An 88,177-nucleotide genomic window follows, 5' to 3' on the forward strand; every position below is an offset into this window, starting at 1 on the left:
GACTGGATGGGTGGTGGCTACGCCTACAAGGGCCTGAAGGTCGCGATAAATGACCAGGGACTCAAAGGAGAAGGTGCTGAGCCAAACCTCCTCGATAACTTTCCAGGCTTGTTCCCGAACAGTACGACGGATACGCTGAAGAAGTTTCACCAGAGACTGATGGTCCGGTTCATCAGGCAGTTCAGGTAGTTCAATTTTATGTCGTTCCCGGAGATAGTACTCAAGCGCGGGATTCATTTGGGCATCTTCATCTGCTAAGCAGAGACGGAGGGGCGCGTCCGGTCCCTTACTTTCGAATTCGCAAGGCACCATCCAGAGAGGGCTCACCGATTCGCCCAAAAGATCGTCCTTCCACTGGAGTGCGCCAAACGTCAGGTACAGAGTCGTAACGCCACGTTCCTCTAATGTGGTGCGCGCATTGTTGTGGATGCGACGGAGTCTGCGCATGAGGTCGATTGGTTTCGCGTCGAGGGTAATATCTCCGGACTCGATGATAAGCTCAGTCTCTTCATCAGGTGGGATGAGTAATGGCTGTTCAGGATGGTTCTTATGCTTACGGACGAGAGGCATCCGTAGCTGCTTTCCTTCAATCACGAACGTTGAGAAAATTGCATTAGCGTCAGGTTCGATCACCGAAAATTTTGCAACGCGAGATCGGTTGAGACCGATTAGGGGATTGGATTTGGTGAGATCAAGCACCCGATCTTGCCAGCGGCGCATCTGAGCCTTTACGCGTGTAGCATCAATGCGACCGGGCGTTACGCCGGTCGATTGGCTTGTCTTCTCGGTATCGGAGCTCGTGTCAGGTACGTGTGTCATTTTATCACGTCTTTGCATTCACAATTTTCTGTTTTCCCGACAATAATCAAGATTACCTACATCACAGCTGTTACGAAAAAAAGAAACCCCGTTCTCTATTGGTTGAGACACGGGGTCTTTGTGAAATCCTTTTCATGGCTTCCTTTCTCGACGACGTTAAAAAAGCCTCCTGCTGGATCATATAAAGTTATAAGGATCGTATATTTATACAATTAAGAATAATCAAATAAATCCTCTTTCGTCAAGGGTTATTTGGGGAATGGCCAATCAGTCACACTTCCATTCCGTATTCAATGATCCGGCCTGATAAGCCAAACTGAACAGTAGTATTTGAACCTTAGATTATCAACCTCCGCTAGAGATTCTTATCCGCTCCAACGTCCTGAAGGCCAGTTGAGTATCGTCGGAAGGCAGGCCGGCGGACATGTTGCCGGCATGGCGATTTGGAGGATAATCGCGGATCCCGCCGAAACGCTGCCGGCGCTGGCCCGGCTGTTATTTACGGGTTCAGGAAGAGCTTGTGTTTCGCACCCGCTTCCACTTGCGGCCTGCTCCAGAGCATTGGGAGATACTGAACCCTTGCCCAGGAAAGGATCTGGTTGTCATAGCCAGGGCTGCCCGGATGGCCGCTGTTGCCCGTGGAATTGACGGCTACACTCTTATTGAAATCGCCTAGGTCAACGATCATACGCATGGAAGGGATCAGGCGCGCGCTGAAGTTAGCGTTACTGGCGTACCACATGTTGTTGTTAACGCACTCGGTGCTGCCGCCGGTGGGTACCGGACCCCGGTTGACCAGAGACTCGATCGGTCCGATACCACTTGCACCGAGCGGATTGCTTACGAAGGTTGCCTTGTGCAGCGCCCCCCACTTCCACTGGCTGCGATCCTTGCCTAGTGAGTCTACTGTTGCGGCGTAACCCTCCTGGAAAGAGCGGACCAGAACCTCGTCACGGGTCTCCCTCTTGTCTTTGGTGGTTGGGTCATCCCACCAGGGGTCATGCGGTTTCTGCATCAGCAGGGTGACTGCCCACAGTTCCTTGTCCACGCCGTCGGATTTGGTGATGCCCTCCAGTTTGGGCTGGAAGGTGTTTTTCATTAGACGCATGATAAACCCGTTGAAGAGCGCCGCATGGGGGCTATCTTCACCACTGAAGCGGTCCCACTTAAGCAACCAGTCGCGCGCATCCGACAGAGCAGGGTCGCCGAACTTGAGATTGGCGAGAGCCGGCAGTATCTCATCGGCCGGGATGCTCTTGCTATCTCCCTGAATGGTTTGGTAAGTGGCTACCGTATGCGGCGCGAACTGCTTCACCAACTCATCAATCCGCTGGCTGCGATAACCATAGACCCATTTGTTGAACTTGCTGCCGAAGTGGGCATTGACGTTCGGCCCGAGCTTCTTGTCCAGTTTAGCGAAATAATCCGGCGGGGCAACCTCCTGGTTGGCGGCCACGATGTAATTACGTGCCGGGTTGTAGAGACGCGGCATCAGATCGTAGGGTATGTAGCCCTTCCACTCGTATGCGTCGGTCCAGCCCGGTGTAGGCAGTTGGCCGGTATGGTTTTTGACGCGGACGGGTATTCTGCCCGGCATCTGGTAGCCGATGTTGCCCTGTCGATCGGCATAGATCACACTCTGCGAGGGGGTATCCCAGTATTGGAGCGCAGCGCGGAAATCGTTCCAGTTCTTTGCCTTGTTCAGGCCGATGACGGCCAAGGCGATAGTCCCCGGCTCCAGCGCCGTCCAGCGCAGGGCCAACGGGTCTTTGTTGTTGTAGCCCGACACCTCGCCACTTTTTGGATCGTAGGGATGGTCGTTGATGATGGGTCCCAGGTGAGTCTGTCTGATCTTGAGGGCGATAGATGGTTTGCCGTTGCCGAAGGAGATGGTTTCATCGCGGACGGCCATATCGCGCCACTGGCCGTTCCACTCGTATTGGAGCGGATTGGCCGGGTTAACCTTGATCTGGTACTGATCATTCACATCGGGATAGACGTTTGTGGTTCCCCATGCGATATCATTGTTGTGCCCGACCACCACGCCGGGGCTGGAGGCAAAGGAGAAGCCAGTGACGTCAAAGGGCCGGCCCGAGCCGTCGTCCGGACAATGCAGCGCAATCTGATACCAGATGGAGGGCTGCTGGATGCCCAGATGGGGATCATTGGCCAACAGCGGCTTGCCACCCTGCGTCAAGCCGCCGGTGGTCACCCAACTGTTGCTGCCGGTTCCCTCCGTCTGTCCCCTGATCAGCGAAAGGTCGGCTGCCGGTTCGACCATATTTGATGTTACAGAGAGGGGGGCGTGACGAACCAATCTCCGATCGGTTGAAGAGTCGTCTTTGCTCTGGTTGCCTGCGTATACCACATGGTTTGCGCCATGTTTGTCTGTATTCAAACTGGTTGTGAAAGTTTTTTTGATGTCTTCGTCCGACAAAATGGTGGATTTCCTGCCGAGCGGCCAAGCCGGAACTAGCCACTGCTCCGACATTTCCGCGCCGAGCCGATCGTAGAGTTTGCTGCGGACGAGTTCCAGGTCGCGGGAGAGGCCGAGATCCCAGGCCATAAGCTTGGAGAAGACCAGCGAATCAAGGGGCGTCCAAGGCTCCACCTTGAACGTAACGCCGGTCAGCCCGAGTATGGAGTAGTTAACCGAAAGCTGCCGGGGCCTGCGGTCGGAAATATAGGCATTGACCCCTTTGGCGAAGGCTTCCAGTATGGCGCGCTGGTCGGGCGCGTAGCTGCTGTACTCTTGTTCGGCTACCCTGTAAAGGCCCAGTGAGCGCAGGTAGATATCCGATTTGACTAGGGCGGCCTTCTTGCCGGTCAGTTCTTCGATGCGGCCGCCGCAGGTCTTTCGGAAGAACTCCATCTGCCACCAGCGGTCCTGGGCCTGAATGTAACCTTGCGCGAAGAACAGATCGATTATGTTCTTGGCGTAGATGTGCGGTATCCCGTAAGAATCGCGGATCACTTCCACGCGCTCCTTCAGCCCCTGCGCTTTCAATTCGCTGTCCACTTGCGGCAGAGGACTTCTGGTGATTGAGAAATAGTATGCATAGCCGCCGCCACAGATAAGGACGATCAGCACAAACAGAACGATCAGTATGATTTTAAAAGCTTTACCGGATTTTCCCCTTGCCATCATTTCTCCTCCTTAAAACGAACCGGATGATCGAATGGATACCATGCAACTTCGTTAATTCAAACGATTTAACGACTTCAATCACAAACCCACAACCTGGTGTAAAAGAAAAGCAATAAAATACCCCATTCTCTCTGGAGACACGGGGCCTATGATCAATGCCACCATATGCAACCTCATAGGGTAAATGGTACTGACGGTAAAGGTTATCTGGAATTTAGATATCAATCTCACATATTTTCCGGATTTGTCAAGATTTTCCGGGAAACAGCATCTGCATCTTTCGAATAAGCGTCATTCTGCAACTCCGCTGCAGAATGACGCTTATTCGAAGTCTTGCAGTTCAGTTTAATCAAGCCCGTCAACACTTTCAGGAAGCTGTTCGCAAATCACCGCACTCACCTTTTGGAAAGAACAGTAGGCTCTATTTCTGGTCGAAATCAAGCATTTTTTCAAGAACGACGTTTTGTTACGTATAGCAGGAAGTATGCAATAACCGGATGAACCGAAAAAATTACCCTCCATCGTTTCAAACCCTCTAAACTCCCTGGCACTGAAGGGCCGTTCTACGCGATAATTATATGGGTATCACGTGAGATTGACGTTAACAATGCTCCGTGTGTAAAATTTCATTTGATTCTTCACAAAGTTAGCCGGAAATAATTCCAAAAGCGGTAAAACAGCGGTAAAAATTAATGTCAAAGAAAAAGGGGCTGCGAAAAAACTTCGCAACCCCTTGATTCTTATGGTGGGCCAGGACAGAATTGAACTGTCGACACACGGATTTTCAGTCCGTTGCTCTACCGACTGAGCTACCGGCCCTCTTGATAAGCGCTTCTCTATATTGCGGCAGTCCTCTATAAAATCTGGACTTGTTTGTCAAGCCGTTTTTCGCGGCGCTTCGATGATTTTAAAATTAGCAAGCGGTGTATGTTTCATTTTAGTTGTCTTCATTGGTTGAAGAAGGTTCGGAAAGCGGGGGTTCCGAAAGGGAGGGGAGGGAAGGGGATGGCGTTGCTGTGGCTTTATCGACACAAACTACGATAGTCATGGCTATCTTATCATGCCAGCCCTGTTTCTTGCGGTCAAAGGCGATCCATAAAAAGCCAATCGAGAAAAACAGTCCCGAAATCAGATAGCCTGCCCAGCGCAGAAATGCTGTCCCGGTGGTTACTGGTTCGCCCGATGCGGCAATGACGCGGAGGCGAAAAAGCATTTTCCCCGGAGTTTGTCCGCTGATTCCGTGAAACCAGGTGAAGTAGGTCATGTCAATGAGGAGTGAAAGAAAAACACACAGAAACGAAAGTGCGCCTGCCCCGCGTGCTAACTCTTCAGGGGGAGACTGGAGGAGTTTCATGATGTCGCTTCCCAGGCCGACGGCAAAAAGGGCGATAAGTGAAACATTTAGCGAGATCGCATATACAATGGCCTTGTCGATCATAAATGCCAGAAGTCGTCTCCAGAAACCTGCGTAGTGGATATTTGTCATAATTAACCTCAAATGTATTTAAGCTCATACTGGATAACGGCAAGGGCGGCAAGCGAAGCCGTCTCGACCCGAAGCACCCGTTTTCCCAAACTTACGGAGATAAAGCCGGCGCGCCGCGCCAAGTCGATTTCCTCTACGCTGAATCCCCCTTCCGGGCCGATTGCAAGCATAATCTTCTTTATGGGGATGCTGTAGTCATTACTGGAGATTAATCGTTGTTTTGTAAAAACATCGCGGAGAGAAACCTCTGTCTCCTCTTCCCAAGGGATCAATCTCAATCCGTCCGGCGAAAGAGTCGAAAGCATGTTGTTAAACGTCATAATATCAGTTACTTCAGGAATATCGGCCCGACCCGATTGGCGACAGGCCTCGACGGCTATCTTTCGCCACCGCTCCAGCTTATGAACACTAATCTTCTCTTTATGGTCATTAATTTTTGCGCGTCGTGAAGATTTAGACGAATCAAGGCGCGGTATGGAGCGGGCGGATAGAAAAGGGATAATCCGATTTGCCCCCAATTCCGTTGCATGGCGGATTATTCCCTCCATTTTCTCGGCTTTTGGGATCGCCTGACACAGGGTTACCGCAATATCAGAAACGGGAAGCTCCCGTTTTTCCAGTATCTCCAGTTCAACGCCGTCTTCTGTGTAACTTTTGATGACGGTTTCGTACTCGGCGCCAGCTCCATTGAAAACAGTCAAACGACTGCCTTCCTTCATTCTCAAGACAGAGCCGAGGTAGTGCGCTTGATCGGAGGTAGTCCGGCAAACGTCTCCCCGCTGGAGAAAGATGGGAAGATAGAGGCGGGTGGCGGTCATGCGTGAGGATTTCCTTTCCTCAGCGTAAAACACAGCCATTCCTTCTCCGTGAGGAGTTGGTGAACGGGGAAGGCGGCAGCGGGGAAATGCTCCTCTATATCCTTTTTGTCCTGCTCGATAATTCCCGAAATAACCAGATATCCATTCTGATTAAGCAGGCGCTGCAGGTGCGGGCGGAGCTTGATCAGCGTCTTTGCCGTTATGTTGGCGACGATCAGTTCAAATGTTTCCTCAAGGGCAGCGATCTCGCAGTGCCGTACCTCGACATGCTTTTCCACATTATTGATCATTACGTTTTCGATGGCGATTTCTACGGCCTTTTTGTCGGTGTCCACGCACAGCACATTCGCTTCATTAAGTTTTGCGGCGGCGATGCCGAGGATGCCCGTTCCCGTTCCGACGTCGAGAACCCGCCATTTATCGATCGACCTTTCGTGCAGCAGGATATTTTCGAGCGCCTCGAGACACATCCGTGTGGAGGGATGCTGCCCGGTTCCGAAGGCCATTCCCGGGTCTATATCGATGACAACATCCCCGCCCGCCGGCGAATATCTCTCCCATGTCGGCTTGATGACGATATTCTTGGTTACTCTAAGCGGTTTGAAGTATTTTTTCCATGCTTCGCCCCAGTCCGGATCATGGATGGTTTCTGTTTTCATTGTCGGTTTTTCCAGCTCCGGGAAGATCTCGGCCAGACTGTCCATGTAAGTCTGTAAAGACGCAACACGTTGCTGGAGACGAATATCGCAGGGTAAAAACACCTTTAAAATCTCGGGAGAAGCTGATTCAGGCAAGCCGTTTTGTGGTTGTGCCTCGTATTCCTGAAATGCCCCTTCAGCGCCAATTTCCGCAACAAAGTTGTTCAGGGCATCGATCATTTCCAGCGGCGAGTAAATCTCTATTTTCAGCCAGTCCGCCTTGTTGGCCGCCGAGTTTTCATGTTTTTTAGGCATGACGCTTGTACCCCTTTCGTATAAATAAGTTAAAATTAAATCAGCGGCTGTTGACGGTTTTGTAAAATGTTGCCAACGCCTAACGCGGATGCATCTATAACTTTTTGATAAATATATTTCAAGTTTATTGAATTTTGACAATATTTGTGATAGTCCCGCTGCGTACTTGGAGTTAGCTGAAAAAAAGTTTCTTGCCGCAGGATATGATTCAGAACGTTGCTCGCGAGCTATTTGAATCGGTTTTTATATTTAGAAACTCTTGATTAATATCCGTGCCGGACGCGGGAAGGGAAAGGTGAACTCAAACGCAGACTGAGCGGAGTAGAGATGGAGGTAAGAGATAGATGACGGAAACAGTGCTTTTCAAGGCGGCTCTGGCCGCATATCTGGCCTCTGCCTTCGTTTATGGGGGGTCTCTTCTGAAAAGAAGGGTTCTGACCGCGCGTTTCGGCGCGGGCCTGATGCTTGTCGCCTTGGGCATCCATACCTTTTATTATCTTTTTCGCTGGATTGGGGAGGCGGACATTCCCTCGGTTGATGTTTACGATACCCTCTCCTTCTTTGCCTGGGCAATGGCTGCTTCTTATCTTGCAATGCAGTTGAGAACCAAAACCCGCGTGCTGGGGGCATTCGTCGCGCCGGTCATCTCGGTCCTCATGATTGTTGCTTCCATCGATCTGGGGGGAAGCGTCGTCGGTTCGTCAGCCCTGAAAGGAACCCTGGTGATCATCCACGTGATGCTCTCTGTTGCCGGCGAAGCCCTGTTCGCAGTTGCGTCGCTCGCAGGCATTATGTATCTGATCCAGGATCGCCTCCTCAGAAAGAAACGGGACAGAAGCCTGATTCATCTTTTTCCATCACTCCACGATCTCGACCGGATCAATTATATTTGCCTCTTCTGGGGTTTTTCGCTGCTGACTCTGGGAATTCTGGCAGGTTCCTTCTGGGCGCGCATTGCCTGGGGAAGTCACTGGCAGTGGGACCCCAAACAGGTGTGGACGCTTCTTGCCTGGGGCTTTTACGCCTTTTTGCTTCATCAGAGGCTGGCCATTGGCTGGCAGGGACGCAAGGCTGCCCGCTGGTCGCTTGTGGTGTTTTTCGCTTTGTTATTGATGTTCGTTCTGGAAAGTTTTCTTTTCCGTTCGGCGCATACCTTTATGTGAACCTATGAAACTTATCCTTGTCGGCATGAATTATAAAACAGCGCCCGTCGAGCTCCGCGAACGACTCCAGAACTACTGCTCGGATCAGGACGTCGCCCTTCCAGATTTAATGATGAACCCCGAGATAAAAGAGGCGATCTGCCTTGCAACCTGCAACCGGATTGAGGTGATCGCCCGTCTCGGCGATACGGCGCGGGGCGAGGATTTTCTGAAGAATTTCATGTGCAGACAGGGAAATTTTGATATCAAGGAAACGGAAAAATATCTTTACATTTACAGGGATATCGATGCAGTGCTGCACCTCTTTCGGGTTGCATCCAGCCTTGATTCAATGGTTATGGGGGAGCCGCAGATACTTGGGCAGATAAAGGATGCCTATCGGATGGCCGTTGATCGCCATGCCACCGGCGTTCTGCTCAACCGCCTTACCCACCATGCCTTTCAGGTGGCAAAGAGGGTAAGAAGCGAGACGGAAATTGCCGGCAATGCCGTCTCGGTAAGTTATGCCGCCGTGGAACTGGCGAAAAAGATATTTGGCAGCCTCAAGGGAAAGTCGGCGCTGCTGATAGGCGCAGGCGAGATGTCGGAACTTGCCGCCCGCCACCTCATTCGTCAAGGCGTCGGCAACATCTTCATCGCTAACAGAACTATCGCGAGGGCGCAGCAAATGGCGGAGGAATTTCATGGCGTCGCCGTTTCTTTTGATGAATTCCCCTCGTTTCTGCCGGAGGTGGATATCGTTATCGCTTCAACCGGCGCCCCGGGCTATATCCTCACCGCCCCGATGGTTGCCGCTGCATTAAAGAAGCATAAACATAAGCAGCATATGCTGTTTTTGATAGATATCGCCGTTCCGAGGGACATAGAGCCCGAAGTAGGAGAACTTGATAACGTTTATTTGTACAATATAGACCATCTTCAGGATGTCGTTGATGCGAACAGGGCAATGCGCAGGGGAGAAGCCCTGCGGGCGGAGGAACTCATTGCCGAAGAGGTGGCGGGATTTGAAAAATGGTTTAATTCGCTGGCCGCCGTGCCGGCGATCGTGAGACTGCGTGAAAAGACGGACAGTATCGTGCAGGGAGAGCTGGACAGATTTTCTGCGTGGCTTGGAGGACTTAAGGAAGAGGACCGCGCCCATGTCGAATGGCTGGTATCCTCGGTTGTTAATAAGATACTCCACGACCCTATAACCGTCTTGAAGGAGGAAAGCAGTGAAGGGGAAGAGCTGCCCGATATGGCGGCTATTCGCCGACTTTTCAAGCTTTGACGCTTGTTTAAATTTATCTAACTTTGCAGTTAAAGGTTCAGGAGGCCGTTATTTTAAACAAATTCATCATTGGAACGAGAGGCAGCGCCCTGGCGCTTACCCAGTCAGGAATGATCGCCGATCTCATCCGGGGGAGGCATCCTGGCCTTGAGGTCGAGCTTCAGATAATTCGGACCAAGGGGGACATCATGCAGAACGTTGCCCTGTCCGTGATTGGCGGCAAAGGGGTCTTTATCAAGGAGATCGAAGAGGCTCTGCTCAGGAACGATGTCGATCTGGCCGTCCACAGCATGAAGGACGTCCCGGCAGAACTCCCGGACAAACTGGAAATTGCCGTAACGCCTCTGAGGGAGGATCCCCGCGACGTTCTGATCTCGAAAGGAGGCCGTAAGCTTGAAGAAATGCCTCCGGGTGCGAAAATAGGGACCGGTTCGCTTAGGCGCGAGCTGCAATTGAAAAACCGTTTCCCCGGTTTTGAGATTGTGCCGATGCGGGGCAACCTCGATACGAGAATAAGGAAGCTGGACACGGAAAATTTGAGCGGCGTTATCCTTGCCGCGGCGGGGATCGCGAGGATGGGATGGAGTTCCCGCGTTTCTCAATTTATTCCGGTGGATATGTTGCTGCCTGCCGTAGGGCAGGGGGTGCTGGGGTTGGAAACGAGACGGGGTGATGACCGCAGCCTGAGTGTTATTGAATTTTTGAATGATCCCGTCACTTTTGTAGAAGTAGGAGCGGAACGGGCATTTCTGGAGCGACTCGGCGGCGGTTGCCAGCTTCCTATTGCCGGGTTCGCGAAAAAAACCGGTGAAAAGATCGTCATTGAGGGCATGGTGGGGAGTCTCGACGGGAAGGTCGTGATCCGCGAGCGCGCCGAGGGGGAAGCCGGCGATTACCGAGAGCTCGGCAGTGGGTTAGCGGAAACCATCCTGCTGCGGGGAGGGGACGTGCTGCTTGCTGAAATTAATCAGGAAAACTTATCTTAAACTGATGCCCGGCTCATTTATCTGGGCAAACAGCGGGGAATCCGATGAACGGGATTGAGACAAAACCTCTGTCTGGCAGAGGAGTCGTTATCACCAGGCCGGAGAAGCAGTCGGGAGAGCTGACGAGATTGCTTTCAACCCAGGGGGCGAGGGTGATAAATTTTCCGGTCATCCAAATAGCGCCGCCCGCAGACTGGTCTATGCTGGATAGGGCGATTGAGAAGCTGGAATCTTATCGCTGGATTATTTTTACCAGCGCCAACGGGGTGGTTTTTTTCTTTGGGCGTCTGAGAGAGCAGGGGAAAGACATCCGGGAGCTCAAGGGCGTAAAGATCGCCGCTATCGGCCCGGCGACGGCAGCGGCAATCGAGGCTTTGGGAATAAAAGTCGATCTGATGCCGGATGAATTCGTTTCGGAGGGGGTGGTTAAAGCCTTTGCCGGGCGTGATTTGCAGGGATGCAGTGTTCTGCTGCCCCGCGCTCAGGAGGCGCGCGATGTTATCCCCGCAGGACTTGCCAAGCTGGGCGCAACCGTCGAGGTGGCAACTGTGTATCGAACGATTAGCACGGACAGGGATCCATCTGAACTGATTCGCCTTTTTGAGGATGGTGAAATTTCCGCCCTTATCTTTACAAGCGGTTCTACCGTTGTCAATTTTATGAAGATCATGGGAGTGGATTTTCATCTTCCGTCCCAGGTTAAGGTGGCGACTATCGGCCCGGTAACGGAGGCGGCGGCGGAAAAGGCTGGTTTACCCGTCCATATCCGTCAAAAGCGCGCCACTGTCCCGGAACTGGTTGACGCACTTACAGCCGCCTTTGCAGGCTGAGAGACAAAATTATTTTTTCCAACGAGCATAGTCATTTATTTTAATAGGGGAATATGAATGAAAGAAGCCTTGCCTCAGATAATTTTTATCGCGGCGCTTGTGTTTAATTTCATTACTTCGCTGATTGACAGCAACCGTAATTCCCGGGCAAGTTTCATTGCTACGGTTATTTTGCTGGCTCTAACTTATTGGGGAGGATTTTATGCGCCTCTCATTGATTTGCTGACTGCCCATCCTTAGTGCCTGTCCACAAATAACCTGAACATCTTGCATCTCATCTTTGGGCTATCTTTGGCTGTGGCTCAATCACAAAATCCTCAACGTAGCGCTGCTACGTCTGCGGTTTTGTTCAATCGCCGCAACCAAATCCAACCCAAATCTGAGCGCAATCTTGCCCAGGTTATTTGTTGACAGGCCCTTAGTTGCCAAAAAACACGCAGATAAATAATTCTTGACAAAAGAAACAGACTGTTGCTATAGGCATGGCAACATTACAGGGAGAGTATGATGTTAAACATAACGGCAGCAACCATTATTATCAGCATAATTATTATCGGGGAGGTCCCGGCTGGATAGTGGTTTGTTGTTTTGCATTTAAACCGTTGCCAGCCGAAAAGGTTGGCAACGGTTTTTTTTTGTGCGCTGGGCAGGGCGCGTCAAATCGGGAAAATCCTCAAAAAACCCCATGCCCGAAGCGGGCACAACGAATGATGAAAATCCCCCCTTGCCCCCCTTTGGCAAAGGGGGGATGGGGGGATTTTCATACAAACAGGAGGTCGAAAGTGAAGGTATCAGGAGCGCAAATTCTGTTCAAGGCATTAGAAATGGAGAAGGTTGAAGTAATCTTTGGCTATCCGGGGGGAGCGGTTATCGGCATCTATGACGAATTGTTCCGCCAAAAGGTACGGCACATCCTGGTACGGCACGAACAAGGCGCTATTCACGCCGCCGACGGTTACGCGCGGGCTTCAGGAAAGGTCGGCGTCTGTCTGGTGACTTCCGGTCCCGGCGCTACCAATACGGTTACCGGAATCGCCAACGCGCATAGCGATTCCATCCCTGTTGTTATCTTGACGGGGCAGGTGCCAACCGCCCTGATCGGCAGCGACGCTTTTCAAGAGGTTGATATAATGGGGATTACTCGCCCCTGCACCAAGCATAACTTTCTTGTGCGCGATGTCGCCGAACTGGGAAAGGTGGTGCGGGAGGCGTTTCATATTGCCCGTTCGGGCAGACCTGGCCCCGTGCTGGTTGATCTTCCCAAGGATGTCATGCAGGCGGAGATGGAAGAAGAGGATGTCTGTTTTCAGAGCGGCTACCTGTATGCCGAAGAGACGCTCGATGCCTCTGCAATAGACAAGGCCGCGGCAATGATCGCCGCCGCTCAGAATCCCCTTGTCTTTGCCGGGGGCGGGGTTTCAATGGGCAAGGCGTCCGGCGAGTTGCGGGAATTGGCAAGAATGATTGGCGCTCCGGTTGCTTCAACACTGATGGGGTTGGGCGCGTTTCCCGCATCAGATCCGCTTTGGCTGGGAATGGCGGGGATGCACGGGACCTATGCCGCAAATATGGCTTTTACCAATTGCGATCTTGTTATCGGAGTTGGCGTGCGTTTTGATGACCGGGTAACTTCCAATGTTGAAGCCTTTGCGCCCCGTGCCCAGATCATTCACATTGATATTGATCCCGTTTCCATTGATAAAATTGTCAGGACGAATCTCGCTATCGTTGCCGACGCAAAACAGGCGCTTTCTGCCCTTGTTGCCAGACTGAAAGAAAGAAATTATGTCCAGCCCGGCGCCATTAAGGATTGGCAGGAACAGGCTATGACCTGGAAAAGAGAACGCCCGCTGGGTTACAAGAACAATGGCGATGTCATCAAACCGCAGTTTGTTGTGGAAAAACTCTATGAGTTATCCCAAGGCAAAGCCGTCATCGCCACGGAAGTGGGGCAGAATCAGATGTGGGCGGCGCAGTTTTTTCAGTACAACGACCCGAACTGCTTCCTTACCTCGGGAGGATTGGGAACGATGGGCTTCGGCCTCCCTGCCGCCATCGGCGCGCAGGTGGCATGCCCGGACAGCCTGGTGATTGATGTCGCCGGCGATGGCAGCATCCAGATGAATATCCAGGAGCTGGGCACGGCGGTGCAGAATAAACTGCCGGTTAAGATAGCGATTCTTAACAATAGTTTCCTGGGGATGGTCCGCCAGTGGCAGGAGAAGTTCTATCAGAAACGCTATTCCCAGACTGTCCTCGATAACAATCCCGATTTTTTGAAAATTGCCGAGGCCTATGGCGCCAAGGGGCTGCGGGCGCGAACAGTGGCAGAGGTTGAAGATGTGATCAAAGAGGCCTTTGCCACGGAAGGGGTAGTAGTAATGGATTTTATCGTTGACAGGGAAGAGGGCGTTTATCCGTTGGTAAAGCCGGGGGCGCCGCTTACCGAAATGGATTTTGGCCCGATGGAGATAAAAGGAGCGGCAGTTGCCGAAAATGGGGATGACCCGTTTGCGCGTTCATTTAATTAAAGAAAGGATGTTAAAGCCATGGAAGTGCGAGAAAACGTAATATCTATTCTGGTCAACAACAAACCCGATGTCCTCGCAAGGATCTCGGGAACGCTCAGCGGCAGAGGGTTCAACATTGAAAGCATCTCCGCCAATGTTACGATGGACCCTGCGAGGACAAGAATCATCATCACCACAATCGGGGACAACGCGACGCTCACAAGGATACTCAAACAGATTGCCCGGCTGGTTGACATCATTGATGTAGCCGATTTGACGGGACGCAAAGCCGTCCGGCGCGAGCTGTTTCTGGTCAGGCTAAACTGGTCAAAGGAGGGAGAGAGAAAAAAGATTGAGGCGCTCGCGAAGGAAAAAAACTGGAAAATTCTCAGCGCTGACGAGCACAGATGCGTACTTGAAATTACCGGGGAAAACGGGGTTCTGCTGAAAGAGATAATGGCGCTCAAACAATTCGGGATGGAAGACTTTACCCGGACAGGCGTGGTGGCGATTGAATATGGTTTGTAGTGGAAAATGAATAGGCATGTCGATGGCGTTTGCGTTTGGCGCCGGGGGTATTACGGGTTTACGGGTGTGCGACAAATTTATGGGTAGAGCGGTTTTTCACCCCTCTTTAGCAAAGAGGGGTTGGGGGATATTTGCTGGAGAATAAATATCCCCTTGCTTTTATTATGAATCCCCCCTGCCCCCCTTTTCCAAAGGGGGGATAAGTTTCTGCAAGCATATGATACCCACATTTTTGTCGCAGACCCCGGGTTTACATTGGGATTGCAATCCGTCCCGATAGCTGATAAGTTCGGCCCGGTTTTAGGGATACGATACGGCTTGCTTTCTCACCGATGAAAAGATAACGAAGCAGAACGGGCGATACAGTTCTTTAATGAAGGGAGAATTACGATGCAATTTCCAGAATACCGACCGCGACGGCTTAGAAAAAACGACACTCTCCGACGGATGGTGCGGGAGACGCGCCTGTCGGTGGATAATCTCATCTACCCGCTTTTTGTTGTTCCCGGGAAAAAGGTGAAAAAACCGATCCCGTCGATGCCGGGGAATTTCCAGATGTCGGTGGACAACATCGTCAAGGAGGCGACAAGGCTGAAAGAGCTGGGGATTCCCGCGGTGATACTATTTGGGATACCTGATAAAAAGGACGACATTGCCTCACAGGCGCTGATCGACGGCGGGGTGGTCCAGATGGCGAGCCAGGAAATCAAGGCAAAGGTGCCAGATATCATTGTTATAACAGACGTCTGCGTTTGCGAATACACGAGCCACGGCCATTGCGGCATCATCGAAAAAGGGGAAGTGCACAACGACATGACGCTGGAGGTGCTCTCCGAAATGGCCGTTTCCCATGCAAAAGCCGGGGCCGACATGGTTGCCCCGTCGGCGATGATGGACGGGCAGGTGGGCGCGATCCGGGAGGGTCTTGATGAAGCAGGTTTTGAGTCCATCCCGATTATGGGTTATTCGGCCAAATTCGCCTCCTGTTTTTACGGTCCGTTCCGGGAGGCGGCCGAAAGTGCCCCCGCCTTCGGGGATCGCCGGGGCTACCAGATGGACCCGGCAAACGGGGACGAGGCGATTCGCGAAATCACCCTTGATGTAGAGGAAGGCGCTGACATAATTATGGTTAAGCCGGCTCTGCCCTATCTCGATCTGATCCGCCGGGCGAAAGAGGAATTCGATCTTCCCCTTGCCGCCTATAACGTAAGCGGCGAGTTTGCGATGATCAAGGCCGCGGCCAGTATGGGGTGGCTCGATGGCGAGCGGGCGATGATGGAATCCCTGACAGCAATCAAACGGGCCGGGGCTGATATGATAATCACCTATTTTGCCCCCGAAGCGGCGGTGATTTTAGGAAAATAAGAAGGAAGGTTTAGAAATTGGATTCACTTCATCACACTACGGAAAAAGATTCCTCGCTGATTCTGCCCAATACCTTGAGAATGGTTGCTTGGGAGATCACCCGCAGTTGCAACCTTTCCTGCAAACACTGCCGCGCTTCGGCAATGCAGGGTCCTTACCCCGGAGAACTAAGCACCGAAAAAGCGATGCAGGTGCTTGACGAGATTGCCGCCGTCGGCAAGCCGGTCATTATCCTTACTGGCGGAGAGCCGCTTTTGCGCAAAGATGTGTATGAACTTGCCGCTTACGGCGATTCCCAAGGGCTGCGGATGGTGCTTGCGACCAACGGCACGCTGATGAGCGATGAAATTGTTCATAAATTGATCGATTCCGGGATAAAACGGGTAAGCGTCAGCATCGATGGCCCCGATCCTGAAAGTCACGATCAATTCCGGGGTGTTCCGGGGGCGTTTGCCGGGACGATGCAGGGCATTGCGGCGATGAAGCGGGCCGGACTGGAGTTCCAGATCAATACGACGATCACAAAGGGCAACCTCTCCCAGATTCAAAGCCTGCATGATCTTGCCCATAGCGTCGGCGCAGTGGCCCACCACATCTTTCTGCTTGTGCCGACGGGACGGGGCAAGGAGATGGCCGATCAGGAGATCAAGCCCTTGCAATATGAAGAGACGCTGGACTGGTTTTTCGATACGGGCCTGACCTGCAGCATGCAATTGAAGGCTACCTGCGCCCCCCATTACTATCGGATCTTCCACCAGAGGCAAAAGGAGCTCAAAAACGCAACAGGGGAAATGGCCACGCAGCGCACTAAAGACGTCCGGACGCTGCACTCGATGACCCGCGGCTGCATGGGGGGAAGTTCCTTCTGTTTTATTTCCCATACCGGTCAGGTTCAGCCGTGCGGATACCTCGAGCTTGACTGCGGTCAGTTAAAGGAGAACAGCTTTGTCGATATCTGGGGGAAATCACCAATTTTCAATGATTTGAGGGATTTAGGCCGCTACAAAGGCAAATGCGGCCGCTGTGAATTTTTGAAGGTATGCGGCGGGTGCCGGGCGCGCGCCTACGAGGAGACCGGCGATTATCTCGCCGCCGAGCCTTATTGCATCTACGAGCCAAAGCGGGGTTGAACGCCGCTGAGTTTTCCGAAGCTTACAGTTTAAAACATTTAATTCTGCTATCAACGAAACTATCCGCAACCACGCGGTTTCCGGGGGGGCTTGCTGTTCATAAAATGGTGGAAATAGAAAAACAAAAAACCCGTCCCCGCTTTGTCATCGTGGACGGCAGCAATTACCTTTTTCGCGCCTTCTACGCAATCCGTGAACTCTCCAACTCCAAGGGTTTTCCGACCAACGCAATTTACGGCTTTACCAATATGCTGATGAAGCTGCTCCGGGAGCTTGATCCTGACTACATCGCGATCGCCTTCGACGTAAAGGGGCCGACTTTTCGCCATGAAGCCTATGAAGGGTATAAGGCAACGCGGCGGGCTACTCCGGACGCCCTGATCCCGCAGATTCCCGTTGTCAAGGATGTCATTCGCTCTTTTTCCATCCCGATCATCGAAAAGCAGGGACTGGAGGCCGATGACATAATCGGCACCGTTGCCGTGCTTGCGGCAGGGCAGGGGATGGAGGTGATTATCGCCTCCGGCGACAAGGATATGATGCAGCTTGTTTCACCAGACATTGTCATGTTTGATGCGATGAAGGATAAAACCTACGACATTGCGGCGGTAAAGGAGCGCTTCGGCGTTGAGCCTGCGCAGGTTGCAGATGTTCTGGGGGTGATGGGAGATACCTCCGACAACATCCCCGGGGTTCCAGGCATCGGGCCGAAGGGAGCAGCGCGGCTGATCGAACAGTTTGGCAGTGTTGCGGAGATCATTGCTGCCCCGGAACGCATTCATAATGAAAAAACGCGAAAGGCGATGCTGCAATACGCAGCTCAGGCGACTATGAGTCGCGATCTTGCGCTGATCAGGACCGACGCAAAATTCGACTTCGATATCGCTCAGTGCCGCCGCAATGAGCCTGATCGCGACCGGCTGAGGGATTACTTTCGGGAGTTCGAGTTCTCATCACTTTTGAATGAACTTAAACTTCACGAGGGGAAAAAGGCTGTAAAATACAGAGTTTGCGATAGTCGCGAGGATATCTCCGCTCTTACAGAGATGCTTAGTGAGGTTAAAGAATTTTCCTTTGAGCTTTTGCTTTCTTCAGTGGAGGCGATGAGGGCCTCTGTGATGGGAATGGCCGTTTCTTCCAGCAGGGGGGAAGGGTTCTACATTCCCCTAGCCAGCGATGATGGAGCTCCTTTGCTTTTTGCTGAGGATGTTTTTTCCGGACTGGCCCCTTTTCTTGCTAATCCTTCTCTACTCAAGCATGGCCACGACCTGAAAACGGCGCTTATTGTGCTGGCCCGCTCCGGCGTTTTTATGAAAGGTCTCGGCTGTGACACGATGGTTGCCTCTTATCTGGTGAATCAGGCGCGACACGGATTCGAACTTGCCGACGTAGTTTTTGAAAATCTTGGCAGTCAGGTTCCCTCGCAAAAAGATCTTTTGGGGAGCGGCGCGAAGGCTGCTTCGTTTTCCTCCGTTCCGGTGGAAAAGGCGGCGGCCTATGCGGTAGAACGCGCGGATGTTTTATTGCCGCTTGTTGAAGACTTGTATGCAAAGCTTGACTACATGGGGATGAAGGGGCTCCTGGAGGACGTGGAGATGCCGCTTGTCCGTGTTCTTTCAGCAATGGAGAGCCGCGGGGTTCTTCTTGACGCCAGCCTTTTGCGAGAGATGTCTGGCGAAATAGCGCAACTGCTCCAGCTTTCGGAGGAGAAAATCCATATCCTGGCCGGGGAAGCTTTCAACATCAACTCCCCTAAGCAGTTGCAGCATATCCTTTTCGACAAACTGGGGCTTCCCCACGGACGCAAGACCAAGGAGGGGTACTCCACCGATGTCGATGTGCTGAGCTATCTGGCCCTCAGTCACGAGCTGCCCGCGGAGATAATCTCCTACCGCGGGATGATGAAGCTCAAATCAACCTATATCGATGCGCTGCCCGCGCTTGTGAATCCCCGAACGGGGAGGGTGCATACGACCTACAACCAGACGGCGACGGCGACAGGAAGGCTCTCCAGCAGCAACCCCAATCTGCAGAACATTCCAATCCGAACCACGGAAGGGAAAAGAATCCGGCAGGCCTTCATTGCCCCGCTCGGATGGGAGATCGTTTCGGCTGACTACTCGCAGATCGAGTTGCGGGTACTTGCCCATCTCTCCGGCGATGCGGCGCTGCGGGACGCCTTTGCCTCCGGCGAGGACATTCACAGCCGTACCGCGGCCGACATTTTCGGGGTCTTTCCGGAAATGGTCAGCCCCGACATGCGCCGGCAGGCGAAGGTGATCAACTTCGGGGTGCTCTACGGGATGAGCGCCTTTGGGCTTGCCAAGGAACTGGGCGTGTCTCAGAAACTGGCCCAGGCTTACATAGACAGCTATTTTCAGAGATACAGCGGGGTTCGCTCGTATCTTGACGGCATCCTGGACGGGGCGATGCGCGACGGCTATGTGACGACGCTTCTTCAGAGAAGGCGCTATCTGCCGGAGATTGCCAGCCCCCATGCCCAGATTCGTCAGTTTGCCGAGCGGACGGCAATCAACGCGCCGATTCAGGGAACCGCGGCGGATCTGATCAAGATTGCGATGGTGAAAATCCACCAACGCCTTCAGGAAGAAAAATTCTCTGCGGTGATGATCATGCAGGTGCACGACGAGCTGGTCTTCGAGGCGCCTGTTGCCGAACGCGAAGCGCTGGCGGAGCTGGTGCGCAAGGAGATGGAAGGCGCGATGGAACTATCCGTGCCCTTGAAGGTGGAGATCGCCGCCGGGAAAAACTGGGACGAGGCGCATACATAATTATTTCAATATAGTTTAATATATTGTCATAACTTCGTTTTTAACGATAAGTCGAAAATTTATGTTAGCCCGAAAATGACCGGCTGTCGGTGTTTCAGACTATCCCTTATAATCACCTGGTTTGATGTTATCTCCATATTTCGCCTGTGCAGCCGCGATCTTCTTTTTTGCCTCCTCCCAGTAGGTGAAAATATCTCCAGGCGTGCCGGGGTCGATTTTTTTGAAGAAAGCCGCGGTGCGATTCAGTTTTTCGATCCAGTTGGCGCAGCGGAAGGTGAAAAGATAGATGTAATCATTTTCCGAGAAATCCTCATTCAGGAGTTCCCGGAATAGCTTCTGCAGATCCTTGTAAAGCGGAATTTTTCCGGTCGGGGTATCCCAGGCCTCGTATTCTCCGTGGATTCGCCCCTCGGCCCAGTGGAGCCAAACCTTTTTGGCAAGTTTACTGGTTACGAATTTTCCGTTCGGGTCTCTCATGAAATAGTTGGTGCTGAAAATTCGCGGTTGCTGTTTGATGCCTTTGATAAAATTGATGTTATTGGTTGTGTATTCGCCGACCGGGTAGGAGACAAAATCCAGATTAGCCATCGGCGATGGGGAACGGACGCCTTCCTTGCCGAGCGTGGCGCTGGTCGTTTCCGACTCCAGTGTGCAGGCCTTCAACAGGATCCCGTCTTTCCAGGACGGCGATTCTTCAACCGGCACGGTTGTGTCGCTGTCGCGTCCGCCGTAGAGAATGCCCTGAACCTTTACCCCTTCCTTGTTTTCGAACCCCTCTTTATCGAAATTTTGCAGATAGTCGAGGCGGATCGTGTAGCGGCCGTTGGAATGGGCCAGCGGAATCTCGTTGCCCTTGGCATCCTTGTTCCCCTTCTTCCAAAAACCGCTGTGATTGCTGCCGCTGTCCGGAGTTTCCATCCCGCAGCCCAGCCAGTAGGGTTTATTGTCGGGGCCGATCAGAATATTGGAGAAGATTGTTTCCTGGTCTTTCATCAGGTTGGCGAAGATGACCGGGTCGTCGCTGGTGTTTACATCCTGGATTATGCCGAATATCCCCTGTTCCATGTTGACGCCGCGGAATTCGCCATTGATATTGCGAAAATAGGCAATGTCGTCGCCGACGATCTTTTCGCCGGGGATCATCGCGGTCGAGGTCTTGCCGCACGCGGAGGGGTAAGCGCCGGCAAAATAGGTTTTACGGTCTTTATCGCCGTTGAGGATCGACATCAGAAACATGTGTTCGCAGAGCCAGCCTTCTTTCCCGGATTTGTTTATCGCCAGCCTCATCGAATGCTTTTTCAGACCGATTGAATTCCCGGCGTACTGATTGTTCATCGAATAGACGATATTGTTCTGGGTATCCATGTAGATACGTCTTTTATCGACATTTACCGTGCAGCCCCTCTCGTCGAGCTGCCCCGCGGAGTGGACAAAACCGAAGAAATCGTTCTTATCCGCTTCTTTCATATGGGAAAAATGGTTGTAACCGGGGCGGTAGAGGATGGTTTCGGAATGGGCTACGTAAAAAGAATCGGTTATCTGGATGCAGGGGACGCTGAAGACGCTCTCCGCCGGGCCCTCGCAGAAGAACTGAACAAGCGCGTCCTTGCCTGCCATGATGTTTTTTGAGATTTCCATGATCTCTTTGTGGCCTTCGTCGAAGGAGAGCGAGTTTAGAGCCTTCATCCGCTCCATGTTTTCGGGGCGCACCAGGTAGCGGGTGTTTACCTTGTCGCGGCCCTGATCGTTATAGCCATCCCAGTGAATTGTCTGGTTTTTCAGGTAGATGTTTTTTTCTTCGCCCTTCTTTATCGAAGTTTCGCGGATAAAAATCCGGTCTGCCTCGCCGTCGTCGCAGACGTAAAGGGACTTCGGATTGCAGTGTTCAGCGAATTCTCCTATGAAAGCCATTACCTTCTCATTGTTTAGGGCTTTTAGCTTTCCGAAGCTTTTTTCGCTCATAATATTTTTCAACAAATCTTCATACTTTGGCATGTCCGCTCCTTTTTGTTTAATTTTTAACCGCTTCCGCTGATCCAAAAGAGCAAAAACGGGACTGCCTGTTTGCCGACGACAAACAGTCTGTTTCGTTATTTAGGATGGATAACTTGCAGCACTCTAATATTTTTTGGCAATCTGTCAAGTTTTTTCAGTGCTGTCGTAATTTAATTAAACATAACGAGGCGGTACAAGGCCTTCACCCGTCAGGATGCTGTTTTGGCAGCTTTTTCTCTTTTGTCATCAGATAGATCAGTCCCGCCAATAACTGACAGAAGAAACAAAAATAGAGGGAAACGCTAAAAGCCGCCTGGCTGAAAGAGGCGGTTGGGTAGATTATTTGCATAATGAATCCGATCATCTGGAGGAAAAAGGCTGGCCCGGTCATCGTGAAAAAATTTATGCCGGTCAGGGCGGCGCCCGTCATCGTGGCGGGAAAAAGCTCCTTAATCTGGGTGTACATCAGTTGCCCGCTGGCGGTGAAGAAGCCGAAGAAGAAGAAAATAAGTCCGGTCGCAGCCGCAGGGGCGCCAGTGCGCACCTGGCTGAGCAGCAGGGTTGTGGCCGCCAGCAGGAAAAGCCCTGAAACAACGAGCCATTTGCGGGTGTGCAACAAGCGGTCGGAAATGATTCCCCAAAAAGGGAGCCCAGCCAGGGTGCCGATGTTCATAGCGAGGATGATGTTTCCTGACTGGAAGGTGCTGTATTTCAAAACTACAAGCAGAAGGGGTCCTGCCCAAAGGGCTTGAAGCGCGGCAAAGGTTCCGTAGCGGATAAAGGAGCCGATCGAGATAAACCAGTAGTCTTTGGAGCGTAGAAGATGTAAGACGCTGGAAAAGGGAGAGGGAGCATCCGGTGAGGAGTTAGCCCCGTGGACATTGCTGCCGGCAGGCGGCTTATCCTGAAGAATCACATATAGGGCGATTGTCAAAAGGGCGTTGAAAGCGGCGATTGCCATAAAGCTTTGTCTCCACCCATAGCTTTCCGCCATCATGGCCAGCGGGGTTGCGGACATCATGTTGCCGAGCGTTCCTGTGGCGGTCAGTATCCCCGCAAGCGAGGCAAAAATCAGCGGCGGGAACCAGTCAGAAAGCAGTTTCAGGCTCCCCATAAAGGCGCAGGACATGCCGATGCCGAGCAGAATACGCCCCGCAAGGGCGGACATAAGACCCTGCGATAAGGAAAAGACAATTGCGCCGATGACGCCGATGACGGAAAAAAACGTCATGAGTTTTCGTGGTCCTGTCTTGTCGATAAGCAGCATGATCGGTATCTGCGTCAGGGCAAAGGCATAGAAAAAAGCCGCCGAGATCAGGCCTATCTCGTTGCTGTCCAGCGATAAATCAGCGATAAGCGAGGGGGCGAGAACGGCGTTGGATGTCCGGTAAAGTTGTGAAAGGAAAAAGTTCAGCGCTCCGACGGCAAAAATAAACCAGCGGCGGAGTTGTAGAGGCTCACTAAACGAGAGGGATGAATCATTCATGGCGGCGCGCCGTCAAAAGAGGCAAAATTAAATATTCCATCATAGCGAAGTTCCGATAAGGTAAAGAAGACTGGAAGTCAAGAAAATATAATGATTATGACTAAAAAAGAAGGTAATTTAAAGGCGATTCTGCTGGTTTATCCGCCGCTGGCGAAGGCGTCCGAACCTCCGGGCGGACCGGCGCGCCTTGTCGGGGCGCTGGGCCGCAGCGGCATATCCTGTCGGGTATGGGATGCAAACATCGAGGGGCAGACAGCCCTGCTGAAGGCGACAGCCAGCGAAGAAAGCAGCTCCAATAAGTCATGGATATTGAAGGGGCTGGCTGGTAAGGATGAAAATATCGGTGCAGTCAATTTTTTGCCAGGCGACGCCAAAAAAGGAGATAACAATAAGGTCTGGCTAAGACGGGCGGCTCGCCATGTAAAGGAAAATATCGAATTTCTGCGGTCAGCAGGGGGCTATCTTAATAGTGATCGTTACCGTAGGGCTGTTCTGGATCTCAATTGCCTGCTTGCCGCCGCAGGCAGGCCGTTCGGTGTGCGGATGACTCTTGCCGATTACCAGGACGAGCGGCTTTCGCCAGTCAGGAGCGCCGATCTTCTCCAAGCGGCGAAAGAACCGCAGCGAAACCCCTTTTATGAGTGGTTCAGTAACCGACTGCCGCTAATACTTATGGAAAGGGATTTTGCTTATGCGGGTTTTTCACTTAATTATCTCAGTCAGGCGCTGACAACCTTCTCAATGATCGGGTTTTTGCGTCGGAAATATCCGCAGATTCGGATAGTTGTCGGCGGCGGATTGATAACCTCCTGGATGCGGCGCCCCAACTGGATCAACCCTTTTGCCGGAGTGATTGACGATTTGGTTGCCGGACCCGGGGAGGTTCCGCTGCTGTCCATGCTCGGTGGCGCAACTACCGGCAATTTCTCACTGCCCGATTTCGACGATTTTCCCCTGGCCGATTATTTCGCGCCCGGTTTTGTCCTTCCCTACAGCGCCTCCGGCGGCTGCTGGTGGCGGCGCTGTACGTTTTGTCCCGAGGTTGCCGAGGGCAATCCCTATCTGCCGATTTCTCCACCGCGGGTAATCGCAGATCTTGCCGCCCTTGTTGAAAAGACGAAGCCGCGGCTGATCCATATGCTCGATAACGCGCTTGGCCCCACTCTGCTCGACGCATTCATTGCTAAAGCGCCCGGAGCTCCGTGGTACGGGTTCGCCAGGGTTGACGCCCGCCTCGCTGATGTCGATTTTTGCCGGAGCTTGCGCAATTCCGGGTGCGTCATGCTGAAACTGGGAATAGAGTCCGGAGATCCATTTGTGCTGGAGGCGCTCCACAAGGGGATCGAACTGCCGGTTGTCGCCGCGGCTCTCAGGAACCTCCATAAGGTAGGGATTGCCGCGTACGTCTATCTCCTTTTTGGAACACCCGCGGAAAACCGTGAAGCGGCGGGAAAAACCCTTTCCTTTGTCGAGGAGCATGCCGCTGAAATAACATTTCTGAATCTTGCTATTTTCAACCTTCCCGCTAATGCGCCGGAGGCGGCGATGTACGCCCCTGGTGAGTTCTACGAGGGAGGCCTTTCGCTGTACCGTTCCTTTGAACACCCGGAAGGCTGGAATAGGCGGGAGGTAAGACGCTTTTTAGATGGTGAATTTAAAAGAAATCCGTCTGTTGCAAAGATTGTCCGACGGGACCCACCTTTTTTTACATCCAACCATGCCCCGTTTTTTACATGAGAGCCAATTGCAAAACCATTTGTCATTCCCGAAAGCGAAGCTTGATGAACTCGTCAAAAGTCAATTTTCCCCTCCCCTGGCGGGAGGGGATGAAGGGGAGGGGGAAAGAACAGACGACAATACAGTAACTTATCACCCCCACCCTAACCCTCCCCCATCAAGGGGGAGGGAAGTTGGGACCTTTGACGAGAGCATCAAGCTTAATGTTCATAATGTCTCTATCGGGAAAGCGAAGCTTAATGTTCATAATATGGTTTTTCAAGCAGTTAGAACCAGATTCCCGCCCAGGAGCGTCGCGGGAATGACAGCGTTGGGAGTTTTGCAATTGGCTCGAATGAGATGCCTTTTCCGCTATCTCCCTCAAAAACCCCCATGCCCTGGGAGGCACAACGAAGCATGAAAATCCCCCCTTGCCCCCCTTTGGCAAAGGGGGGATGGGGGGATTTTCATATAAAGGTGTTCCCCAATTGTCCGAAGGGGAAGTTGATTAGCCCCTCTCTTTGGCAAAGAGGGGTTATGGGAGATTTTCATTGCCCAGCCGCCGATCAAGGCAGGCTATTCAGCAGCCGTTCCGTCAGAGGTCGAGGTTCTTTTCCCAGCTTCTCCTCCATCTGCCTGGTCTTTTCCAGCCCCTCGGCGTTCGGCTTCTCCAGATCGATGATATGGGGGGTAATCAGGACGATCAGCTCGGATTTCCCGATACCCTCCTGCTGCTGGCCAAACAGGAGTCCCAATACGGGGATGCTCCCGATGCAGGGAACTGCGTTCCGGGTTCCCGTCTTCGTATCCTCAATAAGACCGCCGATGAACATGGTCTGACCGTCTTTGGCCAGCATCGAGGTGCTGACCGTGGTGGTCTTCTGGTTGGGCAGCCCTGACGCGTCGAAGGTTACGGAATTGATCTGGGGTTTAACGTCGAGCAGAACATTGCCCGCATTGTCGATATAGGGGGTAATGTCCAGGATGGTGCCGGTCTCCAAAAAGGAGATATTTTCCGTTGTTCCTGTCGGTGTAAAGGTATTGGTTTTATATCCCTGACGGCCGCCGACCTGAACCCGTGACGGCTTGCCATGGAGTGCCAGAATCTTGGGCGTCGAGAGGGTGTTAACCTGCGTTTTGGTCTGGAGGGCCTTGATGGCGGCGGTGAACTGATCCCTCGATCCGGCGGCGGTTATCAGATTGCCCGTAAAGCCCATCCCCGTGGCAACGAAGCCTGTGGTGCCGATGGCAAGATCGCCAAAAACCTTCTGCCAGTCCATTCCCAGCGACATGTCATCCGTCAGGTTGACCTGCATGATCCGGGCCTCGATGAGCACCTGGCGCGGCGGCACATCCCAGTCCCGGAGCAGCGTCTCAATCTTGGCGATATTTTCTGGCGTATCCTCCACAATGATCGTCTGGGATGGTTCATGGAGGCGCACGGTACGCATGCCCGGAATGGCCGAAATGATTTCCTGAACCTTGGCGATGGCGATAAAATTCAGCCGGAAGACGCGGACCTGCAGCCCTCCTGCCGGAAAATCAGCGATCGGCTTGGGTTTATAGACATAGAAGCTGCCCTTCTCTTCCCGGATGGTAAAACCGCCGGCCAGGGCGATAGAACGGATGGCCTCTTCCAAGGTGACCTGATTGAGATGGATGCTAATCTTGCCGGTCACTTCCGGAGACATGATTACGTTGACATCCTGGTCCTGCGCCAAGGCATACAGGGCCTGACGGATATCGAGATCAAGGTAATTGTAACTCCTTCTCTGCGACGCATCCGGAGGGTTAGGCGCTTTGACGACACCATTTTTCTGACCGGACGGCGACGCAATAATGGTAGCGGGAGACAGCGGCGCGCCGACTGCTTTTTCGGCAAGTAACGGGGTTGTAAGACCCAAAACAAGAAAAACACTCAGAAAGAAGCTGCTTTTGGAGTACTGCTTTCCGGATTTAATCATAATATGCTGTTAAACCTCCCCTGACCACCTTGTTCCGGAAACCAGTTCCGCTCCCTCCGGGAGAGCTTTGAATAACTGCCAATATTGTCATTTCGACCGAAGGGAGAAATCTTTAACTATGCACGAACATTAAGATTTCTCGTAGCTAACGCTCCTCGAAATGACAAAATTCAAAGCTCCCTCCGGGCTTCCGGAACATGTCTCCAATTTACCATTAATATCCAACTAACACCCCCGCCCGGGGTTAGGCACTGCGTAAGGATGAAAAACCAGCTCGAATCCCCCTGAAGTCCTCTTTGGCAAAGTAGGGTTAGGGGAGATTTTCATTGCCCCCTTGTGTGGGCAGGCCGTTATGAACGTTTAATATTTGAGATAATTGCAAAACTCCCCATTCTTGTCATTCCCGCAACGATTCTGAGCGGGAATCTGGTTCTAACTGCTTGAAAAACCATATTATGAACATGAAGCTTCGCTTTCCCGATAGAGACATTCGGGAATGACAAATGGTTTTGCAATTGCCTCAATTGTTAAAAATCGTATTCAGGGTGACCGTTCCTCGACGCCGGTCAGTGTGTTCAGCATTACCTGCCTTCCTTCCCCCACGAGGGTGACCTGATCCTTTGTAATGGAAACTACCTCTAAACCGGCTATCCGGTCCCCCCTTCGGAGAAAATGGCCATTGATGATTGCCAGCGGATGCGTGCCGCCAACGATCGTTCCGGAAAGTTGCAGCTTCGGCAACGGTTGCAATGGCACTGCCGCAACGGCTGACGACGAAAACTTGGTTGCCGGCGGCTTTACCGGGGCGAAGATATCGCGAAGCCGGGTCCTCAGTCCTTCGGGAGCCATTCTTTGCCTTTCTGCTGCCGGCTGGAGGCTCTTGGTAACGATGGTCGGGACTTTGACCACAGCCGGAATCGCTACGCCGCCTTTCGGATGCTTAAATAACGCGACTTTACCGTGAAAAAAGCGAAAATATCCCACGAGAACAAAGACCACGGCCAATCCGATGACCATATACAGCTTTGCGCGTTCCCGGTTTGCCATAGATACAACTCCTTACCTGCCGGGCCCGGGGGCTTTTGTTTCAAAGGCCAGCAACGTCAGCTCAACCTGGCAATTCCCCTGGGCAGACTCGGGACCGGAAATGGTGATTTTTCCCGGTATTAAAAGCTGCTCCATCGTTTCCACGTCATAAAAAAAACGATAGATTTGCACAAAACTGCCCTGAAACACCAGGCGGATAGGGATCTTCGTGTACAGTTCTTCAGAAACGGGAGCCTGGGGCTGGAGGGTCGCCAGGGTGATCTGCCGCTCCTTCATGCGGGCATGCAGCTTTTTGATCAGGGCGCCCATCTCGATATGCGGCGGAATGCGGAGAAAAAGGTTTGCCGTGTCATTCTGCACCTGACTGCGAGCTGTTTTGAGGCTATTAATATTTCCTTCCGCCAGTTTCAGATCCGTCCATTCCCGTTCCGCGTAGTCCTTTTCCTGCTGCAACTGGCGCTTATGGGTAAAGCTGTTGCCCCCAATCCAAAGGAGGCCGCCGATGACGGTTACGAGGACAATGGCCAGACCGGCGCGGTCCAGATATCGGATCATTTTGCTCTTCACGGCGCCTCCTTCGCAAGATCGCATTCAATCTGAAACTGCACCAAAGCAGTCCCCGAGAGCTTGTCCTGCGATTCCTGTGCGGATTTCAATACCACCAGCCGGAACATCGGCTCGCCGGAAAGCCGCTGAATAAATGTACCGAGGGCTTCATGGGAATGGGAAAACCCCATCAGACTGAGATGCAGAGTGCGGTCCTGGGCGGTATCTAAGACAAGCTGCTGCAGCCAGGTCATATCATTCATGATGTCGGCCAGCTTCGCCAGTAGCGAGGAGTACGATCGCCGTTGCTCAATCAAGGCGACCAATTGCCCCTGTACCCGGCGGGCAATGTCGAGTTCATTCTGCTCTTTTCGGATGTCGCCAACTATTTTTGTAAGGGTCGCTGCCTTAACTTTTATGGCGCCCTGCCGGTTCTGTGTTTCCTCGTACACCCTGCGATTCTGATATCCGTGGGCGGCCAAAATGAGCGCGGCCATCACAACCAGAATACTTAGCCATAAAAGGAGGTGGCGGATCAGGCTGCTCCGTTCCAGTATTTCCCCGGGGATCAGATTGATGTCTCTTACAGCCATGGCAATTCTCGCATAGCCAACCCCAGCGCCGGCGCCTGGGAAATCTCCCCGGACTGCGGCAGGGGACGTTTAATGCCGGCAATGTCTAAATGGTCTTTAAGATTAACAAGTTGAACTGGTATGTCCACCTGTTTTTCTATATAGCTGTCCAGATGGGAAATCAGGCCCGCCAGGCCGTACAGGTAAAGCTTGCCAAAGACCACATTTTCCCGGATGGAACGCACATAGCCTATCGCATTGTGACAATCATAGGCCAACCCATTGACGGTGGGCGAGATAATCTGGAAGATGGCACGGGAAATATTCCTGATCTCGCCATCCAGCCCGTTGTCAGCGGTTTCCTCTTCCAGGATATTCCCCTGTTCCATGTATCCCAAACCGTAGGTCGAAAGCAGCTTGACCGACTCCGGGCCTCCCGCCGGCAGCGCCAGACTGGTCTCCACCTTTTCCCGCAGCAACTGGAGCCCCCAGGAAATTTCCGAAATGGAAAGGATCCCTTCGCCGGTGATCACGGCCAGCATAATACCGGTGCGTCCGAGATGGCAAATAATATCGGCCTGATCCGTAGGGGCAAACAGGCCACGATGAAGACGGATAAGGGAAGCCACGTAGAAATCGATGACCTCTGCCTTAAACCCTGCCCGGCGCAGGACGGCGAGCCAAAGGTCAACAACCTGTCGGCGGGCGGCCACAACGGTGGCATGGCAGCTCTCCTTGATCTGGAAGAGAGAGGGATAATCGATCAAGGCCTCCTCTATGGGATAGGATAGTAATTTCGAGGCCTCACGGAGGATGCCCTCCTCGGGATCTTCCTGGGGGTTGAAGGGGAAGTGAATGGGGAAGAACGACAGATCCTGGAGAGGGAGATTGAAGACCACCCGCCGCCCTGTGAAGAAACCACAGGAGTGGACCGTCTTCAGGGCATCAACAAGTGCTTCATCTTTCCCTGCATCTGCTCCGGACTGCGCGGGGAGCGGCAGGCACAACAGTCCTCGCACCCGAGGACCATGGCGACCCTTCCGGAACTGGGCGGCAGTAAGACACCCATCATTCAGGTCAATGCCAATCGGATATGTCGTCGCCAATTCACGCATTTTGTTCGTTTAGTCCACCTATCTACTAATGTCAATGACAATAACTATTCACCGTCGCTTACGGCCCGTACACCTGCGGCTCGCTCTTCAGGAATAACGTCCTTACCCGGTTGTTTTTGGTATCGCCGATATAGATGCGGCCGCCGCCTTTAGTCATCCCCAGGGCGACGCCGGCAGGGGATCTGAGCCAAGCCTGCGCTGCCGGCTGGTTGTCTCCATTGTATCCGTTGTTTGTCTTGGTGCCGGCCATGGTGCGGATGACGCCGTGGTCGATGGTAGCGGCGGGGTTATTTACCAGCCGTAAGGCATGGTTGCCCGTATCGGCAATATAGATGTTTCCCGCCCCATCCACGGCGACCGCCTGGGGGATGTTGAGCTGAGCCGCCGTCGCGGCTGCCCCATCTCCCGAATAACCCGCTGATCCCACACCGGCCACCGTGCTGATGATGCTGTTTGTATTGACGATCTTCCGGATACAATGGTTGTTCGTATCGGCAATATAAAGATCGTTTACCATGTTGATAAAAATCCCTGTGGGGGTGTCTAACTGCGCGGCAGCACAAATGCCTCCATCGCCGGAATAGCCTGCCACCCCCGTACCGGCCACCGTGGTGATTTCGTCATTTTTTATCTTCCTGATCCGATGATTGTTCGTATCGGTAATAAAGATGTCCCCTTTGCTATCGATAGCAACGCCCTGAGGCCCATTGAGCTGCGCCGCAGTCGCATCGCCCTTATCCCCGGAATAGCCCGCTACCCCTGTACCTGCCACCGTAATGATATTGCTGCAGTTGCTGCTGCAACTGCTATCGGTGATAACTCCGGCGACGGCCTTCACTTGGCGAATCTTGTTGTTTACCGTATCGGCGATATATAGATTTCCCGAGGTGTCAACGGCAACGCCTGTCGGTGAATTCAATGTGGTATTTACCGCCAGGATGTTGTCGACCGGATACCCTGCCGGTTCGGTGGCGGTGCCGGTGCCGGCGACGGTGACGAGGGCGTTGGTCGCCGTATCCAGCTTCCGTATGCGGTGATTTGCGGAATCGGCGATATAGAGAAACAGCTTTTTCAGGACGGCATCGTAGTATGTGGCCATCCCTTGGGGGGAGTTCAGACCGGGACCCACCGTCATGGGCAGGGTGGAGATGATGTTAGTGAGGCTCACCTGCCGGAGGCAGGAGTTGTTGGTATCGGCAATGATTACCTCGCCCGTGTTTTTCACACAGACGCCCGTCGGCCAGTCAATCCGCGCCGTGGTTGCCGTCCCTCCGTCTCCGGAATAACCGGCGACGCCGGCGGTGTTGACAATGGTATTGATATACCCATCGGCCGCCGTCACTTTTCTGATCCGGTGATTTCCGGAATCGGCAATAAAGATATTTCCGCTGGCATCCACCCAGACCCCATAAGGGCTGTTGAGCCGCGCCAAAGTTGCGGCCCCTCCGTCAACCGCATAACCGTTGGAGGTCCCGGCGATGGTACTGATATACCCATCGGCCGCCGTCACTTTTCTGATCCGATCATTTCCCGTGTCGGAGATAAAGATGTTCATGTCGCTGTCCACAAAAACCGACCGCGGGCCATTGAGCGTAGCCGCTGTGGCGGCGCCTCCGTCACCCAGTGGATGTGTACCATCGGTTCGATTACCGGACGTGTTTACGATGGTCGTGATGATGCCGGTGGCTACCGTCACTTTTCTGATCCGATTGTTGCCCGTATCGGTAATGTTTTTGTCCATATCGGCGATATAGAGATTTCCCAGTGCATCCGCCCAGACTCCTGAGGGACTGTTGAGCCGTGCCGCCATAGCGAGGCCTTCGTCTCCCGATGAACCGCCGCCGCCGGTCGTGTTGACTACCGTGCTGATGATGCCCGCCGCTATTTTACGGATGCGGTTGTTATTCGTGTCGGCGATGTAGATATTCCCCGAGGTATCAACACAGACACCACTCGGGGAATCGAGTTGGGCCAGGGTCGCCAGTCCGCCGTCACCGCTGAATCCGCTCTTGCCTGTGCCCGCTACCCGGAGAATGGCGCCGGACAGGGCATCCATCTTCCAGATTGAGTGGTTGTCATAATCGGCAAAAATGATGTTGCCGGCGCTGTCGGCACAGGCCTGTCTGGGTTTTGCGACCGGCGGCAGGGGATTCGAGATATTGTAGCGGAAGGACTTATTTACCGGTCGTAAAGCATACGGGGCCGTCACCGAGACGATGATGGCATCCTTGTAATCGATCAGCGCCGAGTAGGTAGCGGTATCCGGACCAAACACCTTCCGATTGTAGGTTCTACCCTGATAGGGATAATCTTCTCCGGCCGGGACGGTGCGCCAGGAGGGATCCCCCGTCAGTTTCCACACGGACTGTTCGATGACGGCCAGTTGATCGAGATAGGTCTGCGCGTCAACGGTCCGGTTGGTGGCCATCCTGCCCTGCATGCCCGCTTTAAAATTCAGGGACATGGCCGTCACGGCCAGCAGAAGCAGCAGAGCAAGCAGGATAACGAGGATAAACCCTTTTTCTTTCCTTGGCTTGGCATGAAAATCCCCCCATCCCCCCTTTGTCAAAGGGGGGTAAGGGGGGATTTTCATGCTTCTTTGTGCCCGTGACGGGCATGGAGGGTTAGACATTAATCCACCCATCTGGCCCTGGCGGTCGTTTGCAGGGTGACCGCCTTGCTTCCCTGCTGCAGCGTCAGGACGATTTCCACGATGCCTGGCGCCAGGCGCCGGCAAGAAAAACCCAGCGGATTATTCAGAGGATCAGGTTTGATATGTTCACAGATGACCACCGGTGTTTTGTGATCGCCGGTATCATCCGGGGTGCTGTAGTTGGGCATCTGCTCCTTCAGCTTCCAGTTGGTTGCATCGGTCTTGTCCAGATCGAAGATGATGAACTCCGCAGGATCCAATCCGCCCTCGTTGACCAGGCCGTTCGCATTCGTGTCGGCATCAGGTCGGCCGTCGCCGGCAGCGATATAGTTGGGGGTTGCGTTGGTGTATTGATCGCTGAGACGCTCGCTCACCGCCAGAACTTCCGTGGGATCTGTTGCCGTTGTGGACGGCGTTTGAATCTGGTCGCTCTCCTGGACGAACGCGACCATCCGCTCCAGGGCGTAACGGGCCTGGGGGACGAGATCCTGGCCCACCTGCACGGTCGTATAGGTCGAAAGGACGCGGGCCGCCACCTGATCGAGCGCGCCCACAATCAGGACCATGAGGGCGATGGCGATGAGAAGTTCGATGAGCGTGAAGCCTGCTTTTTTCGACTTGATGTTCATAAGAGTTTTCAAATCCCCCCTCGCCCCCCTTTGCTAAAGGGGGGTGAATCCCCTAACGGGCAGCCTTGAGCGTTTGCAGGGTGACATTTCTGAGGGTAACCGTGAGTTCTATAAGGCCGCCCGCGCCGCCGCTGGCGTCCGTGATGGCAACAACGGGTGTGTATGTCTGTCCCAGGTAACTAAATCTTGGTTTATCCGGCGCAGCCTGACTGACAAAGAGGGCGACCAAATTGGCTGGATTAGTCCGGTTGTCAACGAGGGTCTGGAAATCGAGGTCCAAAAACCAGTTCATGGTCTCCCGGGCCTGGCCGGTGAGGACCGTCTGCTCCTCTCCCTGGCCGGTCGCGAGGAGGGCGGGGGCAAAGGCATTCATCATGGGGACAATCGCGACGGCCATGATCAGGAGGGTCACGACTATTTCGAAGAGCGTAAAGCCCCGCTGGTTATGTGAGATATGATGTGCGGAAAGAAACTGCCGATTCACCTGAAATGTCACCTCAAATCCCCCCAGCCCCCCTTTTCTAAAGGGGGGATTTTATATTTTCCCTTTTGCTAAAGGGGATGTATATTTTCCCCTTTGCTAGGGGAGGTATATTTACCTCTTTGCTAAAGGGGAGGGGCGATTGAAGGGTGAGGAAATTCCCCTCTTTGGAAAAGAGGGGTTAGGGGAGATTTTCGTCATCCTTTTACCGCCTTTTTCACTGGACGCTGATTCGTCCCGTCGCCCCGTCTACCGTGATCGCCCTCTGGTTGTCGCCCATGCTGACGGTAACCGTCGTGTTCGAATTGCCGGAGTGGCCGTCGGGATAAAAGACGATCTGCGCGCCCGTGAAGGTCACCGCCCGGTAGTTTTCCATGTCGTCGAAGTCCCGGAGGTACCAGTCCTTGTCGAGGGGGTTCAAGACCACGCCATAGGCAGTCACCGGCGGGTCATCGGCGGTATGTGGGTTGGCGTCGTTGACATACCGGTTGTCGTAGATCTTAAACCAGTGGCCGGTGGCGTCGGCCTGAAAACCGAAGGGCCGCCGGTAACGGACCGCCAGGTTCCCGGCGTACTGCATGCCCGAAACGAGCTCGGCGGCGGCCTCGTTCAACCGGGTTTCCTGGATCATGCCCTGGAACTGGGGAATGGCAATCATCCCGATAATCCCGAGGATCACGATTACCAGCAGACTGTCTATGAGGGTGAATCCCTTCTGTCTTCCTCCTGTGTTAAACACAGATGCCAGGGCGCGAAGGCCCCCCGCCTCAATAAGTAGTATGTGCGACACTGCTGCTCGTGCCACCGTCATTGGCAAAAAAGATGCCCAATTTCGGCAGGAACTTCCATCCTGTCGCTGTTGCATCGGCGGCTCGGGCTGCTGTTATGTCGACCACAGTAAAGTCGCTCGCAAGAGTATTAAGATTATTGAAGGGGTTCGCGGGTAGGGCACCGCCCTTGATATAGGGGCCAAGAGGAAAAGATGTGCTGGGGGAAACCGACACATTTCCCGCGGCATCGGTGTACTGAGTCATCTGTTTAGTAAAGGCCTCTACGACGTCACCTGCCGCTGACAACACAGGAGCTGCTACCGTATTACCCGTTGTCTTATTAATCCCCGGATAGGTCATGTTATGCTGGGCGTAATACATCTCGATGGCACTACGCATCCCCGCCAGGTTCGTCTTCAGCGTGCTCACCTTGGCATCGTCCGTGGAGACCGTGATCTGGGGGATAATGACCATGGCCAGGATTCCCAGGATGATGATCACGATCAGCATCTCGATCAGCGTAAATCCATCCCTGTTTTTTACTGTTCGTAATAGCTTCCGGCAAGTTGCGTTCATTTGCTTCCTCCTCCATTTTTTTAGCATTGTTGATCTGCAAAAGTAAATTAGTTCATTGCGCCGTACCGGCGATCCTGAATATGGGCAGGATCACAGCGGAGACGAGCAGCCCTACCACTGTGCCGATAATAACCAGGGCGGCCGGTTCTACCAGTGAGCTGATAATCTTCAGATCCCGCTGGATTTCCGTATCATAAAATTCCGCCAGACGCAACATTACTCTGGGCAGCTTCCCCACTTCTTCGCCCGTTGCCACCATCTGTTTGACCGTTTCCATGACGTAGGGATTGTCGGCAAAAACGCGGGAAAGGCTCCCTCCTTCCCGGACATGTTCCCGTATCTGATCCACAAAAGCGATGAAGTGCCGGTTGGCAAAGGTGGTTCGGGTTACATCGAGGGCCTCGATCAGCGGCACATGGCTTTCCATGAGATTGCCGAGCGTCCTCAGCAACTGGCCCGTTTGGATCTTGTTGAACGTGGGGGCGATAAGCGGGATGCTGACAAGAAAGCGGTCTTTTAATGCCTGACCGGGCTGACTCCGAAAAAAGGCCGCGCCGATAAAAATCAACCCGGCGCCGCCGGTTAGATAGGCCCACCAGTAGCCCCGGAGCGAGACGCTGAGGGCCATCAGGAAACGCGTTGTGGGGGGGAGGAGGCGCTCCTTGCCGGCAAAAAGCACCATGAACTTGGGAAGGATGCCGACGACGACGAAAATCACCACGGCCAGGGCCATCACGCAGAGGATCACGGGATAGGTCAGGGTGGAGCGCAGTTGGGCGATCAGCGCCTGGCGTCGTTCGATCATGACCACGATGCTGTCGAGGGTGTTTTTCAGGAAGCCCCCCGCTTCCCCCGCTTTGGCGAGGCTGACGTAAACTCGGTTGAAGACGTGGGGATAGCGCATCATGGCATCGGAAAGCTGTCGCCCCTCCTGGATATCCTTGAGCATGGCGAGGAGAATTTCCTTGAAAGCGGGATTCCGGGTTTGGTCTGCCAGCGCCTGCAGGCCACCGGTGAGAGAGGTTCCGATCTCGAGCATCAGGGAGAGCTGGGTGTAGAAAAAGACCTGTTCCGATGACTTGACCGCCCGGCGCCGGGAAAGCTGAAACCGGGAAGGAGTGGCCTGTGATTGTTGAGGGGCAGACGCCGGTTTTCCGGCATCAGTTACGGTCTTCAGTTGGCGTATACTAATGGCCATAGGTTTTTTCTCTTTCAAATCCCCCTGCATCCCCCTTTTCTAAAGGGGGAGAATTATGTGGGGCCCTTCTGAAGGGAGAGAACTGGGTCGCGTCTCATAAAAATACCTGACTCGTATTCCTGTCGAGCTCCTGTCGAACGGCGATACCAAACTTCTCCAACGTATAGGGCTTATTTATATATTGCCCCGCGCCTAATTTCAAGCACTCGTTAATATTTTCATTTTCAGAATAGCCGCTGGAGATGATTGCCTTTTGATGAGGACGCAAGGCAAGGATTCGCCGGTACGTTTCCAGGCCATCCATACCGGGATCCATAATCATGTCTAAGACAACCAAATTAACCGCATTATTCTCAATATATTTAACAGCATCTTCCCCGCTGGAAACAGTTGCTACGGAATAGCCCAATGTGGTCAGGATCATCTTGGCTATATCCAACTGTTCTTGCACATCATCGACAATTAGTATTGATTCCCCGTTTCCTTTATATTCTTCAATAGGAACTGTCGATCTTTTTTTTACCAATTCCCGTCTTGTTACGGGAAAATAGAGAATGAAGGTTGTTCCTTTTCCCAAGGTGCTTTGTACGTCAATGTATCCCTTGGAATCTTTCAGTGTCGCCCAGACAATTGACATTCCCAATCCAGTTCCACTTCTCCCCATCACCTTCTTTGTATAAAACGGCTCAAATATTTTTTTAATATCCTCGGAGGCAATGCCGGTGCCGGTATCAGAAACCGTAAACACGACATAATCTCCTTGTTCGATCATTTCATAAGCAATGATCGGCTTGTCCACATATCGGTTTTGCGTGGAGATGATAATCTTGCCCCCATTGGGCATCGCTTCGGCTGCATTGGATACCAGATTCATAACACACTTGGATAGATGTACCGGAGAGCCAACGATGTGCAACAGATTTTCTTGAAGGTTGTTTTCGATATGAACGTGCGGATAAAATGGTTTTAGTTTTTCAAATTCAGGGCTTTTCAAATATTCGGATACTATCGTGTTTAAGTTTATTACTTCATCAGCAATGACCCCTCTTCTCGCCATGTCCAATAAATCCTGTACCACGGCTGCAGCCTTTTCTCCTGACTCGCGTATAGTTAATACAATCTTTCTCAAGGGACTCTCCGCGGGAATTTTAAGCAACAAGAGTTCGGGATAACTCACGAGACCTGTCAAAATATTATTGAGATCATGGGCTACCCCCCCCGCAAGGAGTCCAATGGCTTCCATTTTTTCAGCTTGCTGGAGTTTTGCCGTGGTGAGTTTCAAATCAGCAGTGCGCTCTTGCACCAGCTCCTCCAGGTGGTTGTGGTAGTCCTGAAGTATCTTTTCGGTACGTACCCGTTCGGTGATATCGCCGATTAAAAGGATAATCGTATCAGGGTCGCCCTGGAACGGAAGATTTTTCACGGATAATATCTTCTCTTCGATTTGTAGCGGAACCTTCCAGTTAATCGTGGCACTATCGTTAGAACCGGGCCTCATCACCGATTCGACTTTTGATCTTTCGGATTCATCAAATAAGGCTGGCGGACAGGCTGCCAACAGTTGTTCCTGCGGCATCCCCAGAATTGCTACCGCGGCTGGATTAACATAAACGATATGCCCGCCGTAAATCTCAATGATCCCTTCGGAGATACTGTCCAACATGGTTTGCAGATGACGATTTTTCTGCAAAAGCTCTATCGTCATCTGTCGCGGATGTACCGTATCAATACCCATAATTCCATGAATTTGCGCTTCATCATGGGGCAATTCTGCATTGGCTAAGGCAGAGAAGAAATGTTGGGTTGTTTCTCGAAAAGTCCCTTTTGCAATTATGGCGTTGGCGCCTATTTTGGGTAGATCAAGCTGCAATTCGCTTGCTGCAGCCGACATGACAACCAGATACGTATTTTTCAGATGTTTCATCTCGCGGATAATCCGGCAAAGCTTATCGCCATTGAAATTCGGAAGGAAATAATCAATGAAAATAATATCCGGCGTGTAATCCTTCAAGGCAATCACCGCTTGGATACCGGATGAGGCGGTTAAAACCTCAAACCCTGCTTCTCGCAACTTATTTTCAACGTACATAACGAGATAGCGATTATCATCAACAATAAAGATTTTTTTCATCGAAAAATTCCCCTACATCTCCCCTTAAATCCCCCTCTACCCCCCTTTGCAAAAGGGGGGGTTGTTATTCCCCTCTTTGTCAAAGAGGGGTTAGGGGAGATTTTTTGATGGCTCACAAATCCCCCTGTATCCCCCTTTGCTAAAGGGGGACTTCACTCAGTTTCCAGCGTCGTGGCCCGCGTAATCTCCTCAATGGTGGTCAGACCCTCCAGAACCTTCTCCATACCCGCATCCCTGAGTGTACGGTGCCCCTGTGCCCGCAGATGCCGCTGCAGGACGTCGATCGTGGGGTTGGTCAGGATCAGGGCGCGCAGGCTGTCGTCCATTGACAGAATCTCGTGGATGGCGGTCCGCCCCTTGAAGCCTGAATCCAAGCAGACGGAACAGCCGCGTCCCTTGACGAGGGAAACCGTCCTGGTTTCATCCAGACCCAGATCCTTAAGGACGTTCCGCGGGGCATAGTAGGTCGTCTTGCAAGCGGGACAGACCGTCCGCACGAGGCGCTGGGCCAGAGGCGCGAGCAGGGCGGAAGAGATCAGGTAGGGCTCGATCCCCATTTCCAGCAGGCGGGTGATGGCGCTGGCGCTGTCGTTGGTATGCAGGGTGGAGAGGACCAAATGTCCCGTCAGTGAGGCCTGGATCGCGATCTCCGCCGTTTCCCGGTCCCGGATCTCACCCACCATTATGATATCCGGATCCTGCCGCAGCGCATGTTTCAAAAACCGGGCAAAGTTCAGGCCGATGGATTCCTTGACCTGGTTCTGGTTGATGCCCTTGAGCTGGTATTCCACGGGATCTTCGATCGTGATGATGTTCTTTTCCAGGACATTGAGCATGGTAATGGCTGAGTACAGTGTTGTGGTCTTCCCGCTGCCCGTGGGGCCGCAGACAAGGATGAGGCCGTAGGGCCGCTTGAGCAAGGTCTTGAACGTGGAGAGAACATCGGGATGGAAACCCAACTGGTTGAGGTCCAGGATCGACTGGCGCTGGTCAAGGATCCTAAGCACAATCTTCTCGCCGTGGATGGTGGGCATGGAAGAAAAGCGGAGGTCCACGATGCCGCCGTCAACCATTACCTGTATGCGGCCGTCCTGGGGGAGCCGGCGTTCGGCAATATCCAGATTGGCCATGACCTTAAGCCGGGAAACTACCGCCGGGTGCATTTCGATCGGGGGCGACATGAGCTCGTAAAGAAGTCCGTCAACCCGGGCCCGGACCCGGAAAGCGCCGATCTGGGGTTCGATATGGATGTCGCTGGCCCGTTCCCGGATCGCCTTGAGCATAATCATATTGGTCAGATTTATCACCGGGCTGCCTTCGGCCATTTCGGCGATTTCGCTGATGGCTTTTTCCTGACTGGCCTGCATGATCTCGATGCCCGCCGTATCAAGCTTGGTCATAACCTCGGCCATGTCCATCTCTTCCCGGTAACATTCATTTATCATGGCGAGGATGTCGTCGGTCCGGCAGACAACGGGCTGTATCTGCATGTTGGTGATCCTGGCCACCTCTTTAAAGATAAAAGGCGTAGAAGGATCAGCCGTGGCCAGGGTCAGCCTGCCGTTCACACAGAACATCGGAATTACCCGATACTGGAGGGCCTTATCCTTGGGGAGCAGATGCACGATTCGTGGATCAACCATTCCCTTGCGGAGCCAGACGTGAGGGATACCGAGCTGGTCGCCAAGGATCTGATTCAACTCTTCCTGGGTCACGATCTTATGTTCAACAAGAACCTGCCCAAGTGCCTTCCCACTCAGCTTCTGGAGTTGAAGCATCTTGATAAGTTCTTCGGGGCTGATCTGTCCTTTATTGAGCAGGATTTCGCCGAGTTTCTTCCGTACCGGAACATGATATTCTTTCATGAAGGCTCCTTCATGGCTTCCGGTACGCTTGGATAAACATTAAATTGGTTGATCAGCCGGGTAACAACCATGATGTCCCGGCAGAGTTCATCCAGGCCGACGAGCTTCATCAGAATTCCCCGTTCTTTAATGGCATCCTGCAACCGTAACAGCATTTCAAGGGCGGTGCTGTCTATATAGCTGACTTCCTTGCATTCCAGGATAATGGCGAGGCGACTCTTCCCGATCACATCCAGGACGGATGTTTCAAGTTCCTTGCAGTTTTGATGATTTAGCGGCTCCTTCAGGGTGATAACGGTATAGTGGCCCAATTGCATAATCGAGGTCTTCATTGGCTTTTTTCACCCGTACCTTCCTCTTCCCGGGAGCCTTCCTCGTTTACGATAATCTCGGTAAATATCTCAACGATGCGTGCATCTAACTGGCTTCCGGATACGGATTGCAGTATTTTCAAGGCCTTCTGGACAGAACTTCCCTCCCGGTATGCCCGGTTCGAAGTGATAGCGTCAAATGTATCCGGCACGGCGATGATCCGTCCCAAAAGCGGGATATTCTCACCCTTGAGCCCATCCGGATACCCTTTGCCATCATAGCGTTCGTGATGATGCAAAATGCCTGGCAGTGCGTCCTTCAGAGGCGCCTGGAGTTTCAGAATGGCATATCCTTTGGTCGGATGGGTTTTGACTTGTTCATATTCATCCTCTGTCAGAGGCCCCGGCTTATTAAGAATTGTCTCGGTAATGCCGATCTTTCCCACATCATGGAGCATGCCCGCCCATTGCAAATTAGCCTTCTGCTCTTCATCGAGCCCCATCTTTTCCGCCAGAAGCATGCTGTAACGGCAGACCCGCTCCGAATGGCCGCGGGTGTAAGTGTCTTTGATCTCGATAGCCTGGACTAAGGACTTAACCATGTCAACGATGAACCGTTCCAGCTCATTGTAGAGATCGGTATTGGTAATGGCGACATTTATCTGCTCGGCAATAGAGATGAGGAGGCGCAGCTCGCTGCGTCGGAAAATTTGCTTCACGTTGAAGGAAACCACGCCAATCCACCCATAGAATTTTTTACCGTCCTGGATCGTGACTAAGAGCGCCCGATACGGGTCTGCGTACAGTTCCCGGTAGTTGGGAGACAACCGGGAATCATTGACGATAACGTAATGTTCTTTCAGTGACGGCGAGTCCGCAGGAATGGCTGCGATCAGACGTTTGGCAAAGTCGGCATTGTCAGCGGGCATCCGGTTGAATAGCTGATTGTTATTCATAATCAATTGGTTATCACTGTCGATGGTTACAAAGACGAGATCTGCGTGCAGCGCGTCACGAATTTCACCGATCAGATCATTCAGCGCATGGACGGAGAAATGCATGGTTTTGATCAGACTGGAAAGACGACCGTAGAGGTAGACGTCTTCGTAACTCTGGCTCAATTCCGTGGTGATTTTATCCAATTCGGTACTGGTGGCCCACCCGTGCCCCAGGACTTCCGTCAAGCACAGGAGAAATTGCTCTATCCCCACGAGGTCCGAGGTATCGTTATTCCAGGCGAGCAGTGCCCCTGTCGGAGCTCCACCGATCCGAAGGGGCGCGCCGACGAGAAGCCTGTCCGTTCCCGTATGGATCTGGAATCTATTCTCCGTCAAGATGGTGGAAACGAGGGTCTCCCGTTCGCCGGTCGGGAGGCCGCCGGGGATAGTGGTAAACACAGGACCCCGGCCATCCCAGACCTCGAATTGCCAGTGGCTGATATCCGAAAGACTCTTCAGAAAATCCTGATACGGGACGATATCCATCATCTTTTCACCCCGAAATACTGATCAATACGTTCCAGGATGGAGCTGGGACTGAAGGGTTTCTCCATAAATACCGTGTCCTGCATCGCCGTTATCCAATGTTCATCATCGGGGATAATCCTCGCTGTCATAATGATCGTCAGGAAGGTCCGTTCTGTTTTCAGGCGATTGGTCATCGCGCACAGTTGCTTGCCGTTCATCCTGGGCATGTTGATGTCCGTGACCATGGCATCAGGTTCTTCGCTTTCGATGATCCGAAGGGCAGCCTCGCCATCCTCGGCCAGGAACACCTCGTAACCGCCATTCTTTAGTTTCAATTCCAGAACCCGGCGGATGGGGGCCTCATCATCAACGACCAGGATTCTTTTACGTCTGTCCAAGGTAAAGTTCCTCTTTTGGAATCCGGATTGTCACGTGGGTGCCGACGCCCAACTCGCTCTGCATATCGATGTGTCCCCCATGCAGACGGACGATCTCGGCGGTGATTGCGAGCCCCAGACCGCTGCCCATCTGGTCGGTGATCTCCCTATTTCCGGACCGGTAAAATTTCTCGAAGACGTGGGGGAGATCCTCTTGGGCAATCCCATATCCCGTGTCAATTACCTCAAAGGTTGCCGCGTCGTCCTGATCGGAAATGGCAAAGGTGATCTTGCCATATTCCGGTGTGTACTTCAGGGCATTGCCGAGGATATTGATGATGGCGCCCTGGAGCAATTCCTTGTCGGCATAAAGCGATGGGAAGTTGTCGGGCATGCGTTTTTCGATCGTCAGGTGCTTGTCCCTGGCGGTGGCCTCAATGGCCGCAAGGCAGCCTTCGAGGAACCAGTCCGTCCTCACCAAACTCTTATTGATGGTCAGGCTTCCCATCTCTATCTTTGCAATGCTAAGCAGGGTTTGGATGAGACGGGACAGGCGGCTGGTTTCTCCATTGATGGTGTTATAGAATTCCCGCTGCATCTCCCGGTCGGTCACTTCGCCGTCCATAAGCATCTCGCTGTAGGATTTGATATTGGTCAGAGGCGTAAGCAACTCATGGGCAACATGAGCAATGAACTGCTGCTGAGACTCCTCGGCCATCTTGGCGGAGGTAATGTTGCGGATGGTGATCATTTTACCGGTTAGTTCCTGCGCTCTGTTGGTCAGGTAGCTGAGGGCAACCTGAAACCGTTCCCCCGGTTCCAGTTCGGGAAGGCTTATTTCTATGGGTTTCAGGGCTTTCGTCCGCAGGATATTGTCCTGTTGGGCGGTATAGGAAAGGATTTCCGGATTCTCGATGACGGCGGTCAGGGGACGGTCAATGACATCTGCTCTTTTCTTGTGGAGCAGATTGAGCATGTATTGGTTGATGTTAATGACGTTTTCCTGGGCATCCGTGATAATAATGCCGAAAAAAATAGCATCGAGGATACTGGAGGTATGCCTCCTATCGAAGGTAGCGACGCCAAGTCGGGAGACAAGTGTGAGGTTATCCTCCTTGATCTGCCGGATTTGATTGCTGACGTCCTGGGCCGACTTTTCCATGGCATCTATGACTGTCTGCAAATTGCCCCCTCCCGACCTTCCGGGGGAAGCAGCGGCTGGATTTTGATTGTTCAAAAGACGGTTGCCGAAGTCCCTGAATGGCTTCAGTCGGCGCAGCATGCCGTAATATCCGAGGATGAGCGCCGCGAGTACGAAATAGACCATCAGAGCTATCAGGGAAAGGCGCTCTCCCGAAAAAAGGGTTACCGGGGTGGGCAACAGGGCGAGGCGAATAGTTCCGGTTTTCCTGCCCCCTTCGAGGAGCGGTGTGGAGAATTCATACGCCGTACCGTCCATGCCGGGCATCAGGAATTGTTGTGTCATCGGCGCCGGATTGAAGAGAGCTGTGGTCCGGACCTGCGGCGGAACCCGCGAGGCAATCTCGCCATTTGCCAAGGAGAAAATCTCTTTCCCCGTCTGGTCGTGCACGAAAAGGTAAAGGAAACGTTCCCCCGAGACATTTTCACTGATGGTCCGGATCAATAAATCGCGGGGGCCCGCTTCAAAATCATGGATGTGATAGAGCGCCATGAGACTAACCATGTTTGCGCCCTTGTCCTGGAAAGTATGACTCTTGATCCTCGTCTCATAGCGTAACAGAAAGTAGGTCATAAGCAGAATACCGGTCAGCATCAGCAAAGCCAACGCCAATCCCATGCGCGGAAATTTCATGCCAACCAAACCCAAGTTCCTTCCGGAGGCATGTCAGCACCGCCCCCCATTGCCGATATTCTAACGGCACACTCTGTCAAAACAGCTTTTCCGGATTTTGCTGTTTGCATATAAGCAAAAACCGCCGGGAGAGTTTTGAAAAACTTCCTTGTAATTTTCATTCCGTCTTTCTCCAGAATGACAATAAATCCGATTTCAGAATTAACTCAATGGATACGCTAATCATCTGAGTGCCTTTTAATAGTAAACAAAGTGGGTTGTCAAGAATAAAACTGCCCGAAACTTGGATTCCCAAAACAATAATCGGAAACAATGGTTGTCCCGCCCATATTGAAAGCTTCGGGAAACTTCGTTACGGTCCACCAGCGAGAAGAAAAGTCCCTCGAAGGTTGGAAAAAAAAAGTATATTGATTTTCCGCCGTGTTTCAGTCTATAAACATCCATGTCCGTGTCGGGCACAACGAAGCATGAAAATCCCCCCTTACCCCCCTTTGTTAAAGGGGGGATGGGGGGATTTTCATACAAATTCAAATATCTCGTGGATGGATTGTTTATAGAGGCCGACGTGAAAACAATTTCAATCATTGTCTCTCTTCTCTTGCTTATGCTTCCGGGACTTTCCTGCGCCGATGACTTGGCCGTCCGTTATAATGACCTCCGGGAAAAGGAAATCCGGCAGTTCGCTGCCGATCTTTTTATCGCGGGCGAATACTTTCGGGCGATCACCGAGGCGAAGCGTTATATCTCCCTTTTTCCCTCAGGGCCGCGAACCGAGGAAATGACCAGGCGGATAGGTGACGCCTACCTGATGTCCCATGAGTGGGCCGAGGCGATTGCCGCCTACGACGATTTTCTGATGAAATATCCCGCATCTTCGGAGGCCTCCGCCGCAACTTTCTACAAGGCGATCGCGCTTCTCAAACAGGGGAACGGGGTGGAGGCCGGGCGTCTCTTCCAGCTCATCCAAAACGGCGCCGACCCTCTGAAGAAGGATGAGGCCGCCCGCTGGGAAATTCTCCTTCTGATCCGTCAAAACAGGTTTGACGAGGCGGAAAGGCGCTTGAAGGAGCAAATCGTCAGACCGGAGAAAGAAAATGAGGCCGATATAATCGCCGAGATGATCAATGCGAAGAAAAGCGCCCGCTACAAGTCACCTGAGACTGCCGGCGTGCTATCGGCTCTTCTTCCCGGGAGCGGTCAGCTTTACGACGAACGTTACCAGGATGGCGTTTACTCCTTCCTGCTGAATACCCTGTTCATTCTCGGCGCCTACAAAGCCTACGACCAGGAAAACTATGCGCTTGCTGGCCTCCTCACCCTCTTCGAGATCGGCTGGTACACGGGCGGCATCTACGGCGCGGTGGGCGGCGCCCACAAGTACAACAGCAGAATAGACGAGGAGCTTTTCCGGAACGGAGTTCGGCGGATGAATCTCAGCGAGAGCGAGATCGGCAGGCCCGGCGGAGTTTCCATTCGGTTCACATACCCTTTCTGATGAAAATCTTCCCTAACCCCTCTTTGCCAAAGAGGGGAACTATTAAACTTCCTCATTGGAAAGAGAGGAACTAAAAAACCCTCCTTGGGAAAAGGGGGGATAGAGGGGGATTTGAGGACAATCTTAAGGTGAACCAATCACATTTAAAGACCGCTGTCGTTACTGGCTTGTCAACGGGCGCCGTGTTGTGTGCTGGTCCCGAAGCCGAAAGGAGAAATCGGCGGCGGTCCGGTATTCTCGGAACGATCCTTTTCATTATTCTCCTTTGGGTACAAACCTCCTTCGCGGAAAACCCTCTCCTCCGAGGGCCCCGAAAAGCCCTCCGGGAAACCACGGGAGCGTCTGAACCGGCAGACGGGGAAAATAGGTTTTTGGAGAAGATTGCCGCCGCCCCGGTCCTCTTCTATCAGCGTTATCTCAGTCACCAATTGGGAAGACAATGCGCCTATTATCCCTCCTGTTCCAACTATTCCCTGCTGGCTATCCGAAAACATGGCGCCTTGGTGGGAGCAGTAATGACCTTCGACCGTCTTCAACACGAGGCCGACGAGTCCAGATACTCCCCTCTAGTTCTGACCGGGGGACAAATCAAGTTCCATGATCCTCTGGAAAATAATGATTATTGGTGGCATAAGACGGATAAATCCCCGGGGAATTAGTGGATAGTTTTACAATAATGTATGGAGAAGCGTGATGGAGACGCGGATTGCAGTTGTGACCGGGGGAAGTCGGGGAATTGGCCGGGCCGTTGCCGTTGATCTGGCGGCGCACGGATATATGGTTGTAATCACGTACAGGCAAAACGACGAGGCTGCTGAGGAGTCGCTCAGAATGATCAGGGAGGCGGGCGGGAGCGCGGAGGCGGTAAAGTTTGACATCGCCAGCGCCGATGAGACAAGGCAGGCGATGGATGATCTGCTTAAGCGGTTGAGGCACGTTGATGCATTGATAAATAACGCCGGGATTGCGGCGGACGGACTTTTCATGACGATGTCCCAGGGTAGCTGGCAGAGGGTGATCGAGACGAATCTTAACGGCTTTTACAATGTGACGAGACCGGTCTTGCGGGGGATGATTCGCCGTAAAAAGGGGACAATAGTATCGTTGTCTTCCGTTTCGGCTCTGGTCGGAAACCGGGGGCAGGCCAATTACGCGGCAGCCAAGGCCGGCATAATTGCTGCCAGTCGAGCTATTGCCGCTGAAGCGGCAAGATTCGGAGTCAGAATAAATGTAGTTGCGCCAGGGGCGATTGAAACGGAAATGACAAAGGGAATCCAGCGGGAAAAAATGAAAGAGCTGATCCCGATGGGACGTCTCGGACGTCCCGAAGAGGTGGCAAGGGTAATTCGTTTTCTCTGTTCAGACGATTCTTCATACATTACCGGCCAGGTACTTTCGGTGAACGGCGGGATGTTTTGAAAAATCCGCGGCAATTCCCCTCCTCAAAAATGGTTTCCCTGCTCATTTTATTCAGGTAGCAGTGAGGAAAGTTTAGAGGGGCCCTTTTTTCTCTCTGTGGATAATTATGGCGTTTTCGATCAGGCGGCTGATGATCATTGAGGGCAGCATCCCGGCGCTTGCGGCCTGCTCAAAGAAAAAAGACGAGGGCGCCATGCCGGACGAGGAGTTCGGATCGGTAATCAATATGCGGCCGTTTTTCATATAAAATCCGTCTATACGTCCATAGGAGCGAAATCCGAGGGCGCGAAAGGCGCGGATGGCCTCCTGCTTTATCTTTTCCACGTCTTCCGCTGAGATGTTTCTGGGAGGGGTAAATTTTCGGCAGCGCCCGGGCATGTACTTGTCGTCATAGGTAAAATATTCGCTCTGAGGGTAAATCTCGGTTACTTCCAAGGCCTGATATTCACCAGCTTCCTCCAGTATTATTGTGGAAAACTCCTTTCCGTCGAGAAATTCCTCAACGAGAACGGCTCGGTCCCACTTCATGGCCTCTGTGATGCCGGCGGCAAGGGTTGCTTCGTTGCGCACGAGCGTGACGCCGATGCTCGATCCCTCCCGGGGCGGTTTGGCGAAGCAGGGAAAACCAATAACATCAGTAACTTCCTCTGTTATTTTCTGTGGGTTTTCAAGCCACTCCTGTTCCGGGACCAAAATGCTGCGGGGGACGCCGAGCCCCTCGGCTTGCAGTATTTTTTGCTGAATATGCTTGTCCATGCCGAGCGCGGAGGCCAGCACGCCGGCGCCGGTGTAAGGAATGCCGAGCAACTCCATGAGCCCCTGCAGGCAGCCGTCTTCGCCAAATTTCCCGTGCAGCGAAATGAAGGCGAAATCAATTTCGTTTTTTAGACCCTCATAGGAAATTCGTCGCGCTTCCTTCTCAAGACGTTCGGCAATATCTTTCGTTGTGTTCTGCGAGATGAGCTGCCAGGGAATCACCCAGAGACGCCCCGTTGCATCCATGAAAATCGGGACCGGCTCGTATGTGTCCCGATCGAGGTTGTCGTAAACATTTCTGCCGCTGTTGAGGGAAACCTCCCGTTCAGACGACATTCCCCCCAAAACTACGCCTATCCTTAATTTCTCCACAAAAATAACCTCTTAAAATAGAGCCAATTGCAAAACACCCAACGCTGTCATTCCCGCAACGATTCTGAGCGGGAATCTGGTTCTAACTGCTTGAAAAACCATATTCCCGATAGAGACATTCGGGAATGACAAATGGTTTTGCAATTGCCTCAATAGTAATAAATTTACCTGCCACGGTCGGTTTTAAATATCCCAGAAAAAGGTAACGCCGCTGGTCGGAAATATCCACGAGTCTTCGGGCATGCGCAGCTTCACGGATTCGTCCGGGATGCGGAGTATTTCCGGATTGTGGTTTTTCCCGGAGAAAAAACAGACATCCCGGACATTTTTTATGCCCGTTCCCCGGTAGTCGAACGAAATCTGCACGCCCCTTGTCGGATATACTACGTAGGCGGAGAATAACCGATTCCCCTTATTTTGCTTAGTTTCGATCTCGATCGCGACGCGGGCAAGGGTGTTTATCTTTTTCTGCAGGTCGTCCGTTCCGAACCATGCCTCAAACCCGTTTTCGGATGTGGCGGTTTTGAGCAGGGGAATGCTTTCGTTATCGATAAGGACAGTTTTTACCGTGAAATCAATCTCTTTTCCAAAATCATCTTCTTTGTTCATCTGCCAGCGGTATTCGCAAAGACTGTTTTCGAAAAGAGCAGCCAACTGTTCATCATTGAAGGCGCAGCCTATCATGAATTGCGAATTTCGCAGCTCTTTTGTGTATTCAATATGGGTTGTTACCTTGAAGCAGTTTTTGCGGCCCGGGTTTTTGTCAATTTCCGCAGCGGAAAATTCGGAGAATGTGACAGCGTAGCGAAAGTTGCTTCTCAAATCGAGGCGCCGATCGTTTTTACCGAACAGAATTTCAAACATCTCACTATAAATCGCGTTGCCCAGTTCGTCATTTTTCGCCCGCGCCTGAAAGCAACTGCGGATAATTCCATCGATTCTGGCGATCGACCGTTCCTCGCCGGGGATAAAAATGCGACGGAGGCGCGGTTCTATCCGATCAGGTCTGCCGTCTCGGCAAAAGACCCGCGGCGCCCGTTTGCCGACGGCGCAGAGGATTTCATAGCTGATGGAGTGTGATTTTACGGCTATCTCTTCGGCGGTAATTGTTTCGTTTCCCTGCTTTCCCATCAGCACGACCTCGTCGCCTACTGCGCAATCTTCCAGGCCGCTTATGTCGAGTGTGCACATGTCCATCGAGATTCGTCCGACGATTGGAACCCTTTTGCCCCGGACGAGCGCTTCGCCCTGATTGGAGAGAAGCCAACTGAGGCCGTCGCCGTAGCCTACTGGGATCGTAGCGATGCGCGTCGGTTTTCGCGTTATGAAGGTCCGTCCATAGCCTATCCCGTAACCCTCAGGAAAATCCTTGATCAGGGCCACCCGTGTCTTGAAGCTCATGACCGGGCTGAGCGCGAGCTTTTCTGTTGTCTCCGTAGAAGGATGGATGCCATAGGTTATAAGCCCCGGCCGCACCATGTCGAGGTTGTATTGCGGGTAGTTGACGATTGCTCCGCTGTTGGAGATGTGGCGAATCGGGATATTCAAGCCGGTTGCCTCGCTGCGCGTCAACATGTCCTGAAACGCCTTCCACTGCAAATTGTTGTAAAAAGAGGTGATTTCGCTTTCCGAAAAATGGGTGAATATCCCTTCTATCTTCAGATTAAGGAGGGCGGCGATTCTCTGGATGGCCTCCATGGCCTCTTTGCAAAGCATTCCCCCCCGGCCCATGCCGGTATCTACCTCAATGTGCACCGGCACGATAAGTTCCGCCTTGTGAGCTTTTTCATTAAGTTCCCGGGCGAAGTCCCAGGTGGAGACCGAGGGTGTCAGCTTGTATTTGATGATCTGCTCAATTTCAGGGGCCGTCGCGGGGGAGAGAATAACGATCGGTGCGGTTATTCCGCTGACGCGAAGCTGAACGCCTTCATCGGCGTTGGCGACGCCGAGAAAAGAGGCGCCGTTTTGCAGGGCCGCATTGGATATTTCAATCGCCCCGTGGCCGTAGCCATCCGCCTTTACAACCTGCATGATCTGAACGCCGGGTGCGAGGAGCTTTTTTATCGCCTTCCAGTTTGCGGCGAAGTGGCCGAGGTCAACCTCTACCCAACTGCGATATTGCAGCGTTTCATCAAAAGTCATTGAATATCCTCAACAGTTTACGGATTCTCTGTTCCCTGTTCTCAGTTTCCGGTTCACATTTGCATGAAAATCTCCCCTTTGCCAAAGGGGGGCAAGGGGGGATTTTCATGCTTCGTTGTGCCCTACGGGCATGGGGGTTTTTATATAACCGTCACGACCAATAACTGTCAACCGGAAACCGTGAACTGTGAACCGTCAACCGGAAACCGTGAACTGTTGTTTCCCTATTTTTTTGTCATCGTAAATACGCCGTCCCACTCGCCCTCGGGAGGATTCTCTTTTAACGCCTCGCAGCGCTCGATGTAGAGCTGTGCCGGATAATCACCCGGTTTTTCCTCTAAAACCTTGTTGAATTGAGCTATTGCTTCATCCCATCTGCCATCCCGGTACGATTGCAGACCAGTTGCGAAAATTTCTGCAAATCCCTGCCACTGCGCCTTATCTTTTTGTTCTCCGAGCAGCTCGAATATCCGCACCGGCAGTTTTTTCCCTTTAACACGAACGGCATCCAATTCCCTGAAGAAAAATTCATCCTTCACGATTTTGTGAGTAAACTCGCTGACGATGATGTTTGTTCCATATTCTTTATTGGTTCCCTCCAGCCGGGAGGAAAGATTCACGCTGTCTCCCATGACTGTGTAGTCAAACCGCATTTCGGAGCCCATGTTTCCTACTACCATATCGCCGGTGTTGATCCCGATCCCGATATTTATCGCCGGCCAGCCCTCACTGGCCCACTTTATTCGCAAGCGCTTTAATTCCGACATCATCTCCACGGCGGTAAGGCAGGCGCGCCGGGCATGGTCAGGCTGGTCCAGCGGGGCGCCGAAAACCGCCATAATCGCGTCACCGATGTATTTGTCAAGCAGCCCATCGTATTTGAAGACGATGTTCGTCATGGCGGTCAGGTACTCGTTTAAAAGCTGTACCAGCTGTTCAGGTTGGAGCTGTTCGGAAATGCTGGTGAAGCCTCTGATGTCGGAGAACATCACCGACAGGTTTTTTTTGTCGCCGCCCAGTTTTAATTTGCTGGGGTCCTTCAATATTTCGTTTACGACGGAAGCGGTCAGGTAGTATTGAAAGGCGCCCCGGATCTTCTTCTTTTCCCGTTCTTCCGTTACGTAGCGATAAACCGTTATTCCCAGGTAGGAGGCAAGCATCGCGAGCAACGGATAGATCATGTTCATCCAGACGTTGTAATGGATAAAGATATTAGTGTTGATGATTATAAAGGCCACGATGAGCGAACCGCTCAAGGCCATTCCCGCCATTGCCTTCAGGCGGGGGAGAAGAAACCCGATAAGCAGACCGACGAAGACAATAATGCAGACATCAATGAATTTTATCCATCCGGAGTGGATAAGGAAATTTTGCCGCAGGATATTGTCGATGACGGTTGCATGAATCTCTACACCCGGATAAACGGAGCTGAAGGGTGTGTTTCTCATGTCATAGATGCCCGTTGCCGTGGCGCCGACCAGCACGATCTTTCCCTTTATTTTGTCGAGAGCTATGCGCCCCTTCAGGATATCCGAAACCGAATAGTGGGGGAATGTCTTGGGCGGCCCGAGGTAGTTGATGAGCAGTCTGCCCTCCTCATCAGTCGGTATTCTGAACTTGTCAAGACGGATGCTTTCCACTCCAAAATCGGCTATATTCAAGGCGAGCATGGGCCATTCCAGATACTGAACCAGCAGGGAAAGCGCCAGTGATGAATAGTAGTTATCACGGAATTTAATCACGAGCGGCGACCAGCGGATGGTTCCGTCCATATCGGGGAAGGCATTGAAATACCCGCCATTTTCAGCCGCTTCCGATATGACCGGAAGATTGGGCTGCACCGCGTAGGCACGGACTATTGGCGAGTCGTCGGCTTCTTTTGTCCTTTTCACCATCGAAAAACGGCCATTGGCGATCGCTTCCTCCGAAGCTTTGATCTGAGCCTCTTGCAGATGGCCAACCTCTTTTGCGCTGATATGAAAGAAATAGCCGAGGGTTACATTTTGGGTCTTTGCTATGGATTCGGCAAGGAGGGCGTCGGTGTCCGCCTCCTTTTTTTTCCTCTCCAGGATATTGGTAAATTTGCCGTCGGCGCCGGTATTTTTAACATCACGCAGGATGTCCTGTACCGTTTTAAGGCTGGAGTTATTGTCAGGCTCGGCAAATACTATATCAAATCCGACAGCCCTGGCGCCCTGTTCTTTTAATTTTTTGGTAAGCTCAGCAATCGTTGTTCTCGGCCAAGGCCATCTTCCCAATTCGCTCAGGCTCTTTTCATCAATGGTCACGATAACGGTCTCTGCCCCCGCAGGGATCGCTCCGCGGGAGACGGTGCGCAAGTCGAAGGCCTTTAATTCCATAAAGCGCAGGAAGCTGGGGTCAATAAAAAAGAGAACTATGGTGGCCACTATCACCAAAACAGCGATCTTCAAAGGCGATACAGAAAATAATTTATTCAGGATTTTTTTCACGGAGCATTTCCTCTTTATCAGTTTGAAGATGTTATCGTTTCTTTGATGACTATCATAAAATCAGCGGCGATAATAGCAAGGTTGTGTTTTAAGTCAAGAAAACTATCGCAAATTTTTTGTACTGCGATTATGTTACCCTTGTTTGTGTGGAAACAATAAATGGCGATTCCATCTTCACGTGATGATAGCAATATCTGAAATAAACCTTGACAATAAGCCGCTCGTGCGTTAGAAGTCCCGGACAATAAATGACGCGGGGTGGAGCAGTCCGGTAGCTCGTTGGGCTCATAACCCAAAGGTCAGAGGTTCGAATCCTCTCCCCGCTACCAAAAAAAATCAGGGTGTTAAGCGGGATGCTTAACACCTTTTTCTTTGCCTGTTTAACCTATTGATAACCACTTGCAGTTTTCAGTATTGGGAGGGAAATGCCTGTTAATCGTGTTGCAGAAATATTGCGATTAAATCCGCAACGCGTGTGGAACCTGTTTAATTACTGGGTCGGCAAAGCGGTAGAGTCAGATGATCCTTCCAAAATAACCAAGCTGGGGGTGGATGGGACCTCAACCCGCAAGGGTCACAATTACGCCACATTGGGAGTTGATCTGGATGAATCCCTCATTGTTTATGTAAGTGAGGGAAAAGGCAAGACGACGTTACAGGAGATCAAACAACATCTTGACAAAAAAGGTGTTCCTGAAAAACAGGCGGATCAGATCAGTATGGATTTATCGTCGCCATTGCTGGTGTGGCGTCCAAGTTTCAATCCACGCCCCCGCGCGGGGGGCGACATGACTAGTTCCGGCTATTAATGACAAACCTGACATTTCAATCCACGCCCCCGCGCGGGGGGCGACATCGAGCCCACGGCAGGGATCGGTGTCATTCGTTATTTCAATCCACGCCCCCGCGCGGGGGGCGACTTTGGTAAGTGACCAGCCCCCGTTGCCATGCCCATTTCAATCCACGCCCCCGCGCGGGGGGCGACGCTGCGATCGTGGCCGGGGATGCGCCGTGATTGCAATTTCAATCCACGCCCCCGCGCGGGGGGCGACCATCGGCACTGGCGCTTTTCGCGAGCTCACCGATATTTCAATCCACGCCCCCGCGCGGGGGGCGACCATCCTTGGCGTTAAGTTCCGGAGTGACGACCGAATTTCAATCCACGCCCCCGCGCGGGGGGCGACCTGATTTCTCGTTCATATTCCTCTGCAATACCCATTTCAATCCACGCCCCCGCGCGGGGGGCGACCGCAGGAAACGCAGTGAGCAAGCACCAGAAGATATTTCAATCCACGCCCCCGCGCGGGGGGCGACCGCAGGAAACGCAGTGAGCAAGCACCAGAAGATATTTCAATCCACGCCCCCGCGCGGGGGGCGACCGCTACCGATATCGGTGGAGGGTGTACCTCTGGCCAATTTCAATCCACGCCCCCGCGCGGGGGGCGACCCGGTTGTGATACCGCCCAGGCCGGCGTTAAGTTATTTCAATCCACGCCCCCGCGCGGGGGGCGACAGAATATCAGGAAAAACTTTGCGAGCTCGTTCGGATTTCAATCCACGCCCCCGCGCGGGGGGCGACGGTGTAAATGCACCCGACGTAACCAGTGTTTCCAATTTCAATCCACGCCCCCGCGCGGGGGGCGACATTGCTTCAAACCGAGCACAAACGCAATCCCACATTTCAATCCACGCCCCCGCGCGGGGGGCGACATTGCTTCAAACCGAGCACAAACGCAATCCCACATTTCAATCCACGCCCCCGCGCGGGGGGCGACCGCAACGTAGAGAGCCCCGGCAGAGCATTCAACATTTCAATCCACGCCCCCGCGCGGGGGGCGACAAATAGCGATTTTGTTGGCGGCTGTGGTTTCCATATTTCAATCCACGCCCCCGCGCGGGGGGCGACATCGTTGATAGCAGCAGCCACAGCAGCCTGAATAATTTCAATCCACGCCCCCGCGCGGGGGGCGACAAACTCAATTTCAATAAAAGAGCGATAAACAGTAATTTCAATCCACGCCCCCGCGCGGGGGGCGACGGCGTCGCACGTGCCGGATGCGCTTTTCGATCTGAATTTCAATCCACGCCCCCGCGCGGGGGGCGACGCTCGCGGCGGATTTCTCGCTGCGTGACGACCATCGATTTCAATCCACGCCCCCGCGCGGGGGGCGACGCAGTACTCGCATGATGGTTTCGCTCTGATCAGCCATTTCAATCCACGCCCCCGCGCGGGGGGCGACTCTTTCTGGATTAAGTTCATCCTGAGCCATTTGTATTTCAATCCACGCCCCCGCGCGGGGGGCGACACCAGTAACCTTGTTCAATAATGGCTTTATAACTATTTCAATCCACGCCCCCGCGCGGGGGGCGACTTTTTTTGCAGATCCGTTTTCTTCGCCACAAACTATTTCAATCCACGCCCCCGCGCGGGGGGCGACTCAATTTCATCCTGATGTGAGCGATACTGATACCATTTCAATCCACGCCCCCGCGCGGGGGGCGACTAACGGAGTGCAAATAACGACATACCATTAAGTAATTTCAATCCACGCCCCCGCGCGGGGGGCGACCCTCAACTGTGTTAAAGTGGCCATCTGTGCAAGGATTTCAATCCACGCCCCCGCGCGGGGGGCGACATTGTAGCATTGACGCGCCTTTCCCGATGATAAATTTCAATCCACGCCCCCGCGCGGGGGGCGACTTCTCCAAAAGGGAGTAGAGCATATTTCGCATTTATTTCAATCCACGCCCCCGCGCGGGGGGCGACGCCGCCAGCGGTTTTGATTAAGCCGGTGAAGGTTATTTCAATCCACGCCCCCGCGCGGGGGGCGACATTGTAGCATTGACGCGCCTTTCCCGATGATAAATTTCAATCCACGCCCCCGCGCGGGGGGCGACATTGTAGCATTGACGCGCCTTTCCCGATGATAAATTTCAATCCACGCCCCCGCGCGGGGGGCGACCATTGTAGCATTGACGCGCCTTTCCCGATGATAAATTTCAATCCACGCCCCCGCGCGGGGGGCGACAATAGCTGCTGGACTCGCTTGTGGGCGGGCTTAAATTTCAATCCACGCCCCCGCGCGGGGGGCGACACCAGAGGAAGTCAGTAAAGGCGGTGTCAATATATTTCAATCCACGCCCCCGCGCGGGGGGCGACTGTGGCCTTGCGTTTGTCCTGGGGTTGAAGCAATATTTCAATCCACGCCCCCGCGCGGGGGGCGACATCAAGCCAATGCGCCAATTCTTCGGGAGTCTCATTTCAATCCACGCCCCCGCGCGGGGGGCGACTTTGGTATAGGCTCCGCCGCTCCGCTTAATAGCTCATTTCAATCCACGCCCCCGCGCGGGGGGCGACTGTGCCGCGACCCTCTCGTTATAACAGGGCTCATATTTCAATCCACGCCCCCGCGCGGGGGGCGACTTCTGTTTAGCCGGGCGACAGCCCGGCGCAGCCTATTTCAATCCACGCCCCCGCGCGGGGGGCGACGCACTTCATCCGCATGTTTTTCCAAATCGTTCCCATTTCAATCCACGCCCCCGCGCGGGGGGCGACGCCGATGCATATACCGCAGAAAAGGACGTCTATATTTCAATCCACGCCCCCGCGCGGGGGGCGACGGATATCGTCGATAAAGGGATTCCTAAATATCTTATTTCAATCCACGCCCCCGCGCGGGGGGCGACTTTCCGCAATCAGCACCTGCTTTTGCATATCCCATTTCAATCCACGCCCCCGCGCGGGGGGCGACCGTCCTTTCCGGCGGTTGGGTGGCCGATGCTGTTATTTCAATCCACGCCCCCGCGCGGGGGGCGACCTGGCCTCCGACCTCGCCGAATGGGGCGAGGATTTATTTCAATCCACGCCCCCGCGCGGGGGGCGACTGCGGGGCAGATCTGGGGAAAAATGTCCGCGTTATTTCAATCCACGCCCCCGCGCGGGGGGCGACACCGGCTGCCGGTTGGGTCAAGGATCTGATTTGATTTCAATCCACGCCCCCGCGCGGGGGGCGACTTTTCAGGTAGTTGTGGGAGTCCAGCCCGTCGGCATTTCAATCCACGCCCCCGCGCGGGGGGCGACCCGGGATTGCCGTCATCGAGGTCAATTAAATGTTTGATTTCAATCCACGCCCCCGCGCGGGGGGCGACTTGGGCGCACCCATGTTACAGGCTCTTAAAAAAATTTCAATCCACGCCCCCGCGCGGGGGGCGACTCGGGTTTTGGGCGGTCAACGGGCTGGATATGTTATTTCAATCCACGCCCCCGCGCGGGGGGCGACATTTACAATCAGGTATTGCAGAGGAATATGATCGAATTTCAATCCACGCCCCCGCGCGGGGGGCGACGCTGCGAATATGTTATTATGTAGTTGCTGGGTTTATTTCAATCCACGCCCCCGCGCGGGGGGCGACAAATTGCGGTTTTGATCGGGGCTGTTGTTTGTATATTTCAATCCACGCCCCCGCGCGGGGGGCGACGTATGTTGGTAATTTCGATGGTCAGGCGGTATTGATTTCAATCCACGCCCCCGCGCGGGGGGCGACAACATCCGACGGCGGATAAACACCCGCAAACGTTATTTCAATCCACGCCCCCGCGCGGGGGGCGACATTTTCAAAAACTCAATAAAATCAACAATAATCAATTTCAATCCACGCCCCCGCGCGGGGGGCGACCACGTTCAAGGTGAAGGTCTTTCAGTTTCTTATTATTTCAATCCACGCCCCCGCGCGGGGGGCGACACAACCTGGTGGCCGTGCATATCGGGCTTCGGGAATTTCAATCCACGCCCCCGCGCGGGGGGCGACTTATGTCGGAAATTTTGGCGGCAAGATTATTCTTATTTCAATCCACGCCCCCGCGCGGGGGGCGACTCAGTTATTCCGGGGCGTTCGGGGTGTAGTCAAAATTTCAATCCACGCCCCCGCGCGGGGGGCGACATCTCTGCCTGCGGCGGTAACATCTGAGGGACAGATTTCAATCCACGCCCCCGCGCGGGGGGCGACGCTCGTCATCCGGACACTCGGCGATCGCTGCGTTATTTCAATCCACGCCCCCGCGCGGGGGGCGACGTCCTCGTCGCCACCAAGGATTTCATGGGCTTATGATTTCAATCCACGCCCCCGCGCGGGGGGCGACGTCCTCGTCGCCACCAAGGATTTCATGGGCTTATGATTTCAATCCACGCCCCCGCGCGGGGGGCGACCGACCGCGCCGGGTCTTGCCCCTCGTCTCCATCAATTTCAATCCACGCCCCCGCGCGGGGGGCGACAGACACTTGGCGTGGTGGTGGAGCAAGTCGGAAAATTTCAATCCACGCCCCCGCGCGGGGGGCGACTCCGCGTCGAACAGCCGTTTCAACTCCTCCAGGAATTTCAATCCACGCCCCCGCGCGGGGGGCGACCAAAGGGGGGCATGGCACAGTCGTGCCCCCCTCCCATTTCAATCCACGCCCCCGCGCGGGGGGCGACTTCAAAAGGGTCTCCGCGTCGAGCTTTTCGACGGCATTTCAATCCACGCCCCCGCGCGGGGGGCGACTCCGCCCGTAGTGCGTCCGGCCCGGCCATAACAAATTTCAATCCACGCCCCCGCGCGGGGGGCGACGGATTATCAATCCGAATTTTCCCGGATCTCCACGATTTCAATCCACGCCCCCGCGCGGGGGGCGACTTCTGAGGCGGGCCTATAAAGCATCTGGCAAGTTATTTCAATCCACGCCCCCGCGCGGGGGGCGACTCCAGCGTCAACAGGTAGCCGACCAGGTAGCGATTTCAATCCACGCCCCCGCGCGGGGGGCGACATAAATGGGAGGGCCTATTCGTACGCAGCCGGGATTTCAATCCACGCCCCCGCGCGGGGGGCGACCCATCTCCAGGGATGACCGCACCCCAACCTGAGCATTTCAATCCACGCCCCCGCGCGGGGGGCGACAGGTCATACTCTTCCCGGCTAGTCCCTTGTCACCATTTCAATCCACGCCCCCGCGCGGGGGGCGACGCACCCGGCCAGCTCGGATATCTTGCGGGCCGTATTTCAATCCACGCCCCCGCGCGGGGGGCGACGATCGCGTGGGCCAGCGCCATTGCAATCGTCCGGATTTCAATCCACGCCCCCGCGCGGGGGGCGACTTTACCGCATTCGTCCACCAGCTCGCCCAACCGGATTTCAATCCACGCCCCCGCGCGGGGGGCGACCTGCATGGTGCGCATGTTTTGCGTCGTGTAGAGGATTTCAATCCACGCCCCCGCGCGGGGGGCGACTCGATAGAGATCTCGCCCGCCAGATCAAACGCTATTTCAATCCACGCCCCCGCGCGGGGGGCGACCCAATTTGCCGTCTGGGGAAGGATAGCGGATTAAATTTCAATCCACGCCCCCGCGCGGGGGGCGACTGAAACGACTCGTCGTCTGCACAGCCCGACTTGATATTTCAATCCACGCCCCCGCGCGGGGGGCGACTTCCACCCAATGCTGGATCGGGGCAATGGGCGGATTTCAATCCACGCCCCCGCGCGGGGGGCGACAAACTGCTTCAGCGCCCGGTCGATCGCGTTTTTATTTCAATCCACGCCCCCGCGCGGGGGGCGACGAAAAAGCGCCGCCCTTCCTCACTCTTGTTGTCATTTCAATCCACGCCCCCGCGCGGGGGGCGACTGCGGGTCCCGCCGGGGCGACCTCCGGGAGGAGGATTTCAATCCACGCCCCCGCGCGGGGGGCGACTGATTCAGGAAAAGCGGCCGGACCTCCTCGTCGGATTTCAATCCACGCCCCCGCGCGGGGGGCGACGATCGGGGCCGGGGCATCATCGCGATCAGGCGGAATTTCAATCCACGCCCCCGCGCGGGGGGCGACCGTTGTCGCCGTCAGCCTGGGGGCTGATCCCGGATTTCAATCCACGCCCCCGCGCGGGGGGCGACTTGTGCCGCGCTTCGATATTGCACGAGCGATAAATTTCAATCCACGCCCCCGCGCGGGGGGCGACTGCGGTGCTCTGGTTTTAAGGTCAGGCCGATCCAATTTCAATCCACGCCCCCGCGCGGGGGGCGACGGATCACACTCCAGGCGGCTACCAGCCCTGCTAAATTTCAATCCACGCCCCCGCGCGGGGGGCGACTTCAGGATGGAACAGTTGGAGCTCAAAACATTTAATTTCAATCCACGCCCCCGCGCGGGGGGCGACATCCGCCCCTTCAATTCGTCTTCGCCGATCAGTAATTTCAATCCACGCCCCCGCGCGGGGGGCGACCCTGGCTGATGGCGTATTGCCGCTTTCCGAGGGTATTTCAATCCACGCCCCCGCGCGGGGGGCGACCGCGACCAGGCCGTCATTCACAGGCGACTCGGCATTTCAATCCACGCCCCCGCGCGGGGGGCGACGATCGCGCAGTTACAAGCCCGGCTTGATGAACTGATTTCAATCCACGCCCCCGCGCGGGGGGCGACCCGAGCCTCATCATCTTCCCATTGCAGGTCGGATCATTTCAATCCACGCCCCCGCGCGGGGGGCGACCGGACCCGCTTGGATTTCTTTTGAGCAGTCTCGGCATTTCAATCCACGCCCCCGCGCGGGGGGCGACGGCTCCTCTCCGGCGGGCGTCAGGCCGATGGTGCCATTTCAATCCACGCCCCCGCGCGGGGGGCGACTGTATTTCTGTAACATACCTACACAACAAACAATATTTGTATCATTTCGCGCACCTTTTCAAAAAAATGCATTCACTTCCACTTGTCAAAGAGCTATTTCTAAATAACTTGTAGAATCACTCATTTACGATTAGCGCGAAGTGCCCGGGGAAATCATGACAGCTTCTGGTTCGCGGTGGTCATTTAGACTATCAACGGTCCCTCCTGATCCAACGATTTCTTTGCGCCAATATGCTCAACCCGGTGTTTCCAGTTCGAGCCAAGAAAATAAAAACGCAGACTGTCTTCCGCTGGATTGATTTCCTTGATCAGTTTGTTTCGCAGTTCTGCCCACTGTGCCGGGTCAACGATGCACTCAAAAACCGAGTACTGCACCCGCTGGCCGTAGTTCTGGCAGGTCTTGGCCACCCGATGCAGGCGTCTCTGCCCCGCCGGAACGACCGTTGCGACATCATAACTGACAAGAACAAGCATTACACCTCCTTATCTCACCTCAATCCCTACCCCGGCAAGGGACACTGCCCCCCCTTACTTCCATATAAAAGGCGGATAACCATCAAGATCGCCTCGCAGATACCTTGCCATTAGCATTGCCTGTATATGAAAAAGCGTCCCTATTGTAACCTTTTCCTCCAGAAAGGGATGCACGATTTCCTCCTGCTTTCGTTCCTGATAAGCCACAAGCACGGTCTTGCGGGTATCGTCCGTCATCAGTACCGCGCCTGATTCGCTCTTTTTAAATCCCTTTCCCTGCACCTGGCGGAGGTTGATCAGTGAAAGGGTCAGCCGGTCAGCCAAAAACGACCGGAATTCCTCCATCATGTCGAGGGCTAAGCTTGGCCTCCCGGGACGATCCCGATGGAGAAATCCCACCGCCGGATCAAGCCCGACTCCCTCCAGGGCTGAGCGGACATCATGCACAAGTAGCGTATAAATGAAAGAAAGCAGGGCATTGACGTTGTCCAGCGGTGGCCGGCGGTTTCGCTCCTGGAACGAAAAGGCCTCTTTCTGTGCCACGATCAGGTGGTCGAAGACGCTGAAGTAAATATGCGCCGCGTCCCCCTCGCATCCCCTGAGTTCATCCAGCGGCCTATTTTTATTCAACTGTTCGAGATAATTGCTCAAACGCTTTACGGCAAAACCCACCTTATCCGCATCGATCTTATCCGCATGATCACGAAGCGCACGCTGAAGGACGGTCCGGCTGTTGGCGATCTTGCCGGTCAAAACCGCCCGCGCGATATCGGCGGAGGCCTGCACGTCATCGGCCTTGCGATATTGCTCCCGCCGGAGGAGAACATTCCCGGAGACCGGCCCCTGCACACGCGCAAGAAAGCGCCCGTGTTCCGTTAGAAAACTGATGCCGACGCCATTTTCCGCGCAAAAGCCCATTAAAAAGGGGCTGCACGACACATTCCCAAAGCAGACAATCCCGCCTATCGTATGGACGGGAAGCCGAAGGCGGATTTCCTTCTCAATTTTGACGACTATCGTCTCGCCCTCTTTGGCAAGATATGCGCCCTGAGTTGTGACAAACAGGGTGTTGAGGTATTTTTTCATCGCTCCCCATATCACGTATAATACCTAATTTATTACCCATATCTGGCGCTATTACCTAATTACCGCGCTTGTTCCATTTTGCGTTTCTTCCACGGCCAAGACATTCAATAGCACCTTGAATTTGCAGGTCTTTAAGCTTTCGGCAAGAATATTTTTCATTACTTTCCCCGCGCAAGCTCAAGATATTTTTGAACTGAGCGCTGTTTCTGCATGGCTTTCGGCAGACACTCTGATATCAGCGAGCAGTTTTCGCACCGCTTCGAATAAACCGGCGGGGGCGTAATGCCGGAGTTTATTAATTCGCGTGTCAGGCGGGCAGTCTCTTCCGTCTCCCGGCGCAGAGCCGTATCAAAGGAAACGTCAAACCTTCGCTTTGTCTGGCCATAGAAAAGAGCCCCTGCGGGAATAGCAACGGAAAGCATCTCCTCCAGGCAGATTGCCTGCGCGCAAAGCTGAACCTTGTCGCTATTGTCTGCCTTTGGCTTTCCCCTTTTGTATTCAACGGGAAAGGGAAGCCAGGAACCTTCCAGTTGTCGGTGAAACTCCACCACATCGGCTTTTCCGATCAGCCCCACGCGGAGCGACCTAATCGACACGCCGTAGTCAATCCTGATATCGCCCCGGACGGCATGATTTTCTTCGTGCACATGTTCATGCATAATTCGCCCTTCGGCGGTGCGCACATTCTCCTGCCAAATCTGCTCGATATGGATCAGGGCGCACTGGCGCGGACAGAAGGCGTAGTGTTGCAGGGCCGAAAGCATGACAAGGTTGTCTAACGGCTCGTCCGTCATTTTCTGCGTCCTCGCTTTGGGGTATCAGCGATTCGCTTTACCTCTTCGATTGCCTCCAGACAGTGCAATTCAACTTCGGAAGTCGCATTGATCAGTTCCCGATGGTAAAGCTCGTATTCGGCATGAGCCTTTGCCAGTGCCTCGTCATGGGTAATCTTCCCGGCGTCGGTCAGGATGTCCCGTCCGCTGAGCTTGAGAAAATCGTCCAGCTTTGCCAGCCAGTCTCGCATGTGCATGGGGTGGCGGCCCAGGGCCTGAAGCTCGGCGAAGTCCAGATACATGCTGACAATCCGGTTCAGAAGGTCAAGCTCTTTTTCGTTCAGGTAATTCTTGGCAACCTCGGCATCCGCCTTCCGGGGCGCTTCCCCCGACCAGACCGTCATCCCCATGTGCGGTTTTGCGGCATCGGCGCGGCGGTAGATTACCTCGGCGGCCGTCTGCCCGTGGGCGGCCCAGTGCATCTTGTTCTGAACAGCAGCGAAAAACTGCCGCGACATCTCCGCATCCGGCGCGTAGTCGATGCTTGTCGCGTAGATGTCCAGGATCTTCCGCCAGAAGATCTTTTCGGAGGAGCGGATGTCCCGGATGCGGGCGAGCAGTTCGTCGAAGTAGCCGATGTTCCCGGCCTTTTTCAGCCGCTCATCGTCAAGGGCAAACCCCTTGATAATGTATTCCCGCAGCCGTTGGGTGGCCCAAATGCGAAACTGCGTGCCGCGCAGGGATTTCACCCGGTAGCCGACGGAAATGATCACGTCGAGGTTGTAATGCGCCGTATCATAATTTTTCCCGTCAGCGGCAGTTATCCGGAAATTCCGGATAACTGATTCCGATGATAGTTCTCCCTCGGTAAAGATGTTTTTGATGTGCTCATTGATTGTCCTGACATCCTTCTGAAACAACTCTGCCATCAGTTTTTGACTCAACCAGACGGTCTCATCTTGTAGCCGAACCTCGATTTTCGTCTGTCCGTCAGCCGTCTGGTAGAGAATCAGTCCGCCTTTTTTAGATACTTGTTCATTGTTTGTTTTCATTAACCACCCTATCGCCGATCCGTAAATTCGGTACGGCACAATCGTTTTCATAGAATTTCCCATCTGCTGACTTCATTGTCAGTTGTCCGATTTCTTCGAACAACTCTGAGGGTCCTTCTACAGAGATATTCTTCTGTAAGTCGCTACAATACTTTCCTGGACGTTCGGAGCCCGACATCTCTCCGGCAATATAAATCATTGAGAACCACCATTCCCCATTATGAGGCTCTTGCCAAATCCGCTTTCCTTTGAAAACCCCAAGATGAATTTCCATCTATTGTTTCCCGATTTTCAATATCCTTCAATAATTTCCGGTCTCGGCCAATTGGTAGGATTGCCTTCGGGCCCTTTGCCTTCTTCCCATGAAAGTAACTCGTCGAGCTTGTCCGTATCCTTTACGATAAGACTGCGATGAACTTTTGCGGATGATGTTTGGCCGGAAGAACAATTGTGTTTCCACCAGACAACCTTGAGAACCTCCATCGTACCTGCTGGCCGCGCGGAAGATTCATCATTTTCGAAGAGTTTCGGGAGTACCTCTTTTATCTTCTGAGCATCATCATCATTAAACCCTGTTTTCCTTGCGAGCTGAGGGCTCATGCTTCCATAGAAGACGTAGATACCGTGGTCTACCCGATGCTTCATTCCCATTGTGTCAGAGCCACGTTTCGTACCATCGCCTTCGCTACTTACGCTTTTGGTTATTTGTTCGCTCGTTATACTGACCGGGCTCACACTGAACGCCGGCTGTACAGTTACTGGACCACGTATGCCAATCGATACGCTCTTGTCCTCGCTTGCCTCTTCCCCTTCTTTTGCCTTACCTTTTTTCCCACCTGATGCTTTGAAGGCGAATAACTGACCGAAAGCGCGCACATCGAACCATTTATTACATGCCGTATCGATAATATTTTCAGTTCCCTTGGCTCCCTGGAGACCCTCGTCAGCACGAGATTTCAGGCTAACATGCTTGTCTATCTTGCTATCGTCGGATTGGACAAAAATTGGAACGTCTCTTTCCATGAGGCGATTGCGAATCTTGCGCTTAATGCAAACATCGGACACTTCGCCTTCGCCTTCGTAGGTTGTCCGAGGCCGATTGCCGTTCAGAGGATCGCCGTTTGGGTTGGCATTCTTGACCCGAAACACTACCGCAAAATCGATTTTCTTTGTGAGACTTGTTTTTTTTTCGCTCATGTCATTCTCCTCCCTCATTGATTTCTTCATTTGATTTCATTGATTCTGCATCTTGGTCTTTCTTTCCTTCTTTCCCAAGTCGAGCAGACCGCTGGCAATGGTAACCTATAAGAAATTCCCCGGATAAGCCCTTGTCGGAAATAAAATCATCGGCGCCGAACGAGCAGATGATATTGTCTATCTCCTTCTCCAAAAGGTACAACCATCCTGCCTGCCTCGACCTGAGTCGTGATTTGTAAGGTGCGAGTGACAGCTCGATTGTGCGCCATGTCGAATATGGCCTATCCGCAAATCGTTGCATCAACCTTGCCGCATTCGTCTCCCTATTTTCGTCGGCCAGTCTGAGAGCATCACTTTCTAACCGCTCCGCCATAGCGAGAAGACGTCCATAGAGATAGTCTCTCGTTGTTCGATCCTTTTCTAGTGCCATATCGTACCGCCTTTCTGTGTTGTGATGTCTGTAAAGAGCACAGGCAATCCCGAGAGCCTTCTCCCATGCCCACCTTTCTATTCCGTTTCTGTTGCTTGCGCGTCTGACGCATGACACGACGAGATCGCGGGGTATCGGAGTTCGATCGACGATGCAGGGAAGGAGGCGCTCGACCGTTGCCTTGCGAAGCTTCTCGTCAATGTGCATTTTTTTGTCTCGCCATGTCCCAAACGCAACTTCTGCAATATCTTTTGGTGAAGGAGCGCCGTCGAAGACGACACCGTTGCCGTAATCTTGATGCCACTTACACCCCGAGTGCCACTCTTCAACCCTCGCGATCAAATCAGAACCGGTCAGTTCGCGGTAAAAGGTAATCGCCATTCGACCGGGAGTAGCTGAGTCAAGAGCCATGACAACGATATCGTCTGTTGGTCCTATAGCTTTGGAATACCCCTCGATTCTCTTGGAAAATGCCGTGCCGAACTCCTGTGCTGTGTAGCAGTCTTTCTTTGGGGCTTCTTCATTCGTATCCCCGGATACGAGGGAGTATGTGTCGGCAAAGGGGTCGGGAATGTCAGCTCCTGAAACAGCCCATGCGATAACTGATTGAACGCCTTTTTTCCCTTGCCGTGATATCAACCATCTCAAAGCGTTATGCGCTTTCTGGGTAGAGTCAAAACTGACGCCACAAGCTTCGTCCGATGTCGTAAACCGTCCACTGAAAGTGTAGCCGCAGTTGTCATTGACCTTAATCTTCCCATTCTTATCTTTCGTTTTTCCTGATGAAATTAGTTTCGCCTTGTCGCCATCATTTCTTATCTTAGCGGGATGCATATCGGCCAAAGTCGTTTCTTCGCCAGTTACATAGCACAGCCCCTTATCTGGTTTAAGGCTCCGGTAATATTTTTGCCATAAATCCCATAGCTCCTTGTCTGACCAAACCTCAGAATGAAGCACATCAGGGATTTCTATCGACCAGCGGATGAATGCATCGGCTTGCCAAGGTTTGTATTTTCCGTCTTTATCAAACCCTCCGGGGAGAAGTGAGAATATATCGAATTTACTTTTATCTTGTTTGCTTCCGCTCTCAGGTCTTTGATTGGCAAGCGCGGGTTGTTCGCTACCATCAAATGCACAATGTAATATTTTTGCAGTAACGAGATCTTCAATCGTGCGCCCCTTCGATACATACTTAAGAACGGCTTGAAGCTTCATATTATCCAGATCGGAAGCGGACCACTTTTTCAACAACTCAAGATACATTTCATAGCAGAGGTCTTTCTCGCCTCCGTATTCCTTGTAGTCAGCCGCAACATATTGCAGCTTATCGCAAAGGGGATGGGGTGTAGTGCCGCTCGTCCTCCCGGCTGAGTCCTCAGTGGCAGGGATTATAGTTCGCGACTCGAGCTTGGGAACCAATACCGCCCTAAGGAAGTTACCTTCTCCGTCAATGGTGATAGTTATGTGCGCCTTTTGCGTCGAATGGCAGACTGGCAGAAGTGGAACCTCGTCATTTGGATTCCCAATCTCTCGTTCGCAGTTTTCATAAGTTCGGTACAGTTTCTCAATCCAACTCATGGCAAAGCCCCTCCTCTTCGAGACCCACGGACTTGGGCGGCTTGGGTATCATCTCGCGAACAAGTTTTCGGATGGTACAATCTTTGGGTCTATCGAATTCAATAATGCCGTCTTTCATCACCGGCCTGCTGAACCTGCTCCAGAGTTCATTCTTTCCGATCTCATCAGGATAATCAAAGCCATGAAACATGAGACCAAAAGCGAGTTCTCCAGCATCGTCGTATACTCCTTTGCCGTCACCGAATACACATTGCTCGACATAGCCTTGGCACTCCCTCGTCCCGAAAAAAATGTCTTGCCTGCCGCCCCGATCAATCATCCTATTGGCAACGCTCCAATGCTTTCCGTCGATGCGGTCTTTCGCCATGTCCTCGCGGAAAGGGTTCCACACGAAATGCGCCCTCACCTGATATTCGACATCGGCAAGGTAGGTATAAATGGCGAGCGAATTTCCACCACTGAAATCAAGGGGCTTCATGCTTTTCGATTGCGTCCGTATCCTTTTCATAATCCGCACTTTGTCGATGACCCAGACGAAGGTCGGCTTCCAATATATTGACTTCGCTATTCCTTTGAGCGCCTCATAGGTCGGCACATGGTAAGAACATTTCTCGCCGCCAATCTTGGTCAACGGGTCGGTAAAGAGTGCGAATTTCCCGTGCACTTTGAAATCAACGCTGTTATTCATCGATTTGTCCTCCTCCTTCATACATTGAGAAAATCCATAAGACCTACCGCTTCGAGGCTTACACCGAACTCTTCGCTATAATGTTGCGAATCGAGACACAGATAATCACTTCCTTCCCATGCCGGATAAACGTATTGCCGCTCTTTCAGCTTCAAAAGCTCATACGGGAATAGATTGACGGAGTACCTCTGAGCCCGTTTAAGCAATAGGCTTTTGTCCTCGAACGGTGAAGCTGGTGATAGCTCGGCAATAAGCCGTTTTCCCTCGTTACCGTAAGGCACGATTACGCCTTCTGTCGGCGCGTCTATTACCTCGAATGCTTCTCCGGCAGATTTGAACGACTGGCGAAGAGAGAAGGGGGGAGCAGTCCTTTGGCTTCGTTTATAAGCATCGACCGAACCCGCATTGGTCGAAAGCATTGAGAGCAAATTGTCGTCCCGACCAATTCTGTCTTTCCCGATAGAATAACTCATCTCATCCTTTCGGCCATAGAAGTAGCATTTATAATAAAGCTCCATCAGCGCCGGGTGTAACATATCGTGCTCGTACTTGTCCGGGTTAGCTCTGTATTCACAGAGGACACGACTACATTGCTCTTGAGCTTTCCGTATGTCAGGAAGTCTGTCCAAGGTTTCTTCCGACATATTGAGTACAAGCACCTTACCTTTACGACGATTGCCATTGCGATTGCACCGACCTGCGGCTTGAGCGATGGAGTCAAGTCCCGCAAAGGACCGAATGACGGAGCCGAAGTCGATATCTACACCAGCCTCAATCAATTGAGTGCTTATGCAGATGACTTTTCTTTTATCTGGAAGGCAGTCTTTCATCCCGTCTATGATGCTGGTCCTATGTGCTGGACACATGCTCGTGCTGAGGTGATAGACCATTTCAGTCATCCCTTTGGACTTTTTGAAAAGGTCTCGTGCTTGGAGCTTGGTATTTACTATGACTAACACGCTTCCTGTTTCGACAAGCTCTTCTCGTACAGCATCAGCTACTTTATCGCTCGACCAGCCACCCGGTTTTCGCTTGTCGAATACCTCGACACGCCGCAATTCTCTGAACAGCTTCTCAGTGTCGGGCATCATATCCGGTTGGGCCGCAAGTCGTGCGGCACCTTTTGCCGAATCGACATTGTCGAGTAATGGTTGTGTCGCTGTACAGAAGACAACCGACGATCCGCAAGATTGTACCAGAAAGTTGATCGCATTGTTGAAAAGATGAACGGTCTTTATGGGTAGGGTTTGAATTTCATCGAACACAACTACGGCATTGGCAAGCTGATGCATACGGCGAGCCCCTCGTGTTCCGGTTGCGAACAGCGATTCCAAAAGCTGCACGGACGTGGTGAAGACTATTGGCGCATCCCAGTTTTCAGAGAGAACCTTTGTTTGCCACGTATCATTCTTTGGCGAGAGGTTAGAATGGTGTTCGAGAACGATCTGCCTCCCCTCGATAATGGCCGATCCTTCAGGCTCAAATATTTTACGAGCCACATTAGCATTCTGGTCAATGATCGAAGTATACGGCACTACATAGATGATCCGATCCATGCCGTGAAGTTGTGCGTGATGAAGCGCGAATCTCAGGCTCGCAAGTGTCTTGCCTCCTCCGGTCGGAACTGAAAGTCTGAATAATCCCCTTTCTCTCGATGAAAACGAAAGACACGATTTTGAAATATCGCCTCGAATTTCATCCACGCGGTTTTGCGAAGCAAGATCGACAAGATGCTTCTCATATATTTCAACAAGGGGCTGCCAATCAGGTTTGTCATTCGGTTTGCGGCCCGCCGAATCCAGGCGATCGGCATCAATTACGCAGCTAAAGATGTATCTCGCCACCATGCCGAGTTTGAATTCTCGAATTTGAGGCGAAGGTTCGCCTTTAAATAATAGTTCTAAACAATTCTGTATTTCGTCCTTGAGTTGCCCAGTCGATAATATCGTTTGGATTGAATTCGATATTGCGGGATCAACCTTCGGGCGTATCTCTTCGAGGTGTGTTTTGTCGGACGGCTTTCGCATTCTCTTACCGAAAACATCTGAGCCATCAGGCATAAGGCAGTCTATCAGACCAGAGTGATGAGATGCCAAAGAAAGAGCAAGTACCTGACCAGCCAGTTTAACGCGCGGCTCTTCCTTTTCAACAGCGGCCCACAAATACTGTGCTCCTGCCGATGAATGATCGATCTTCCCCTTTTTCCCTTTGGCATCAACATACTCATCGTCATCTGGTTCAAGTTTTCCTGCCGCAGATTTCAAATACGATTGAAACTCCGATGAATATTTGCCGAGGTCGTGAAGCAGCCCGCCAAGCTCACCAAAAGATGGCAGCCCAACATTATGGGCAAATTTCTTAGCGAGAGCTGAACAGCTAAGAAGATGATTTTCAAGACTTTGTGAAGTGCCATCTTTAAGATAACGAGCAATATACATTATGGAAAATCCTCTATAGGCTCACGCGCGTATTGATTTCGACCTTCCTCGCTTTCTCTTTTCCGGCGCATCCAGGTAGTTTTCTTTTGAGACAACCAGATTTTTTGTTTCTTTTTCGAGCTTTACGCGGGCGTCTCCGGCGATCCGGCCGCCTTTTTGGGCGGCGGTGCGGTTTTCGTCAAAACCCTGGGCGTCTTGTGTTTTGGTGATTTCTGTCGTCGCGGCCTCACCAAGCATCGAAAAAATTAATTCCAGATCGTTCATGTGATCCCGCAGATTTTCACGTTTCAGCCCCTTAAAATCTTTATACTCAGACGGTGTAACGCTGAAGGTGGCCTTGGAGATTTCTGCTGTCAGAATGTCATGCTCTCGCTCTTTCCCAACTTGCCGTTTCTTCCATTCGTCAGTCAGTTCGGCCCGGATGGCAATTCCGCGCACCCGTTTTTCGATCCAGTCGTCGGAATATCCCTTGGTCTGGTACAGCGCTTTTGTTCTTTTTGTGGCCAGCTCCGGGTCTTCGATTTCCTGCACGCGCTCGTAACCGACTTTTGCCAGCCAGCGTTTGAATGGTTCGGACTTAGGAGCGGGAATCGACTGAATGATGCGGAAAAGTCCTTCCGTGTTGGCACAATCCGTTTCGCGCTGTTTTCCATCCGGCGCGGGCAATTTGAACTGTCGACAAATTGTCGACAGTTCGAGTCCATCATCACTCTTAATCCTGATTTTCATCTTGGACCAATAGTCGCGCGGATTAGCACTTTCAGTAAGCGCTACCACAACATCAATGATCGAAAACCACCACTCATCGTTATGGAGGACCTTTCTGATCCCTTTACCTTTGAAAATAGCAAGTATTTTTCCCATGGCAACCCCTACTTGGATAAGTCAAGTCTTCAGTCGATTCGATCTGTCAAGGCGATATCCGAAAAATTCCATTTTGCCCTATTTTTAGTCATTCCCCCAAAAACGGGAAAGCCGGGAATGACTGGAAAGGCCATTTTTTCAGGTGATGCTCCGGGTAACTGCACGGCCCCCCTCCTTTTGAACTACCGAGAATTCCTCGGTAGTTGCCGCCTCATGGAGCTCTTCTTCCCTGTATATGTTTTTCAAGTGAAGCGATATGTTATCCGGGGTGCAATCAAAGAGCTCCGCCATCCGCTTTTGTGATAACCAGACGTTCTCGTTGGCATAGAGCACCTCGATATTGATATTGCCGCCGGGTGTCTGGTAAACTGTTATTTCATTGTCAGGAAGTTTTTTCGATTTACTCATTTTTATTATCCTTATGCATACTTGCGGGTAATTGGATATCGATGTTTTCTACGTCATTATCACTGAACGGCAGCCTCCAGATCAAAAAATCCGCGTTGGCGAGGAGAAGAAGACCCCATAATTCCCTCCCATGATTTCCCTTATAACACTACTGGTAGGACAAATGATGTCCTACCAGATTATTTTTTCGATTTATTTTTACCGGTACAGTTTGCCCATCCGGCGGATTTCTTCCTTGATCGCATCTCGCAGTTCTACGGGCTCGACAACCTCGACGTCGCCGCCGTATTTCAGGATTTCCCGCATGACTTCGGCAAAGCCGGAGACGGGGAAACGCAGGTTCAGGCTGCCGTCTTTGTTAACGGAAACCTCCTGCGCCTCATACCATTCCTGCTCGGCGATCAAAGGCGAGATTTTCGGGGAAAAGCGCAGCTTCACGTTCTGCGAGCAACTGCCCGCAATTACTCCAAAATTACGGCGGAGGTACTCTTTTATCGGCGGCAGGTTCGGGGGAAGCGGCAGCGTCTCGGCAGAGGGCTGAACCGCAAGAATCCGGGAAACGGCAAAATCCCGTATCTGCTTACGCAGGCCGCAAAAGGCGATCAGGTGCCAGTTTCCCATGTAGCACAGCAGGTGCAGCGGCCGGATTACTCGTTCGGTTGTCTCGTTTTTGTACGGCGTATGGTAGATAATTTTCAGCGCGCCTTCTCCGAAAAGAGCGGCGGCGATGGTGTGAAAGATCGCCTCCGGAACACGGTAGTACGCCACGTTTTTAATCGAAACCATTTCCTCCAGTTTCTCGAATTCCAGCGGGGCGCCGGCGGCAGAGCTGAGAGACAGGAAGTGTTCCATAAGTCTGCGCAGGGATTTCTTGATTTTCCGGTCGGGAATGGCGGCGGAGAGCCGCAGGGCGAGGCTGAGCGCCTGAATTTCTTCCTCCTTCAGCCATACGGGCGGCAGCTCGTAGCTGCCATCTGCGTATCCGTATCCCCGGCGGCCGGCATTGTACAGAAGTGGCGCGCTCAGGCGATCCCGCATGAATTCGATATCACGCTGCGCCTGTTTGCGGGATATGTCGAAATGGGCGGCCAGTCCGACCGAGTTGGGAAACGCGCCTGAGGCAACCATGCCGTGAAACCAGGCGTAACGTTCGTAGGAGAGCTTTCCGGACAAGGCGTTTTTTCCCTATTGGTCAGTTAATATTTTTATGTATCAATATCTCCGTTTCCTGGGCTGATTAATGATTATTAGAACCGTGCGTAATTGCTAAGCTTAAAATGTTTTTTTGTCAATATATATCTGGCGCCGCATGTTTATGATTTATGACAAAACGCCGCAACTGTAGCCGTCGCATCTTTTTATTCCTGTTTCGACATCCAAAATATTGGGCTTGGTCTTTTATCATAACGCTTGCTTTTTTCACCCTCATGACGCATAAAATAAATAAAAGTGTGATTATGTAGTCATAAAATAATTATAATTATGTGATGAACTAGCCTGAGCCACAACCAGCGGGGGAGGTGCGATATGGAGCGATTGATATTAAACGATTTATTGAAATGGAAAGATTCTAAGCATCGCAAGCCATTGATTCTCAAAGGCGTCCGTCAGGTCGGCAAGACCTGGATACTGAAGGAATTCGGCAGGCGTTTTTACAATAATATTGCCTATTTTAACTTCGACGAGCACGAGGAATACAAACAGTTTTTTGAAAAGACGAAAGACGTTGACCGCATCCTGCAAAACCTTGTTATGGCAAGCGGCCAGATTGTCAAGCCGCAGGAAACGCTTGTCATCTTCGATGAAATTCAGGAATGCTATGAAGCCTTGAATTCATTGAAGTATTTTTGCGAAAACGCGCCCGGATATCATGTGGCCTGTGCGGGGTCGCTGTTGGGCATTGCCCTTTCCCGGCCCGTTTCGTTTCCTGTCGGCAAGGTCGATTTTCTGGATGTCAGGCCCATGACCTTCAGCGAGTTTCTGACGGCCAACGGTGATGGAAACCTTGCGGAATATATGCGGAAAATCGAAGTTATCGAGCCAGTTCCCGACGCATTTTTCAACCCGCTTCATGAAAAACTGAAGATGTATTTTGTCATAGGCGGCATGCCGGAGGCTGTTCGCGCCTGGACAGAGGAGCGGGATGTTGAGCTGCTGCAGCAGACATTATCAAACATCCTCGGCGCTTATGAACGGGATTTTGCGAAACACTCCGCGCCGCGAGATTTCCCCAAGCTTTCCCTGATCTGGAAGTCCATCCCCTCTCAGCTTGCGCGAGAAAACAAGAAATTCCTCTACAAGGCGGTCAAGGGCGGCGCGAGGGCCAGGGAGTATGAAGATGCCCTGCAATGGCTCTGCGATGCAGCCTTGACTTACAAGATTTATCGCAGCACCGCCCCCGGATTGCCGGTTTCCGGATATGACGATTTATCGGCTTTTAAATTGTATATGGTAGATGTCGGCTTGCTGCGCCGACTGTCGCTGCTCGCGCCGTCAGCCTTCGGCGAAGGAGAGCGTCTGTTTGTCGAATTCAGGGGGGCACTGAGCGAAAACTATATCCTTCAGGCGCTGATGAATCAATTTGAAACAATTCCGCGTTATTGGGCGATTGATAACCCGCACTTCGAGGTTGATTATTTGCTTCAGAGAGAAAATGACATCTTCCCCGTTGAGATTAAATCGGGGGGCAACGTAGAGGGCATGAGCCTGAAAAAGTTTAAGGAAAAGTACGGCGACAAAGTCAGGCTGCGTATCCGTTTTTCGATGCAGAACCTGAAACTCGACGACGATCTGCTGAATATTCCGCTTTTCATGGCAGATTATGCCGATGAATTGATCGGTATGGCGCTGAAGCGACTGGGCCGGCTGTAAAACTATTGATTATTCTGAGGACATAATGCCATTTTTCGACTAAATAAAGCTGATATAATTCATCTGTGACTTATTCTGAAATGAGTATTATGTCGGTATTGCCATTTGCTGTTGACACATTTTCATGTTTCCCATAAAGACAAGTATGCAACTTATTGATATTATTTTAAAGTGTAGAAAGAAGTCGCTTGCTTGACATGATTATTTGTTTGCCGGAACCTCGAAAAAAAGATAATTTTACCCGAAAGAGCCAATTGCAAAACTCCCAACGCTGTCATTCCCGCGACGCTTCTGGGCGGGAAAACGAAGTTTAATGTTCATAATCCAGTTTTTAACTATTTGAAATCATGGATGCCCGACAAAAGCATTCGGGCATGACACGGAGTTTTGCAATTACCTCGAAAGAAGAAATTTTGCTTCAGATAAAGCCGACAGATGAACAGCAGAAAATTTTAGCCGCCCGCGGCCGGGTGGTTAAGATAAACGCCCGTGCCGGCACGGGAAAGACGGCGGAGAGCCGCAGGGCGAGGCTGAGCGCCTGAATTTCTTCCTCCTTCAGCCATACGGGCGGCAGCTCGTAACTGCCATCTGCGTATCCGTATCCCCGGCGGCCGGCATTGTACAGAAGTGGCGCGCTCAGGCGATCCCGCATGAATTCAATATCGCGCTGCGCCTGTTTGCGGGATATGTCGAAATGGGCGGCCAGTCCGACCGAGTTGGGAAACGCGCTTGAGGCAACCATGCCGTGAAACCAGGCGTAACGTTCGTAGGAGAGCTTTCCGGAAAAGGCGTTTTTTCCTTAAGTTTTGCTTTTTGTGCCGAGACAAAACGGGGGCATAAACTGAAATCGGTTTTGATGGAACCGGGTAAATAGTTATTCCCGGATTTATCCTCTTATCCTGAGTTTCCCCCCTTGAAATACGCAGAAATGAGATTCAATTCTATCGTGATATTCAGTGAGTATTTTCCTGGTGACCTCCACCTTGGTGTCGCTATCGGCATCTTCGAGGCGTAATATCAGAACACCGGCATGGTGTATGCCGGTGTTGTAAACCAATTCGCCAAAGTCCTTGTCCATGGTAATCACTATCCGCTGCTGTTCTGCAGCCCAGCGTAAAATCTGAGAATCCTTTGCACTCGAGTCAATATCCCTTACGGAAAGCACGTCAAAACCGTTTTCCTGAGCCAGGCTTCGACCTTTTTTCCACTACATCAACCAGGAATTTCATGGGTCACCGGTAAGCGGATTAATTTGAACCAACAGCATAAACGCGTTCTTCATCTACCAACTGCGATGCATAAAGAAGAGCAGCTCGGATGTCCTCTTTTTCCAATTCCGGATAATCATCGAGGATTTCATCATTTGTTACGCCGTTAGCCAAGGCTTTGAGCAACTGTTCGACAGTAATCCGCAGCCCCCTGATTGTGGGTTTTCCTACCATCACGTCGGAGTTGACGGTGATACGGTCCAGAATGTTTACCTGTTCCATTTTATTTTTCCCCTTTTTTTCTATTCACTATTCCATAGGATAACCGCCGATTGTACACGTGCGTAATTGCTAAGCTTAAAATGTTTTTTTGTCAATATATATCTGGCGCCGCATGTTTATGATTTACGGCAAAACGCCGCAACTGTCTCCGGCGCATCTTTTTATCCCTGTTGCGACATTCCAAATATTGGGCTTGGTCTTTTATCATAACGCCTGCTTTTTTACCCTCCTGACGCAGAAAATAAATAAAAGTGTGATTATGCAGTTATAAAATGATTATAATTATGTGATGAACTAGCCTGAGCCACAACCAGCGGGGGAGGTGCAATATGGAGCGATTGATAACCCGCACTTCGAGGTTGATTATTTGCTTCAGAGAGAAAATGACATCTTCCCCGTTGAGACTAAATCGGGGGGCAACGTAGAGGGCAAGAGCCTGAAGAAGTTTAAGGAAAAGTACGGCGACAAAGTCAGGCTGCGTATCCGTTTTTCGATGCAGAATCTGAAACTCGACGGCGATCTGCTGAATATTCCGCTTTTCATGGCAGATCACGCCGAGGAATTGATCGGTATGGTGCTGGAACAACTGGACCGTCAGTAAAGCCATTTTTACCACAGTTGCCGATGCCTCCTGCCCGGCAATTCGTTTTCCCTTGAGAAAAGCCGAATAGTCTGTTAGGTTCCGCCGCATGAAACACATCGTAATGGGAACAGCCGGCCATGTTGATCATGGCAAGACGGCGCTGATAAAAAGACTCACCGGCGTTGACACCGACCGCCTGAAAGAGGAGAAGGAACGGGGAATCACCATTGAACTGGGTTTTGCCTCGCTGGTGCTTCCCGGAGGACAAACGGTCGGAATTGTTGATGTCCCCGGCCATGAAAGATTCGTCAAAAACATGGTTGCGGGCGCGGCCGGCATCGATCTTGTGGCGATGGTCATTGCCGCCGACGAGGGCGTCATGCCGCAGACCCGCGAGCACATGCATATCTGCTCCCTGCTCGGCATCCGCAAGGGGGTTGTCGTTGTTACCAAGATCGACATGGTGGATCGGGATTGGCTGGAGCTGGTGCAGGAGGATATCCGCTCCTTCCTGATGGGCACGTTCCTTGAGGGGATGCCGGTCGTCCCGGTTTCCTCGTTTACCGGGGAAGGGATTCCGGCGTTGCTGGACGTAATCGAAAAGAGCGTCGAAGAGATACAGGAGACGCAGGATATCGGCATATTGCGCCTGCCGGTGGACAGAGTTTTTTCGATGAAGGGGTTCGGCACCGTCATCACCGGGACGCTGATCTCCGGCAGCGTGACCATTGGCGAGGATGTGGAATTTTTTCCGGTCGGTTTTCGGGCGAAGGTGCGGGGCATCCAGGTGCATAACGAGCCGGTGAAAACGGCCGAGGCGGGGCAGCGAACGGCCGTCAACCTGCAGGGAACGGACCGGGAGGAAATCGAACGCGGCTCCATTCTGGCCAATGTCGGGTCGCTGCAGGCATCCCAGCGGCTTGATTGTGCATACAATCACTTAAAAAGCGCCGGGAAGAAAATAATGAACAGGACGATTGTCCGTCTGCATGTGGGAACAAGCGAGATCATGGCGAGGTTTGTTCTCTACGATCGCGATTTTCTGGAGCCGGGGGAGGAGGGCTACGTCCAGTTTGTTCTGGAGAACCCTCTGGCCGCCGTTGCCGGAGATAGATTTGTCGTGCGCAGCTATTCCCCGGTAACGACGATCGGCGGCGGGGTGATCGTCGATCCGCTCCCGGCGAAACATAAAAAAACAGATACAGGAATAATCAGTGATTTCGAGATACTGGCCGGTGATGACGAGATCCGAAAAATAGAAGTGATCGCCAGAAGGGCCGGGATCGAGGGAATTGCCAGCGGGGCGCTTGTTGTGCGCGCCGGCATTCCCGCTAAACGGCTCGCCAAAATTCTGGAAGGGATGTTTGCGGACAGGAAGGTAATTTTAGTCGATCGCGATGAGCTGCGCGTTTTATCTGCCGTTGTTTATGAGGAGCTCAAAGAGTGGATAGTCAGCAGGATCGCCGATTACCACAGGCAGTATCCCCTTCGGGAAGCGCTTGCCCGGGAAGAGCTCCGCTCAACGCCGGGGATCGGCGCCGCTGCCGGGCCGAAGATTTTTTTAATTGCCCTGCATGATCTGGAGAAAAAAGGGAAAATTGTTGTCGAAAGGGAGATGATCCGCCTCACGGAGCATGAGGTGCGGCTCGATGTGGATATGGGATCGCTCCGGGAGAGTCTTTCCAGTGCCTATAGGAAAGGCGGCCTGACCCCGCCGACGGCGCGGGAGATAGCGGCGATGTTTCCCGACCGGAAAAAAGAGGTGGCAAGCCTGGAGCTGCTCATGCTCCGGGAGGGGGAAATCGCCCGAATCAGCGAGGATCTCAATTTTCATCGGGACGTTTTGGCAAAACTCCGCGAGGATTATAAAAAGATGCTCGTCAGGGACGGCGAGGCTACTCCGGCGAGCGTGCGAGAGCTGACCGGCCTTTCGCGTAAATTCATTATCCCGCTTATGGAATACTTTGATTCAACCAAACTAACCATGCGCGCCGGAGACAAACGAATTTTAAGAGAAAGAACGGAAACATAAAGAAGTTATAGCGGAAGGAATAGGTGTAAATTTGGCGGCAAAGGCAATATATGTCAAGGATATCAATACCGGCGACCGGATTGACGATCTTTTTATCGCGGCGGAAAAAACGCTCGCGTATTCCCAAAAGGGTTCTCCCTACCTGAATTTGCGACTTCAGGACCGCACCGGGGATGTGGACGCAAAAATCTGGGACAACGCGCTTACCTGGGACAAGGTTTTCAAGAAGGGCGATGTCCTGCGCGTCCAGGGGCGGGCGCTTAGTTTCAAGAACGCGGTGCAGGTATCTGTAACCGGATTACAGAAGGTAAACGACAGCGAAGTGGATATTGCCCTGTTCCTGCCGGCCGCCAAACGGGACCGCGCCGAGATGTTCAAGGAATTGCTGGGCTACTGCGAGCAGGTAAAAACCCCCTGTCTAACGGCGCTGCTGCGTTCTTTTTTCCACGACGAGAAGATTGCGGCGCTTTTCCAGAAGGCGCCGGCGGCCAAGGGCTTTCATCATATCTACATCGGCGGCCTGATTGAGCATACGCTTTCGGTGGTAGGCCTGCTGAAAATGGCGGGGGAGCATTACGAGAACCTCGACAAAGACCTGCTGATCACCGGTGGAATTCTGCATGATATCGGTAAGATATATGAACTATCCTACGAGCGTGTCGTTGAGTACAGCGATCCCGGCCGCCTGATCGGTCATATCGTCATGGGGCTGGAGATGATCGACGAGCGGATCGCCGCGATCCCGGACTTTCCGAAGCAGACGGCGATGGAGCTTCGCCATATTATCCTCAGCCATCACGGCGAACTTGAATATGGTTCTCCCAAGCGCCCGAAAACGCTCGAGGCCCTCATCGTTCATTTCATGGATGACATGGACGCCAAGGTGAATGCCTTTCAGGAGTACATCCGGCAGCCCGGCGATCAGGAGTCCAGTTGGACGCCCTATCACCGTCTGCTGGAGCGGTATATCTACAAGGGCGCCAAAGTTGCTGATGATGGTGGGGATTCGCAGACGGACTTGCTCTGATCTGAAAAAGATGCTGATCGCCGGTTTTTACCGGTGTGACGATTTTTTCGAAGTCATCAAATAAGGATTTTCATGCTTCGTTGTGCCCGACACGGGCATGGGGGTTATTTTGTGTTCCGGCTCGTTCGTGTGAGTGCCTTGAATTTTGTCATTTCGAGGAGCGCAAGCGACGAGAAATCTTTTTACTCTTAGCGTGTTAAAGATTTCTCCCTCCGGTCGAAATGATGACATTGTTGGCAGTTTTCCAAAGCTCTACGGGTGGGGTGGAAAGATGGTGTCTTGTGGCAAACAGGGTTAAGATTGCCGGGGTAATCGATAAAAAAATGTTTTCCGCGGCCGAATGGAATGATTGGCGGTGGCAGTTCCGCAACCGGGTGCGTTCGTTAAGCGAGCTGGGCGTCTTGCTGAAGGCGCCGGTTGCGGCTCTTTCTCCCTGGCGTAAGGTTTTTAAAGAATATCCAGTGGCGATTACCCCCTATTACCTCTCGCTTTTTAATCCTGCCGACGAAAATGACCCCCTGCGGAGGCAGTGCTTCCCCGATCCCCGGGAAATAAATTTTTCGCTGGGCGGGGTGGAAGATCCGCTGAACGAGGCAAGAGACATGCCCGTTCCGGGGTTGATTCACCGCTATCCCGACCGTTGCCTGGCGATTGTCACCAACACCTGCGCTGTTTACTGCCGGCATTGCAACCGCAAACGGCTCTGGGAAAAGGAAGGCTCTTCCACAAGGGACAGGCTCCAGACGATGATCTCTTATGTGGCGCGCACCCCGGAAGTGCGGGAGGTAATTGTTTCGGGCGGGGATCCGCTGATGATGCCGGAGGCGACTCTCGACTGGTTTCTGGGTTCGCTGCAAGCCCTGCCCAATGTGGAGGCGTTGCGGATCGGAAGCCGGGCGCCGGCTGTCTTGCCGATGCGGATTACAAAAGAGTTGTGCGCAATGCTGCGGCGCCATCGGCCCCTGTGGTTCAACACGCAGTTCAACCACAGCCGCGAAATCACCCCGGAAGCGGCCAGGGCCTGTGAAATGCTGCTTGAAGCAGGCATTCCCGTCAGCAACCAGTCTGTACTGCTGAAAGGCGTAAACGACGACTACGAGACGATGAAAGAGCTGCTGTACTCGCTGGAGCGGATAGCGGTACGTCCCTACTATCTGTTTCAATGCGACCCCGTCCGCGGAACCGATCATTTCCGGACGGAGATCTGCGTCGGCATGGAGATTATGGAGAAACTCTGGCGCAACATATCCGGACTCTGCCTGCCGCGGTTTGTGATTGACAGCCCGGGGGGACGCGGAAAAATACCGCTTCAGCCCTTTTCCTTTCTTCCCGAAAAGGGTCAGAAATAAAACATTATTTTGACAATCCCCGGGAAATGTACTATGAAAACGGCGTTTTTTAGCTGTTGGGCTATGTGGTTGAAACAAAAAGTATTTGATGCGGCGTCAGGCCGCAGACATAATCTAAAGGAGAAGGAAAATTCATGTACGCAGCCAGTGATCTAAGAAAAGGATTGAGGATCAAGATAGAAAATGATCCGTACATCGTGACAGAGTTCAATTTTGTAAAGCCGGGGAAGGGTCAGGCGCTCTACCGGTGCAAGCTGAAAAACATGGTCAATGGAAACCAGTTTGAACGCACCTTTCGCTCGGTTGATATGTTTGAGACGGCTGATCTGCAGGAAAAAAAGATGCAGTACCTCTATCACGAGGGCGACAAGTACTGCTTTATGGATAACGAAAGCTACGAACAGGTTTTTCTGACCGAGGATCAGGTAGGCGAAGCCAGCAATTTCCTGCTTGATAACATCGAGGTAGAGGTTTTGCTGTTTGAAAACAAACCCCTCGGGATAACGGTTCCCAATTTCATCGATGTTGTCGTGACCAGCGCCGAGCCTTGGGCCAGGGGCGATTCCGTATCGGGCAACACCAAACCGGTTACCGTTCAGACCGGATATCAGCTTCAGGTGCCCCCCTTCATCGAAGAAGGCGAAAAGATCCGGATCGATACCCGCAGCGGCGAGTATCTCACCCGGGTCAAGGGATGACAGACGATCATTCCTGGAAACTGGCCGCCAAATTTGACGACCTGCGGGTGCGCGCCAGCATGATCCAGGCTGTCCGCCGTTTTTTTCAGGAGAGGGACTTTCTTGAAGTTGAGACGCCGCTTCTTATCCCGGCGCCGGCCCCGGAGGTGCATATAGACGCAGTTGCCGCCGGCGACTGGTTTCTGCAGACCTCTCCGGAATTGTGCATGAAGAGGCTTCTGGCGGCTGGCTATGAACGAATCTATCAGCTTTGCAAATGTTTTCGGGAAAAAGAGCGCGGAGAGCGTCATTTGCCGGAATTTACCATTCTCGAGTGGTACAGGGCAAACGCCGATTACCGGGCGCTCATGGACGACTGCGAGGAGCTGCTTTTGGGAATCGCAGTCGAGCTCGGCGTCTCCAGTTTTATCTCTCGACGGGGCGGACGGGTGATTCTGGATAAGCCGTGGGAGCGGATAACGGTCGGGGAGGCATTCCTCCGTTATGCAGGAATGGATGTTGCCGAGGCGCTGGCTAAGGATTGCTTCGAAGAGCGGCTGACTGCGGAGGTAGAACCGCAATTAGGTGTTGATGCGCCTGTTTTTCTTTATGATTATCCGCAGGAACAAAGCGCGCTTGCGCGTCTAAGGGAAGATGACCCAAGCGTCGCCGAGCGCTTTGAGCTGTATATCGACGGAATGGAAATAGCCAATGCCTTTTCGGAGCTTACCGATGCCGATGAACAGAGGCGCCGGTTTGAGGAGGCCTCGCGGGAGCGGGAGAAAAACGGTTCTTCCGCGTATCCCCTGCCGGAGTTTTTTCTCGATTCCCTCCCGCAAATGCCGCCCTCCGCAGGGATTGCCCTGGGAGTGGATCGGCTCGCCATGCTTTTTGCCGGCAGAAAGCGGATTGACGATGTTGTCGCCTTTCCCCCGGAATTGCTGTAGAAAATATTATTTTCAATAAAGGAGATCTTCAGTGAAAGAGACATCAATCGCAACGATGAATCTTGGCGGTAATTTTCATGGCAGTCTTTTTGACATGGTTCTTAATGCCGGGTTTATAGTGCAACTCGTCCTGCTGCTGCTTTTTGTATTTTCAGTGGTTTCCTGGGCCATTATTCTGATGAAATACTTCAACATGAGAAAAATAAAAAAGGAAAACGAATTATTTCTGAACATCTATATGAAGGGGACGAAACTGTCGGAAATATATCCCGAATCAAAAAGGATGCGAAATTCGACCCTCGCCGGGGTGTTTAACAGCGGTTACAACGAACTTGTCAAGATTGCCAGGGCGGCTCGCGGAAACGTCGTTGGCAGGGATGCCGCGGATAACCTGGCGGCGAATCTGGAAATTGGCGCAATCGACAATGTCGAGCGGTCATTGAACAGGGCCTGCGACATGGAGACGACAAAACTGGAGGCGGCACTCGGATTTCTGGCGACGACGGGCAGCGCCAGCCCCTTTGTCGGCCTGTTTGGGACGGTCTGGGGCATCATGGATACCTTTAAGGGCATCGGCGCCCGCGGCTCGGCGACACTCGCGGTTGTCGCGCCGGGGATATCGGAGGCCTTGATTGCCACAGCGGCCGGTCTGGCGGCGGCCATCCCTGCGGTCATTTTTTACAACTATTATCTGAACAAGGTGAAGGGCATGACCGCGGAGATGGATAGCTTTTCATCAGAACTTGTCAATATTATAGAACGTTTTTATGTAAAAAAGTGAGATGACATGAGATATTCGAGACGCAGAAATAACAGTTACGATCGCCCAATGGCCGAAATAAACGTTACCCCCCTTGTGGATGTGATGCTGGTGCTTTTGGTAATCTTTATGGTTACCGCGCCGATGCTGCAGACGGGGATCGATGTAAATTTGCCGCGGGTGAAGGCCAAAAGCGTTGATGTTGCAGAGGAAAAGATTGTTTTGACGATAAACGGGGCCCGTGAGATATTTATCAACAGAAGCCCGCTTAACCTCTCCGATCTCGGCGTCAAGCTGGAAAGCATCTTTAAACAGAGAATAGACCGGGAAGTTTACCTCCGGGCGGACCGAAATGTCCCTTACGGGTTCGTGGTCGAGGTGATGGCTGCTGTGAGAAAGGCCGGTGTGGATAAGCTCGGCATGATAACCGAGCCGCCCGAGGAGCGGCGCTGATGGTCGAGGGATTCGACAGAGGGTACGCGGGCGGCGGGTTGAAGGGCACGTTGGTTTTGTCATTGCTGCTTCACACGGCGCTTTTTGCCCTCCTTGTTTTGTCCCCTTCGTTTCCTTCGCCGAAGCTCACCTTTGGTCCCGTCTATAATGTCTCTCTTGTTGAGGCCCCCGGAGGGTTCACGGCAAGCGGCAATGCCTCCTCTATCCGCGACAATGCCGGCGCTGCTGAAAAAGAGTTCAAGGGGGTAAAGCGGGTTGAGACGGCAGTAAAAAGGAGTTCGGCCGCCTTGCCTGCCGTTCCGATCAGCAGAATAGAGAACCGTGGCCGGGATGAGCGCGCCGTGGAGAAGGCGATAGAGAACATCAGAAAAAAAGCCGCTGCCAGTGGGGAGCCGCAAAAGTCGCTGGAACAGACCGGCGCCTCGAATAGAACGGCAAGTGCAGCAGCCTCTGGTTCAGCCGAAAAGGCGAAGGGCGCAGTCGGCGAAAGCAGCGGCGTGACAGCTTCTTCCGGCGGGGCGACCGGTGGAGATGCAAGAGTCAACGCTTATTACCGGGTAATATGGCTCCGAATTAAAGGGCAGTGGGCGCTGCCGGTCGGGATGATTCCCAAAGCAACGCTGGAGTCAGTCATTTCCATAACGATTCTTCGCACCGGCGCGGTTACGGAGGTCCGATTTGAAAAATCATCAGGGAACCGGTATTTTGACGAATCAGCCATGAAGGCCATTCAAAAGGCAAGCCCGTTGCCGCCCTTGCCCGATTGGCTCACCGGCAACAACTTGAATATCGGCATCCGATTTCACTCCTCTGAATTAATGAATTAGGAAATTTATCTACAGGAAAGTCGAAATGCGCAACAAATTAAATATGATTTTTATCCTGTTTGTTCTCTTTTTCACTGCTTCCGGAGATGTCTGGGGGAAGGTTTACTTGGATATAGATTCCCCTTCTTTCCGTAAATTTCCGCTTGCCGTTTCCGAATTTAAACCCCTGGCGCCGGTGGCCAAAGCAGATAACCTCAATACCTGGTTCGCCGACGAACTCTCCCGCTGCCTGGAAATTACTGGATATTTTCAAATACTTGACCGAAAATCCTTTCTGGAAGATCAGCAAAAAGCCGGGATTACCGCGGAGGGCATCCACTTTGACGATTGGACGACAATCGGCGCCGAATACCTTGTCAAGGGCGGATTTCAGGCGACCAGCCGGGAGTTGACGGCGGAGTTTCGCCTGTTTGACGTGGTGAAGGGGGAGCTCGTTCTCGGCAAACGCTATCTCGGCAAACCGGAAGATAAAAAAAAGATGGTGTTGCGGTTTGTGGACGAGCTGCTGTCCGTCCTGACCGGCGAGAGCGGCAATTTCAACACGCGCATTGCCTTTGTCAAAAAAAACGGAACAGCAAAAGAGATCTACACGATAAACTTTGACGGGTCCGACCTGCGCCGGATTACCAATTACAATTCTCTGACTCTTGCGCCCCGCTGGTCGGCGGATGGAAGGTTCCTGGCTTTCACCTCTTACAAGGACGGCAATCCTGATATCTATATGCGGGATTTGGAAAGCGGGTCAACAAAAAAACTCGTTTCCTACCGAGGGGTAAATCTTCCCGGGTCATGGTCGAAAAACGGGGAGAGGCTGCTTGTCACCCTCAGTCGTGAAGGCAATGCCGATATATACGATATGAATGTTAAAAACTCCCTGCTGCAGCGTCTTACCCGTGATTTTTCGATAGACGTCTCTCCGGTGTGCTCGCCGGATGAAAAAAGCGTTGCCTTCGTTTCCAATCGCAACGGCTCTCCGCAAGTGTATATAATGGATGCGGATGGAGGCAATGTGCGATTGCTGACCCATCAGGGCAACTACAATACCACGCCTGCCTGGTCGCCTCGAGGCGACAAGATTGCGTACGAAGGTTCCGTAAATGGCCGTTTTCAGCTATTTTTAATAGATATTGCCGGCGGAGAGCCCCAGCAGTTGACCTTCGATCCGTGGAATTATGAAAGCCCCGCCTGGTCGCCGGATGGCAGATACCTTGCCTACAGCGTCAGCGGCTACGGCCGCAGCCGGGTAGAAATCATGAATGCCGACGGCAAGAACGTGAGAGTACTTTATGAAGACAAGGATGGCTGCCAAAGCGCGGCCTGGTCGCCGCGCTTAAAATAAACCAATTTTTTATCTTGCTTTTTCAGCTCCATGCATATATAAAAAACAAGTCGGCTGAAAAAAAAATTTATACTAAATAAACCTAAATAAACACAGACATAAGAAAGGAGATTTACAATGAAAAGAAGTTTTAATTTGTTCGGTTTAATGTTGCTTGTTCTTTTGGTTTCCATTTCCTTGACTACAGGTTGCGCCAAGAAGGCGGCGATCAAGGAGGGCACGGTTGTTTCGCAAGCGCAGCCGGATGCTCCCCAGACCGCAGCAACGACAGTGGCGCCTGCGAAGACTACCGACGACGGCGCAGCCGACCGAGAGCGTGCCCTGCGCGAGCAGGCCTTGCGGGAAGCAGCAGAAAAGGCGGCGCGAGAGGCGGCGGAGAAGGCAAAAATGGAAGCCGCAGAAAAAGCAGCAGCGATCCTTAAGGAGCTGCAGATTGCCGATGTTAACTTCGATTACGACAAGTATAATCTTAAACCGGAAGCCCAGGATATTTTAAAGAAGGCCGCGCCGGCTTACCTGAAATACAGCAATGCCAAGCTTGTTGTTGAGGGGCATTGCGATGAGCGGGGCACCGTTGAATACAACCTTGCCTTGGGAGAAAAGCGGGCCAATGAAGCCGCCAAGTTCCTTGTTGATTTGGGCATAGCCAAAGATCGAATCAAGACGATAAGCTACGGCGAGGAAAATCCTTTAGACAAAGGGCATGATGAAGCGGCATGGGCCAAAAACAGAAGGGCGCATTTTGTAGTTAATCCGTAAAATTAAGCTTAAATTCAACCGGGGTTTGTGCTTTTCGCCTGCTTAATGAGGCCTGGAGCAACTCTTCATGCGGATAAGTCCTGTAATCTGCTTTTTAAGCTTGGATTGCAGGATTTGTCTTTTTAAGGGAGGTTAAGGTCAGTGAGAGCAAAATTATTGGTTCTTTTTTCTTTATTTGTCCTGTTGGCGGTCGGATGTGCCACGACCGATGATCTCAATCGGCTGCGCGGTGAATTTAGTTATCAGATACAGGCGGAGAATGAAAAGATTGCTTCCATAGAACGCCAATATCCGCCTCTTAAAGAAGAGATTCTCAGTCTTCATGACAAAATTGAAAAAACAAATGCTGATTTCCCCCCTATCCGGGCGGTTCAGGCCGAGTTGCGCACAGAAATAACCGATATCAGGGGAAAGCTTCAGCAACTTAGAGGCCTGATTGACAGTTTAAAAGAGGAGATTCGCAAGGAAAATGCTTCATTAGTCTCAAAAACCGTAAAAAGCCAGGAAGCAGACAAGTTCATCCGGGAAAAGATAGATACATTGACCTTCAAGATAAACTTTATTGAAAATTATCTGGGGATCGATAAGAAAGAGGAACATCGTAATTCCAGCGCTGCTGCCGATAAACCTCCCCTGCCAGCGCAACCGGTTGTCAAAGATGGCGCCACCATTGAACCGGTCAAGACTGACAAGGCATCCCAGTATGCGGCGGCATTTGCCCTTTTCAAAGAGGGAAAGTACGAAAAAGCGCGGGAGGCTTTCGGAAGCTTCCTTAAACAGCATCCCGCCTCGGAATTCTCGGACAACGTTCAATTCTGGATCGGCGAGTGCTATTATTTCGAGAAAAAATATGAAAAGGCAATAGTCGAGTATGATAGGGTAATAAAGGATTTTCCTGGAGGAAACAAGACCTCCTATGCCCTTCTCAAGCAGGGGCTTTCGTTTTTGAAACTGGGAGACAAGGATAGCGCCAGGCTACTTTTACAGCAGGTTACCAAGGATTTCCCCAATACCAGTCAGGCAAGAATAGCGCGGGCCAAACTGCTCGAAATCAAGTGAACCCAGTTGCCGGGGCAATTGTAAGAATTAAAGTTTGGTTTGGGTGTGCGACAAATTTATGGGTAGAGCGGTTTTTCACCCCTCTTTAGCAAAGAGGGGTTGGGGGAGATTTGATGGAGAATAAATATCACCTTGCTTTTATTATGAATCCCCCCTGCCCCCCTTTTCCAAAGGGGGAATAAGTTTC

69 protein-coding genes, 2 tRNA genes, 1 pseudogene and 1 CRISPR repeat array (1 of these 73 running past the window's edge) are annotated in these 88,177 nt (G+C 52.6%); of the genes and pseudogenes, 29 read left to right on the plus strand and 43 right to left on the minus strand.

The features are described 5' to 3' along the window. The 6 genes from M0P74_04450 to prmA all read right to left on the minus strand — a co-directional run. A protein-coding gene (locus M0P74_04450) for a DUF3320 domain-containing protein (protein MCK9362832.1) crosses the window boundary here: on the minus strand, positions 1 to 819 show its 5' portion. Its footprint begins 3,957 nt before the window's first position; the window shows 819 of its 4,776 coding nt (coding positions 1-819); the start codon lies at positions 817 to 819; its stop codon lies beyond the left edge, outside the window. 499 nt (positions 820 to 1,318) lie between these two features. After that, positions 1,319 to 3,967 (minus strand): penicillin acylase family protein, encoded by a 2,649-nt coding sequence (locus M0P74_04455; GenBank protein ID MCK9362833.1) that lies wholly within the window; start codon positions 3,965 to 3,967, stop codon positions 1,319 to 1,321. A gap of 743 nt (positions 3,968 to 4,710) precedes the next feature. After that, positions 4,711 to 4,786 (minus strand) — tRNA-Phe (locus M0P74_04460). A gap of 118 nt (positions 4,787 to 4,904) precedes the next feature. Next, a complete protein-coding gene (locus M0P74_04465) occupies positions 4,905 to 5,453 on the minus strand; it encodes an RDD family protein (GenBank protein ID MCK9362834.1) in 549 nt (182 codons plus the stop codon). An 8-nt stretch (positions 5,454 to 5,461) separates the two neighbouring features. After that, entirely contained in the window at positions 5,462 to 6,271 is an 810-nt protein-coding gene (locus M0P74_04470; protein MCK9362835.1) for a 16S rRNA (uracil(1498)-N(3))-methyltransferase, read from the minus strand. Beyond that, positions 6,268 to 7,224 carry a 50S ribosomal protein L11 methyltransferase gene (prmA, locus tag M0P74_04475; protein ID MCK9362836.1) on the minus strand — a complete coding sequence of 319 codons (957 nt, stop codon included), beginning with the start codon at positions 7,222 to 7,224 and terminating at the stop codon, positions 6,268 to 6,270. Before prmA ends, M0P74_04470 begins: the two co-directional genes overlap by 4 nt. A 344-nt stretch (positions 7,225 to 7,568) precedes the next feature. Here prmA and ccsA point away from each other — a divergent pair, with 344 nt between their 5' ends. The 10 genes from ccsA to polA all read left to right on the plus strand — a co-directional run bounded on the left by ccsA (position 7,569) and on the right by polA (position 19,798). Then, positions 7,569 to 8,387: a cytochrome c biogenesis protein CcsA gene (gene ccsA / locus M0P74_04480; protein MCK9362837.1), complete on the plus strand. Its 819-nt coding sequence runs from the start codon at positions 7,569 to 7,571 to the stop codon at positions 8,385 to 8,387. A 4-nt stretch (positions 8,388 to 8,391) separates the two neighbouring features. Next, positions 8,392 to 9,657 carry a glutamyl-tRNA reductase gene (gene hemA / locus M0P74_04485; GenBank protein ID MCK9362838.1) on the plus strand — a complete coding sequence of 422 codons (1,266 nt, stop codon included), beginning with the start codon at positions 8,392 to 8,394 and terminating at the stop codon, positions 9,655 to 9,657. A gap of 110 nt (positions 9,658 to 9,767) precedes the next feature. Beyond that, a complete protein-coding gene (gene hemC, locus M0P74_04490) occupies positions 9,768 to 10,643 on the plus strand; it encodes a hydroxymethylbilane synthase (GenBank protein MCK9362839.1) in 876 nt (291 codons plus the stop codon). Between the two features lie 44 nt (positions 10,644 to 10,687). After that, a complete protein-coding gene (locus M0P74_04495) occupies positions 10,688 to 11,473 on the plus strand; it encodes a uroporphyrinogen-III synthase (GenBank protein MCK9362840.1) in 786 nt (261 codons plus the stop codon). A 57-nt stretch (positions 11,474 to 11,530) separates the two neighbouring features. After that, entirely contained in the window at positions 11,531 to 11,713 is a 183-nt protein-coding gene (locus M0P74_04500) for a hypothetical protein (protein ID MCK9362841.1), read from the plus strand. A gap of 542 nt (positions 11,714 to 12,255) precedes the next feature. Beyond that, complete coding sequence (gene ilvB / locus M0P74_04505) at positions 12,256 to 14,004, plus strand: biosynthetic-type acetolactate synthase large subunit (GenBank protein ID MCK9362842.1); 1,749 nt, start codon at positions 12,256 to 12,258, stop codon at positions 14,002 to 14,004. Positions 14,005 to 14,022: 18 nt separating this feature from the next. Then, positions 14,023 to 14,511, plus strand: a complete 489-nt coding sequence (gene ilvN, locus M0P74_04510; GenBank protein ID MCK9362843.1) for an acetolactate synthase small subunit — start codon at positions 14,023 to 14,025, stop codon at positions 14,509 to 14,511. Positions 14,512 to 14,901: 390 nt separating this feature from the next. Beyond that, entirely contained in the window at positions 14,902 to 15,876 is a 975-nt protein-coding gene (hemB, locus tag M0P74_04515; protein ID MCK9362844.1) for a porphobilinogen synthase, read from the plus strand. Positions 15,877 to 15,893: 17 nt separating this feature from the next. Next, on the plus strand, positions 15,894 to 17,006 hold the full coding sequence (ahbD, locus tag M0P74_04520; protein ID MCK9362845.1) for a heme b synthase: 1,113 nt from the start codon (positions 15,894 to 15,896) through the stop codon (positions 17,004 to 17,006). 104 nt (positions 17,007 to 17,110) lie between these two features. Continuing rightward, on the plus strand, positions 17,111 to 19,798 hold the full coding sequence (polA, locus tag M0P74_04525) for a DNA polymerase I (GenBank protein ID MCK9362846.1): 2,688 nt from the start codon (positions 17,111 to 17,113) through the stop codon (positions 19,796 to 19,798). Positions 19,799 to 19,897: 99 nt separating this feature from the next. Here the strand turns inward: polA and M0P74_04530 are convergent, their stop codons facing one another. Together M0P74_04530 and M0P74_04535 are read right to left on the minus strand one after the other, a co-directional pair. Beyond that, complete coding sequence (locus M0P74_04530; protein MCK9362847.1) at positions 19,898 to 21,760, minus strand: phosphoenolpyruvate carboxykinase (GTP); 1,863 nt, start codon at positions 21,758 to 21,760, stop codon at positions 19,898 to 19,900. Between the two features lie 235 nt (positions 21,761 to 21,995). Next, on the minus strand, positions 21,996 to 23,279 hold the full coding sequence (locus M0P74_04535) for an MFS transporter (protein ID MCK9362848.1): 1,284 nt from the start codon (positions 23,277 to 23,279) through the stop codon (positions 21,996 to 21,998). Between the two features lie 96 nt (positions 23,280 to 23,375). Here M0P74_04535 and M0P74_04540 point away from each other — a divergent pair, with 96 nt between their 5' ends. Beyond that, complete coding sequence (locus M0P74_04540; GenBank protein ID MCK9362849.1) at positions 23,376 to 25,016, plus strand: radical SAM protein; 1,641 nt, start codon at positions 23,376 to 23,378, stop codon at positions 25,014 to 25,016. A 545-nt stretch (positions 25,017 to 25,561) separates the two neighbouring features. Here the strand turns inward: M0P74_04540 and M0P74_04545 are convergent. From M0P74_04545 to M0P74_04630, 18 genes are all read right to left on the minus strand, one after another. Continuing rightward, a complete protein-coding gene (locus M0P74_04545) occupies positions 25,562 to 26,959 on the minus strand; it encodes a hypothetical protein (protein MCK9362850.1) in 1,398 nt (465 codons plus the stop codon). A 540-nt stretch (positions 26,960 to 27,499) separates the two neighbouring features. Then, positions 27,500 to 28,006 carry a general secretion pathway protein GspB gene (locus M0P74_04550; GenBank protein ID MCK9362851.1) on the minus strand — a complete coding sequence of 169 codons (507 nt, stop codon included), beginning with the start codon at positions 28,004 to 28,006 and terminating at the stop codon, positions 27,500 to 27,502. A 12-nt stretch (positions 28,007 to 28,018) separates the two neighbouring features. Then, positions 28,019 to 28,573: a type 4a pilus biogenesis protein PilO gene (locus M0P74_04555; GenBank protein MCK9362852.1), complete on the minus strand. Its 555-nt coding sequence runs from the start codon at positions 28,571 to 28,573 to the stop codon at positions 28,019 to 28,021. Beyond that, positions 28,570 to 29,145 carry a PilN domain-containing protein gene (locus M0P74_04560; GenBank protein MCK9362853.1) on the minus strand — a complete coding sequence of 192 codons (576 nt, stop codon included), beginning with the start codon at positions 29,143 to 29,145 and terminating at the stop codon, positions 28,570 to 28,572. Before M0P74_04560 ends, M0P74_04555 begins: the two co-directional genes overlap by 4 nt. Next, entirely contained in the window at positions 29,136 to 30,239 is a 1,104-nt protein-coding gene (pilM, locus tag M0P74_04565) for a pilus assembly protein PilM (protein ID MCK9362854.1), read from the minus strand. Before pilM ends, M0P74_04560 begins: the two co-directional genes overlap by 10 nt. A 58-nt stretch (positions 30,240 to 30,297) precedes the next feature. After that, the gene (locus tag M0P74_04570) at positions 30,298 to 32,832 is read right to left on the minus strand and encodes a hypothetical protein (GenBank protein MCK9362855.1); all 2,535 of its coding nucleotides are present in this window, start codon (positions 32,830 to 32,832) and stop codon (positions 30,298 to 30,300) included. A 38-nt stretch (positions 32,833 to 32,870) separates the two neighbouring features. Next, positions 32,871 to 33,521 (minus strand): prepilin-type N-terminal cleavage/methylation domain-containing protein, encoded by a 651-nt coding sequence (locus M0P74_04575; protein MCK9362856.1) that lies wholly within the window; start codon positions 33,519 to 33,521, stop codon positions 32,871 to 32,873. Positions 33,522 to 33,573: 52 nt separating this feature from the next. Beyond that, positions 33,574 to 34,017 (minus strand): type II secretion system GspH family protein, encoded by a 444-nt coding sequence (locus M0P74_04580; protein ID MCK9362857.1) that lies wholly within the window; start codon positions 34,015 to 34,017, stop codon positions 33,574 to 33,576. Between the two features lie 202 nt (positions 34,018 to 34,219). Beyond that, positions 34,220 to 34,792 (minus strand): GspH/FimT family pseudopilin, encoded by a 573-nt coding sequence (locus M0P74_04585; GenBank protein MCK9362858.1) that lies wholly within the window; start codon positions 34,790 to 34,792, stop codon positions 34,220 to 34,222. Further along, positions 34,770 to 35,348 (minus strand): prepilin-type N-terminal cleavage/methylation domain-containing protein, encoded by a 579-nt coding sequence (locus M0P74_04590; protein MCK9362859.1) that lies wholly within the window; start codon positions 35,346 to 35,348, stop codon positions 34,770 to 34,772. Before M0P74_04590 ends, M0P74_04585 begins: the two co-directional genes overlap by 23 nt. Before the next feature lie 52 nt (positions 35,349 to 35,400). Then, positions 35,401 to 36,546, minus strand: coding sequence for a type II secretion system F family protein (locus M0P74_04595; GenBank protein MCK9362860.1), 1,146 nt, complete (start codon positions 36,544 to 36,546; stop codon positions 35,401 to 35,403). A 94-nt stretch (positions 36,547 to 36,640) separates the two neighbouring features. Beyond that, entirely contained in the window at positions 36,641 to 38,677 is a 2,037-nt protein-coding gene (locus M0P74_04600) for a response regulator (GenBank protein ID MCK9362861.1), read from the minus strand. A 152-nt stretch (positions 38,678 to 38,829) separates the two neighbouring features. Continuing rightward, a complete protein-coding gene (gene tadA, locus M0P74_04605) occupies positions 38,830 to 40,542 on the minus strand; it encodes a Flp pilus assembly complex ATPase component TadA (protein MCK9362862.1) in 1,713 nt (570 codons plus the stop codon). After that, the gene (locus M0P74_04610; GenBank protein ID MCK9362863.1) at positions 40,539 to 40,874 is read right to left on the minus strand and encodes an STAS domain-containing protein; all 336 of its coding nucleotides are present in this window, start codon (positions 40,872 to 40,874) and stop codon (positions 40,539 to 40,541) included. The genes tadA and M0P74_04610 overlap by 4 nt, the downstream gene beginning before the upstream one ends. Then, positions 40,871 to 42,340, minus strand: a complete 1,470-nt coding sequence (locus tag M0P74_04615; protein MCK9362864.1) for an HD domain-containing protein — start codon at positions 42,338 to 42,340, stop codon at positions 40,871 to 40,873. Before M0P74_04615 ends, M0P74_04610 begins: the two co-directional genes overlap by 4 nt. Continuing rightward, positions 42,337 to 42,717, minus strand: a complete 381-nt coding sequence (locus M0P74_04620; protein ID MCK9362865.1) for a response regulator — start codon at positions 42,715 to 42,717, stop codon at positions 42,337 to 42,339. Before M0P74_04620 ends, M0P74_04615 begins: the two co-directional genes overlap by 4 nt. Next, positions 42,704 to 44,530, minus strand: a complete 1,827-nt coding sequence (locus tag M0P74_04625) for a cell wall metabolism sensor histidine kinase WalK (protein ID MCK9362866.1) — start codon at positions 44,528 to 44,530, stop codon at positions 42,704 to 42,706. Before M0P74_04625 ends, M0P74_04620 begins: the two co-directional genes overlap by 14 nt. Next, the gene (locus tag M0P74_04630; GenBank protein MCK9362867.1) at positions 44,527 to 44,691 is read right to left on the minus strand and encodes a hypothetical protein; all 165 of its coding nucleotides are present in this window, start codon (positions 44,689 to 44,691) and stop codon (positions 44,527 to 44,529) included. The genes M0P74_04625 and M0P74_04630 overlap by 4 nt, the downstream gene beginning before the upstream one ends. 404 nt (positions 44,692 to 45,095) lie before the next feature. On the opposite strand from M0P74_04630, the gene bamD reads away from it, so the two are divergent. The 3 genes from bamD (at position 45,096) to fabG (ending at position 47,444) form a co-directional block, all read left to right on the plus strand. After that, positions 45,096 to 46,025 (plus strand): outer membrane protein assembly factor BamD, encoded by a 930-nt coding sequence (bamD, locus tag M0P74_04635; GenBank protein ID MCK9362868.1) that lies wholly within the window; start codon positions 45,096 to 45,098, stop codon positions 46,023 to 46,025. A 371-nt stretch (positions 46,026 to 46,396) separates the two neighbouring features. Next, a complete protein-coding gene (yidD, locus tag M0P74_04640) occupies positions 46,397 to 46,684 on the plus strand; it encodes a membrane protein insertion efficiency factor YidD (GenBank protein ID MCK9362869.1) in 288 nt (95 codons plus the stop codon). A gap of 34 nt (positions 46,685 to 46,718) precedes the next feature. Next, entirely contained in the window at positions 46,719 to 47,444 is a 726-nt protein-coding gene (gene fabG / locus M0P74_04645; protein ID MCK9362870.1) for a 3-oxoacyl-ACP reductase FabG, read from the plus strand. 72 nt (positions 47,445 to 47,516) lie between these two features. Here fabG and M0P74_04650 read toward each other — a convergent pair whose 3' ends face one another. The 3 genes from M0P74_04650 to M0P74_04660 all read right to left on the minus strand — a co-directional run bounded on the left by M0P74_04650 (position 47,517) and on the right by M0P74_04660 (position 53,185). Continuing rightward, the gene (locus M0P74_04650; GenBank protein ID MCK9362871.1) at positions 47,517 to 48,572 is read right to left on the minus strand and encodes a D-alanine--D-alanine ligase; all 1,056 of its coding nucleotides are present in this window, start codon (positions 48,570 to 48,572) and stop codon (positions 47,517 to 47,519) included. Between the two features lie 183 nt (positions 48,573 to 48,755). After that, positions 48,756 to 50,714, minus strand: a complete 1,959-nt coding sequence (gene alr, locus M0P74_04655) for an alanine racemase (protein ID MCK9362872.1) — start codon at positions 50,712 to 50,714, stop codon at positions 48,756 to 48,758. A gap of 224 nt (positions 50,715 to 50,938) precedes the next feature. Beyond that, positions 50,939 to 53,185 carry an adenylate/guanylate cyclase domain-containing protein gene (locus M0P74_04660; protein ID MCK9362873.1) on the minus strand — a complete coding sequence of 749 codons (2,247 nt, stop codon included), beginning with the start codon at positions 53,183 to 53,185 and terminating at the stop codon, positions 50,939 to 50,941. A 252-nt stretch (positions 53,186 to 53,437) separates the two neighbouring features. Between M0P74_04660 and M0P74_04665 the strand changes: the two genes are divergently transcribed. Together M0P74_04665 and M0P74_04670 are read left to right on the plus strand one after the other, a co-directional pair. Then, positions 53,438 to 53,514, plus strand: a tRNA-Met gene (locus tag M0P74_04665). A 72-nt stretch (positions 53,515 to 53,586) separates the two neighbouring features. Beyond that, positions 53,587 to 53,916, plus strand: a pseudogene (locus M0P74_04670) (transposase). Between the two features lie 25 nt (positions 53,917 to 53,941). Next, positions 53,942 to 60,829: a CRISPR direct-repeat array (repeat unit 32 nt; unit sequence ATTTCAATCCACGCCCCCGCGCGGGGGGCGAC). A gap of 183 nt (positions 60,830 to 61,012) precedes the next feature. On the opposite strand, the gene cas2 reads toward M0P74_04670, so the two are convergent. From cas2 to M0P74_04730, 12 genes are all read right to left on the minus strand, one after another. Further along, positions 61,013 to 61,303, minus strand: coding sequence for a CRISPR-associated endonuclease Cas2 (gene cas2 / locus M0P74_04675; protein ID MCK9362874.1), 291 nt, complete (start codon positions 61,301 to 61,303; stop codon positions 61,013 to 61,015). A 54-nt stretch (positions 61,304 to 61,357) separates the two neighbouring features. Beyond that, entirely contained in the window at positions 61,358 to 62,389 is a 1,032-nt protein-coding gene (gene cas1c / locus M0P74_04680; GenBank protein MCK9362875.1) for a type I-C CRISPR-associated endonuclease Cas1c, read from the minus strand. Positions 62,390 to 62,547: 158 nt separating this feature from the next. Next, the gene (gene cas4 / locus M0P74_04685) at positions 62,548 to 63,183 is read right to left on the minus strand and encodes a CRISPR-associated protein Cas4 (GenBank protein ID MCK9362876.1); all 636 of its coding nucleotides are present in this window, start codon (positions 63,181 to 63,183) and stop codon (positions 62,548 to 62,550) included. Further along, positions 63,180 to 64,214 carry a virulence RhuM family protein gene (locus tag M0P74_04690; protein MCK9362877.1) on the minus strand — a complete coding sequence of 345 codons (1,035 nt, stop codon included), beginning with the start codon at positions 64,212 to 64,214 and terminating at the stop codon, positions 63,180 to 63,182. The genes cas4 and M0P74_04690 overlap by 4 nt, the downstream gene beginning before the upstream one ends. Next, complete coding sequence (locus M0P74_04695) at positions 64,198 to 64,488, minus strand: hypothetical protein (protein MCK9362878.1); 291 nt, start codon at positions 64,486 to 64,488, stop codon at positions 64,198 to 64,200. Before M0P74_04695 ends, M0P74_04690 begins: the two co-directional genes overlap by 17 nt. A gap of 17 nt (positions 64,489 to 64,505) precedes the next feature. Beyond that, entirely contained in the window at positions 64,506 to 65,411 is a 906-nt protein-coding gene (gene cas7c, locus M0P74_04700) for a type I-C CRISPR-associated protein Cas7/Csd2 (protein ID MCK9362879.1), read from the minus strand. 1 nt (position 65,412) lies between these two features. Further along, entirely contained in the window at positions 65,413 to 67,419 is a 2,007-nt protein-coding gene (gene cas8c, locus M0P74_04705; GenBank protein ID MCK9362880.1) for a type I-C CRISPR-associated protein Cas8c/Csd1, read from the minus strand. Further along, entirely contained in the window at positions 67,406 to 68,107 is a 702-nt protein-coding gene (cas5c, locus tag M0P74_04710; GenBank protein MCK9362881.1) for a type I-C CRISPR-associated protein Cas5c, read from the minus strand. Before cas5c ends, cas8c begins: the two co-directional genes overlap by 14 nt. A gap of 17 nt (positions 68,108 to 68,124) precedes the next feature. After that, a complete protein-coding gene (gene cas3, locus M0P74_04715; GenBank protein ID MCK9362882.1) occupies positions 68,125 to 70,545 on the minus strand; it encodes a CRISPR-associated helicase Cas3' in 2,421 nt (806 codons plus the stop codon). A gap of 21 nt (positions 70,546 to 70,566) precedes the next feature. Next, on the minus strand, positions 70,567 to 71,409 hold the full coding sequence (locus M0P74_04720) for a Bro-N domain-containing protein (GenBank protein ID MCK9362883.1): 843 nt from the start codon (positions 71,407 to 71,409) through the stop codon (positions 70,567 to 70,569). Between the two features lie 138 nt (positions 71,410 to 71,547). Then, positions 71,548 to 71,817: a hypothetical protein gene (locus M0P74_04725; protein MCK9362884.1), complete on the minus strand. Its 270-nt coding sequence runs from the start codon at positions 71,815 to 71,817 to the stop codon at positions 71,548 to 71,550. Between the two features lie 198 nt (positions 71,818 to 72,015). Then, positions 72,016 to 72,990, minus strand: a complete 975-nt coding sequence (locus M0P74_04730) for a WYL domain-containing protein (protein MCK9362885.1) — start codon at positions 72,988 to 72,990, stop codon at positions 72,016 to 72,018. A gap of 354 nt (positions 72,991 to 73,344) precedes the next feature. On the opposite strand from M0P74_04730, the gene M0P74_04735 reads away from it, so the two are divergent. After that, positions 73,345 to 74,688 (plus strand): ATP-binding protein, encoded by a 1,344-nt coding sequence (locus tag M0P74_04735; protein ID MCK9362886.1) that lies wholly within the window; start codon positions 73,345 to 73,347, stop codon positions 74,686 to 74,688. A 418-nt stretch (positions 74,689 to 75,106) separates the two neighbouring features. Here M0P74_04735 and M0P74_04740 read toward each other — a convergent pair whose 3' ends face one another. Continuing rightward, positions 75,107 to 75,430 carry a hypothetical protein gene (locus M0P74_04740; protein ID MCK9362887.1) on the minus strand — a complete coding sequence of 108 codons (324 nt, stop codon included), beginning with the start codon at positions 75,428 to 75,430 and terminating at the stop codon, positions 75,107 to 75,109. A gap of 505 nt (positions 75,431 to 75,935) precedes the next feature. Continuing rightward, complete coding sequence (locus tag M0P74_04745) at positions 75,936 to 76,178, minus strand: DUF433 domain-containing protein (GenBank protein ID MCK9362888.1); 243 nt, start codon at positions 76,176 to 76,178, stop codon at positions 75,936 to 75,938. Positions 76,179 to 76,545: 367 nt separating this feature from the next. On the opposite strand from M0P74_04745, the gene M0P74_04750 reads away from it, so the two are divergent. From M0P74_04750 to ybgF, 12 genes are all read left to right on the plus strand, one after another. Then, positions 76,546 to 76,779: a hypothetical protein gene (locus M0P74_04750; GenBank protein ID MCK9362889.1), complete on the plus strand. Its 234-nt coding sequence runs from the start codon at positions 76,546 to 76,548 to the stop codon at positions 76,777 to 76,779. An 88-nt stretch (positions 76,780 to 76,867) separates the two neighbouring features. Further along, complete coding sequence (selB, locus tag M0P74_04755; protein MCK9362890.1) at positions 76,868 to 78,793, plus strand: selenocysteine-specific translation elongation factor; 1,926 nt, start codon at positions 76,868 to 76,870, stop codon at positions 78,791 to 78,793. A gap of 31 nt (positions 78,794 to 78,824) precedes the next feature. Next, a complete protein-coding gene (locus tag M0P74_04760) occupies positions 78,825 to 79,820 on the plus strand; it encodes an HD domain-containing protein (GenBank protein ID MCK9362891.1) in 996 nt (331 codons plus the stop codon). Positions 79,821 to 80,101: 281 nt separating this feature from the next. Next, positions 80,102 to 81,169 carry a KamA family radical SAM protein gene (locus M0P74_04765; GenBank protein ID MCK9362892.1) on the plus strand — a complete coding sequence of 356 codons (1,068 nt, stop codon included), beginning with the start codon at positions 80,102 to 80,104 and terminating at the stop codon, positions 81,167 to 81,169. Between the two features lie 134 nt (positions 81,170 to 81,303). Continuing rightward, entirely contained in the window at positions 81,304 to 81,867 is a 564-nt protein-coding gene (gene efp / locus M0P74_04770; GenBank protein MCK9362893.1) for an elongation factor P, read from the plus strand. Beyond that, positions 81,864 to 82,793 (plus strand): EF-P lysine aminoacylase EpmA, encoded by a 930-nt coding sequence (epmA, locus tag M0P74_04775; protein MCK9362894.1) that lies wholly within the window; start codon positions 81,864 to 81,866, stop codon positions 82,791 to 82,793. The genes efp and epmA overlap by 4 nt, the downstream gene beginning before the upstream one ends. 31 nt (positions 82,794 to 82,824) lie before the next feature. Next, positions 82,825 to 83,574, plus strand: coding sequence for a protein TolQ (gene tolQ, locus M0P74_04780; GenBank protein MCK9362895.1), 750 nt, complete (start codon positions 82,825 to 82,827; stop codon positions 83,572 to 83,574). Between the two features lie 6 nt (positions 83,575 to 83,580). Then, complete coding sequence (tolR, locus tag M0P74_04785) at positions 83,581 to 84,006, plus strand: protein TolR (protein ID MCK9362896.1); 426 nt, start codon at positions 83,581 to 83,583, stop codon at positions 84,004 to 84,006. Continuing rightward, a complete protein-coding gene (locus M0P74_04790) occupies positions 84,006 to 84,833 on the plus strand; it encodes a TonB C-terminal domain-containing protein (GenBank protein MCK9362897.1) in 828 nt (275 codons plus the stop codon). Before tolR ends, M0P74_04790 begins: the two co-directional genes overlap by 1 nt. Before the next feature lie 25 nt (positions 84,834 to 84,858). Continuing rightward, positions 84,859 to 86,172 carry a Tol-Pal system beta propeller repeat protein TolB gene (gene tolB / locus M0P74_04795; GenBank protein MCK9362898.1) on the plus strand — a complete coding sequence of 438 codons (1,314 nt, stop codon included), beginning with the start codon at positions 84,859 to 84,861 and terminating at the stop codon, positions 86,170 to 86,172. 117 nt (positions 86,173 to 86,289) lie between these two features. After that, entirely contained in the window at positions 86,290 to 86,931 is a 642-nt protein-coding gene (gene pal, locus M0P74_04800; protein ID MCK9362899.1) for a peptidoglycan-associated lipoprotein Pal, read from the plus strand. Positions 86,932 to 87,072: 141 nt separating this feature from the next. Beyond that, entirely contained in the window at positions 87,073 to 87,990 is a 918-nt protein-coding gene (gene ybgF, locus M0P74_04805) for a tol-pal system protein YbgF (protein ID MCK9362900.1), read from the plus strand. Positions 87,991 to 88,177 lie beyond the last annotated feature (187 nt).

Source organism: Syntrophales bacterium (assembly GCA_023229765.1).
Taxonomy (GTDB): domain Bacteria; phylum Desulfobacterota; class Syntrophia; order Syntrophales; family UBA5619; genus DYTH01.

Bases quoted from the DNA above. Each gene is read 5' to 3' on its own strand.
- ilvN (MCK9362843.1), top strand. From the start codon at position 14,023: ATGGAAGTGCGAGAAAACGTAATATCTATTCTGGTCAACAACAAACCC.
- alr (MCK9362872.1), bottom strand. From the start codon at position 50,714: ATGACTTTTGATGAAACGCTGCAATATCGCAGTTGGGTAGAGGTTGAC.
- M0P74_04570 (MCK9362855.1), bottom strand. From the start codon at position 32,832: ATGAAAATCCCCCCTTACCCCCCTTTGACAAAGGGGGGATGGGGGGAT.
- hemB (MCK9362844.1), top strand. From the start codon at position 14,902: ATGCAATTTCCAGAATACCGACCGCGACGGCTTAGAAAAAACGACACT.
- tolR (MCK9362896.1), top strand. From the start codon at position 83,581: ATGAGATATTCGAGACGCAGAAATAACAGTTACGATCGCCCAATGGCC.
- M0P74_04630 (MCK9362867.1), bottom strand. From the start codon at position 44,691: ATGAAAATTACAAGGAAGTTTTTCAAAACTCTCCCGGCGGTTTTTGCT.
- M0P74_04690 (MCK9362877.1), bottom strand. From the start codon at position 64,214: ATGAAAACAAACAATGAACAAGTATCTAAAAAAGGCGGACTGATTCTC.
- epmA (MCK9362894.1), top strand. From the start codon at position 81,864: ATGACAGACGATCATTCCTGGAAACTGGCCGCCAAATTTGACGACCTG.
- M0P74_04530 (MCK9362847.1), bottom strand. From the start codon at position 21,760: ATGAGCGAAAAAAGCTTCGGAAAGCTAAAAGCCCTAAACAATGAGAAG.
- cas3 (MCK9362882.1), bottom strand. From the start codon at position 70,545: ATGTATATTGCTCGTTATCTTAAAGATGGCACTTCACAAAGTCTTGAA.
- M0P74_04745 (MCK9362888.1), bottom strand. From the start codon at position 76,178: ATGGAACAGGTAAACATTCTGGACCGTATCACCGTCAACTCCGACGTG.
- M0P74_04695 (MCK9362878.1), bottom strand. From the start codon at position 64,488: ATGGAAATTCATCTTGGGGTTTTCAAAGGAAAGCGGATTTGGCAAGAG.
- M0P74_04720 (MCK9362883.1), bottom strand. From the start codon at position 71,409: ATGGGAAAAATACTTGCTATTTTCAAAGGTAAAGGGATCAGAAAGGTC.
- pilM (MCK9362854.1), bottom strand. From the start codon at position 30,239: ATGCGTGAATTGGCGACGACATATCCGATTGGCATTGACCTGAATGAT.
- polA (MCK9362846.1), top strand. From the start codon at position 17,111: ATGGTGGAAATAGAAAAACAAAAAACCCGTCCCCGCTTTGTCATCGTG.
- M0P74_04595 (MCK9362860.1), bottom strand. From the start codon at position 36,546: ATGGCCATTAGTATACGCCAACTGAAGACCGTAACTGATGCCGGAAAA.
- cas2 (MCK9362874.1), bottom strand. From the start codon at position 61,303: ATGCTTGTTCTTGTCAGTTATGATGTCGCAACGGTCGTTCCGGCGGGG.
- pal (MCK9362899.1), top strand. From the start codon at position 86,290: ATGAAAAGAAGTTTTAATTTGTTCGGTTTAATGTTGCTTGTTCTTTTG.
- fabG (MCK9362870.1), top strand. From the start codon at position 46,719: ATGGAGACGCGGATTGCAGTTGTGACCGGGGGAAGTCGGGGAATTGGC.
- M0P74_04590 (MCK9362859.1), bottom strand. From the start codon at position 35,348: ATGAACGCAACTTGCCGGAAGCTATTACGAACAGTAAAAAACAGGGAT.
- M0P74_04540 (MCK9362849.1), top strand. From the start codon at position 23,376: ATGACTAAAAAAGAAGGTAATTTAAAGGCGATTCTGCTGGTTTATCCG.
- hemA (MCK9362838.1), top strand. From the start codon at position 8,392: ATGAAACTTATCCTTGTCGGCATGAATTATAAAACAGCGCCCGTCGAG.
- hemC (MCK9362839.1), top strand. From the start codon at position 9,768: ATGATCGCCGATCTCATCCGGGGGAGGCATCCTGGCCTTGAGGTCGAG.
- selB (MCK9362890.1), top strand. From the start codon at position 76,868: ATGAAACACATCGTAATGGGAACAGCCGGCCATGTTGATCATGGCAAG.
- tadA (MCK9362862.1), bottom strand. From the start codon at position 40,542: ATGAAAGAATATCATGTTCCGGTACGGAAGAAACTCGGCGAAATCCTG.
- M0P74_04455 (MCK9362833.1), bottom strand. From the start codon at position 3,967: ATGATGGCAAGGGGAAAATCCGGTAAAGCTTTTAAAATCATACTGATC.
- M0P74_04550 (MCK9362851.1), bottom strand. From the start codon at position 28,006: ATGGCAAACCGGGAACGCGCAAAGCTGTATATGGTCATCGGATTGGCC.
- M0P74_04545 (MCK9362850.1), bottom strand. From the start codon at position 26,959: ATGATTAAATCCGGAAAGCAGTACTCCAAAAGCAGCTTCTTTCTGAGT.
- cas1c (MCK9362875.1), bottom strand. From the start codon at position 62,389: ATGAAAAAATACCTCAACACCCTGTTTGTCACAACTCAGGGCGCATAT.
- tolB (MCK9362898.1), top strand. From the start codon at position 84,859: ATGCGCAACAAATTAAATATGATTTTTATCCTGTTTGTTCTCTTTTTC.
- M0P74_04500 (MCK9362841.1), top strand. From the start codon at position 11,531: ATGAAAGAAGCCTTGCCTCAGATAATTTTTATCGCGGCGCTTGTGTTT.
- M0P74_04610 (MCK9362863.1), bottom strand. From the start codon at position 40,874: ATGAAGACCTCGATTATGCAATTGGGCCACTATACCGTTATCACCCTG.
- cas8c (MCK9362880.1), bottom strand. From the start codon at position 67,419: ATGAGTTGGATTGAGAAACTGTACCGAACTTATGAAAACTGCGAACGA.
- M0P74_04495 (MCK9362840.1), top strand. From the start codon at position 10,688: ATGAACGGGATTGAGACAAAACCTCTGTCTGGCAGAGGAGTCGTTATC.
- M0P74_04790 (MCK9362897.1), top strand. From the start codon at position 84,006: ATGGTCGAGGGATTCGACAGAGGGTACGCGGGCGGCGGGTTGAAGGGC.
- M0P74_04725 (MCK9362884.1), bottom strand. From the start codon at position 71,817: ATGAGTAAATCGAAAAAACTTCCTGACAATGAAATAACAGTTTACCAG.
- M0P74_04600 (MCK9362861.1), bottom strand. From the start codon at position 38,677: ATGAAAAAAATCTTTATTGTTGATGATAATCGCTATCTCGTTATGTAC.
- M0P74_04535 (MCK9362848.1), bottom strand. From the start codon at position 23,279: ATGAATGATTCATCCCTCTCGTTTAGTGAGCCTCTACAACTCCGCCGC.
- M0P74_04735 (MCK9362886.1), top strand. From the start codon at position 73,345: ATGGAGCGATTGATATTAAACGATTTATTGAAATGGAAAGATTCTAAG.
- efp (MCK9362893.1), top strand. From the start codon at position 81,304: ATGTACGCAGCCAGTGATCTAAGAAAAGGATTGAGGATCAAGATAGAA.
- M0P74_04625 (MCK9362866.1), bottom strand. From the start codon at position 44,530: ATGAAATTTCCGCGCATGGGATTGGCGTTGGCTTTGCTGATGCTGACC.
- cas7c (MCK9362879.1), bottom strand. From the start codon at position 65,411: ATGAGCGAAAAAAAAACAAGTCTCACAAAGAAAATCGATTTTGCGGTA.
- M0P74_04470 (MCK9362835.1), bottom strand. From the start codon at position 6,271: ATGACCGCCACCCGCCTCTATCTTCCCATCTTTCTCCAGCGGGGAGAC.
- ccsA (MCK9362837.1), top strand. From the start codon at position 7,569: ATGACGGAAACAGTGCTTTTCAAGGCGGCTCTGGCCGCATATCTGGCC.
- M0P74_04740 (MCK9362887.1), bottom strand. From the start codon at position 75,430: ATGGTTGCCTCAAGCGCGTTTCCCAACTCGGTCGGACTGGCCGCCCAT.
- cas5c (MCK9362881.1), bottom strand. From the start codon at position 68,107: ATGAATAACAGCGTTGATTTCAAAGTGCACGGGAAATTCGCACTCTTT.
- M0P74_04615 (MCK9362864.1), bottom strand. From the start codon at position 42,340: ATGATGGATATCGTCCCGTATCAGGATTTTCTGAAGAGTCTTTCGGAT.
- M0P74_04560 (MCK9362853.1), bottom strand. From the start codon at position 29,145: ATGGCTGTAAGAGACATCAATCTGATCCCCGGGGAAATACTGGAACGG.
- cas4 (MCK9362876.1), bottom strand. From the start codon at position 63,183: ATGACGGACGAGCCGTTAGACAACCTTGTCATGCTTTCGGCCCTGCAA.
- M0P74_04575 (MCK9362856.1), bottom strand. From the start codon at position 33,521: ATGAACATCAAGTCGAAAAAAGCAGGCTTCACGCTCATCGAACTTCTC.
- prmA (MCK9362836.1), bottom strand. From the start codon at position 7,224: ATGCCTAAAAAACATGAAAACTCGGCGGCCAACAAGGCGGACTGGCTG.
- M0P74_04465 (MCK9362834.1), bottom strand. From the start codon at position 5,453: ATGACAAATATCCACTACGCAGGTTTCTGGAGACGACTTCTGGCATTT.